Here is a 108,258-nt window from a genome sequence, read left to right on the forward strand (position 1 = left end):
CACCGGTCTCGACCAGTTCGAGCACCGGATCGGGCAGGGCGAGCAGGCGCTGGAAATTGGCGACATGGCTGCGCGACTTGTCGACCATTCGCGCGATCTCGGCCTGGGTCATCCCTTCGGACTCGGACAGGCGCTGATAGGCGCGAGCCTCTTCGATCGGGTTGAGGTCCTCGCGCTGGATGTTCTCGATCAGGGCAAGGGCCATGACCTCGCGCTCGGACAGGTCGCGGACCAGTGCCGGGATCTCGTGGAGCTGGGCGCGCTGTGCGGCGCGCCAGCGGCGTTCACCCGCCACCAGCTGGTAACGCCCATTGCCGAGCGGACGGACGATGACCGGCTGGATCACCCCGCGCGCGGCAATCGAGGCGGCCAGTTCGTCGAGCGCGGCTTCATCGAAATGACGGCGCGGTTGCTGAGGATGAGGCTCGATCGAGGCGACGGCGAGCGAGGCAAGGCCGCTCAGCCGGGCGGGAGCCGGAGCGCCGCCGGGGCTGCTGGGAACCAGCGGCTCCTCGCGGCGCACTTCGCCGAGCAGGGCGCCGAGACCGCGACCAAGCGCCGGCGGCTTCTTGCGCAGGGGCGCGGCGGCGCCATCAACCTGGGCCACCGGAAAAGGGGTCACGGAATCGTCACTCATGCGGCTTTCCTTTGCGCGGGCAGGCGCCCGATCAGTTCGCGGGCGAGGGCCATATAGGCGCGGCTGCCGGCGCAGGTGTGGTCATAGACGAGCGCGGGCAGGCCGTGGCTCGGCGCTTCCGAAAGGCGGACGTTGCGCGGGATGGTCGCATCGAACACCAGCTCGCGCAGGCACGAGCGCACGTCGTCGGCCACCTGGTCGGTCAGCCGGTTGCGGCGGTCGTACATCGTGAGGGCAATGCCAATGATCCCGAGCTGCGGGTTAAAGCGCTGCTGGACCCGCTCGACCGTCTGCAACAACTGGCTGAGCCCTTCGAGCGCGAAGAACTCGCACTGCAGCGGGACCAGCAGGGTATCGGCAGCGGCAAGGGCATTGAGCGTGAGCAGGCCGAGCGAGGGCGGACAGTCGATGAAGCAGATCTCGTGCCCGGTGTCTTCCGACAGGGCACGGCGCAGGCGATCGGTTCGTCCCTCCACCCCGACCAGCTCGACTTCCGCGCCGGACAGGTCGACCGTGGCCGGGACGATCGACAGGTTGGGAATACGGGTCGGGATAATGCATTCCGCCAGCGACATGCCGTCCACCAGAATGTCGTAGGTCGATCGTTCGCGCTCAGCGGCGGTGATGCCAATGCCGGTCGAGGCATTGCCCTGTGGATCGAGGTCGATCAGCAAGGTCTTCCACCCGGTCGCGGCCAAGGCCGTGGCGACATTGATCGCGGTCGTGGTCTTGCCGACTCCGCCCTTCTGGTTGGCAATCGCGATGCGGATCATCTGGTGCGCGCCTTCTTGTTGCTGCCCGGCAAGGTCCCGACCACGATGCCGGCCTCGGCATCGGTGAGGGATTGTTCCACGTGAAACAGGTGATTCCACCCGGTCAGGCGATTCACTTCATCCCGCGCCGAGCGCCCTTTGGGCAACAGCCAGATCGTGTCGCTTGTGGAAAATCGTGCGGATAGTTCGAGTAGCCGGTCGAGCGGAGCGAAAGCGCGCGCGGAAATCGCCGCCGCCGGAAAGGATTCGACCAGTTCGAGACGCTTGCCGATCACCCTTGCCTTGGCGAGGCCCAGCGTCTCGGCGGCGCGGCTGAGCCACTCCACCCGGCGCGCGCGCGATTCGACCATGACGATTTCGCGCTCGGGCTGGAGCACCGCAATGACAAGACCGGGGAATCCGGCGCCGGTGCCAAGGTCGAGCCACGGTCCCGCCTGCGCGGTCGGAACGTGGGCGAGCAGCTGCGCGCTGTCGGCAAAGTGGCGCTGCCAGGTCTGGGGCAGGCTGGCGGCCGAGACGAGGTTCTGCCGGAGGTTCTCCTCAGCGAGCAGCGCCGCCAGTCGCTCCAGCCGCTCGAGCGCGACGCAGTCGCCCTCGGGCCGCGCCGCAATCCAGGCGCGGGCTTCCGCCTCGGAGGTGATCATGCCGCGCGCCGCCGGGCGTGAACGAGAAGCGCGGCGAGGGCGGCGGGCGTGATCCCGGGAAGGCGGCCGGCTGCGGCCAGCGTGGCCGGACGGGCGCGCTGGAGTCGCTCGACCATTTCGCGCGAGAGGCCGGGGATCGCGGCATAGGGGAAGTCATCACCGAGCGACAGGGCTTCGCTCGCGCGCAGCTCGCGCAGTTCGCTGTCCTGCCGGGCGAGGTAAGGGGCATAGGCGGCATCTTCGGCCACCTCTTCGATCAGCTCGGCGTCAGCGGGCAGGGGGCCTGCGAGCCACGGCGCCAGGTCGGCCAATGTGACCCCGGCGAAGCGCAGCCATTCGCGCAAGGGCAGCCGGCCCGTGTCGGTGCGCACCGGGAGGCCGGCCCGGACGAGTTCACCGGCGCCGGCTTCACGGTCAAGCTGGCCTTCGAGCGCGGCGCGCTGCTCACTGCGGTGGGTGAACCACGCGGCGCGCTCCGCGCCCAGCGCACCCATTTCGAGCGCCAGCGGGGTGAGGCGGGTGGTGGCATTGTTCGCGCGCAGGCGCAGGCGATATTCCGCGCGGGCGGTGAGCATCCGGTAGGGCTCGCTCACGCCGTGCAGGGTGAGGTCGTCGATCATCACGGCCATGTAGGAATTGGCCCGGTCGAGCGCGGGCGGGGCGCGGCCCAGCACTTCGGCCGCGGCGTGCATTCCGGCGACGAGCCCTTGGGCGGCGGCTTCCTCATAACCGGTCGTGCCGTTGATCTGGCCCGCGCAGTAGAGCCCCGGCAGGTCGCGCAGTTCGAGGCTGTGGCGCAGGGCGCGCGGATCGATGTGATCGTATTCCACCGCATAGCCCGGCACGGCCATGACCACCCGTTCCAGCCCGTCCATCGTCCGCAGCAGATCCAATTGGGCCTCGGCCGGCAGCGAGGTGCTGATCCCGTTGGGATAGACGAGGTGATCGTCGAGCCCTTCCGGTTCGAGGAAGACCTGGTGCCCGTCGCGGTCGGCAAAGCGGTGGATCTTGTCCTCGATCGAAGGGCAATAGCGCGGGCCCGAAGCGCCGATCGCCCCGGTGAACAGGGGCGAGCGGTGGAGGTTGGCGCGGATCACGTCATGGGTGCGCGGATTGGTCCGGGTGATCGCACAGAACACCTGCGGGTTGATCCGCTTGCCCCCGCCCATGGCCGACATGGTCCACGGCTCGGGATCGGAGGGCTGCTCCTCCAGGCGGCTCCAGTCGATCGTCCGACCGTCGAGCCGGGGCGGAGTGCCGGTCTTGAGGCGGGACATCGGAAGGTCTGCCTCGCGCAGTTGCCGGGCGAGGACCTGGGCCGAAGCCTCGCCGATCCGCCCGCCGACGAGCCGCTCCTCGCCGCGAAACAGGGTGCCGCCCAGGAAGGTGCCGGTGCACAGGACCACGGCATGGGCCGCCAGTTCAGTACCGTCGGCGAGGTTCAGACCAACGACCCGGCCGGCTTCGATCCGCAGCGCCGCAGCCTCGCCGGCGACCTGGGTGAGATTTTGGTGCCGGCGCAATTGGTGCTGGATCGCCGCCTTGAAGCGCGTGCGGTCCGCCTGGACCCGTGGGCCCTGGACTGCGCTGCCCTTGGAGCGATTGAGCATCCGGTAGTGGATCGCACCGGCATCGGCGGCGCGCGCGATCAGGCCGTCGAAGGCATCGACCTCGCGCACGAGGTGGCCCTTGCCGAGCCCGCCGATCGCCGGGTTGCAACTCATCGCCCCGATCATCGCAAGGTCGAACGAGACCAGCGCAACCGAGGCGCCCATCCGCGCGGCGACGGCGGCCGCCTCGCAGCCAGCGTGACCGCCGCCTACGACGATGATGTCGAACTGATGCATGGGCGGGGCGCATACAGGAATTGACCGGGACGGTCCAGAGCGCGGCACTGTTTCACGTGAAACAACTGGCCCTTCACTTGCCGATGCAGAAGCGGCCGAACAAGGCATCGAGCATGTCCTCGGTCGTGGTCCGTCCGAGCAGCGCATCGAAGGCGACCCGGGCGAGGCGCAGGTGCTCGGCGATCAACAGGGGATCGGACAAGGTCACGGCCCCGGAGAGGGCTTGCTCGGCATCGCGCAGCAGGCGGGCTTGCCGGGCATTGATCGCGGTTTCGCCGGGCCGGGGCAGGGCAGCACGCGCGGTGCCGACGAGGTCTTCGCGCAGGCCATCGAGCCCTTCGCCCGTTACCGCCGAGAGCCGGTGGCGGGCCTTTGGCGACGGCATGGCGACGGCCCGGTCACACTGCGCGGCAATCAGCCAGGCACCCTCGGGACACTCCTCGGCCTCGCCCAGCCACAGCACCTGGTCGGCCCGATCAAGCGCACCGCGCGCGCGTTCGACCCCGATCTGCTCGACCATGTCGCCGGTCTCCTCACGCAGGCCGGCCGTATCGCAGAACTGGAACGGGACGCCGCCAAGGGCCACGGTCCGGGTCAGGACGTCGCGGGTCGTGCCGGCCATGGGCGAGGTGATCGCCGCCTCGCTCTCGACCAGCGCATTGAACAGGGTGGACTTGCCCGCATTGGGCGGCCCGGCCAGGACGACCCGAAAGCCTTCGCGCAGCGTCTCGGCACTGGGGCGCGAGAGCTGACGGGAAATACGGTCGCGCAGCGCCTCAAGGTTCCACGTGAAGCGCGGCGGCAGCATGGCCACATCGTCCTCGTCCGAAAAATCGAGCACGGCCTCGACCTCGGCCGAGCAGACCAGCAGCTGTTCCCGCCAGGCGGAAATCTCACGCGAGAAGCGCCCCTCGGCCATGGCGAGGGCCGATTGGCGCTGCAGGTCGGTCTCGGCCTGAAGCAGGTCGGCGAGGCCCTCCGCCTCGGCCAGATCGATCCGACCATTGAGAAAGGCGCGGCGGGTGAATTCACCCGGCAAGGCCCGGCGCAGGCCCGGGACCTGTTCCAGCACCCGCTCCACCGCCACGACCACGGCCCGACCGCCATGGAGGTGCAGCTCGGCCGTATCCTCGCCGGTGGCCGTGCTGGGCCCCGGCAGCCACAGGACCAAGGCCCGATCGAGCATCCCGCCCGACCGATCACGCAAGGTGGCGCTGACCGCCCGCCGCGGCTCGGGCAGGCGCCGCGCCAGAAGGCGCAGTGCCGCGGCGGCCTCGGGCCCGCTGATCCGCACCACGGCAATCGCGGCGGGAGGGCTCCCGCTCGACAGGGCAAAGATCGTATCAGTCATATTAGTCCGCAAATCGGCAGGCAGGCGGCAAAGTGTCTCAAACGCCCTTCTTCTTGCCCAGCATGGACGCGTCCATGAACTGCTGGAAGAACTTCATTCCCATCTCGCCCATCGGGGCAAATTGCTTGGTCATGGCGTGAAGCTGCTCGACATTGCCGACCCCCTGCATCGCCTTGAGCACGGCCTCGACATAGGCCTCGTTCGCCTTGGTGACATCGGGCAGGCCGAGAAAGCGGCGCGCCTCTTCCGGCGTGCATTCGACTTCGACGTTCACTTTCATAGCCGGACAACCTCCGCTCGGACCACCATACGGCGAAGGCTGGCACACGGGCTTGGCAAAGTCCATCCAAGGGGCCAGAGAAGGCCTCCCGATCGCAAGAGCCGCCGAGGAGAGTGTCATGGCTGAAACCGTCCGCATCCCGACCCTGGAAGGCAGCGCGACATTCCCGGCCTACCTCGCCCGGCCGGACGGCGAGCCGCGCGCGGCGATCATCGTGATCCAGGAAATCTTCGGGGTGAACCCCGGCATCCGCCGCAAGGCCGATCACTGGGCCAGCCTAGGCTACCTCGCGCTCGCGCCCGAAGTGTTCTGGCGGCAGGACGAGGGGATTGATCTCGACGCGGACGTGCCCGAGCAATTCCAGCAGGCGCTGGCCTATATGAACGGCCATGACTTCGCCGCGGGGATCCGCGACGTCGAAGCGGCGATCCACTGGATCCGGCGCGAGGCCGGAGTGGCCAAGGTTGGCCTCGTCGGCTTCTGCATGGGCGGGATGATCGCTTACCAGACCGCCACCCGCACTGACATCGACGCCTCAGTCGGCTACTATCCGGTTGGAGTGGCCGGCATGTTGAACGAGAGCCACGCCATCGCCCGCCCGCTCATGCTGCACATCCCCACCAACGATGGTTTCGTTCCACCCGAGCAGCAGGCCGCCGTGCACGAAGGGCTGGGGCCGAACCGACACGTTACCCTGTGGGACTATGTCGGCCTCGACCACGGTTTTGCCGCCGAGATGGGCCTGCGCCGCAATGAGGCTGCGGCGAGGTTGGCGGACGAGCGGACGACAGCGTTTTTCGCGGAGAACCTCGCCTGAGGCGACATGCGCGAAGCGCAGGATATTCTTGAAAAGAAAATTGTCCCGGGGGCCATCGCCCCAGACCCCGTTAATTGTCCTGCTTTGCCTGACTGGGCGGCGCTGCATGATCGTGCAAGGCCCGACATTGATGGGGTGAGGGGGTATTAAACCCTGCATAAATCCTTGTTCTTTCAGAAATTCTGAAGCCGATTCGCGGAACGAAAAAGGGCCCGGACTTGCGGTCCGGGCCCCTCTTGTCAGGCTGCTGCGCGGCTTGAACCCTTACTGGTTCATGTTCGCGAAGAAGTCCTCGTTGGTCTTGGTGTCCTTGATCTTGTCGAGCAGGAACTCCATCGCGTCGACCGTGCCCATCTGCATGAGGATGCGGCGCAGGACCCACATCTTGGCGAGGTTGGCCTTCTCGACCAGCAGCTCTTCCTTGCGGGTGCCGCTCTTGCCCACGTCGAGCGCGGGGAAGATGCGCTTGTCGGCCACCTTGCGGTCGAGCACGATTTCGCTGTTGCCGGTGCCCTTGAACTCTTCGAAGATCACTTCGTCCATGCGGCTGCCGGTATCGATCAGGGCCGTGGCGATGATCGAGAGCGAGCCGCCTTCCTCGATGTTGCGGGCCGCGCCGAAGAAGCGCTTGGGGCGCTGCAGGGCGTTGGCGTCGACACCGCCGGTCAGGACCTTGCCCGAGCTGGGCACGACCGTATTGTAGGCGCGGCCGAGGCGGGTGATCGAGTCCAGCAGGATGACCACGTCCTTCTTGTGTTCGACCAGGCGCTTGGCCTTTTCGATCACCATTTCGGCGACCTGCACGTGGCGGGTGGCCGGCTCGTCAAAGGTAGAGGAGATGACCTCGCCGCGCACCGAGCGCTGCATGTCGGTCACTTCTTCCGGGCGTTCGTCGATCAGAAGGACGATCAGGAAAACTTCCGGGTGGTTGTCGGTGATCGCCTTGGCGATGTTCTGGAGCAGCACGGTCTTGCCCGTGCGCGGCGGGGCGACGATCAGGGCGCGCTGGCCCTTGCCCTGGGGGCTGATCAGGTCGATCACCCGGGCCGACTTGTCTTTCACCGTCGGGTCGATCGTGTCGAGCTTCAGGCGCTCGTCAGGATAGAGCGGGGTGAGGTTGTCGAAATTCACCCGGTGGCGGACCGCCTCGGGATCGTCGAAGTTGACGCTGATCAGGCGGTTGATCGCGAAATAGCGTTCGCCGTCCTTGGGGGCGCGAACTTCGCCTTCCACCGTGTCGCCGGTGCGCAGGCCCCATTTGCGGACCTGGTTGGGCGAGACATAGATGTCGTCGGGCCCGGCGAGGTAGTTCGCCTCGGGGCTGCGCAGGAAGCCGAAACCGTCGGTCAGGACTTCGATCGTGCCGATGCCGTGGATCTCTTCACCGTCTTCCGCCACTTCCTTGAGGATGGCGAACATGAGGTCTTGGCGGCGCATCGTGCTGGCGCCTTCGACGCCAAACTCTTCGGCCATTTCGACCAGTTCGGCGGGGGTTTTTTTCTTGAGTTCTTTCAGATGCATCTGTGCTTTTCCGGTAGTTCGGGTCGGATGGCCGGCTGGTCGAGGGGCTTGGAGAAAGCAGACCCGGGCGGCGCGCGAAAGGCACCGACCCATGCCGGGAGACGGGACGTGAAATAGGGCCGTGAAGGGCCGAGGTCAACCGGGACGCGTTGCCGGATTGAGCGGCACGGCGGACTTCATCCGCTCGCCCAGATCCTTGAGCATGGCCCCGCGTTCCTCGGCCTCGCCCCCGCAGCGGCGCAGGTCGACCGGGAGCTGGCGATCATAGCCCGGGGCGCTCAACAGCGCGGTCAGGATCGCGGCATAGTCAAGGCCGGGATAGCGGGCATCAACCTTGCCGAGATAGTACATGAAGATCGCGGTAAGGCCCGACACCACCTCGGGATCGGCCTTGTTCTCATCCAGCGTGCCGATCATCGCGGCAACCGCCGCCACGCAGCGCAGGTCGGCATCGTCCACCGGTTTCGGCGCGGCGACGGCCATGGCCAAAACGCTTGCCAGGGCAGGGACCAGAACCGCGGCCATTCAGAACGGCCGCACCACCACCAGCACGACGATTATCGCCGCCGCGATCCCCGGCACTTCATTGAGCATCCTGAGCTGCTTACCGCCCAGCCGCCGTTCGCCTCGCGCCAGGGCTTGGGCATAGCGCGCCAGCCAGACATGATAGGCGGTCAGCGCCAGCACGACCGCCAGCTTGAGATGGAACCAGCCCTGGGCGAAGGCCCCCGTGGTCATGGCCAGGGCAAGGCCCAGCACCCAGACCACCGCGAGTGAAGGCCACATGATGATCCCGAGCAGCTTGCGCTCACGATCGATCCACAGCGCGTTTTCCGGCGAGCCGGGCAGGGCTTCCTGATGATAGACGAAATAGCGCGGCAGCATGAACAGCCCCGCCATCCAGAAGATCACGAAGATGATGTGGCCCGCCTTGAGCCAGAGATAGGTCATCGCAAGAACCTGCTGCATGAAGACACGTTAGCGCAGCGCGGCGCCGGTGGGAACGTGCCGGTTCATGCAGCGGCGAAAGCCCGGCGGCAAGCGGACTCCGCTGCCAATCTTGAGCGAAGCGCGGGAAAGAGAGCTGAGGAACAAGGAAATGTTCCTGGGGAAATGGCCCCGCGCAAACTACTGCCTGCTCCTGGAACGTCCAATCCGCTTCGCGGAGAAAACCAGGAAGCGGATTTCCTACCAGCGGCTGGGCGGGACGTAGAACGGCAGGCGCTTGACCTTGCCCAGCAGCAGCTTGGCCTTGAATTCGGAGCGCATCTGCTCGGCGCCTTCGCTGGTCAGGCAGACGAGGTGAGTGCCACCCGAGGGCAGGGGCTCGATCGCGCTGATGACGACTCCGGCCTTCTGGCACCGGCTGGTTACTTCGCCCTCGGGCAGGGCGATATTCATGGCGCGGCTCATGCAGCCACCCCGAACGCGGGAGGAGCGGTGGACGGAAAAGAGGGGACGGACATGGCCTTGCTCCACTATCGCGGGAGCACGCTAGGTCTCTCAGTCACCGGATGCGACAGACGGCACGGCAATGGCCCGCCCTTACGCCCTCGGCAGGGGGATGGCAAAGGAAACCGGCGGGGGATTCGGGCCGAAAGCCGCTATCAGGCCTGCCGCTCCCAGCCGCGCACGACCTTGAGCAGGCGTTCGACGTGTTCGATCGGAGTGAACTGGCCGATCCCGTGGCCGAGGTTGAACACGTGGGGGCGCCCGGCGAAAGCGTCGAGCACGCGCACGGCCTGGCGCTCCATCTCGTCGGTCCCGGCGAGGATCAGCAGCGGATCGAGGTTGCCCTGGACCGGCAGGTTTTCCGGCAAGGTCCGCGCGGCCCACACGGGGTCAATCGTCTCGTCGAGGCCGAGCGCGTCAACCCCGGTTTCGCGGGCATAGGCGGGGAGCTTTTCGCCGGCGCCCTTGGGAAAGCCGATGATCGGCAGGCCGGGACAGCGCGCACGCAGCTGCCGCACGATCTCGGCATTGGGGGCGATCACCCAGCGCTCGAACTCGGCCGGGGCAAGGCTGCCGGCCCAGGAATCAAACAGCTGGACCGCCTCGGCCCCGGCCTTCGCCTGTCCCTCGAGATAGTCGACCGTCGTGGCCACGATCGCGTCAATGATCTGCTGGAAGGCGCCGGGATCGCGATAGGCATAGGCCCGGGTCTCGTGCTGGTCTCGGCTGCCCTCGCCGGCGACCATGTAGGTGGCGATGGTCCAGGGGCTGCCGGCAAAGCCCAGCAGGGTCTGCTCAGGGGCCAGAGCGGCGCGGACCAGCTCCACGGTCCGGTAGATCGGCTCGAGGCGCTCAGGGGCCTGTTCCAGCCCGCTCAGCGCGGCATCGGCGAGGCGGGGCGACATGCGCGGGCCTTCGCCGGCGAGGAATTCCAGATTCTGGCCCATCGCATAGGGCACGATCAGGATGTCGGAAAACAGGATGGCTCCGTCGAATCCGAACCGGCGCAGCGGCTGGAGCGTGATCTCGGCCGCGGCTTCCGGATCATAGACCAGCGCGAGGAATCCGCCCTTTTTCGCCCGCAGTTCGCGATACTCCGGGAGATAGCGCCCCGCCTGCCGCATGAGCCAGACCGGCCGCTGCCGAGCATTGGTTCCGCGCAGGGTGTCGAGAAGCAGGCCAGGCATCGATTTGGGTCCAATCCAAAACAAATAGAGTCTTTAAATTAGGATTCTGAGAGCTGTTGGCCCTGTGGAAACCGGGGATTGCGCGCCCTTGCCTGAATTGTCCCGACCTGAACAGGGGGAGCGTGGGTTGCGAATCCCGAAGCCGTCTGAGTCAACGACGAGTTATCCCGGTTGTCCCCAGCCTGTGGGAAGCCCTATCCACATGTCCACAAGTGCCGGGGTGAACGGCCGGAATCGATGATGGAATCAAGCCCCGAAGTTGTCAGCGGCGCTCTCCCGTGGTTTATGCCCGCCCATATCCACAGGGCCTCTCACCGGGCCTCTCCACAGCCAGCCAAGGACGGACATGACGCGGCTTCATCTCCATCTTCTGTCGGATTCCACCGGCGAAACGCTGGAGATGATCGCCAAGGCCGCGCTCGCCCAGTTCGACGATGCCGACGTGATCCGGCACTTCTGGCCGATGGTCCGCTCGCAGCAGCATCTTGACCGGATCCTTGGCGAAATCGCGGCCAATCCCGGCCTTGTCCTGTTTACCCTCGTCAATGCAGAGACAAGGCACCGGCTGGAAGACCGCTGCCGCGCGCTCGGCCTGCCGAGCGTGCCCGCGCTCGACGCGGTGACCGCGGTGCTGGAAGACATGCTGGGCGTTCAGGCCAAGGCCCGGCCCGGGCGCCAGCACATGCTCGACGACGCCTATTTCGCGCGGGTCGACGCGATCCAGTTCACCATCGCGCACGATGACGGCGTGGCCTGGGAGGACTGGGAGCAGGCCGACATCCTGCTGGCGGGCGTGTCGCGTTCGTCCAAGACGCCGACTTCGATCTATCTCGCCAATCGCGGCTACAAGGTCGCCAATATCCCGATCGTGGTGGAAAGCCCGCCGCCGACCGTGCTCTATTCGCTGCGCCGCCCGCTGGTGGTGGGCCTGACGACCGCGCCGGAGCGGTTGGTGCAGGTGCGGCGCAACCGGCTGCTTTCGCTCAACCAGTCTCCCGTCACCGACTATGTCGATACCGAGCGGGTGGCCAAGGAAGTGCAGTTCGCCCGGCGCCTGTTCGCCGACAACGGCTGGCCGGTGATCGACGTCACCCGCCGCTCGATCGAGGAAACCGCCGCGGCGGTGATCAAGCTCTACCACGAATACCGCGCCAGCGGCGAAGGCCCCGGGTCTGGCGCGAAACCGATCTGAAGGCAGGAAAAACGCATGCTCATTCTCGCTTCGCAAAGCGCCTCGCGCCGCGCCATGCTGGAAGGCGCCGGGGTGCCGTTCATGGCGCTGCCCGCGCGGGTGGACGAGCGCGCGCTCGAAGCCCGGCTCGGCGGGGCCGCGCCCGAAGCGGTGGCGCTGGCCCTTGCCGGGGCCAAGGCGCTGGCCGTGTCCGAGCTTCATCCCGAGCGGCTGGTGCTCGGCTCGGACAGCCTAGTGGTCTGCGATGGCCGGCGGTTCGACAAGCCCGAGAGCCGCGAGGCGGCGGCCGGGCACCTGCGCTTCTTTTCGGGCAAGACCATGGAACTGCACAGCGCCGCGGCGCTGGCGCGGGGCGGCAAGGTGGTATGGCAGGCGGCGCAGGTGGCGCGGCTGGCCGTGCGGCCCCTTGCCGAACCTTTCATCGCCGAATACCTCGCCCACGAATGGCCCGAAGTGGCCGGATGTGTCGGTGTTTTCCGGATCGAGGGGCGAGGGGTGCAATTGTTCGAGCGCATCGAGGGCGATCATTTCACCGTGCTGGGCATGCCGCTGCTGGCCGTGCTGGGCGCGCTGCGCGAGCAGGGGGAGATGGCCTGATGGGCCAAACCCGTGCAAACCTGCCTTACGCTGAAGTGATCGGCGATCCCATCGCCCAGTCGAAAAGTCCGGCGATTCACCGGTTCTGGCTGGCCGAACTGGGGCTGGAGGGCGACTATCGCCACTGCCATGTCAAGGCCGAGGGGCTGGCCGACTATATCGCCGCGCGGCGCAGCGATCCCGACTGGCGCGGTTGCAATGTTACCATGCCGCACAAGCAGGCGGTGATGGCGCTGCTCGACCGGATCGACCCGCTCGCCGCGCAGGTCGGCGCGGTGAATACGGTCGTGCCCGAAGGCGGCCAGCTGGTCGGCTACAACACCGACGTGCCCGGCTTCCTCGAACCGCTCCAGCCGCTGCTCGGGCGCAATCACCTGTTCCGCATGGCGCGGGTGATCGGCACGGGCGGGGCGGCGCGGGCGGTGATCGTGGGCCTGGCGCAGAACGGCTTCGTCATCGTGCTCGCCGGGCGCAACCCGGATAAGGCACGGGCCCTGCTCGATGAACTCGACCCCAAAGGCGAGCATCACGCGGCTCCCATTGCCCATTTCGCCGAGCCGACCGATTTCGCCTTCGACGACCGCGACGGCCTGCTCGACCTTGTGGTCAATGCCAGCCTGCTTGGCATGACCGGCCAGCCGCCGCTGCCGTTCGACTGGACCCATGCCCCGCCAGGCAGCGTGGCTTACGATATCGTGACCAGCCCGCTCGATACCGATTTCCTCAAGGCCGCGCGCGCCGCCGGGCATGAGACGGTCGACGGCCTCGCCATGCTGATCGGGCAGGCCGACCATGCCTTTGCCCGCTTCTTCGGCCAGCGCCCCCCGCGTGGCCGTGACGCCGAGTTGCGGCGGATCATCACCGGTGGCTGAACCCGGCCCCGCGCCGGCTCTTTCGCGCGGCAGGCCCTATATCCTCGGGCTGACCGGCTCGATCGGCATGGGCAAGTCAGCCGTGGCGGCGATGTTCGCCGGGCTGGGCGTGCCGGTGTTCGATGCCGATGCCGCGGTCCATGCGCTGCAAGGTCCGGGCGGGGCGCTGCTGGGCGCGATCGAGGCGGAATTTCCGGGTACGACCGGGCCCGAGGGAGTCGCCCGCGCCCGGCTCGGCGCTGAAGTTTTCGGCAAGCCGGAGCGACTCGCGCGACTCGAATCAATCGTTCATCCCGCCGTTGCCGCAATGCGCGAAGCCTTCCTGGCCGACCATTCGGGTGCGCCGCTGGTGGTTTTCGACATTCCGCTGCTTTTCGAGAAGGGCGGCTGGGCCAGGGTCGATGCCGTCTTGGTGGTCTCGGCCAGCCCCGAAGTTCAGCGGACGCGGGTCCTTGCCCGGCCCGGCATGAGCCCGGAAAAGTTCGAGAAAATCCTGAAACTTCAAGTGCCAGACGCGGAAAAGCGGGCCCGGGCCGACCATGTGATCGACACCGGAACCTCGCTGGCCGAGACCCGTCATGCGGTGGCCGCACTCGTTGACCGTCTTTCCTCCCTCGGCCCGGCGTAATCCCACTTGCGCAGGCGGCTTCGCAGTCCGATATGTTGGTCAAATGCGTGAGATCATCTTCGACACCGAAACCACCGGTCTCGACCCCAAGACGGGTGATCGCCTGGTGGAAATAGGCTGCGTCGAGCTGGTCAACCGGGTTCCTACCGGCGCCGTCTACCACGCCTATTTCAATCCCCAGCGCGATATGCCGGCAGAGGCCGAGGCGGTACACGGGCTTTCCGCGGCTTTCCTGGCGGACAAGCCGCTGTTCGCGGACAAGTGCGGCGAGTTCATCGATTTCATCGGCGATTCGCCGCTGGTGGCCCACAATGCCGGATTCGACTTCGGGTTCATCAATTTTGAGCTTGCGCAATGCGGGCAGGAGCCGGTGTGCCACAGCCGGATGGTGGACACGGTCAAGATCGCGCGGATGCGGCACCCGGGGGCGAAGAACTCGCTCGATGCGCTGTGCACCCGCTACGGGATCGATCGCAGCCACCGCACCAAACACGGCGCTCTGCTCGACGCGGAGCTGCTCGCGCAGGTCTACGTCGAGCTGACCGGCGGTCGCCAGATCGGGCTCGAACTGGCCGCCGACGCCGCCGACCCGATCGTGGCCCAGGTCACGGTCGTCACGCGCGAACGGGTTTTCCGTCCGGCCCGTCCCCATGGGGCGAGCGAGGCGGAACTGGCGGCTCACGCCGCGTTTCTGGAGACGGTCAAGGCGCCGCTCTGGAGCGGGGGAGCCTGAATACGTAAGGAGAAGTATCAATGGACATTCGCGTCTCGGGTCATCAGGTCGTCACCGGTGAAGCCCTGCAGCAGCATGCCAACGAGCGGCTGGCCGCGGTTGTCGACAAGTACTTCAACCGGGCCCTGTCCAGTCAGGTGACCTTCAATCGCGCGCCCGCCGGGGCCTTTCGCTGCGATATCGTGACTCACGTGATGCACGGGATGATCCTCAAGGGCGCGGCCATAGCCCATGATGCCCATGCCGCGCTCGACCAAGCGGCGGAAAAGGTCGACAAGCAGCTCAGGCGCTACAAGCGGAGGCTGAAGGACCGGCACGAGCAATCGACCTTCGCGGTGAAGACCGAGGAGGCCGCCTACGAGGAAGCCGCCTATGTCGTCTTCGCCGAGCCCGAGGTCGAAGCCGAGGAAGTCTCGCTCGATGCCCCGCTGGTCATCGCCGAGACCAAGGTCGACGTGCCCGAGGCGACCGTTTCCGACGCGGTGATGATGCTGGACCTGCGCAATACCAACGCCTTGCTCTTCAAAAACGCTGGCACCGGAGGGTATAATATGGTTTACCGCCGCGGCGATGGATCGATCGGCTGGGTCGAGCCATCCTGACGCGCAACCGCGCGCCATCCCAGGCGTTTCCCAGGAGGAGGGGCCCGGCCTAGCCGGGTAAGCGGCGGCACGGGCGGCATCGGCTGATGCCGCGCGCGCCGCATGACAGGCGACACGAACAGCAATGAGTGCTCTTTTCACCCTTCTTCCCGAAGCCGTCGGCACGATTGGCGCCAATGACAAGGATGCCATCCTGCGCCAGCTGGCGGATCGCTTTGCCGGCGTCTACGGGCTCGATGCTTCCAATGTCCTCGAACGGATCGAGGAGCGCGAGCGCCTCGGCAGCACCGGGTTCGGGCGCGGCGTGGCCATTCCCCACGCGCGGATCGATGGCCTGTCCCGCCCGGTCGCGGTGTTTCTGCGGCTCGAACAGCCGGTCGCCTTCGAAGCGGCCGACGGCATGCCGGTCGACATTGTCTTCGGCCTGCTCTCCCCGGAACAGGCGGGTGCGGCGCACCTTCATGCCCTCGCCGCGATCTCGCGGCTGATGCGCGACGAGCGGATGCACCATTCGCTGTCCGAGGCTCCGGGGGCCGAGGCGCTTTACGGGCTGCTCTGCAATGTCATCGACCGCGACGCCGCCTGACACGGGCGGTGCCGGCGACGTTCCCGGCGCTTCGCTCCATTGGCGGGCGCTGGAGAACCTCTATGCCGCCGCGCCGATCAACCACCTGTTCAATTCGCACCTCGCGATAACCGCCGAGGGCGCGGCACGGATCACCTTCACCATCGACGAGCGCGTGCACCATGCCGCCGGCGCGGCGCATGGCACGATCTACTTCAAGATGCTCGACGATGCCGCCTTCTACGCGGCCAATACCCTGATCACCGACCGCTTCCTGCTGACGACCTCGTTCAACCTGCACTTCGTCCGGCCGGTCCGCTACGGCATGGTCGTGGCCGAGGGACGCTGGATCAGCGGCCGCCGCCGGGTGCTGGTCGCCGAAAGCCGCCTGCTCGACGACGAGGGCGAGGAGATCGGCCGGGGGACGGGCACCTTCATGCGCTCGCACATCCCGCTCTCGGGCCTGCCGGGCTACCGGCTTGACTGACTCTTCCGAGGAAGCCCGGCTACCGGCCCATATCGAGGTCGGCGGCCTGCTGCGCCGGGTCCAGCAGGAAGGGGGTTTCGGCATGGTCCTGGCCAAGGGCGAGCCGGAGGCAGGCACGATTCTTATCGTCCTCGTGGAAAACGGCAGCGACCAGCGCGCCTGGGAACGGATGCCCGATCCCTCCGGCGGACGGCGCTGGACCCTGTCGCGCGCCGAGTCGCGCGAGGAGCCCGGAGCCTTCTCGGAGTGGCTTGACCGCCGCCGCCGGCAGGACCCCGACCTGTGGATCGTCGAACTGGACATCCCGAAGCCCGAACGCTTCATCCCGGGGCGGCCGAATCCGGGTTGACATTGCTGCGCCGCAAAACCAAACGGCCGCCTCCACTTATGCGCAGGCGGTCGACGGGGCACAAAGGCACCTAGACTGGCACGCAGACGGGGGGCAGCCGGCGGGTTTTCCGGCGACGGACGATGGGGGTCTTTCCAGAACCTGATCGTTGATCGACGCACCCGCGCGGGCGAGCTCACCGCCGATAAAGACGTTGCTATGAGCCGTAAGCTCGATATCGCCAGTGCCATCGCCGTGGCACTCACTCTTGGGTTTACCCTTGTCAGCGCCGATGGTTCCGGCGCCGCCGCCGAAGCGAGAAACCCGGTTTCCGCTCGTCAGGCGATTCTCCCGCAAGGCGCTGCCGCATCGGCCGCCGCGGGGACCCCCGACAATATTCTTCCTGCTTCCTATCCCGAGCTGGCCGCGCCGCGCGTCAATCCGCGCGATGAAATGCCGCCGCCGCCGGTGACGGAAGCCGATGACGCCGATAGCCTGGCTGAACTCGTGTCCGAGCAGTCCGCTGCCGTCGAACCCTCGCGCGAGCTGGAATGCCTTGCCGGCGCGATCTATTTCGAAGCCAAGAGCGAAACCCTCGAAGGTCAGCTGGCTGTCGGCCGCGTGGTGGTCAACCGCGCACGTTCGGGCCGCTTCCCGGCCTCCTACTGCGGCGTGGTCTATCAGCCCTCGCAGTTCTCCTTCATTCGCGGCAATGCGATGCCCAGCTTCAATCGCAGCTCCACCGCGTGGCAGCGGGCCGTTGCCCTGGCCCAGATCGCCGACGAAGGCTCGTGGACCAGCCAGGCCGAAGGCGCCCTCTACTTTCACGCCGCGCGCGTCTCGCCGGGCTGGCGGATGAAGCGCGTCGCCCGGATCGACAATCACGTTTTCTACCGTTGAGCGCATAGCTTTTCGGGTCGCAGAAGGCCGCCGCTTCCCACCGGGAGGCGGCGGTTTTCGTTTGCGGGCTGGCGCGAAGCAGGATGAAAACAATGAGTTGTGCAGGGGTTAATACCCCTGCACCCCGAAACGTCTTCCGGCGATGGGGCAGTCTGAAAGGCTGCCTTGCGCACTCCATCGGCGCCGGGAGACGGGGTTGGGGTCTGGGGCCTATGGCCCCGGAGTCTTCCCCTTCATTTCCTGCTTTAGGACTGCCGCCTCATTCAACCCGCAGGTCGACCCACACCGGGGTGTGGTCGCTGGCCTTTTCCCGGCCGCGGTATTCCTTGTCGACGCCCGCGGCGATCAGACGGTCGGCCAGTTCGGGCGAGAGCAGGGCGTGGTCGATGCGGAAGCCGTGGTCGCGCTGCCATGCCCCGGCCTGATAGTCCCAGAAGGTCCAGACCCCGCCGCGCGGGTTGAGCGTGTCGATCGCGTCGGTCCAGCCGTCGGCGAGGAGGCGGGCATAGGCATCGCGGGATTCGGGCTGCATCAGGGCGTCGGCTTCCATCGCCTTGGGCGACCAGACGTCCTTGTCTTCCGGGATGACGTTGAAATCGCCGGTGACGATGGCAGGCAGTTCCTCGGCGGCGATCTCGGCCATCCGGGCGCGCAGGCGCTCCATCCACCTCAGCTTGTAGTCGAACTTGGGGCCGGGCACCGGGTTGCCGTTGGGCAGGTAGATGCCCGCGACGCGCAGGCCGAACACGTCCGCCTCGAGATAGCGCGAGTGGAGATCCTCCGGATCGCCGGCCAGCCCGCGCTGGACCTCGACCGGCTGCTGCCCGTCGGCCAGCATGGCCACGCCGTTGAAGCCCTTCTGGCCATGCCAGATCGCGCCGTAGCCGATCTTCTCGAACTCGGCGGCGGGGAAGCCTTCGTCCTGGGTCTTGATCTCCTGTAGGCAGGCGACCGAAGGCCGCGTTTCCTCCAGCCATTCGAGCAGGCGCGGCAGGCGCGCCTTGATTCCGTTGATGTTGAACGAGGCGACCCTGATCTTGCCGGGCATCAGACGGCGAAGCTCGACCCGCAGCCACAGGACGCGGCAGCCTGGGGATTTTCCACCCGAAAGGCCGCGCCGCCCAGCGATTCGACATAGTCGACCACCGAGCCCGAAATCAGGTCGAGGCTCATCGGATCGACCACCAGGGCGACGCCGTCGGTCTCGCTCACGCTGTCATCCGCTTCCGCCGTGTCGGCGAGGGCGAACTTGTACTGGAAACCCGAACAGCCGCCTCCTTCCACGCTCAGGCGCAGGATCGCAGGCTTGCCCTGCTTGGCGGCAATGGCGGCGACGCGCTTGGCGGCAGCCGGGCTGAGGGTAAGGGCGGGGTTTTCCATCATCCGCCGATGTAGGAGCCCGCAGGCCCGGCGGCAACCGTCCAGCGGGCTTTGGGCGCCAACCCTAGGCGGTCTGGATGTAATTCCGCATGGCCTCGGCTTCGGCCTCGATCGCGTCGATGCGGAATTTCACGAGGTCGCCGATCGAGATCAGGCCGACGAGGGCGCCCTCGTGGATCACCGGCAGGTGGCGGATGCGGCGCTGCGTCATCAGGGCGAGGGCTTCGAGCACGGACACTTCATGCGTGGCGGTGAAGGGATTGGCGGTCATCACCTCGCGCACCGGGCGGTCGAGCGCGGTGCCGCCTTCCTTCGCGGCGCAGTAAATCAGGTCGCGTTCGGAAAAGATGCCGACCAGCTTTTCGCCGTCCAGCACCGGCAGGGCGCCGATCCGGTTGGCGGCCAGGATGGCCACGGCCTGCTGGACCGACATGTCGGCCGTGGCGGAGAAGACCTCGGTGATCTTCTTGCCGGCCAGAACGCGCGCAATGGTCATCGTTCAGCTCTCCCTCTTATCCCTGAGCGGCAGGATGACACTTTTCCGGGCCTCGCGCCAGATGGAGCCCACCCGATTCGGCGGGTTGGAAATTCGCCTCGGCAGGAGTTGCAAGGGCCGGCGGGGAAGGCCATCTGAAGGGAATGCCGGTGCCTTCCTCCCCGCTGGACGATCCCCGCAACGCGGCCCATGCCTGGGCGCGCTTCCGCCGCATTTTCCGGGCCATGGCCTGGGTCACGGCGGCGGTGGTCGCGGCGGTGCTGGCGCTGCTCTACTGGCTCGAGGGGTTCGTCTCGATCAACCTGTTCATCGCCGCCGCGCTGGGCATTGGCGGGATGATGCTGCTCACCGCAGCGCTGATGGGGCTCGTCTTCCTCTCCAGCGGCACCGGGCACGATGCCGCGGTGGTGGACCCGCTGAGCGATGAGGATCAGGCGGGGTAGAGCCGGAAATCCTCGACCGGAACCCCGCCGACGAGATGCTCCTGGATGATCCGTTCGAGCGCTTCGGGGGTGCAGGAGTGATACCAGACCCCGTCCGGCCAGACGACCGCCACCGGCCCTGCCGCGCAGATCTTGAGGCAATCGGCCTTGGTCCGCGCAATGCCGCCGCTGCGGTCGAGCCCGAGCTGCTTGAGCCGCTTCTTGAGGAATTTCCACGCGGGCGCGCCGACTTCGGGCGAGCAGCATTCGCCCTTCTGCGGCTCGGCGCAGAGGAAGATGTGCCGCGTGATCCCGTCGCCGCCGTTGATGGTCAGGGCCTCGCGGGCGCGGGCAAGCTCGGCGGGATCGTTCATGAACGCAGCTCCAGCGCGGCCATGGCCGGCCGCCAGTGATCGGGAATCGGCACGGGCCGCTCGCCGTCGGTAAGGACCACCACCGTGGTTGCGATGGCCACTGCGCGGCCCTCCTGCCGGGCGAGCTGGAGCAGGGTCATGCTGGTGCGGCCCACCGCGATCACCGCCGAATGCAGGGTCAGCGGCGCCGGGTAATGGGCCTGGCCGAGATAATCGATCGTGAAGTTGACGATCATCACCGCCAGGCTGCCGATCCAGCCGGAATCAAGCTCATGGACCAGCCGCGCCCGCGAATCCTCGAACAGGGCCGCCATGGCGATGTTGTTGACGTGGCGGTTGGGGTCGAGATCGGCGTAGCGGGTCGCCACGTCACGAGCGTGCGGATAGCGCGCGGGATCGAGCAGGGCGGGATCGGGCTTGGCCATGGTCGGGTCTTGCCGGCGAAACCCGCCGCGTTCAGCCCTTCTTGCCTACGATCCGGCTGATCTCGGCCGCGACCAGCCGTTCCACCAGCGGCGGCAGGTTCTTGTCGAGCCAGTCGGCCAGCATCGGGCGCAGCATGTCGCGCACCAGCCCTTCGAGCGAAGTCTCGCCCGAGCGGACGATCTGCGGGGCCACCCCCGGCGCGGAAATCGTGGCGAGGGCGGCAAGCGATTCGCGCATCGAGGAGATGGCGGCATCGGCAATCAGTGGCGCGGGATCGGCCAGGACCGACGATTCGGAGAGGTCGAGCACTTCGTCCTCCTCCTCCTCGTCATAGGAGTCGTCGAGGGCGGCAGGCTGGCCCGCCGGAACGGTCGGGCGGCCAGTTTCGGCGGCGCGATTGTCACGCGCGATGACTTTCTTGATCGATTCGAGAATTTCCTCGACCGAAGGTTCGCTCGTCTGGCGCATCGCGATCAATTCCCCGCCTTGTTCTGGGCTTGAATCGAAGCCCCTGATGCCGCGGCATCTTTTGCGGAAATTGAACCGTCCTGCGCGGGCGTGTCAACCGTTCGTGTTGACCGGGCAACCGGCGCGGGATCGCGCGACCAGTCGAAAATGTCGCTCCGCACCCGGCGGTAATTGATTTCCGGGTCGTAAAGCATGCCCCCTTCGAGCCCGAGATCGCGCGCCTGGGCCTTGCCCATCGCGGCCAGCAGGCTGAAGCCCGCGACATAGGCATTGCGGCGGGCGCGAACCAGCACGACCTGCGCGTTGAGCAGTTCCTGCTCGGCGTTGAGAATGTCGAGAATCGTGCGGTTGCCGACCGAGTTTTCCGCCCGCACGCCCTCAAGGCTGAGGCTCGCGGCATCGACGGCGGACTGGCTGGACGTGATCACGTCGTTCGCCGCTTTCCACTGCTGGTAGTAGGTGCGCACCGTGGCGATCACCGCGCGCTCGGCGCCGATTTCCTGCTCCAGCGTGGCCCCTTCGCGGGCTTGGGCCTGGCGCTGCTGGGCGGCGGGCAGGCCGCCCTGGAACAGCGGAATCGTGGCGCGCACCCCTGCCTGGGCCGTGGTCGAACGCTGCTGGAACAGCGGCGCGGCCGAGCCGCCGAGCGTGTCGAGATAGTCGCTGTAGGCCGCCCCCGAAAAGACGCTGACCTTCGGCAGCCGTCCGGCGCCGGCGGCGCTGCTGTCAAACCCGGCGGCCTTGCTGCGTTCGTGCGCGGCGATCAGGTCGGGATTGGATTCGAGCGCGACGGACACGGCCTCCTCGGGGCTGGCGGGCATGCCGGGCAGCGGCGGCGGCGGCTGGAGGTCGGCCGGGACCTTGCCGACGAGGCTGATGTAGTTTTCCCGGCTGCCGGCCAGCGTCGCCTCGGCCGTGCGCAGGTCGCTGCGCGCCTGGGCGAGGCGGGCCTGGGACTGGGCGACGTCGGTGCGGGTGAGGTCGCCGATCTCGAAGCGGTCGCGGGTCGCGGTCAGGTTGACGTCGAGCACCTCGACGTTGTTGCGGTTGAGGCCGACGATCGCCTGATCGCGGATCACGTCGAGATAGGCGGCGACGACCTGGGAAAAGATCCCGCTCTCGGTCCCGCGCAGGTCCGCCCGTCCGGCCACGACCCGGGTTTCGGCCGCGCGCACCGAATTCTTCACCGCGCCGCCGGAATAGACCGGGACCGAAAGGCTGGCCGACAGGTCGACCGAGCGCGTCGGGGCGGTCGAATCCTCGGTGCTGCGCTTGACGTATTCGGTGTAGCTGGCGGTGCTGCCGAGCGAGGGCAGGCCCGCTGCGCGGGCGATCGGCACGGCCGCGTCAACCGCGCGCTGGTTGGCCCGCGCGGCCTCGAGCGTGGGGTTGGTCTGGTAAGCGGAGGCCAGCGCGTCGCGCAGGTCGTCGGCCCGCAGCGGCCCGCCCACGAGCATGGCGGCGAACAGGGCGGCGGGGCCGCCCAGCAGGATTGCGCGCCCCTCCGGCCTCATTTCAGAAGCTCCAGGCCCTCGGCGCGGCGAATTCGCTGAGAACCGGCATGCCGATGTCCGCGAGCGGGAAAAGGGCCAGGGCCCCGCCGATCTTGGTGCCCGAGGCGAGCCGGGTCACCCCGCGCTCCACCGTTCCGGTCACGATCCGGCCGCCTTCGGCAAGACGCGCGGCAAGGCCCGTCGGGACCTGTTCCACCGCGCCGTCGATCAGGATCAGGCTGACCGTGCTGCCCTTCTTCGCGGCGGCCGCCTCGGCCGGTTCCTGCACCGCGACCTTGCAGCCGAACTGGCCGAGCAGCGCGGCGAGGTAGCCGCTGGCCGAAACCACCAGTACGTCCTCGCCCGCCGCCGGCCGGGCCTCGATCAGCATGCGGCCGTGAACCAGCGGCGCGGGCAGCATGGCTCCGCCTTCCAGCGGCAGGGCACGGTCGATATAGGCATTGGCCTTGAGCGCCTCGGGCACGAAATCCTCGCGCGCCACGGCGTCGAACGCGGCCAGCACGGCCGGTTCGTTCACCCCGCTGACGCGGAGCTGGCTGTCGATCATCGCGCGGCGAGCGGCAAGCGGACGCTCATCGAGAACTGTCATCCGTCCATTCCTTCATGGCGAGCAGGCCTCGCCCAAAAAATACCCCGCCCTGTTAGGCAAATCCCCTGTTCGCGCCAAGACCTTTCGCAGATGCAACCGCTCTGGCACCGGCCGCCTGTGGCCCCGTGGCAACGCCTGCGCGTTTCACGTGAAACCACCGCTTTACGCGGGGTTCTCCTTGGGACTAAGGGGGCCGCAAAGAGCCCTTTGGCCCCATCGGAGTGCGTCACGTTATGTCCGGAATGGTCACTATTCGCGAGGAAGACCTGATCGAGAGCGTCGCCGACGCGCTCCAGTACATCAGCTACTATCACCCGATGGACTATATCCGGGCGCTCGGCGATGCCTATGAGGCCGAAGCCGGCCCCGCCGCCAAGGACGCGATCGCGCAGATCCTGACCAACAGCCGGATGTGCGCCGAAGGCCACCGCCCGATCTGCCAGGACACCGGCATCGTCAACGTGTTCATCGAATGGGGCCAGGATTGCCGCCTCGAGAGCGGCCGCAGCCTTCAGGAAGTGGTCGATGAGGGCGTGCGCCGCGCCTACAACAATGCCGACAACAAGCTGCGCGCCTCGGTGCTGGCCGATCCCGCCTTCACCCGCCGCAACACCAAGGACAACACCCCCTCGGTGCTTCACGTCACCATGGTCCCGGGCAAGACCATCTCGGTCGATGTCGCGGCCAAGGGCGGCGGCTCGGAAAACAAGACCAAGTTCAAGATGATGAACCCCAGCGATTCGATCGTCGACTGGGTGATCGAGATGCTGCCGCAGATGGGCGCCGGCTGGTGCCCGCCGGGCATGCTCGGCATCGGCATCGGCGGCACGGCCGAGCACTGCATGCTGCTGGCCAAGCAGGCGCTGATGGAGCCGATCGACATGGCCACGCTCAAGCAGCGCGGGGCGCAGAACGATATCGAGGCCCTGCGCATCGAGATCTTCGACAAGGTCAACGCGCTCGGCATCGGGGCCCAGGGCCTTGGCGGCCTCGCCACGATCCTCGACGTCAAGATCCTCGACGCGCCGTGCCACGCCGCGTCCAAGCCGGTGGCGATGATCCCCAACTGCGCCGCCACCCGCCACGCCCATTTCACGCTCGACGGCTCGGGCCCGTCCTTCCTCGAGACGCCCAGGCTCGACGAATGGCCGCAGGTCGAATGGGCGCCGGATTCGGCCGCCAGGCGCGTCAACCTCGATACGCTGACCGCCGAAGAGGTGAAGAGCTGGAAGCAGGGTGACCGCATCCTGCTCAACGGCAAGATGCTCACCGGCCGCGATGCCGCGCACAAGCGGATCAAGGACATGCTCGCCCGCGGTGAGGAACTGCCGGTCGAGTTCAAGGGCCGGGTGATCTACTATGTCGGTCCGGTCGATCCGGTGCGCGATGAAGTCGTCGGCCCCGCCGGACCGACAACCGCGACCCGCATGGACTCGTTCATGGACATGATGCTGGATCAGGGCCTGCTCGCCTGCGTCGGCAAGGCCGAGCGCGGCCCGGCCGCCACCGAGTCGATCGCGAAGCACCAGTCGGCCTACCTGATGGCCGTCGGCGGCGCCGCTTACCTCGTCGCCCGCGCGATCAAGGCCTCCAAGGTTGTCGGCTTCGAGGATCTCGGCATGGAAGCGATCTACGAATTCACCGTCGAAGACATGCCGGTCACCGTCGCGGTCGATTCCGAAGGGCAGAACGTCCACAAGCTCGCGCCCCTCGTGTGGAAGCGCAAGATCGCCGAAGAAGGCCTGCTGGCCAGCTGAGCAGTGTTCCCGGGGGCGCGGCCCGGTCGCCGCGCCCCCGCGAGCCAGTCCGCGCCGGCCTTTCGCCGAACCGCTCTGGCGCTCGGCCGATCCGTCGCTACATTTGCAATATGGCGCTGGTTTTCGTCTTCCTGCTGGGCATCGTCAATTTCGCGATGCATCGGGCGGTGCTGGCAAGCGGCCATCCGATTCTTGCCCAGGTGGCCTGGCTCTACCGGCCGCTCGGCGGGCGGTTCAGCCTGATCGTCGAGTTCATGATGCTGCTCGGCTCGATGCTGCTGGTCAGCAGCGGCTCGCCCGGCTGGGCCTGGGGCTATGCGGTCTACACCGCAATCAACGCGGTCTCGGCCTGGCTGATTCTCACGCGGCGGCTCTGATCCGGGAACGTCTGGAGGTCCGCTGCGCTGTTCGGGGCATGAGCGGATCACTCTGGCTGGTGGTGAACCGGGCAAGCGGCAGCTTTTCGCCCGAACTGGTGGAAGCGGTGCAGGCGGCGCTGGCGGGCGCGGGCCGGCCCCCGGCGCGCGTGGTCGAGGCGCAGGAGGGCAAGGTCAGCCCCGGACTGCTCGATAGCGCGGGGGTCGATACCCTCGTGGTCATGGCCGGCGATGGCACGGTGAACGGCGTGGCCACGGCGCTCGAAGGGTGGGGCGGGGCGCTGCTGGTCCTGCCCGGGGGCACGGCCAACTTGTTGGCCCGTGCGCTCCACGGCGAGGAGGATGCCCCGGCCATTGCCGCGCGCATCGCGGGGATGCGCCGCCAGCGCCGTCCCTGCATCCGCTGGTCGGGCGGCACGGCCCTGGTCGAAGTGCTCGCCGGGCCGGGCGCCGAATGGAGTGAGGTGCGCGAAGGGCTGCGCGAGGGCGCCATTGCCCCGATCGCCGAAAAGGCAGCCAAGGCGATCCGCGAGAGCACAAGCGGGGCCATGGTCGCGCTGGTCGATCCCCCGCTCGGCAATCCGGCAGGCTATCGCGGCCTGCGGCTGGGCCTCTCGGGCGAAGCGATGGCCGTCGAGGGTTACGGCGCCGAGACCCTCGCCGACTACTTCAAGCAGGGCCTCGCCCTCCTGCGCCGCAACTTCCGCGAGGGTCCGCACGACGATCTCGGCACCCACGGCGCGGTCCTGTGCCGTTCGCTCGGGCGTGAGGGCCTTGCCCTGATGGTCGATGGCGAAAAGCGCGAGGGCGGGCGGCAGGAGCGGTTTTCGCTTGCGCCCTTCGCGCTCGATCTGCTTGTCACCGTGCCATGAGCGGCGCGATCACCCTTTTCCACATCTCCGACCTGCACTTCGGGCTGGAGGACAAGGCCGCGCTGGACTGGACGGAACGCGCCATCGCCGCCGAACAGCCCGCCGCCGTCGCAGTCACCGGCGATCTCACCATGCGCGCCCGTCACCGCGAATTCCGGGCCGCCTGTGAATGGATCGGCGCCCTGCCGGCCCCGGTCACGGTCGAGCCGGGCAATCACGACATGCCCTATTTCAACCTCGTCGAGCGCTTCGTCGCCCCCTATCGCCGCTTCCGCGCGATCGAGGGCCTGCTCGAGCGCGAGCTTGATCTGGGTGACCTCCACATCATCCCGCTGCAGACCGTCACTCGCGCCCAGTGGCGCTTTCCCTGGGTCGACGGCTGGGTCCGCGAGCCGGCGCTGAAGGCCTGCCTCGCCGCGCTCGACGCCCTCCCGCCCGGCGCCCGCGCCGTGGTCACCGCGCATCACCCCCTGCCGGAAAAGGCACCCGACGGGCACACCCTGACCATCGGCGGGGCCCGTGCCATGGAAGAACTTGCGCGGCGCAACGTCCTCGCCGTGCTGACCGGCCATGTCCACGACCCCTTCGACATCACGGCGGAAACCGCCGCCGGCCCCCTGCGCATGATCGGCGCCGGCACCCTGTCGCAGCGCGTCCGCTCGACCCCGCCAAGCTTCAACGAGATCACCATCACCGGCCGCGAGGTCCACGTCCGCGTCCGCAACCTCGAACGCGTGCCGACGGCCGACATGCAGGTCAGCGAAGTCCCGCCCACCGCCCTGCCGCCGCGCCGGCCAGGCGAACCGGTCGCCCCGGTCGGCGCGGTTCCGGCCGAGGATCCGCCGGTTCACTGAGATTGCTTTCCCGCGAAGCGGGTTAAAAATACAAGCAGAAACAAGGGAATATGCAGGGGTTAACACCCCTGCACCCCAATCCGTCTTCCGACGCCGGGGTAGTGTCAGAGGCAGACTCTCGCATCAAACCATCGCCGGAAGACGTTCCGGGGCCTGGGGCCCATGGCCCCAGGACTTGCCCCTTCAAGCTTCAGCTCTTCACCGAACCAGCTTCGCCGCCACCCGCCGCTCGACCGCACGGATCAGGGCGTCGAGGTCTTCGCGGCTGACGTCGAGCACTTCGTCCCATTCCTCCAGCACGGCGTCGAGGTCGGAGGTTTCGTAGCGCTCGGTCGGCTCGGGCCGGGGGGCGGGCTTGCGATGGGGCCAGCTATGGCCGGTGAGGGTGTTGTAAAGCCAGCCAGCCAGCGCCAGCGCGGCGAGGTTCACCGCCAGCGGAAGCAGCAGGGCGCCCCAGCCATGGGCTGCCACGGCGGGCGAGGCCATGGCGCCGAGGAGCGCACAGGCCCCGCCGGGCGGGTGAAGGCAGCGGGCCATGCTCATCACGGCGATGGCGGCGGCTACGCCCAGCGCCGCGGCAAGCAGCGGCCCCGGAACGAGGGCGTGAACCGCGAGACCGGTCAGGGCCGAAAGCATGTTGCCGCCGATCACCGGCCAGGGCTGGGCCAGCGGACTGGCGGGCACGGCGAAGACCAGCACGGCCGAGGCGCCGAGCGGGGCGAGCAGCCAGGGAAAGGCGGGCAGGGCCGTGGCAAGGAGCCGTCCGGCCAGCGCGGCCACGGCGATCCCGCACAGGGCGCCGATCGATCCGCGCAGCCAGCCGAGACGGCCGGTTGCGCGCGAGGCGGCGCGGGCGAGCAGACGAAACGGCACGGGTTCAGCCGGTGCGCAGCGCGCGCTTCAGCCACAGCCACGGCGCGGCAAGGCGCAGCGGCCAGTAGCGGTGATGGCCGCCGAGGGGGGAAAAGGTCCGGAAATACCAGCGCGTGCCGACAAGGTCGGGGCGCTGCTGGGCCACGAGGGCGCGGGCCATGCGCCATTGCAGGAGCCGTTCCTGATGGGCGGTAAGGCCGTTGGCGAAGACCTTGTCGTCGCTGGTGATCGCCCGGGTGTGGCGCACCACCACCGCGTCGATGATGGCGACCTTTTCCAGCCCGGCGAGCTTTTGCAGCGTGGGCAGGACGAACTGGTCGAGCCCGTAGGATGAGATCGAGCGGGCGTAGAACGGCCCGCCCGCAAGGAACAGGGCTGTGCGATAGAACGGCATCATCACCTCGACCCACGGCAGGGGGCGCAGGGTCTGCCCGGGCCGGGCGATCAGCCAGTGGTGCGCGTGAAACGAATCGGGCGTGAGCGCGGCCTGAAAGGAATCGAGGTCTTGTTGCCGGGCAATGGCCAGCAGGCGCTCAAGGTCGGACCAGGCGAGAGCAATGTCATCGTCGATCAGGCCGACATAGTCGTAGCGCTCCGGCGCCGCGCTGACGCGGGCATGGACCTCGCGGTAGATCTCGCCCTTGCACTCGGTCTTGCGCGAAAGGACAGGGAAGCCGGCCGCTTCGGGCGCGGTCACCGTGCCGCTGTAGTCAAACAGCAGGACCTCGAAGCCCGGCGCAACGTCCTGGTTCACCAGTTCGAGCGGCTGGCCGCGGCCATTCCAGGCGTAAACGACAAGGGCGGTGGGCTGGGTCACGATGGCGCGGCGTTAGCGCCCAACCGCACAAAAGAAAACGCCCGGCACGCGAGGTGCCGGGCGCTTTCGAATTCTGCTGGTGCCAGGATCAGCGCTTGCTGAACTGGAACGAACGACGGGCCTTGGCCCGGCCGTACTTCTTGCGCTCGACCACGCGAGGGTCGCGGGTGAGGAAGCCGGCGGCCTTGACCGCGCTGCGCAGGGCCGGCTCGAACTTCGAGAGGGCCTGGGCGATGCCGTGCTTGACCGCGCCGGCCTGGCCCGAAAGCCCGCCGCCCTTGACGGTGCAGACCACGTCGTACTGACCCGAACGGTCAGCCACGTCGAACGGCTGGTTGATCACGAGGCGCAGGGTCGGACGAGCGAAGTAGACTTCCTGGTCGCGGCCGTTGACGGTGATCTTGCCCGAGCCGGGCTTGATCCACACGCGGGCCACGGCGTCCTTGCGGCGGCCGGTGGCGTAGGAACGACCCTGGGCGTCGACTTCGCGCTCACGCAGCGGAGCGGCCGGGCCGGTGCGGACCGGGGCTTCCGGAGCGCTGGTTTCGGCGACGGCGCCGCCGGCGAGGTTACCGAGCTCGGCGAGATCGGTGACGGTGTTATCGGACATCAGGCACCCACCTTGTTCTTGCGGTTGCGGCTGGCGACATCGAGCAGCTCGGGCTGCGTGCCGCCGTGCGGGTGTTCCCCGCCAGCGTAGAGGTGCAGGGCGCGCATCTGCGCACGGCCAAGCGGGCCGCGCGGGATCATGCGCTCAACAGCCTTCTCGAGCACGCGCTCGGGGAAGCGGCCGTCGAGGACCTTGTCCGCGGTCACTTCCTTGATGCCGCCGGCATAGCCGGTGTGCTTGTAATAGATCTTCTGCTTGAGCTTGTTGCCCGTCAGCTTGACCTTGCCGGCGTTGATCACGACGACATGGTCACCGCAATCGACGTGGGGGGTGAAGCTCGGCTTGTGCTTGCCGCGCAGGATGTTGGCGATGATCACCGCGAGGCGGCCGACCACCAGGCCGTCGGCATCGATCAGATGCCACTTCTTTTCCACCTCGGCCGGCTTGATCGACCGGGTGACCGTGCTGAGAGCCTTCATGGCTTGCTGGTTCCCTATGGTTTTCTGCCACCGGGAGCTGCAGCCACCGGTCAGGACGGCGGGCCAATGCGCGAAGACATGCCCGGAGTCAAGCAATTGCGCGGTTTTGCGTGGAGGTAAAATAATACCGTGTGAATTTGGGCGGGTCAGCGCGCCCGGGCGAGAGTCCAGGTCTCGACGCTGCGGCGGCTGGTCCCGGCGGTCTCGGTCACCACCTTGCGCTCCAGTCGGCCAAGCAGTCCGTCTGCTTGTTCCACCGCGGCGATCGTGATGGTCACCTTGCCCGAGGCGCCCCCGGCCAGCGGCAGGTCGCGCACCTCGCTGTGCTCCCCGGCGCGGGGCCGGAACAGATCCACCGGCCAGTTGCCGCCCATGGTCCGCGCCTGGGCCTGTAGCCGTCCGGCCATGGCCAGAACCGCGCCGCGATCGGCTTCGCTCATCTTGCCGGCCAGCACCGTGCCCGCCGCCTTGAGCACGGCCGCTTCGCTCGCCGGGTCGGAGCTGCCGGCCTGGCTGACGATCAGGCCCTTGCTATCCAGCCGCAGCGGAAACAGCCCGCCGTCACCGCGATTGCGCTCGATTTCCAGCAATTCCGGGGCGACCATCGGCGGCGCCTCGACTTCGCTGCCGATCAGCGTGCCCTCGACCAGCCAGCCGCTGCCCTCGGGCACGAAGCGGATCGCATAGCTCCGACGCGAGACCAGTTCGCCGCCCTTGCCGGACTCCCTGTTGCCGAATTCCTTGCGCACTTCGCGGGTCAGCACTTGCGGCCCGGCGGGCGGGATGAACGGGCGGGCGGCGGGAGCGGGCAAGGAAACAGCGCGCGGGGCGTCCGCGGCCAGCACGGCGGGCGCGGGCATGCCCACGGCCAACGCCGCCCCCAGCAGCAGCTCGAACTTGCGCGTCTTCAACTGCCCAGGCCCCCCAGCCAGGTCGCGGTTCCGGGGGCGGCATGGTCGCACCGCCACCCCAGAATCGCCGGTTCGTCATAAGCATGTAATTCTACGAGTCTTACGACAAGCCTTTCGATCAAGCTTGAATTGGTTTTAAAAAGGACGCCGGCCTCGCGGTTTTCGCCCTTTTCGCCGTTCCAGACATAGAGCGAGCGCATGCCCGGCAGGATGTTGGCGCAGGCGATCAGGCCCTCGTCCAGCAGGATGTCGGCAACCCGCCCGGCCTCGGCCTCGTCCGGGAAAGGACACCAGACCAGACTGGGGACCGCCACGGCGCTCACCCCCGGCGGCCCAGCGCATGGGCGCCCCAGGTGGTGCAGGCCAGCAGCAGCGCGCCGACCAGCTGGTGCAGCACGGCCAGCCACAGGGCGATCCCGCTCATCACCGTGACCACGCCGAGGATCACCTGGGTCCCGAAGGCGCTGTGCACCGCCACGGAAACCTTGCGCTGCCCCGCCCGGCGCAACTTGCGCCCCATCACCACCAGCACGGCCACCACCACCCAGGCCCACCAGCGGTGGAGAAAATGGGTAAGGAAGGGATCGTAGAGCGCCGCGTGCAGCGCGCCCTCAGACCAGTCGACCCCGTCGGGAAACAGCTTGCCGGTCATCAGCGGCCAGTCGGAGGCGACATGGCCTGCGCGCAGCCCCGCCACCAGCGCCCCCATGCCCAGTTGCAGCGCCAGCGCGGCAAGGGCGAGGGCGCCGAAGAGGGTCAGCCGGTGCGGCTTCTCGCCCCGCGCATGGCCGATCAGGTCGAGCGCGGTCCAGACCAGTCCGCCCAGCGTCAGCAAGGCCACCAGCAAGTGAGTCGCCAGCCGGAAATGGCTCACCTTCACGTCATTGACGATGCCCGACTTGACCATCCACCAGCCAACCGCGCCCTGCAGTCCGCCCAGCGCGAGCAGGGCCACCAGCCTGAGGTGATAGCCCTTGGGAATCGCCCGGCGCACCCAGAACCACGCCAGCGGCAGGGCAAAGGCCAGGCCGATCGAGCGGGCCAGCAGGCGGTGGACCCATTCCCAGAAGAAGATGAACTTGTAGGTCGCCAGCGTCATGCCGGCCGGGCCGTTGACCTCGATATATTGCGGGGTCTGGCGATAGGCGTCGAACTCGGCCTGCCACTGCGCCGCGGTGATCGGTGGGATGGTGCCGCTCACCGGCTTCCACTCGGTGATCGAGACCCCCGATTCGGTCAGCCGGGTGATTCCGCCGATCACCACGATCGCGATCACCATTGCCGCCACCACCAGCAGCCACCGCGCCAAGGCCAGCGGACGCTCGCGCGCCGCCGGCTTCGTGCCGCTTTCCGCCATATCCAGGTGCATTTCCATGGCCGTCGCTTGGCTCGCCTGCCGGTAAAGCGCAAGACGGATTCGCCGTTCGGGCCTTGAACAATGATATAACATATCATACATGGCCCGAACCGATGCGTGACGCTCTCCTCTCGATTCGTGACCGGCTGGACGGTTTCGGCGTGCTCCTCTCGGGGCTCTGCGCAGTGCATTGCCTGCTCGGCCTGGTCCTCGTCACCGTGCTCGGGCTCGGCGGCGGGGCCCTGCTGTCGCCCTCGATCCACGAAGTCGGACTGGCGCTCGCCATCGCGGTCGGCGTGGTCACGCTCGGGCTGTCGGCCTGGCGCCACGGCCACCTCGTTCCCGCCCTGATCGGCGCGGCGGGAATCGCCCTGATGGCGCTTGCCCTCGTCGTTGGCCACGGCCCGCTTGAGGCTTTCCTGACCATTCCCGGCGTCGGCCTTGTCGCCTTCGCGCACATCCGGAACTTGCGCCACGCCTGTTGAGCGCTATCTGCGCTGGTCATGAGCATGGATCTGTCCCTCTCCGTCAACGGCGAACTGCGCCGCGCCCCCGCCGGCAGCTCGATCGCCGATCTCGTCCGCGGGCTCGAACTCGATCCGGCCAAGGTCGCGGTCGAGCACAACGGCGCCATCGCGCCGCGCGCCCGCCTCGCCGAGATCGCGCTGGGTGATGGAGACGTGCTCGAAATCGTCCATTTCGTGGGAGGAGGGGAAGGCGTGAGCGCAGTGACCGATAATGACAGCTGGACCGTGGCCGGCCGCAAGTTCACCTCGCGCCTGATCGTCGGCACCGGCAAGTACAAGGACTTCGCCCAGAACGCCGCCGCCGTCGAAGCCTCCGGCGCCGAAATCGTCACCGTCGCCGTGCGCCGGGTCAACGTGTCGGACCCCAAGGCCCCGATGCTGACCGATTTCATCGATCCCAAGAAGATCACCTACCTGCCCAACACCGCCGGCTGCTTCACGGCTGACGACGCGATCCGCACCCTGCGTCTCGCCCGCGAGGCTGGCGGCTGGGACCTGGTCAAGCTCGAGGTGCTGGGCGAGGCCCGCACGCTTTATCCCAACATGGTCGAAACCCTGCGCGCCACCGAAGTGCTGGCCAAGGAGGGGTTCCTCCCCATGGTCTACTGCACCGACGATCCGATCGCGGCCAAGCAGCTGGAGGACGTCGGCGCCGTTGCGATCATGCCGCTCGGCGCCCCGATCGGCTCGGGCCTCGGCATTCAGAACCGCGTGACCATCCGCCTCATCGTCGAAGGCGCCTCGGTCCCGGTCCTCGTCGATGCCGGCGTCGGCACGGCCTCGGATGCCGCCGTCGCAATGGAGCTGGGCTGCGAAGGCGTCCTGATGAACACCGCCATCGCCGAGGCGAAGGACCCGATCCTGATGGCCCGCGCGATGAAGCTCGCCGTCGAATCCGGCCGCGCGGCCTATCTGGCCGGGCGCATGGCGACGCGGAAATATGCCGATCCGTCGAGCCCGCTGGCCGGGCTGATCTGAATCCGCGAAGCGGAATAAGTCAGCAAGAACAAGGGAATATGCAGGGGTTAATACCCCTGCGCTCCAATCTGTCTACCGGCGCCTGTGCTGAACGAGAGGATGCCTTGCGCGCTGAAGCCAGGTCGGAAGGCGGCCGTGCGGAGCCAAATCCTTGCCCGCGCGTTCCGTAATCGCACATGGCATGGTTAACTTCTTGCTAACCGGGCGTGTGCGATGGTGCAGCTCGTGGGAAAGCCCACGAACAGGGACAGTGTCATGCGCCACGCCGCCAATGCCTCGCTCGCCATCGCGGAATTCCGCGAATTCGCCTCGTTCGGGCCGCAGGAGCAGCGCTACATCAAGCGCAGCCTCGACGTCGGGCTCGGCCGGCAGGACGCGTTCAAGCTCTGGGCCCGCGATGCCGAGGAAACCGCCTCGATCCGCAGCCAGTACGTCGCCTATCAGGAGCTCAAGATCCTGCGCCGCACGATCCCGGCCGACGGCAGTTTTGACGGCGTCGAAAGCTTCATGGGCAAGCTGATCCGCGTCTCGGCCTTCGATCTGGCGCAGGACCGGCTGACCGGCTTCTCCTCCTACCGCTTCCTTTACGAGCGCCTGCTCGGCCCCGACGTGCGGCCCTGGCTGCCCGCCGCCTTCTGCGGTGCGGCCGCCCTGCCGCAGATCCGCCCTTCCTCGCGCAAGCAGCTGCTCCAGTCGATCAGCGAAGCCGCCGCCACCGCGCCCGGCTGGTCCGATGCGGCGCCCTGCTTCTTCCCCGAATGGGTGGAGAAGGAAGCGGCCTGAAGTCTCCCCGCCAAGCGGAATGAATTCTTTGTTTATGCAGGGGTTAAGACCCCCGCACCCCAAAACGTCTGCCGGCGATGCGGCCGGACGCAAGGCCGCCTTCGGCACAACATCGGCGCTGGCAGACGGCTTGGGGTCCGGGGCCCTTGGCCCCGGATTCAGTCCTTCAGCCTTGCCTCACCCCTTGTAAAGCCTGTCCAGCCGCTCGCCGTAGCGCGCCTTGAGCTTGTGCCGCCGGATCTTCAGGCTCGGGGTCATTTCCTCGTTCGCGATGGAGAACGCCTCGTCGGCAAAGGTGAACTGGCGGACCTTCTCGATCACCGAGAGGTCGCGGTTGACCCGGTCGATCGCCTCGCGAATCGCGCTGCGGAAGGCGGGCAGGTCCTGCAACTCGTCGAAATCGAACTTCTCGTCTTCGGCCCGCGCCCATTCCAGCGCCCATTCGGCATCGGGCACGATCAGGCCAACCACGTAGGGCCGCTTGTCGCCGATCACCATGGCCTGGGCGATCTCCGGCTGGAGGGTGAGCATGCCCTCGATCTTCTGGGGCGAGATGTTGTCGCCCTTGTCGTTGACGATCATGTCCTTCTTGCGGTCGGTGATCATGATCCGCCCGGCCTCGTCGAAGTGGCCGATGTCGCCGGTGTGGAGCCAGCCGTCCCGGATCGCCTTGGCCGTTTCGGTCTCGTTGCGCCAATAGCCGTGCATGACCAGTTCGCCGCGCACGAGGATCTCGCCGTCCTCGGCGATCTTCACTTCCACGCCGGGCAGCGGCGGGCCGACCGTGTCCATCTTGAGGCCTGCGGCGGGGCGGTTGCAGCTGATCACCGGCCCGGCCTCGGTCTGGCCATAGCCCTGCAGCAGGGTCAGCCCCATCGCCGAAAAGAAGGTCCCGATCTCGGGATTGAGCGGCGCCCCGCCCGAAACCATCGCCTTGATCCGCCCGCCGAAGCGCGCCCGCACCTTGGGCCGCAGCAGCTTCTCGATCACGAAATCCCATGGCCGGTCGACCAGCCGGGCCTCTCCCGGCTGGCCCCGCGCCGCCACGCGCAGCGCCTTGTCCATCAGGAAATTGGCGATCCGGCCCTGCTTCTCGACCGATTTCATGATCCGCGTGCGCAGCACCTCGAACAGGCGCGGCACCACCACCATCACGGTGGGGCGCACTTCCTCGATATTGCTGGCGAGCTTTTCCAGCCCCTCGGCGTAATAGATGTGCGCGCCCATGCCCATCGGCAGGAACTGCCCGCCGGTATGCTCATAGGCGTGGGAGAGCGGGAGGAACGAGAGGAATACCTCGTCGTCCCAGCCGAAGTCCTCGGCCAGGACCTCGGCCGCCCCGGCCACGTTGCGCAGGATCATGCCGTGGTGCTGGCGCACCCCGCGCGGGGATCCCCCGGTCCCGCTGGTATAGATCAGGCAGGCCAAGTCCTCGCGCCCGATCCCGGCGATCCGCGCGTCGACGCGGGCGCGGGCGGCGGTCTCGTCGCCGGTCAGCAGGTCCGCCCACAGGTGGGCGTGGCGGTCGCCCAGCTGCGGCAGCTTGAAGTCCTCCAGCGCGATCACGTGAGCGATGTTGCTGCGCAGGACGGCGGGGAGCAGCGCCTTGGCCAGCTTGCCGTCGGCCACGATCACCGCCCGTGCGCCGGAATTGTCGATCACGTGGGCATGATCGCGCTCGGTATTGGTGACATAGGCCGGCACCGTGACCAGCCCGGCGGCCATGATCGCCATGTCGGCGATGAACCATTCGGGACGGTTGTCCGAGACCAGCATCACCCGGTCGCCCGGCTCCAGCCCCATCGTGGTCAGCGCGTCGGCCAGCAGGCAGGCCTGCCGCGCCACCTCGCGCCAGGTCAGCGCGGTCCAGTGGCGGCCGGTGCCATTGGCGCTCTTGGCCCAGAGGAACGGCTTGTCCGCCAGCTCGTCCGCCCGGGCAAGGAACAGGGCAACGAGATTGGGACTCGCGTCGAAATCGGTAAGCTGCACGGTCGATCCTCGCCCCTTATGAGGGCGCAATCTAGAACCGTGGCAGGAATGCCACAAGGCTTAGCGGTTCGGCCCGCTGCGAATCAGGGGGTCACGGCCGCCCCTTCGCTGCGCGGATCGGCCGCGCCGAGCAGGCCGCCGGCCGTCACCTCGATCGCATTGGCCTTGAAGCTGGCCTCGCGCGCCCGCACGTCGGCATGGCCCAGCGCCTTCAGCGCGGGGATCATCGCCTCGTGCGCGGTGCCCTTCTCGACGAAGACCGTATTGCCCGGGGCATAGAGCACCGGCAGGGCAATCGCGTCGCGCGCCGAAAGGTGCCAGTCGAGCACGCCGATGATCGCCTTGGCCACCTGGGCCGGGATCGTCGTCCCCCCGGCGGCGCCGACCGCCAGCTTGAGGTGCCCTTCACCGTCGTAGATCAGGCTCGGCGCCATCGAGCTGCGCGGGCGCTTGTGTGCGGCCACGGCATTGGCGGCGGGCTTGCCGTTCTGTTCGGGGGCGAAATTGAAGTCGGTCAGCTCGTTGTTGAGGAAATAGCCGTTCACCATCAGGCCAGAGCCGAACACGCTCTCGACCGTGTTGGTATAGGAAACCGCCGTTCCGGCGCGGTCCACCGCCACGAAATGGGTCGTACCGTGTTCCTCGGCTCCCTCGGTCGTGGCGCGGGCGAGGGTCTGGGCGCCCGGCGGGGTGCCGGGGCTGACGAGGGCCAGGGTCTTGGCCGGATCGATCAGGGCCGAGCGCGCGGCGAGATAGGCCGGGTCCATCAGGCCCGTGGCGGGCACGGTCACGAAGTCGGGATCGCCGATCCAGCGGTCGCGGTCGGCATAGGCCAGCCGCATCGATTCGGCGATCAGGTGCCAGGCCACCGGCGAATCCGGCCCGAGCGCGGTGAGGTCGAAGCGTTCGAGCTGCTTGAGGATGGCGAAGACCGTGGTCGCGCCCGAGCTGGGCGGCCCCATCCCGCAGATCCGCCACTGCCGGTACATCCCGCAGAGCGGCTGGCGCACCGGGGCGGCATAGGCGGCAAGATCGGCCTCGGTCATCGGCGAGGGCGCGGCGGGGGCATTGTTGACCTCGGCGACCAGCGCCCTGGCATTGGCCCCGGCGTAGAAGGCCCCGGGTCCGTCCTTGGCGATGCGGGTCAGCATGGCGGCGAGCGCCGGGTTCTTCACCCGCGTGCCGATCGGCAGCGGCTCGCCATCCTTGCCATAGTAGAGCGCGCGGGCATCGGCATCGAACGTGCCGCTGCGGCGCGAACGGGTCAGCATGGTCTCAAGCCGGGGCGTGATCAGGAACCCGTCCCGCGCCAGCTTGATCGCCGGCTGGAACAGCGCCGCCCAGGGCAGCTTGCCCCAGCGCCCGTGCGCCGTGGCGGCCAGCGCCAGCGCGCCCGGCACGCCCACGCTCTTGCCGCCCGGCACGAAGGTCTGGAACGGCGCGGGCTTGCCGTCCTTCATGAACCATTGCCCGTCGGCCGCTGCGGGCGCGAATTCGCGCCCGTCGACCGTCTCGACCTCGCCCTTGGCATCGCCGCGCACGAGGAAGCCGCCGCCGCCGATCCCCGAGCTTTGCGGCTCGACCACGTTGAGCGCCAGCATCACCGCGAGCGCCGCATCGGTCGCGCTTCCGCCCTTGCGCAGCATCTCGATCCCGGCCTCGGCCGCGCGGCTGTCCGCAGCCGAGACCATGCCCGGAACGTGAACTGCCGGAGGCGCCTTGGCCTGGGCCGGAACGGCAAGCGAGGTCGCAGCGACCGACAGGGCGAGTGCGAGGGTGACCGGTGAGGCGCGCGAAACGCGGGATAGGTTCATGATTGAAACGTTATTCGGTCCCTACCGCCTCGGCAATGGCCGAAAATCCGTATTGCCGCAGCAGTTGCTCCAGCCCGCGGGTGATCGTCCGGGCGATCCCCGGTCCTTCGTAGACCATGGCCGAATAGAGCTGGACGAGGCTGGCCCCGGCCCGGATGCGGGCAAAGGCGTCCTCGGCCGTGGCGATCCCGCCGACGCCCACCAGCGGTACATTGCCGCCGGTCGCGCCGCGGAAATCGCGCAGCCGCTGCAAGGCAAGGTCCTTGAGCGGCGCGCCCGACAGGCCGCCCGATTCCCCGGCATGGGGCGAGCTGAGCGGCGGGCGCGAGATGGTCGTGTTGGTCACGATCAGGGCGCCCAGCTGCTGCTCGACCGCGATCCGGCTGATCGCGTCGATGTCGGCCGCTTCGAGGTCCGGCGCCACCTTGAGGAAGATCGGCGGGCCAACCTCGCCGCGTCCCTCGCGCACGGCCTCGATCACGGCGGTCAGCGCGCCCTCGTCCTGCAGCGCGCGCAGCCCCGGCGTATTGGGGCTGGAGACGTTGACCGCGAGATAGCTCGCCAGCGGGGCCATCAGTCGCGCCATCGTGGCATAGTCGGCCACACGGTCGGCCGAATCCTTGTTGGCGCCGATGTTGATGCCCACCACGCCGGGCCGCCCGGCGCGCGTCGCCAGCCGTTCCACCGCCGCGCCGGCGCCGCCGTTGTTGAAGCCGAGGCGATTGATGACGGCGCGGTCTTCCTCGAGCCGGAACAGGCGCGGCTTGGGATTGCCGGCCTGGGGCAGGGGCGTGATCGAGCCAACCTCGGCATAGCCGAAGCCGAGGCCGAGGATCGCGTCCGGCACCTCGCCGTCCTTGTCGAATCCGGCGGCAAGGCCGACCGGGTTGGGAAAGGCGATGCCGGCCACTTCGCTCGCCAGCGGCCCCTGTGCAGGTGCAGCAGGAGCAGAGCCGCCGCGCAGCTTGAGCGCGGCAAGGGCAAGGCCGTGGGCACGTTCGGCGTCGATTCGGAACAGGCTGCCGCGCAGGGCGGCATAAATCAGGGAATTGGCCATGCGGGCGGCTATGGCAGGGCCCCGAGGCCGAGTCGATTCCCTACTAACTTGCGATATGGATTTCCAATTCCGGGATGAAACCGATTGCTGTTGCATAAGTGCATCACTTTTCGCACCTGCAATGTCGATTCCATACAATTACCGAGGGCCGAGTCGGGCCTATCCCCGTTGTGCGACCCGAAGGGCTCGTCGCACTCGTGCGGAGAGTTCCTTGACTTAACGGCGGCGAGACGACGCAAGGCGTTCGTTTCGCCGCCCTTTTTTTGTTGGCCATGCTGCGCTGCGGCGGATTGGCACCGTCGGCGATTGTAAAGCGCGGGGTGTGCGCCTAGATAACCGGAACGAATCAATCCGATTTCGTTCCGGAGCCCTTCCATGCGCTTGTCCAGCATGGCCGACTATGCCGTCCTGACGATGACCGCGGCCTCGCGGCATTGCGGCCGCGCGCGGGTCAGCGCCGCCCAGCTGGCGGAAGAAACCGGGCTTCCCGTCCCCACCGTGCAGAAACTGGTCAGCCGGCTCGCCGCCGCCGGGCTGATCCGCTCGTCGCGCGGGCAGGGCGGTGGGCTCAAGCTCTCGCGTCCGGCCGCGGCGATCACGCTCGCCGATATCGTCGAGGCGGTTGAAGGCCCGATCGCCATCGCCTCCTGCGTCGAGCAGGGCAAGCACGATTGCTCGCTGGAAGCCGGCTGCATGCTGCGTCCGCACTGGCCGGTGGTCAACCAGGCCCTGCGCGGCGCGCTGGCCCAGGTCTCGCTGGTCCAGCTCGCCAGCCCTTATCAACACGTCCCCCACCTGCCGATGGAGCACAGTCCAGCCGTGGAGTTGCAGTCATGACCGAAGAAACCACGGTCAAGGATCAGGCGGCACGCGATGCCGCCGCCCGCGTTGCCGAGTACGAGCACGGCTGGGTCGCCGATATCGAGCAGGAATATGGCCCCAAGGGCCTGTCCGAAGATACGGTTCGCTTCATCTCGGCCAAGAAGAACGAGCCCGAATGGATGCTCGAATGGCGGCTCAAGGCCTATCGCTACTGGCTGACCATGCCGATGCCGGACTGGGCCAAGCTCAAGATCCCGCCGATCGACTATCAGGAGGCCTATTACTGGGCAGCGCCCAAGGCCAAGAAGACGCTCGGCAGCCTCGACGAGGTCGATCCCGAAATCCTGCGCGTCTATGAAAAGCTCGGCATCCCGCTGGAAGAGCAGAAAGTGCTCGCCGGGGTGGAGGGCGCGCGCAAGGTCGCGGTCGACGCGGTGTTCGACTCTGTCTCCGTCGCCACCACCTTCCGCAAGGAACTGGAAGCGGCCGGGGTCATCTTCCGCTCGATCTCCGAGGCGATCCGCGAATATCCCGAGCTGGTCCGCAAGTGGCTCGGCAAGGTCGTGCCCCAGCACGACAATTACTTCGCCGCCCTCAACTGCGCGGTCTTTTCCGACGGCACCTTCGTCTATGTGCCCGAGGGCGTGCGCTGCCCGATGGAGCTGTCGACCTATTTCCGCATCAACGCGGAAAACACCGGCCAGTTCGAACGCACCCTGATCGTGGCCGACAAGGGGGCCTATGTCTCCTATCTCGAAGGGTGCACTGCCCCCCAGCGCGACGAGAACCAGCTTCACGCCGCCGTGGTCGAACTGGTCGCGCTCGACGATGCCGAGATCAAGTATTCCACCGTGCAGAACTGGTATCCCGGTGATGCGCAGGGGAAGGGCGGGATCTACAATTTCGTGACCAAGCGGGCCCTGTGCCAAGGCGCGCGCTCCAAGGTCTCGTGGACCCAGGTCGAAACCGGCTCGGCCATCACCTGGAAGTATCCCTCCTGCGTCCTCAACGGAGATGACAGTGTTGGCGAGTTCTACTCGGTCGCGGTCACCAACAATTACCAGCAGGCCGATACCGGCACCAAGATGATCCACAACGGCAAGCGCAGCCGCTCGACCATCGTGTCGAAGGGGATCAGCGCGGGCCATTCCAACAACACCTATCGCGGCCTCGTCCGCATCGCGCCCCAGGCCGAAGGCGTGCGCAACTTCACCCAGTGCGACAGCCTGCTGCTCGGCGCCGAATGCGGGGCCCACACCGTGCCCTATATCGAGGTGCGCAACCCCAGCGCGCAGGTGGAGCATGAGGCGACCACCAGCAAGATCAGCGACGACCAGCTGTTCTACGCCATGCAACGCGGGCTCGGCCAGGAAGAGGCCGTGGCCCTGATCGTCAACGGATTTGCGAAGGAAGTGCTGCAACAGCTGCCGATGGAATTCGCGGTCGAAGCCCAGAAACTGCTGGGCATCTCACTCGAAGGATCGGTCGGATGACCCGCAAGACACTTTCCGTCCGCCTTGACGACGGCGCCGAGGCTGCCCGCCCGGTCCGCGCCAGCGCCGAACGCCTCGCCCGGCTCAAGGAACACGCCAAGGTCCTGCGCCGCGAGCCGACCGAGGCCGAGGCCCTGCTCTGGGGAAAGCTCGAAGGCGCGCGCCTCGGCGGGATCAAGTTCAGCCGCAAGGCCGTGGTCGGCACCGGAATCGTCGATTTCGCCTGCCCCTCGCGCTGGCTGGTCGTCTCGCTCACCCAGCCGGGCTCCAACCCCGAAATCGATGCCTTGCAGGACCGCAAGCTGGCCGAAACCGGCATCCGCGTCCTGCGCTTCACCGCCGATGAGGTGACCGGCGAGCTTGACCGCGTGGTCAAGGAGATCGCTGCCACCGCCAACACACCGTTCGAACGCCCCGGCCGCCCGCAAGGGCGCGGGCGCCAGGGATGACCATGCTCCAGATCACCGACCTCCAGGCCTCCGTGGCCGACAAGCCGATCCTCAAGGGCCTCTCGCTCACCGTGAACGCGGGCGAGATTCACGCGATCATGGGCCCCAACGGCGCCGGCAAGTCGACGCTCGGCTATGTCCTCGGCGGCCGCCCCGGCTATGAAGTGACCGGCGGCTCGGTCACGCTCGATGGCCAGAATGGCGAAAAGATCGACCTGCTCGAACTCGATCCGCACGAGCGCGCCGCCGCCGGCCTGTTCCTCGGCTTCCAGTACCCGGTCGAAATTCCCGGCGTGTCCAACGTCCAGTTCCTGCGCGAAGCGGCCAATGCCCAGCGCAAGGCGAGGGGGCAGGACCCGCTCTCGGGCGGCGAATTCCTCAAGCTGGCGCGCGAAAAGGCGGGCCTGCTGCGGATGGACATGGACATGCTCAAGCGCCCGGTGAACGTCGGCTTCTCCGGCGGTGAGAAGAAGCGCAACGAGATGGTCCAGATGGGCATCCTCGATCCCAAGCTCGCCATCCTCGATGAAACCGATTCCGGCCTCGACATCGATGCCCTGCGCATCTGCGGCGAGGGGATCAACGCGATCATGCGCCGGCCCGACAAGGCCGTGCTGCTCATCACCCACTACCAGCGCCTGCTCGACTATGTGAAGCCGGACTTCGTCCACGTCCTCGCGGGCGGCCGCATCGTCAAGTCGGGCGGTCCCGAACTCGCGCTCCAACTGGAGAGCGAGGGCTACGAGGCCGTCGCCGCATGATCGCGCTCGCCCTTCTGGCCGAGGCGCTGACCGCGCCGGACCCGGTGCCGCTGCGCACGGCGGTCGAAAAGTGCGACCGGGCGGGCATGGCCGCGCTCAGCCGCGACGAGCCGCATCGCCGCGCGGTCTTCGCCGCGGCGGTCTATGACGAACAACGCGCGATCAGCGCCGAGCGGGCCGCGCTCGATGCTTCGCCCGCTGGTGGTAATGGCCCGTCGGAGGCCGGTCAGGCCACGCTCGGCGCCGCCCGCGCCGCGCTCGACGCCCGCCAGCGCCGGCTCGACAATGCCCGTGCCGACGAGAGGGCCTGGCGCAATCTGGTGGAAGACTGGCGCGCTGATTTCCTCGCCAATTGCACCGGGCGGAGGAACGCCGATGCTCGCTGAACTCGCCCTGCCCACCCGGCACGAGGAAGACTACCGCTACACCGACCTCGCCGCGCTGGAGGCCGCATGGCCCGTCGCGCGCGAGGAAATCGTGGTCGCGGCTGGCGAAAGCGGCCAGCTCGCGCTGGTCATGGGCGAGGGCGCTGCAGCCCGCCACCTCGTCATCACCCTCGGCGATGAAGCCCGCTTCGACCTGCGCGTGCTCAACGCGGCGGGCCATTTCGGCCGCGTCGCGGTCGATGTCCGGATGGGCCGCGCCGCCGATTTCACCCTCGGCTGCGCCCAGCTGGGCGGCGGCGACGAAACGGTCGAGATCGTCACCGAAGTGACTCACGCCGAGCCTGACGCGACCAGCCGCCAGGTCGTCCGCTCGGTTCTCGGCGGCAAGGCCACCGGCACCTATCTCGGCCGGGTCGCGGTGGAACGCGGTGCCGATGGCACCGACGCCGCACAGTCGGTCCGCGCCATGCTGCTCGATCGCACGGCCACGGCGAATGCCCGGCCCGAGCTTGAGATCTACGCAGATGACGTCAAGTGCGCGCACGGCTGCGCGGTCGGCGAACTCGATCAGACCGGCCTGTTCTACCTCCAGTCGCGCGGGCTCCCGCCCGCCGAGGCCAAGCGCCTGATGTTGCAGGCTTTCGTTGCCGAGGCCTTCGTCGGCGCGCCCGACGAGGAGCGCCTCAACGCAGCCGCCCTCGCGGCGCTCGAGGTCCTGCTGTGAGCGTCGCGCTCGCCCCGTCGCGCCTCCGGGCCGATTTCCCCGGCCTCGTCACGCCGGGCGGGGAAGTGTGGCACTACCTCGACACCGGAGCCACCGCGCAGAAGCCGCAGGCCGTGATCGACGCCACCGTGCGCGCCATGGGGGCGGACTACGCCACGGTCCATCGCGGGGTCTATGGCCGCTCGGCCGAGATGACGCTGGCTTTCGAGGCCGCCCGCCGCAAGGTGGCGATGTTCCTCGGCGGGGCGGAGGACGAGATCGTCTTCACCCGCGGCGCGACCGAGGCGATCAACCTCGTCGCCCAGACCTGGGGCCTCGAAAACCTGCGGGCCGGTGACCGCATCCTGCTGTCCGAGCTCGAACACCATTCCAATATCGTTCCGTGGCAGTTGCTGCAGGCTCGCACCGGCGTTGCAATCGACGTCTGCCCGCTGACCGCAGACGGCAAGATCGACCTCGCCGCCGCCGAAAAGATCCTCACCCCGGCGCACAAGCTGGTCGCCTTTGCCCATGTTTCCAATGTCCTGGGCTCAGTGCTTCACGTGGAACATGCCGCGGCGCTGGCGCACAATGTCGGCGCGAAGATCCTGATCGACGGCTGCCAGGCCGTGCCCCGGCTCAAGGTCGACGTCGCCGCGCTCGGCGCAGATTTCTACGTCTTTTCAGCGCATAAGCTTTACGGCCCCACCGGGATCGGCGCGCTCTGGGCCCGCCGCGAAATCCTCGATGCCATGCCGCCCTATCAGGGTGGCGGCTCGATGATCGACCGCGTCACCTTCGCGCGCACCACCTATGCCCCGCCGCCGCAGCGGTTCGAGGCCGGCACCCCGGCCATCGTCGAGGCGATCGGCCTCGGCGCGGCGATCGACTATGTCGAGGCGATCGGGCTCGACCGGCTCCATGTCCACGAAGTCGCGCTCGCCCGCCAGCTGCGCGAGGAACTGCGCCGCACCAATGCGGTCACGGTGTTCGGGCCGGATGACGCGGTCGGCGTGGTCTCCTTCGCGGTCGAAGGGGTCCATCCCCACGATCTCGGCACGATCCTGGACGAGGAAAACGTCGCGATCCGCGCCGGGCACCACTGCGCCCAGCCGCTGATGGACCACCTTGGCGTTCCCGCCACGGCCCGCGCCAGCTTCGGCCTCTACAACGACGAGACAGACATTGCCGCGCTGCTGCGCGGGATCGAACGGACGAAAAGGATTTTCGGATGAACGGCGAAGACACGCCGAAATTCACGGTCGAGGAAGTCGACGCGGTCGATTCCCCCAAGCGTGCCCGGGTCGAGGACCTGCCCGAGAGCGCGCCAGAAACCGTAGCCGAAAAGCTCGGCCGCAAGCGCGACTACCTCGAAGGCTTCCTCGCCGCTCAGCCGAGCGGCCTCGCCCCCACCGAACCCGGCGGCGATCTTTACGAAGCCGTGATCGGCGCGCTGAAGGAAATCTTCGACCCGGAAATCCCGGTCAACATCTACGATCTCGGCCTGATCTACGGGGTCGACATCACCCCCGAAGGCGGCGTCGCGGTCACGATGACCCTGACCACGCCGCATTGCCCCGTGGCCGAATCGATGCCCGGCGAGGTCGAACTGCGCGTCGCCTCGGTCCCCGGCGTGCGCGATGCCGAGGTCAATCTCGTCTGGGACCCGCCATGGGACCCCCAGAAGATGAGCGACGAAGCCAAGCTAGAACTGGGAATGCTGTAGCGGCAGCCCCACATAGGCAGAACCATGACCGAAACCACCACCCGCCCGACGCGCCCGGCCCGCCCCGCTGCCGTGATCCTGACCCCCGCCGCCGAGGACCGGGTCGCCGCGCTCATGGCCAGCGCGCCCGAAGGCGCGATCGGGGTCAAGCTCTCGACCCCGCGCCGGGGCTGCTCGGGCCTCGCCTACTCGGTCGACTACGTGACCGAGGCCCAGCCTTTCGACGAGCGGATCGAGACCCCCGGCGGCCTGTTCTTCATCGACAGTGCCTCGGTGCTCTACCTCGTCGGCTCGACGATGGACTGGCAGGAGGATGATTTCACCGCCGGCTTCGTTTTCCAGAATCCGAATGCCAAGGGCTCCTGCGGCTGCGGCGAGAGCTTCACCGTCTGACCCGCCGCGCGGGGGCAACCTGGCTGCGGCCGAGCCCTTCGCGCAAAGCAGAATCTTCAAGTAAATGACGGTAAGATAGGGATCAATTGGACTAATCGGGGGAGCGCGGGTGCGGGGGCCGGACAACGTCGACTGGAACGATCTCTTTCTGTCTGCCGCCTTGCAGCCCGAGCAATGGCCCGAGGCGCTTGATGCCATGGCCCGCCATACCGGATCGGCGCGCGGGCAGTTGATCGGCATCGGCGGCGACCGCGACATTCCGTTCAACATCGTCACCCATTTCGCGCCGCCTGCCTTCGAGGAATTCCTCCGGATCGGCGGTGCCTCGCCCTCGGTCAATTTCCGCATTGCAGCTTGCAACCGCGACATTGCGCGGGGGCGCTACGACAGCCTGCTGCATGAGAAACACTACGATGCCGTCATGCCGCAGCTCGAAGACCGGCGCTATGCCGACTGGTGCGAGGAACAGGGCATTCCCTTCGGCTGCCAGACCAACCTCGTCGTCGATCGGCTCGGCCTGGTCGGCCTCGCCGTGTTGCGCACCCGCCGCGATGGCCGCACCACCCCGGCCCAGCGCCGCACTTTCGCCGCCGCCGCCGATGCCGCGCGGCGCGCCGTGCGCCTGCAGGAGCGGCTGGAGGGAGAGCAGGCCCGCTTCCTCGCCGGGGCCTTCGACGTGATCGCCGCCACGGCCTTCATCCTCGATTCGCGCGGCCGGGTCGCGGCGCTCACCGCCAAGGCCGAGGCGCTGGTCGCCAGCGGCGCGGTCGGCCTGCGCCAGGGCCAGCTCGAGGGCGAGGCCTCGCCACTGTCGCTGGGTCAGGCCACCGCCGCGCTGACCGGGGCGGAGGGCCTCCAGCACCTGCGCCTCAAGATCGACGGCGGGGACGAGCGCCCCGGACTGTTCCTCGAAGGTTTCCGGCTGCCGCGGCGCGATTGGTCGTTCGGCCACCTGCCCCATGCGATCCTGCTGGTGAAGCAGCCCCAGCGTGACCGGGCGGGAATTTCCGCTTTTCTTTCCGCGCTTTACCGGCTGACCACGGCCGAGGCCGAAATCGCCATGCGCCTGTTCGACGGGAAGGGCCGGGCCGAGCTCTGCGCCGAGCGCGGGGTGACCCCGGAAACGCTGCGCGGCCAGATCAAGTCGATCTGCGCCAAGACCGGATCGGAAAACGAAGCCCGCCTGATGCGCCTGCTCGCCGCGATCATGACCTGAGCGCCCCGTCCGGTCTGGGCGCAGGGCAAAAAAATGCCCGGCCGGAACGCCAGTCAAACTGAACGCATTCCGGCCGGGCAGTGAAAGGATGAAAATCATCCTTCGGGTCGCACGACCTGAATAGTCGCTGACCGAGGCCGGCGCATCCCCCATGAGGGGGATATTCCGCTATATCCTTAGATAGGTGTGGAAAAGTGGTCAGCGAAACCCTGGCCCGGCGTCAGGCGCCCCGGGCCTGTTCCACCACGATGAAGCGCAGGAGCGCCTTGTCCAGCGCGTCAAGCTGGCGGTTGGCATCGACCTGGCGCTGCAACCAGGCGTCTTCCAGCTCGGTCACCTTGTGGTCGCCGGCCACTTCCGAAGCGAGGTCACGCTCGGTCCCCTTGCGGCCGAAGCCGAGCACGCGGCTGGCCGCCTCGGCGAAGCTGCCGCCGATGTCGCTCCGCGCCATGCGCCCGAAAAAGGCGCCGATGCGGGGGTTGGCGTCGCCCATGAAGCGCTCCAGTTCCAGCGCGCGTTCGGCCGAGAGCTGGGCAAAGCGGTTGTGCGCCATCAGGTGGTTGGCCACGGCCTTGACGAAGAGGTCCGGCCATTCCGGTGCATTGTCCGCCCCCAGCGTGGCGTCCTTGAGACGGAACAGCATTTCCGCCTCGGCGCGGCTGACCCCGCCGGGGGCCTCGCTGACGAAGGAATAGATGATCCGGCTGAGCAGGCGGCACTCGGCCGGGGTGATCCGGGCCGCGTCAATCTGGCCGCCGTCGCGGGTCGGACCCTGCCCGGTCAGCACGATCTGCTCGACCTGGGCGAGGGCATAGTCGCGCAGCCGCTCGGGCACGCGCTCGGCCCGCTCGAACAGGTGGGCCAGCAGCTCCAGCTCGGCCATGGTCTCGACCTGGCCCGAACGGTCCAGCCGTTCGATCAGCCATTCGGCCTGGTCCTCGCCGACGAAGCCGCGCGGTGACCCGCCCGACAGGATATATTCGCCCAGCGCCTCGACGAAGAAGTCGGTCCACTCCAGCGTCCGCTCGGCAAGGTGGTCGTTGAGCACGAACAGGGCCTCGGCCTCAGCCGGCTCGATCCGGCCGTCGCCCCAGCCTTCGCGGCGCAGCGCAAGGATCTCGTCGGCGGTAATCTGCCCGTCGGCCTGGGCCTGGTCGGCTAGAGTGCGGAACTGGAAAGTCATGTGGCTGTCCCCCGATGGCGGGCACACGGATGCCGCCCGAATATGCCGGAGGTATCGGCCAAAAGCGGTTAAGACCGGGTTACGGACGCGCCCGCAGCGCCGGCCGGGGAGGGCGGCCCGGGGCTCAGGGCCGGCGCTTGCGCAGCGCGGAAACGCAGGCGGCGCGGTCCACGTCCTGCGCATCGCTTGCCCGCCGCGCATCGACATAGGTCGCCTGCGGCTCGCGCCCGGGCGCGGGCGGGAACAGGTAAATGTCGAGCACGCAGGGCACGCCGGAATATTGCAGCTTGCGGGCATCGCCTTCCTGCACGTCGAGCCGGGGCGGGCCGAACTGGCGGGCAAGGTCCGCGCCGGTCGCGCCGATCACCCCTTCAAGCCCGGGCAGGGCCTGGACCTGCGCCGGCGGCGGAGCGCTGCGCACCGGTGCGCGCACGGTCGAGCGCGGCACCCGGCTGGGCATCGAGACGCTCTTGACCGGGCCGGAATTGCCGCCGCCGCAGGCCGACAGGGCGAAGGCGAGCGTGGCGGGGAGAAGGGCAAGTGGACGCATCATCGCCCTTCGCATTGCCCGGCGCCAGACCCAAGTCAACCGCGGGCCGCGTCGTCCGCCTTGCCGCCGGGGCGACCGGACGTTAGGTCCGCTCGAAAGTCATTTTTCGCAAGGGATTCCAATCCGCATGCCAGATACCCGGTTCGACGTCATCGCCATCGGCAACGCCATCGTCGACATCATGGCCCCCGCCCAGGAAGCGGGCATCGCCGCACTGGGTCTCGCCAAGGGCGGGATGACCCTGGTCGATGCGCCCCGCGCCCGCGAGCTTTACGACGCGATGGGCCCGGCGCGCGAGATTTCGGGCGGTTCGGCGGCCAACACCCTCGCCGGGCTCGCCGCGCTTGGCGCGCGCTGCGCCTTCATCGGGCAGGTGGCCGACGACCAGTTCGGCCAGGTCTTCGCGCACGATATCCGCGCTGGCGGCATCGCCTTCGAAACCCCCGTGCGCGACGCCGGGCCGCCCACCGCCCAGTGCCTGATCTTCGTCACCCCCGATGGCCAGCGCACAATGAACACCTTCCTCGGCGCCTCGCAGTTCCTCCCCGCCGCCGCGCTCGACGATGAGCAGATCGCCGCCGCTTCGGTCCTCTACCTCGAAGGCTACCTGTGGGACCCGGAAGAGCCCCGCGCCGCCATGCGCCGCGCCATCGCCGCCGCGCGCGACGCCGGGCGCAAGGTTGCCTTCACGCTGTCCGATGGTTTCGTCATCGCCCGCCACGGCGATGATTTCCGCGCCCTGATCGCGGATGGCCAGATCGACATCCTCTTCGCCAACGAGCACGAACTCGCCGCCCTGACCGGCATCGAGGACTTCCACGAGGGGATCGGCCACCTCGGCGGCAAAGTGCCGACCGTGGTCGTCACCCGCTCGGAAAAGGGCGCCTATGCCATCAGCAATGGCGAGCACGCCGAGGTTCCGGCCGAACCCATTGCCCGGGTGGTCGACACCACCGGCGCGGGCGATCTGTTCGCCGCCGGTTTCCTCTTCGGCTACACCCGCGCCCGTCCGCTCGCCGAATGCCTCAAGCTCGGCGCGATCTGCGCCGCCGAGGTGATCAGCCACTACGGCGCCCGGCCCGAGGCGGACCTGACCGAACTGGTCGCGGAAATGCTGGGCTGAAGGCCGCCTTGCCGAAGGCCGGGCTCAGCCGAGCAGGGCGAGCACGGCCTCGGCGGTCGCCACGGAGCTGGCCGGGTTCTGCCCGGTCACGAGCTGCCCGTCGACCACGGCGTGGACCGACCAGTCCTCGCCCTTCTCGTAAAGCCCGCCCAGTGCCTTGAACTCGTCCTCGATCGAGAAGGGGACGACCGCAGTCAGCCCGGCGATCGCTTCCTCGCTATTGGAAAAGCCCGTTACGCGGCGGCCCTTTACCAGCGGTTCGCCGTCCGCCGCGCGGGTGCGGCGCAGCGCGGCCGGGCCATGGCAGACGAGGCCCACCGGCTTGCCCGCGCCCAGCGCGGTCTCGATCAGGGCGATAGAGGGTGCGCTTTCGGCCAGATCCCACAGCGGGCCGTGGCCGCCCGGGTAGAACACCGCGTCGAACGCGGCCACGTCGACTTCGCCCAGCGGCAGGGTCGCGGCGAGGGCAGCCTGGCCTTCGGCGTCGGCGGTGAAACGCTCGGTCGCCTCGCTCTGTGCATCGGGCGCATCGCTCTTGGGATCGCGCGGCGGCTGGCCGCCCTTCGGCGAGGCGAGCACGATCTCGGCCCCGTTGTCCTTGAACGTGTAATAGGGCGCGGCGAATTCCTCGAACCAGTAGCCGGTCTTCTCCCCGGTCTCGCCAAGGCTGTCGTGGGAGGTGAGCACCATCAGAATCTTGGTCATGGCACTGCTTTCAGGGAGAGAGGCGGGGGCAGGGGTTCAGGCAGCGGCGATCAGGCCGGGGCCTTCTCGCGCGCCACTTCGCGCCAGCCGATGTCGCGGCGGCAGAACAGCTCGGGCGCTTCGATCAGGTCGACCGCGGCATAGGCACGCTCCTGCGCCTCGGAGACCGAGGCGCCGCGCGCGGTCACGTTGAGCACGCGGCCCCCGTTGGCGCGCAGCACGTCGTCCGGGCAATCGGTGGTCCCGGCGTGGAACACCTTGGCTCCGGTGGCTTCTGCAGCGGCAAGGCCCTTGATCAGGCCGCCCTTCTTCGGCTCGCCCGGATAGCCTTCGCCGGCCATGACCACGGTCAGGGCCACGTCATCCGAAAAGCGCGGCGGCTGGATCGCGCCAAGGCGGTTTTCCGCGCAGGCCAGCAGCAGTTCGCCAAGGTCGGATTCGAGCCGCATCAGCATGACCTGGCATTCCGGGTCGCCGAACCGGCAATTGTACTCGATCAATTGCGGCCCCTTGGCGGTCAGCATCAGGCCGAGGAACAGCACACCCGAATAGGGCATGCCCTCGTCGGCCAGGGTCTTGACCGTGGGGGCGATGATCCGGGTCAGCGCCTCGCGCTCCAGCTCCGGGGTCAGGACGCGCGCCGGGCTATAGGCGCCCATGCCGCCGGTATTGGGTCCGACGTCGCCTTCGCCCACCCGCTTGTGGTCCTGCGCCGAGGCGAAGGGCACGATGGTCGAACCGTCGGTCAGGGCGAAGAAGCTCGCCTCCTCGCCGTCGAGGAATTCCTCGACCACGGCCTCGGCCCCCGCCGCGCCGAAGCGCCCGGCGAAAATCTCGGTGATCGCTTCCTCGGCCGTGTCGAGGTCCATCGCCACGGTCACGCCCTTGCCGGCGGCAAGCCCGTCGGCCTTGATCACCACCGGCGCGCCAAACCGGCGCACGGCGGCAAGGCCCGCTTCCTCGCTGGTGACGCGCTCATAGCCGCCGGTGGGAATACCGGCGCGGGCGCAGAGGTCCTTGGTGAATCCCTTCGAACCCTCGAGCTGGGCCGCGGCCTTGCCTGGCCCGAACACGGAAAGCCCCACCCCGCGCAGCGAATCGGCGAGGCCATCGACCAGCGGCGCTTCCGGCCCGATCACGACGAGGCCGATCCGCTTGTCCTCGCAGAAGGCGATCACGGCGGCGTGGTCCGTTGCCTCAAGGCCGACCAATTCGGCGTGGGCTGCAATTCCCGGGTTGCCCGGCGCGGCGTAGAGTCTACCGCCACCCGTCAGCAAAGCCGATTGCGCCAGCTTCCACGCCAGCGCATGTTCGCGCCCGCCCGAGCCCAACAGCAGGATGTTCATGACCGCTTCTTCGCCCTTCGATGATCCGGATGCTGCCGGGCTGGTAGCGAAAGACACCCCCGGCGACAACGCCGCTCCGCTCTCGATCAGCGCTATTTCCGCCCTGCTCAAGCGCACGGTGGAGGATCGTTTCGGTTTCGTGCGGGTGCGGGGCGAACTTTCCGGGGTCAAGCGGGCGGCCTCGGGCCATGTCTATCTCTCGCTCAAGGACGAAAGCGCCCGGCTCGACGGGGTAATGTGGCGCGGCAATGCGCAGCGCCTCGGCTTTATGCCGGAAGACGGGGTGGAGGTGATCGCCACCGGCAAGCTGACTACTTATCCCGGCCGTTCGAACTACCAGATGGTGATCGACCGGATGGAGATCGCGGGCGAGGGCGCCCTGCTCGCCCTGCTGGCCAAGACCAAGGCCCGGCTCGAGGCCGAGGGCCTGTTCGATCCCCGCCGCAAACGTCCGATCCCCTTCCTGCCGCAAGTGATCGGCGTCGTCACCTCGCCCACCGGCGCGGTGATTCGCGATATCCTGCACCGGCTCGCTGACCGCTTCCCCAGCCACGTGGTCGTCTGGCCGGTGCTGGTCCAGGGGCAGGGCGCCGCAGAGCAGGTGGCTTCTGCCGTGCGCGGCTTTTCCGCGCTTCCCGCCGGGGGCAGGGTGCCCCGGCCCGATCTCGTCATCGTCGCGCGCGGCGGCGGCTCGATCGAGGACCTGTGGTCGTTCAACGAGGAGGTCGTGGTCCGCGCCATCGCCGCCTCGACCATCCCGGTGATCAGCGCGGTCGGGCACGAGACCGACACCACGCTGGCCGATTTCGCTGCCGACCGCCGCGCGCCAACCCCCACCGCCGCCGCCGAAATGGCCGTGCCGGTCCGCGAGGAACTCGCCGCCCAGATCGCCGAACTGGCCTATCGCAAGCGCCGCTGCGCCCTGCGTCCGGTCCAGCTCGGGCGCGAGCGGCTGGAAGCCCGTGCCCAGCGCCTGCCCCGGCCCGAGGTGCTGGTCGAGGCCCGCGCCCAGAAGCTCGACGATCTGGCCGAACGGCTGCGGCGCGGCCTGTCCGACCGGATAGTGATCGCCCGCGACCAGCTTAACCGCAGCGCCGGGCGCCTTTCCGCGCCGCTGCTCTCCGCGCAGGTCCGCCACGCCCGGCAGAACCTCGCCGCCGTGCGCCTGCGCGCCGAAGACCTGACCCGGCGCATCGACCATGCCCGCGAACGGCTCGTCGCGCTTGACCGGCTGCGCCTCCAGCTCGATCCGCGCGCGCCCCTGAAACGCGGCTATGCCCTGGTCACGGGTCCCGATGGCCACGTCGTCCCGGGCAAGGCCGCCGCCGCCGCCCTTGCCGCGATGACCCTCGAATTCCACGACGGCGCCCTGACCGTCGCGCCCACTGCCGGAACCGGGCCGGCCACCCCGCGCCCGCCCCGCTCCGCCCCAAAGCCGCCCTCCGCCACACAGGGCGATTTGTTCTGAGCGGCGCCTGCTGCTAGAATGCCGCGATGCTGATGAAGAACGCTTCGGACCGTCCCGCCACCCTCCATTTCGAGGCCAACGGATTTCGCGTCATCACCCACGGCAGCCACGTGATCTGCGCGGTCAGCGGCAAGGCCATATCGCTGGAGGAACTGCGCTACTGGTCGGTCACCCGCCAGGAAGCCTACGCCTCGCCCGAACTTGCCACCCAGCGCCTGCTCGGCAAGGCCTGACCCCATGCGGGCGGACCGGCGCGACGCGCTTGCCCTGATCGGCGGCGGGTTCGCCGTGCTCTCCGGCCGCGCCTACGCCCAGACCGCCCCCGCGCTGGCCCTCACCGCCAGCCGCCTGACGCAAGGCGGCTGGGCGCGCGGGCAAGCCAGCCCCGGCCTCGCGCTCGATCTCGACGGCGCCCCGGTCCGCAGCGATCCCACCGGCCTCTTCCTGATTGCCTTCGACCGCGACGCCAAGCCCGCCGCCCTCATCACCGGCAAGCTCGACGGCCGTCCGGTTGCGCGTCTGCCGCTCACCATCAGCCCGCGCGCGTGGCAGATCGAGAATGTCGACACCCCGCTGCGCCCGCCCGCCGTACCGAGCGAGGAATTCCAGCGCATCCGTGCCGGCGAAATCGCCCAGATCGCCGAGGCGCGCTCGCACAAGATCCAGTCCGACGGCTGGCGCCAGCAGATGATCCGCCCGGTGCCGGGCCGCATTTCCGGCCGCTTTGGTGCCCAGCGGATCTACCGGGGCGAACCCGGCTCCTACCACACCGGGCTCGACCTCGCCGCCGCCACCGGCACGCCGATCCTCGCTCCGGCCGACGGGGTGGTGATCCTCGCCGCCGAGACGCCCTTCACCCTCGAGGGCAAGCTCCTGATGATCGATCACGGCATGGGCCTGTCGAGCGCGCTGCTCCACTGCTCGGCTCACAAGGTGAAGCGGGGGGACCGGGTAGCCCAAGGGCAATCGGTTGCGGAAGTGGGCATGACCGGGCGCGCCACCGGCCCCCACCTGCACTGGGGCCTGCGCTGGGGCGATGCCCGGCTCGATCCATTGCTGTTCCTTCCCGAGGCCGCAATGTAACCTGTCCGGCAATATTTATTTACACGAACATTGCCCAAATCGCGCCGGGCGCGAGTCTCCTCCGAACCTCTTGTTAACCATTACTCCCTATGTCCGACCCTGCGGATGGGTCCGATCCGAAAGGAAATGATTACCATCCGAAATTAGTTGCCGAGCCGGCCCGCGCGGGTAGATGTCCCAAATCAGGACGGAAATCGCGGGCCGACAAGGCCGTGGTTGCACACTTTCGCCGGGTCAGGGGCCCGGCGGCGAACGCGATAGGGCTAAACGGCGCGCGTCTCGCGGACAGGGGGTCAGACGTGAAGACAGGGGTTCGTAACATCATCCGCCATGGCGCCGCGCCGCTTGCCCTCGGCATCGGCCTGTGCTCCGGCTTGGCCCATGCGCAGGAAGCGCCGGGCGCCGCCGCGGACGACAGCATCATCGTCACCGGCACCCGCATCCGCCTGCCCAACCTGACCAACCCGGAACCGACCGTCACGATCTCGGCGGACTATTTGCAGGACCGCGGCCTGACCAACGTCGCCGACGCGATCAACGAAAGTCCCGGCGTGCGCGGCTCGACCACGCCGCAGGGCCTCCAGACGGTGTTCGGCCAGGGGATGAACTTCACCAACCTCTACGGCCTCGGGGTCAACCGCACGCTCGTGCTGGTCAACGGCAAGCGCCAAGTTTCCTCGCTTGTCCCCTCGCTCAGCGGTACGCCCGGCACCCCGGTCGATCTCAACACGATCCCCACCATCCTGGTCGACCGGATCGACCGCGTGGGCATCGGCGGCGCCCCGGTCTACGGCACCGATGCAATCGCCGGCACGGTCAACCTCATCCTCAAGCGCCGCTTCACCGGCCTCGATCTCTCCGCCACCTCCGGGATCACCGAGGAGGGCGACAATTTCCGCATCAATCTCTCGGCCGTCGGCGGTTTCGACTTCGCCGAAGGGCGCGGCAACATCACCGGTGCGATCAGCTATGACCGTTCCGACGGGGTGCTCTACAACGACCGCTGGTTCTACCGCGCCGGCGTCGTCGCCACGGCCAACCCCACCTCGGCGCTCGCCGCCGCGCTCGGGCCCAGCGGCCGCACTGCTGCCACCGACGGCCGCCTCAACCCGAACATCGGCTTCAACGACAGCACGACCGACGGCTATCCCGGCACGGTCCTGATCCTCAACCAGACCCGCCCGACGCTTTCGACCAACGGTGTGCTCTCGGCCGGCAACAAGGCCTTCGCCCTGCAGTTCGATTCGGGCAGCAACCTCGTCGCCTTCAACACCGGCACCCTGTTCGGCTCCGCGCTCAGTGCCGCCAGCACCGGGGTTGCCGGATTCACCGCCAATTCGGCCGTGCGCGCCTCGGGTGGCGATGGCTTCAAGCTCAACGATTACAACCAGATCGTCTCGGGCGTGAAGCGGCTGAACACCGCGCTGTTCGCCACCTACGATCTGGGCGATCACCTGCGCCTCAGCCTCGATGGCACCTGGTCGCACAGCACCGGCGACCAGCTGGTCACCCAGCCCAGCTACAATTCGGCGATCAACACCGGCCGCTCGGGCGCCCTGCAGTTCCTGGTCACCAACCCGTTCCTCTCGGCCCAGGCCAAGCAGGCCCTCGCCAATGCCGGCTACACCACCAATTTCACGATGAGCCGGGTCAACACCGACCTGACCGATCCCTCGGGCAAGACCACCAGCGACGTCTATCGCGGCGTGGCCAGCCTCGAAGGCGATTTCAGCTTCGGTGGCCGCAGCTTCAACTTCGAGGCCTATCTGGACTACGGCCGCACTGATGTGGTCGACTACTATCAGGATCTCGACCAGCAGAAGTTCATCAACGCGATCAACGTCGCCTCGGTGAACGGCCAGATCGTCTGCACCACCGCGCAGACCGCCACGGTGATCTCGATCACCAGCGCGACGCTGGTCACCCCGGTCGCCGATTCGGCCTGCCAGCCGCTCAACCTGTTCGGTTCGGGCGCTGCCTCGCAGGCCGCGCTGGCCTATATCCGGCACGACACGGTCAACCGCTCGCGGCTCGAACAGTTCGTCGCCAACATCAACGTCGGCGGCTCGCCGTTCGATCTCAATTCCAATCCGGTTTCGTTCAACGCGGGCTTCGAGCATCACGCCGAAACCGGCAGCTTCACGCCCGATACCTTCATCCAGCAGGGGCTCGGCCGCCTGGCGGCGGTGCAGCCGCTGTCCGGCACTTACCAGCTCGATGAGGAATTCGGCGAAGTCCTCGTCCCGCTGGTGACCCCGGCCAACAACTGGCTGATCTCCAAGCTCGAAGCCTTCGCCCGCGTTCGTCAGGTCAACAGCTCCTCGGCCAAGGGCGATTTCACCGCGTGGTCCGTCGGCGGGGCCTTCGCTCCGGTGTCCGACATCGAGTTTCGCGGCAACGTGACGCGCTCGTTCCGCGCGCCCTCGATCGTCGAGCTCTATTCGCCCCGTACGGTCAGCACCGCTGTCTCCGTGTACGAACCCTGCGCCGCCGCCAATATCAACGCCGGCTCAAGCCCGGCCGTGCGCGCCGCCAACTGCGCCGCCTTCATCGCCAAGTACGGCCAGCCCGCCGCCGGCACGGTCACCGTCGCCGGCTATACCGGGGGCAATCCCAATCTGCACAACGAACGGGCCGACAGCTTCACCTATGGCGTGATCCTGCGCCCTCGCATGGTGCCCGGCCTCTCGATCGCGGTCGACTACGTCAATATCAAGGTCAAGGACCCGATCACCTTCCTCGGCGCGGGTAGTGCGGCCACCAGTGGCATTGCCCAGAGCTGCTTCGACAATCCCACCTTCAACACGGCCGATCCCGCCAACGGCAACGTTTATTGCTCGCTGATCCAGCGCACCTCGACCGGCGCCATCCTCAACGATCCGGGCAACCCGGGCGTGACCATCGGCTACGTCAACGGCCAGCGCATCACCATGGACGCGGTGCAGGCCACGGTCGACTATGTCACCGGGCTTGACCGGATCGGCCTTAACGGCTCGCTGGGGCTGGGCGCGGACATGTTCTTCCTGCGCAACCGGCTGGTCGACATTACCGGCGTGGCCCCCACCCAGTCCGAAGGGCTGGTCGGCGATCCCAAGTTCCAGGGCCAGCTGCGCTTGCGCTATGCGGCCCCCGCGTGGGGCCTGTCGACCAACGTCAACGTCACCGGGGCACAGGCTCTCGCCTATACCCAGCGCGGCCCCAGCCCGAACGACACGCGCGAGATCGATCACTACGATCCCTATGCCACGGTCGATGCCTCGATCTGGCTGAGCACGGCCGACAGGTTCCGCCTGACCTTCTCGGTCACCAACCTGTTCAACCGGATAGGCCAGTCCTACTTCGGCTACTACATCCCCGGCGCCAACAGCACGGCGGGCTCGATCAACGATGCCCTCGGCCGCCGCTTCACCATCTCCGCGCGCAAGCGCTACTGAACAGGGGGCGCACCGCCTGAGCGAAGGGCCGGTTCCGCAAGGGGCCGGCCCTTTTCGTTGGGACCGGCCGCGCCTGCGCGAAGCGGATCAAATGTTGGACTGAAGAACAGGGATATAGGCAGGGGTTGATACCCCTGCACGCCAGTTCGTCTCCCGGCGATGGGGTGGCTCTCAGCGGCAGCCTTCGACACGACATTGGCGCCGGGAGACGATTCGGGGTCTGGGGCGATGGCCCCAGAAATCCTCTTTTGCCAGCTTGCTGAATTCCTGCGCTGCGCGCGGCTGGCTCCCGCGAACCTGGCGCGCGGATCGCAGACAAGCGAAAAGGCGCGCCGGTCACCCGGCGCGCCCTTCAGCCGACGAGCCTTGCGGCTCAGGCGGCGATAGCGGCCTTCTTGGCCAGCTCGCGCTTCACCTTGAGGGCGCGCGGGCTGAGCTTGCCGTCCGAGGTCTTGAGCAGCCAGTTGTCGAGGCCGCCATTGTGCTCGACCGAGCGCAGGCCGTGCGTCGACACGCGGAACTTGAAGCTGCGGTCCAGGCCTTCCGACAGAAGCGTGACGTTCTGCAGGTTGGGCAGGAACACGCGCTTGGTCTTGTTGTTGGCGTGGCTGACGTTGTGGCCGATCTGGCGACCCTTGCCGGTCAGTTCGCAAATACGGGACATGGCTAAACTCGCTGTGAGAATCTGTGATCCGTTTCCGGAGGAAGCGCGCCCTTACCGATTCACCCTCCCAAGGTCAAGTTGTCCCCGGCTATTTAGCGGGTTAGGACGGCATCATGACCAAGTGGCCACTTCCCGAACCGATGCGCCTCGCGCTTGAAGCCGCGCGCGCCGGGGCGGGCGAGGGGGAAGTGCCGATCGGCGCGGTTCTGGTCAAGAACGGCGCGGTGATCGCCTCGGCGCACAACCAGCCCCGCACGCTGAGCGATCCCACCGCCCATGCCGAGGTCCTTGCGATTCGCGCCGCCGCCCAAGCACTTGGCACCGAACGGCTCGAAGGCTGCGAGCTGTGGGTCACGCTGGAGCCCTGCGCGATGTGCGCCGGGGCCATTTCACACGCCCGAATCGCCCGGGTCTATTACGCCGCGCCCGATCCCAAGGGCGGCGCGGTCGAACATGGCGCGCGGGTGTTCGAGCAGCCGCAGTGCCTGCACCGCCCCGAAGTCTATTCCGGCATGGGCGAGGCCGAGGCGGCCGACCTCCTGCGCGGCTTCTTCCGCGAAAAACGCTAGGCCCCGCGCCAGATCTTCAGCGCCCGCGAATCGGCCGGGCCCAGCGTATCGCGCTGGCAGGCTACGGGGCGATACTGCCGGTTGTGGCAGATCCTCAGTTCGCGCAGCCAGCCGGTGCTACTCACCAGCACGCCGATCGCCTCGCGCTTCAGCCCCGGATTGGCCGCGATCACCGCCTGCCTGAGAGCGCCCACCGTCAGCCCCGGCCGGAAGGAGAGCTTCGCCGCGTCCGGCCACTGGAAGCGCGCATAGACATGCCGGGCAATCGCCCAATAGGCCTCGGGCGTCGTCGCCATGCAGGAGCCGTGCTTGGCCCATTCATGCTCGATCAGCCACGGCACCGGGGTGGTGCACAGGCTGCGCCGCACGGTATCGACGGAAGGCCGCGGCAGCAGTGCGCACCACTGCGGCGGCGGTCCGGCGGCCGCCTCGGGCCACAATCCATGGAGAACGAAGCCGAACCGGCCATTGCGCCCCGAACACTGCATCGAATCCCGGTCGCGCGCCCCCCGGCAATATTCCGGCGACCAGCTGACCGCCAGGGTATAGCCCGCCACCGGCACCTTGCGCACCGGCCCGTCGGGCCTGACCGGCTCTACCGGCGCGATCCGCTCGGGTATGCTGCATTGATAGGCCTGCGCGAGGGCAGGCGCCGGGACCAGCGCCAACAGGGCCAGCACCGCCCTCACAGCGGCGTGAAATCCAGACCGATGTCCGCCGCCGGAGCGCTCTGGGTCAGCCGCCCGACCGAAACGTAGGTCACGCCGCACGCGGCAATCGCCCCGATCGTGTCGAGCCGCACCCCGCCCGAAGCCTCGGTCGGCACGCGCCCCGCCACCAGGGCCACGGCCTCGCGCAGGGTGTCGGGGTTCATGTTGTCGAGCAGGAGGTGGGTGGCGCCGGCAGCGAGCGCGGGGGCGATCTGGTCGAGCGAGTCGACCTCGCAAATGATGTCCTTGACGCCCGCCGCCCGGGCGCAGCCGATTGCCTGGCCGACGCTGCCGGCCACGGCGACGTGGTTGTCCTTGATCATCGCCGCGTCCCACAGCCCGAGCCGGTGGTTCTGCGCCCCGCCGGTCCGCGTGGCATACTTCTCGAGGTGCCGCAGCCCCGGGATGGTCTTGCGGGTATCGAGCAGGATTGCGTTCCCGCCCATCGCGTCGACATAGTCCCGGGTCATCGTCGCGATGCCCGAAAGGTGCTGCACCGTGTTGAGCGCCGAACGCTCGGCCGTGAGCATGGCCCGCGCCTTGCCCGAAAGCCGCATCAGGTCGGTCCCCGCCGGCACGACCGCTCCCTCGGGGTGAAGGATCTCGATCTCCACCTCGGGATCGAGCGCGCGGAAGAAGGCCTCGGCGATCGGCAGCCCGCAGACCACGATGGCATCGCGGCTGTCCATCACCCCGGCAAAGCGCGCCCCGGCGGGAATCACGCTCTCGCTGGTCACGTCATGCCCGCCGCCGGGCCAGCCCTCGCCGAGGTCTTCGGCCAGGGTGGCGGACACGAATGCGGCAAGGTCGAAACCGGGAACGGAGAAGGTCATGGCCAGCGTTTCGCCGAGCGCGCCGCTCAGCGCAAGACCATCAATGAACGAACCGCGCCACCACGTCGCGATAGGACCGGCTCACCTTCACCTGTGCGCCCGAATCCAGCACGAGGAAGCATTCGCCGTTGGTATGCGGCTTCACCTGCCGCACCTGGTTGAGGTTGACGATGGTCGAGCGGTGGACCCGCTGGAACACGCGCGGGTCGAGCCGCCGTTCCAGGTCCTTCATCGTCTCGCGCAGGATCAGCGAATTGTCGGCCGTGCGGATGCACATGTAGTCGCCCGCCGCCTCGATATGCTCGATCGAATCGACGTCGACCCGGAAGATCTGCCCCCGGTCCTTGATGTTGATGAGCTTTTCGTAGCGGCCCGCCCCGTCGCCCTCCTCGGGCATGGTGTCGATCGCGTCGGGCGCCACTTCGGCCAGCACGCTCTTGAGCTTCTCCGCCTCTTCGGCGCTGCGCTTTTCGGCAAGGCGCGTGCGCACCCGCTCCAGCGTGTCGGCGAGGCGGTCCTCGTCCACCGGCTTCATCAGGTAGTTCACGGCATTGGCCTCGAAGGCGCGCACCGCGTGCTCCTGGTAAGCGGTCACGAAGACGAACAGCGGCGGTTCGATCTCCATCACCCCCTTGACCACCGAGAACCCGTCGAACCCCGGCATCTGGATGTCGAGGAAGACGAGGTCGGGCTTTTCGGTCTTGATCTTGCGGATCGCCTCGCGCCCGTTGGAGCAGGTGTCGATGATCTCGACGTCCGGGAACTTCTCGAGCCGCAGCTGCAAGCCCTGGATCGCTAGTTTCTCGTCATCGACGAGGATCGTGCGAATCGTCATTTAGTCAAACCTTCCTTGCTCCCGCTCCCTTTACGGACGGGGGCGCGATTGGTTTCAATTCACCGCAAGCGCGGCGCGGCCGACCCCCGCCGATATGGGGGCCGCCTCGCGCCGTTCAAACGGTAATTCGATGAGAACGGTGAATCCACCCTCGGGCGGATCAAAGGTCTCGAACCTGTGCTGGTCTCCATAGGCCTGGGCCAGCCGGTCGCGGATGTTGGCCAGGCCAACGCCGGTCGATACGGGTTCTCCACCATCAAAGCTCACGCCCGATACCCTGTTGTCGGCCGAGGCGTTTTGCAATCCCGGCCCCGTGTCGGAGACGGTGATGCGAAGCATCCCCCCGACGAGTTGCGTGATGATGGTGATTTCGGCCCCGCTCTCCTGCGGGCTGACGGCATATTTGATCGCGTTCTCGACCAGCGGCTGAAGCAGCAGCGAGGGCAGCAGGGCCGGCTTGGTCGCCTCGTCGATGCGGAACTGGGTGCGCAGCCGCTCCTCGAAGCGCATCAGTTCGATCCCGAGATAGAGCTGCAGCGTCTCCACCTCCTGCGCCACGGTCACCCGCCCGGTCGGCTCGTTGATCAGGGTATAGCGCAAGAAGGCCGACAAGCGCGTCAGCATCGCGTTCGCCGGCTCGGTCTGCTTGAGCAGCACCAGGGTCGAGATCGAGTTGAGCGTGTTGAACAGGAAATGCGGGTTGAGCTGATAGCGCAGCATGGCCAGCTGGGCCTGGGTCGCCTGGTTCTCCAGCCGCAGCAACTGGTCGTTCTGCTCCTCCACCTGCAGGTAGAAGTTGATCGCGTAATAGAGCGCCGACCAGGCCCCCAGCAGGGTCAGGTCAAGGTAGAACACCCCGATCAGGAGCTGGGCAAAGCTCGCCCCGCTCTCCGGCCGGTAGAGCCCGATCACCCAGGCGTCGATGAAGGCATAAAGGAACACCGCCAGCGGCAGGACCAGCGCGGTCACCCCCCAGGTGATCAACGGCCGCCGCGTGATCAGCTGGCGATAGACCACCGACAGGATCAGCGAGATCGACCAGCCAGTGATCGTCGCAATCAGCACCAGCACGAGGAACGAGAGCGGCTGGCCATTGGCCAGGCTCGACATGGCCCTGAGCAGCAGGGCCCCGCCCCAGCCGAGCGCCTGAAGCCGCCAGAAGGCCTGGTTCTTGTTGGCAAAGAACGGCGTGGGTCGAAACGGCAGAACGGCCATGATCTCAGCCTAGCCCATTTTGGCACAGAAACGAAAGGGCAAGGGGCGCGGCCTCCCCGCCGGGACTTAAATTCTTCGAATAAGAACGGTTTAGATGGGGGCGGGGTTAACGCTCCGTCCCGTTCAGCTGCGCGCGTCGGCCACGGCCTTGGCCAGCCGGTCGGCACCCACGGCGCCGGTCATCATGGCATCGCCGATCACCCAGCTCGGGGTGCCGGAAAAGCCGAGCTGGCGGGCAAGGTCGAGGTTGCGGACCAGTTCGGCCTCGGTCTTCGGATCGGCGATCACCCTTTGCGCCCGGGCCATGTCGATCCCGGCGGCGCGGGCCGCCTCGGCAATGGTCCCGGCATCGGGGCGGCCAGAGGCGAACATCGCCTGGTGGAACTGCGGATAGCGGCCCTGCTCGGCGGCGGCGATGGCCATCTTGGCGGCATCGGCGCTGGCGGGGGTGAGGATCGGCAGCTCGCGCACGACCACGCGCAGGTCGGGGTTGGCCGCGATCAGGGCATCGACGTCGCTCACGCTGTGGCGGCAATAGCCGCAGGCATAGTCGGTGAACTCGACGAGGGTGAGCTTGCCCCGCGGATTGCCCAGCACCGTGCCGAGCGAGGCCTGCTCGACCGCGCCGCGCACCGCGTTCAGCTCGCCAAGGTTCTTCTTGCGGTCATATTCGGCCATGGCCTCGGGCAGGATCTCGGGATGGGCCATGAGATAGTCGTGAACCACCTGCTCCACCGCCACCCTGTCGCGCTCGGGCAGGGCGCCCTTGCCGTCGGCGCCGATCGAGCCGGCCTGCCAGTACCATCCGGCGGCGGCGCCGAGCAGGGCGCAGCCGAGGGCGAGGGCCGCGTTGATCAGCCGGGCGCGCCGGCGTTGGCTCGGGTTGGTATCGCTCATCGCCCGGCCTTACTTGCGCTTCTTGCCGCGTTCAATCTGCGCGCTCGCCTGATAGGAGATGTCCTGCGCGCGCAGCCAGTCGGGCGATTGCTTGGGCAGGCCGGCCATGGCCGCCTGGGCGCTGGCATTGGCCTCGGCCCAGCGCCCGGCCATGACCTGCTGCTCGGCGCTGGCCATGCGGGCGCGCACCATGTCGCCGTTCATCGCATAGACCACGCCCAGCTGGTACCAGGCATCGGGATTCTCGCGGTCGCGCGCCACGGCCGCCTTGAGCACGCGCTGCGCCTCGGCAAGGTTCTTCGCGTCTTCGGTGGCGACGAGGGCGTGGCCGAAGGTCGTGGCGATCAGCGGCTGGTTGCCGGTCAGCTCGGTCGCCTCGCGCAAGGGGGCGAGGGCATCGACCGGCTTGCCCGCCTCGAGCAGGATCTGTCCCTTCAACTCGAGGAAATAGGGGTCCTGCGGCGCTTCCCTGAGCAGGGAATCGACCTCGCCCATTGCCTTGTCGAGGTAGGCCTCCTTGTGGAAGGCATAGGCCCGGGCATAGCGCGCCGGAACCGAGTTGTCGGTCAGCGGATAGGCCTTCAGCGTATCCTCCGGCTCGGCGAGATAGCCGTAGAGCTTGGCCTTGGCCCGGCGAAAGCGTGCCTCCAGCGCCGGATCGCTCGGACGCAGCCATGCCGGGTCCTTCTGGTAGGATTCCTGCAGCACGGCGATGCGGTCGCCCTCCAGCGGGTGGGTGGAGAGGAACACGTCCTGATCGGCCTGGCTATAGCCGCGGCGATAGCCCTCGGCCTCCAGCTTCTTGAAGAATTCGATCGAGCCCTTGCCGGTGATCCCCGCGCCCGACAGGAACGAGGCCCCGGCGGCATCGGCCTGGGCTTCCTGCGCGCGGCTGAAGGAGAGGTACTTGCCCATGGCCGCGCTCTGCCCGGCCATCATCGCCGCCATCCCGGCCTCGCCGCCCCCGGCCACGGCCGCCGCCGCGCCGAGCAGGAGCGAGAGCAGGCTGATCGTGCCCGCTTCCTTGGCGCTCTGCTCGCCGCTGATGGCATGGCCGCCGGTCACGTGGCCCAGCTCGTGCGCGATCACGCCCTGGACCTGGTTGGCCGTGTCGGCCACCTCGATCAGTCCGGCGTTGAGGTAGACCGTCTGCCCGTTCATCACGAAGGCGTTGATCGACCGGTCGCCGACCAGCGCCACGTCGACGTTCTTGGGATCGAGCCCGGCGGCCTTGACCAGCGGGCTCGCCATGTCGCGGAACAGGGCCTCGGTCTCGGCGTCGCGCAGGATCGACTGCGCGGCGGCGGCATTGATCGAAAGCCCGGCGGCGATCAGCACGGCCGCCGCGCGCGAAAGAAAACGGAAGGGCGTGCGCATGGCCGCACCTTCGCCTCTTGCCCTGAACGGCAGCTTAAATCGCGGCGTCCTGATCATCGGTGCCGGCCTAGCCGCAAAAGCGGAAAGGCGCCACGGTCTTGCCGCGGCGCCCTCCGGGGTAATTCGTTTCTTGCCCGGCGGTTCAGCCGAGCAGGCGCCGCGCCGCGCGCTCGAACAGGGCCTCGTCGGCGCTGAGATCGCCAACCACCACCACTTCACCCAGCGCCGTGCGGCGGGTGAGGACGAGGGTAAATTCGCTGTCCGCGCCGGACAGGGCCTGTAGCGGCCGGGTCGGCAGGTCGCGCAGCTTGCGGGTCATGGCCTCGCGCAATTGGCCCCGCAGGACTTCCTCGCGCCCGCCGTCGCCGCGCTTCAGGCGCCGCTCGAGCTGGACCACGCCCTTGAGCCCGCCCGGCGCCGCGCCGATGAACGCGGCCAGGTCGCCCGCGCCCAGCCCGATCCGGTCGGCATGGGCCAGCACCGTGGCATATTCGGTGAGGCGGGTCTTGTCGTAGGCCGGGCCGAACACGAGCTTGACCACCGGGATCAGCGGGGCCCGCTCCTGCAGCGCGATGCCCGCCTCGGCGATCATCCCGGCAAGGTCGTCCGGCTGGCCGGCGGCGGCCAGGGCAAAGTCATGCGCCCGCCCGATCGCGGCATAGAGCGCCTGGTGGCTGCGGTCTTCCGCCCCCTGCGCCGCGGCGGCAAGCGCCCGGGCCGAGGCAAGGATGCCGGCCAGGTCCTGCGCGTCCTCGCTCGCCTCGGGCATCAGCGCAAGGTCGAGCACGTCCTGCGGCTCGGCCATGGAGAAGCCCGGCGCGATCCCCGCGCCGAATCCCGGGGCGAGGTCGGCCGGGCCATCGGCCCAGCCGGTCATCGGGCCCAGCGCGCGCGGCGCCCGCGCAGGGGCCTTGAGCGCCTGGTCGATCTCGCTCATCAGGGCCTCGGTGGTCTTCCGGTCGGCCAGTTCCTTCCAGTTGATCACCCCGTAGATCTGGTCGATCCCCCGGCTGGAGATCGAGCCCGAAAACGGCAGCAGGATTCCGCGATAGAGGATCGTCCCGCCGCGCTGGTTGACGAATTCGGCCTCGAACCCGATCGGCGCCTCGTTGGCGAGGATCTGCATGTAATGGTCAGTGATGCGCGAGAGCAGCGAGCGCCCCGGCACGTCCGAAAGGGTGCGGATCGTGGTCGGATCAACCTGCGATTCGGCCGCCAGCGCGGCGCCGATGTGGCGCACGATCGGGTTTTCCACCCCCTCGGCAAAGTCGAGCAGCACGGCATAGGGATCGAATTCCGGCAGCGAGCCGGTCTCGAGGTCGGCGATCAGCGGGAAGGGGCGATCGCCCAGCAGGCTGGCCCAGTGGTTATAGGCCCGCACCTGCATCCGCCGCTCGTCCTGGCCGATCGCCGGCGGCGGCGTGTCATCGACGATCTCGTCCTCGGCCGGGTCATAGGCGTCGGCCTCGGAATAGTCCCCGAAAGGCCCTCGCAACGTATCCATGCCGAACAAATCCTCGTGCTGTCTCTGTCAGGCACAGGTTCTGGCGCAACATGGTTGAAGAACGGTTAAGTTGCGCCAGCCCGGCGCGGCCGCAGCCAGCGCCTCTAGCGCGGCGTCACGCGCCCCTCGTGCGGCGCCGGCATCGGCGCGAACATCCACAGCACGACCTGCGCCGCCACCAGCAGCCCGGCCGCCATCAGCAGCGAGGCCGGCAGCCCCATCAGGTCGGCCACCTTGCCCCAGACCCAGGCCCCGATCGCCAGCGAACCGAAGGTCACCGCCTGGTAGGTGGACAGGCACCGTCCAAGGATATGCTCGGGCGAACGCAGCTGCATCGCCACGTTGATCGTGGTCATCAGCGTGTTCCAGCCCAGCCCGATGCCAAAGGCGCAGACGATCGCCACGATCACCGACTGGCCAAGCGCAAGCCCGACATAGCTTGCCGCATAAAGCGCCACGCCCAGCGCCATCACCTTTTCCGCCCCCATCCTGCGCCGCAGCGAGGAGATGAACACCGCGATCACGATCGAGCCGATCCCGAAGGCGGCCAGCACCACCCCGAACACGGTCTCGCTGCCGTGCAGCCGGTCGCGCACGATGCTCGGCACCAGTGCCTGGAAAGCGGCCACGCCAAAGCCCATCGCCAGCCCGCGCAGCAGCACCCGCCGCACCGGGGCAGACTTCGCGCAGAACGAAAGCCCCTCCCCGATGGAGCGCAGCATCGGCCCGCGCAGCGGCGAGGGCACTTCCGGCCGCCAGCGCAGCAGCACCCAGATCATCGCCACATAGGAGATCGCGTTGATCGCAAAGCCGGTGGCCACGCTGGTCGCCGCGATCAGCACACCGCCCAGCGCCGGCCCGGCCGAGCGCGCGAGGTTGACCGCAATCGTGTTGAGTGAAATCGCCTGCGGCAGGTCGCGCGTCCCCACCTGCGCCCGCACCGATGCCTGCCAAGCCGGCGCGTTGAACGCGGTGAAGGTGCCCACCAGCAGGGTCGCGGCGAGCAGACTGTAAGGCCCGATCAGGTCGGCATAGGTCAGCGCCGCCAGCACGGCCGAGATCACCAGCATGGCCCACTGCGCCACCAGCATCACTCGGCGCCGGTCGTAATTGTCGGCAATCGCCCCCGCCACCAGCCCGACCAGCAGGATCGGCGCATAGCTCGAGGCCTGGACCGTGGCGACCAGCGTGTGAGACGGGGTCAGCTCGGTCATCAGCCAGGCCGCGCCCACCGCCTGGATCGAAGAGCCGAGCTGCGAGGCAAGGTTCGCCGTCCAGATCGCGCGGAAGGCGGGATAGTGAAACGGGGCCAGCATCGGGCGCGGGGCGGGAGGCGGAGTGGGCGCCCCCTCGGGCGCGGCAGCAGGAGTTTCGCTCGGCTCGGCCATTGCTCCCCCGATGGGGGCAGGGCGCTGCCGGGTCAAGCCTCGCAAATCACAGAAGATAGCGCATCTTCACCTTGAGATGCAGCGCCGCCCGCTCCACCGCCACGGCGGCAGCGGCAAAGCGCGGCGGCCCGAACATTACCGCCGCATCGCGCGAAAAGCCGTATCCCTCGCGCGGGATCGCCATCATCGTGTCGAGCTTGCCGTTGCCGTTCTCGTCGTGAAAAAGCGAGACGGCATAGGTCCCCGGCGCCACCGCGCCGAAATCGAACGTCACCTCGCCCTTGGCCGCACCCACGATCGCCCGCTTCGCCGCCGGGTCCTTGCTGCAATCGGGAAAGGTCTTGGGCTTGCTCGTCAAACAGGCCAGCACCTTGCCCTTGCCGCTGCGCAGGCCCACCACGGTCACGCTCACGTCCTCGCTCGCGCCCGCCGGCTCCGCGGCCGGAGCCGCCTCTTCCGCCAGTCCGCTTCCCGCCCAGATCAGGGCGAGGACAAGCCCCGATCCGTGCCGCACAGCCGATCCCACACCCGGAAATAGAGCCCGTAATTGCATTGATAATGCTCGTGATGGCGCTGATGGTGGCTCGCCGTTATCAGCCAGCCGCCCAACCGCGAATGAACAAGCGCGCGGGGAAACATCTCCCAGCCCATGTGATTGGTCACGCCCATGACCGTCATGATCGTCAGCACGAGCGCCAGCACGCCCACGTGAATCGGGATCAGGAAAACCAGCGCCGGGATCACCACCGCCCCGGTAATCGCCTCGATGGGGTGAAAACTCATCGCCGCCCAGGCCGTCGGCGGCTTGCTGGCATGATGCACCGCATGAGCGATCCGGAACCACTTCGGCCGGTGCATCCACCGATGCGTCCAGTAAAACCACGTGTCGTGCGCGAACAGATAAAGCAGCAGCGAAACCGGCAGATACCACAGCGGCCAGTCATGCGGCCCCGTGTAAATCCGCGTCCACCCCAGCGCCTGCCAGGCCCAGGCGACAATCCCCGCCGGCACCCCGTAAATCGCCGCCGAAAGCAAGGACCACCCGATCTCCGAGCGGATCTGCCGATCCAGCCCCGCATAAAGCCCCGGCCGCACGCCCCGCGTCGCCAGCGCAAACCCCCCGCTCGCCAGCAAATAGCGAACGCCGACGATGGCCGTCATGGCGAGGGCCGACAGCAAGGCAGCAAGGATGGTGGGCTCGCTCACTTGTCCGGCCATGCCCGAATTGCGCAGCCAAGGGAATCGCGAAGAGCGAAGAAGGGATGATTCCGGGGCCAAGGGCCCCAGACCCCAAAACGTCTCCCGGCGCTGAGGTTGCAGCCGGGGCAGTCTTCCACACCGCAGCCCCGTCGGTCCTGCGAAGGCGGGAGTCTATCCTGCCTGCCGCGTGGCCGCTGAAACGGAGATCGATTTGGGCTGCAGGGGAGTTTTATTGTGTTGCAATGCGGCAACAGGAGTAACACGATTAAAGGAAATGTCGAATTTATCCAATTTTCAAAAATACATTCGCGTGATGACTATTTTCATAATTAAAAGGGAGGCAAATTGCCATGCTCAAGTATTCGCTCTTAGCGCTTTCATTGCCATTTGCTCCTCAATTTGCGAAGGCACAGGAAGCACCTGATTTCGGCGGTATTTATGCCGGAGCCCTCGCTGGCTATGATCACGTGATCCTCTCGGGCTTTGGGACCTCGGTCAAGAAGGATGGCCTCGTCTTCGGGGCGATAGCCGGATATGACGCCCTCGTTGGCAGCGGCCTCGTGGGCGTGGAAGCCGAAGTTAGCGGATCAACCGCAAAGCAGCGCGAAAACAACCTAGTCGTGATTGGCGACAGTGGGGAGATCAAGGCTGGACGCGATCTCTACCTCGGCGTTCGCGGTGGGATCATCATGGCGCCGTCAACGCTGGTCTATGTCAAGGGTGGCTACGTCAATGGCCGCGCCACTGTGTCCTACACCAGCGGCGGCTCGACCAGCTCTGCGGGCAGCAGCGTCGATGGCTGGCGCCTAGGCGGTGGCGTTGAACAGGCCTTCGGCGTATTTCGCGCCCGGCTTGAATACCGTTATTCGGATTACCGTCAGTTCCAATATTCCGGGTATGCGCTCGGCGTCGATGCCAAGCGGCATCAGGTCGTGGCTGCGCTTGTTGCCAACTTCTGACAGGACAGGTTGGTGATCGGAGCGCCGGGCGATAGCAAGTGAATCGCCCGGCGCATCCTCAGCGCGCGGGTTTTCAGCCCGCGTCGCGCCAACGCCGGAAGACGTTCCGGGGTCTGGGGCCCAAGGCCCCAGAATCACCCTTCAATCACTAAACCTGTAAAGTGGATCAACCCCGCCCGGTGCGGCGAACCTTGCCCGCGTGGGCGCCAACGCCATTGGCCCCGCCGCGCGGACGGAAGCTGCGCTGGGGGCGGGCTTCGCCCTCGGCCCGCTCGCGGCGGTCGCCCTGCGGACGCTCGCCCTGCGGGCGATCACCGTGGGGCCGGTCGCCATGCGGACGATCCCGGCGCTCACCCTGCGGACGGTCACGACGTTCGCCCTGCGGACGGCCACGGCCACCATCGCGGCCCCTGTCACGGCGCCCACCACCACGCGGCTGCTGCGCGGCCGGTTCGACGCGCTTGGCGGCGGGCAGGCTGGCGGCTTGCTTGAGGAAGTCCTCGGGCAGGGCCTGCGGCTCGAGCTTGACCTTGGTCAGGCGTTCGATGTCGCGCAGGTAGGGCTTTTCGTCGGGCGCCACGTAGGACACGGCCACGCCGTCAGCCCCGGCGCGCGCGGTGCGGCCGATGCGGTGCACGTACTGCTCGGGCACGTTGGGGATTTCGAAGTTGAACACGTGGCTCACGCCCGAAACGTCGATCCCGCGCGCGGCGATGTCGGTGGCGACGAGGATCGGGGTGTTGCCCTGGCGGAAGCCTTCGAGCGCGGCGGTGCGCTGGGCCTGGCTCTTGTTGCCGTGAATCGCGGCGGCCTTGACCCCGGCGGCGGCGAGGTGGCGCACCACGCGGTCGGCGCCGTGCTTGGTCCGGGTGAAGACGAGGGCGCGGTCGATCGACTGGTCGGCAAGGCCGGCGCGCAGGCTGATGGTCAGCAGGGCCTGCTTTTCCGCCTGGTTGATCATCGTCACGTACTGCTCGACCCGCTCGGCCGTGGTCGATTGCGGCGCCACTTCAACCCGCACCGGGTTGTTGATGAAGCGCTTGCCGAGGTCGGCGATCGCCTGCGGCATGGTGGCCGAGAAGAACAGGCTCTGCCGGTCCTTGGGCAGCAGGGCGGCCACGCGGGTCAGCGGCTGGATGAAGCCGAGGTCCATCATCTGGTCGGCCTCGTCGAGTACGAAGATCTCGACGTTGCGCAGGGTCAGGGCGCGCTGGTCGATCAGGTCGAGCAGGCGGCCGGGGGTGGCAACGAGGATGTCGGTGCCCTGGGTCAGGGCGCGGGCCTGCTTGCCGACCGGAACCCCGCCGAACACGCAGGTCACGTGCAGCTTCAGGAACTTGGCATAGCCCTTCATGTTGTCGGCGATCTGGGCGGCGAGTTCACGGGTGGGCGAAAGCACCAGCATCCGGCACGAGGCGGACTTGAGCGGCTTGGGATCGGCGGCAAGGCGGTGCAGCGAAGGCAGCGAGAACGCGGCGGTCTTGCCGGTGCCGGTCTGGGCGATGCCCAGCAGGTCGCGCCCTTCCATCAGGGCCGGAATCGACTGGCGCTGGATCGGGGTCGGATCGGAGTAGCCCTTGGCGCCGAGCGCACGCAGGATCGGTTCGGCGAGGCCGAGTTCGGTAAAATAGGACATAAGGATCTTTCATGGGCCGCGCGCAAAAGGCGCACGGCAAGCAGGGGTTCGCAACGAGCGACCCGTGCGTGAAATGGGAAGCGGGTGAATGGTGGCCGTTCGTCCCCCCGCGGTCCTGCGTCTTGAGAGACGGACCTCACGCTGCGGGCGACTGCGCTGGCAAGGGCCACGCGCCGGTCACGAGAGCGGCCCCTAGGCGATATTGTTTCCCCGCGCAAGGAAATTACGTTGCAGTGCAAGATGGGAAGGGGTGGCGCTACCGGAACCGGGGGTTAGAGAAGGGGCGATGGATGATCCGCCTTCCCCCTGCAATGGCATTTGCCGGATCGCGCCCAGCGGTCTGTGCGCGGGATGCAGGCGCACGCTGGATGAAATAGCCGCATGGCGAGACCTGTCGGCGGAGGGCCGCCGAGCCATCATTGCCGCCCTGCCGGATCGAAGGGCCTAGCCAAAACTCCCCTCCCGCAAGCGGGAGGGGCCGGGGGAGGGCCAGCAACCTCTCCGGATTACCCGCCCCACCCGGCACATTCCGGATCGGAGCCCACCACCTGCCGGCGCAGTGAGGCCCGGGCCAGCCGCTCGATCTCCGCCTTGCGCCGCGCGGCGGCCAGCGGCAGCAGCGGGGCCGGGCGAAGGATCTCGGCGTCATAGCCATCGGCCACGATCAGTCCGCAGTCGGCCGGGCGGAAGGCCTCGGTCTCCATGCAGGCCCGGTCGAGGCCGGGCGCTAGCCCCCAGAAGAAGCGGTCGCAGTGATCGAGATAGTCGGTCCACTTGCCGTCGCCCAAGAGGTCGGCCCGGCTGACCTTGATCTCGACGATGATCACGTGGCCCTTGGCGTCGATCCCCATCAGGTCGGCGCGGCGGCCCGAGCGCAGCGGCATTTCGGGCAGGCACCAGATGTCGTTGCGCGCGAACAGCCGGCCAATCCCGCGCGCCACCATCCGGGCGGTCTGGGCCTCGGCGCTGTCAATCGGCGATGCTGGGGGAATCGGAAGCGAAGCCATGTCCTTATCATAGGAACATAGCATGAACTTCGCAAGGGTCAGGCGATAGGGCGCCGTTCGAGCGATCCGGGCGGTGCCAGCGCCAGCAGGGCGTCCCGCGCGGCGACGAATTCGTCCCACAGCGCCCGGGCGGGCACGGCCGCCGGCGTCCCGCGCGCATGGACGGCCAGCAGGGCGCGGATTCCGGTCTCGAGAATCGCGGCAAGGTCGGCCACGCCCTCGCGGGCATGGACCAGCCGCCAGCCCCCGGCCTGGGCGATCGCCTGCGGGAAATTCCGCGCCTCGGGCGAAACGGTCGGCGCCGGCAGTCCCGCCAGCGCGGCGACCACTCCGGCCGCGTCGTGCAGCCCCAGCCAGCGCCCACCCAGCTCCGCGCCTCCGTCAGGGCGGGGCCGGGCTGCCTGTTGGGAATCGGGCGGCTTGGTGCTCATTCCCGCCCGTTAGCCCGGCGCCCCTTGCCAAATGCCTAAACGGAGCGGTGCAGTGCTGTTGCAGAGCCGTTGCAGTGCCGATGCGGTGGGCCTTGCGCGCTCCGTGCGAATTCCTTCTGGCCTCCCCGCAACCTTCCTGCTAGGCGCCCATCCCACGCACCCGTAGCTCAGCTGGATAGAGCGCTGCCCTCCGAAGGCAGAGGTCACAGGTTCGAATCCTGTCGGGTGCACCACTCTCCACAGCAAGACCGAAAACGGCAGGCCCGGCTCAATAGTCGCGGTCGATCGTGCCGATCCCGTTGATCCGGCTGCGCAGCAGGCGGGGCTTGCGCTTGAGTTCGACATTGCCGACCCCGTTGACCTCGACATCGACCGAGCCGGTGGCGGCGAGCGAGACCGAGCCGGCGCCGTTGACCCGCACCGTGGCATCCTCGCCCTCAAGATGGTCGAGATCGATATTGCCCGCCCCGTCGGTGGTGACGAACAGGCGCGCCGCGCGGCCCTCGGCCGAGAGATCGACCGCGCCGGCAGCGCGCAGGCGCAGTTCCGGCTGGTCGAGCCCGCGCAGGCGAACCTCGGCCGGGGCGCGGAAATCGAGTTCGGGCACTTGCGGCGCGGTCAGGAACACGCGCAGGCCGTCGCTGCCGTAGCGCTCCTCTCCGCCAAGATGCAGCCGTCCGCCGTCGAGCGCGACGCGGCCCACCACTTCGGCCGGCCCTTCGAGGCGCAGCTCGGTCTGCTCGCCCCTGCGGAATTCGAAACGCAGCGGCATGTCCGCGGTCAGCTTCGGGCTTGCGCCCAGGGGCAGGATGCGCACGGTGCGCGGGCCCCGGTCGCGATGGTGGTGTGACATCACCCAGTTCCACTTGCCCGATGCGAACTCGTCGCGCAGGCCCGGTCCGCCCGCAATCCAGGCCCCCGAAAAGGCGGCGATGGAAACCAGCGTACCGCTGGCGAAAACGATCAGCAGCTTGCGGATCATGCCACATCTCCCCGGGTTTCGCCGCGAATGGCGGGTTCGATCAGGCGGTAGTGCAGCCGCCCGAACCACTTGGCGGCATTGACCAGCCAGGTGCCGACGATGCCAAGCAGGGCTCCCGCCGCGACGGCCGCGGCCATCAGCCCCAGCCCCGCCAGCACGGCAACCAGTGCGCCGCCCGGAAAGCCGCTGAACGGCCCGGCCACCAGCACGAAGCCGCCGGCGATGAAGACCGACACGGTCGCCACCATCAGCCCGAAGAATACGCCGAGCACCGGCAGGACGATGGGCAGCAGGACGAGGATGTCGATCGTCGCGAGCCCGAGGAAGGCCAGGATCACCGACCAGGCCGAGGACGGCGTCCGCTCGCTTTCCCAGCTCTTGATCCCCGCCTCCAGCCGCAGTTCGCGGGCCATGCGCGAGGGATTGCCGAGCGCGTCGGACACCTCCTCCTCCGATCGCCCGTCCTCGGCCGCGGCCTCGAAATGGGCCTCGTAGTCGGCCACGATTTCCTCGACGTCGGCCGGGGTCATGCCCTTGAGCCCGGCGCGCAGGCGGCGGATGAATTCGTTACGCTTCATGGCTGGTCTCCGTTTCCCCGACGGAAAGAGATGGCCCGTCCTCGCCGATCAGCGCCTCGACCGCGGCGGTGAAACCGCGCCACTCGTCAAGCTGCTCGGCCAGGCGCGCGCGCCCGGTTTCGGTGATGCGGTAATACTTGCGCGGCGGCCCGGCGGGCGATTCCTCGAGCCGTGTGCTGACCAGCCCGTCCGCCTGCATCCGGCGCATCAGCGGGTAGATCGTCCCTTCGCCCATGTCGACCGCGTCGGCGAGCCGGCTGGCGATGTCATAAGCATAGTTTTCCCCGCGTGAGAGCAGGGCCAGGACGCAGAGCCCCAGCACCCCTTTCTTCAGCTGGATTTCGATTTCGGACATCGAATCGGTCTCCCGTGGATGGAGACTGGATATTGCAAGCTACCTGCGAATGCAAGATACCGTGCTAAGTGCGGTAGGCTGGGTGAGGAGGGCGGAATGTGCTTCCCGCGCAGTCGGCTTCAAATAAAGAAAGAAGCCGCTCGAAAGGCTGGGCCCTGCCGGAACACGCGCCCATGCATGGTCAGGAAACGCCGGCAGTATCGGGGGCGCAGGGGTATTAACCCCTGCATGGACCACTGTTCTTATGAGAAAATCATAAAGGCCGCCGCCCGGTGGGAAGCGGCGGGCCTCAGCCCATCTTCTTGAACAGCCAAGAGAATGTCCCGCCGCCGCGGCTGACCATGCCCTGCACGACGATCTGCTGGGTCGCCACCGGCCTGCCCTGGGCGTCGGCCCAGAGCGAATCCTCGACCACCACCTCGCCGCCGCCGGCGCGGAATTGCCAGTAGGTGCCGTCGGGGAGCGCAAGGCCCACGCCCTGCCTGTCCGGCGAGAGGCCAACCTCGATCCCTGCGCCGAGGTGGAAGCGGATGGCGAAGGAGACCTTGCCGCGCGCGCCCTTGCCCCGCGCGGGGACCAGCAGGTCCTCGCCGCGCAGTTCGGTGCCATCGTCGCGCAGGATCAGGATGCGGCGGTGAGTCAGGCCATAGCGCGAGGCATAGCCATCGTGGCTGGCCTCGAGCCGGGTGGCGCCCGCGCCGCGCTCGCCCGGAATGGCGCGTCGGTCGACCTCAACCTCGGAGACGCCGCCGCCGATCCGCCCGTTGATCAGGACCGCGGTGGAATTGGCATCGTCGATGACGAGGGTGGAATGGGCGCCCGTGGCCCGCAGGGCCTGTTCGAGCCGGGCCGGGATCAGCCCGCCCGCCGCCGCGCCGCCGCCGCAATTGACCACAAGCCGGTGCCCGGCATGACTGAGTTCGAAGGCCAGGGTCGAGGCGCAGCCGGCGCGCGCATGCTTGATCATCGGCGGCGGGGCCGCATCGAATTGCAGCACGGTCTTGGTCGCCACGACCCGCTGGTAACCCCACTGGCGCACGTCGCGCAGCGGGCGGGTACGCACGCCGCTCGCTTCGACCAGTCGTGCCACCTCGTCGCCGCCGATCGCCCATCCGCCCTGCCACGAACCGAGCGACCCGTCACCGTGCGTGAGCGCCAGCAGCGGCGGCACCAGCAGGCCGAGCATGCCCTGGATCGCGGCGGGCGGCTCGCGTCGGATCGCGCGGTAGCAGGCCGAAAGGCGCACGAGCAGGGCGATCGCCTCGATTTGGGCGAGCGGGCTGCGCGCCAGCGTTCCGCCATCGTCGCCGACCAGTTCGCCGAGGGTGCGGATCAGCCCGGCCTCGCCATAGAGGCGGCGCGCCTTCCCATCGGGCAGAAGCAGCCCGGCCGCCACGATTCCGCACCAGCCGGCCAGCTGGGCCATCAGGTCCTCGCCCCGGTTCACCCGCTTGTCGAGCCAGCGGGCCTGGGCGGCCATGGCGACGAGGGTGCGGGTGCGCAGCGGCCCGGCAAGGATCAGCGGGGCGTGGACCAGCCACGACAGCAGGCGCGTACCGGCAAGCGAAACGGTCCAGGCCCCGACCTTGGCGGGCTTGGGCGGCGGCGCGGGATTGGCGTCGAGCCAGGCGAGAAGAATCCGCTCGGCCACCGGGGCGCCTTGCTCGCGCGTGCCCGCCGCCTCGAGGTCTGCCAGCCAGGTGAAGCCGTGGACATGGCGCGCCAGCGGCGGGGTCATCCGCGCCACCCCGGCCAGTTCGGCCTGGGCGATCGGCAGCTTGACCCCGTGGAGCAGGAAATGGCCCGCGCGCAGGGCTGTGCCGGCCACCTTGTCGCCCGGCAGCGGATTGAGCACCGTGGCGAGCAGGCGCTTCTTCGATGGCTTGCGGAACGATCCGGTCACCTGTCCGCGCAGGCCGAGGCCATAGGCCAGCCGCATCAGCCGCTCGCCCGCCGACAATGAGGGCGGGGAGAAATCGGTGAGCGCCAGCATGCGCCCGGGCTCGACCACGCTTTCGGGGATCTCGTCCGCCGCGCCGGAACCGGCCTCGCGCGGATCATGGTGCAGGGGCAGGGCCGGGGCGCCGGCTTCAACCGCCGCGAAGTCTTCGCCAGGTGCGGCGCCGTCCTGTCCGGCCCGTGCGTCGGCGCCGTCCTCGGCGATCCTGCGCAGGCCGGCGTCGGTCATCGCTCAGCCCAGTCCCTTGAGCGCGGCGATATTGGTGGCATAGCGATCGGGTCCGCCGCGGAAGGTGGCGGAACCGGCCACCAGCACGTCGGCCCCGGCAGCCACGCATTGCGGCGCGGTGACCGCATCGACCCCGCCATCGACCTCGAGCCGGATTTCGCGGCCCGACTTGTCGATCATCTTGCGCACCGCCTCGATCTTGCGCAGCTGGCTGGAAATGAAGCTTTGCCCGCCGAACCCGGGGTTCACGCTCATGATCAGGACCAGGTCGATCTCGTCGATCAGGTAGTCCAGCATCTTGGCCGGGGTGGCCGGGTTGAGCGAAACACCCGCCTGCTTGCCCAGCGACTTGATCAGCTGGACCGTTCGGTGGACATGGGCCCCCGCTTCCGGGTGCACGGTGATGATGTCGGCCCCGGCCTCGGCGAAGGCCTGGATGTAGGGATCGACCGGGGAGATCATCAGGTGGACGTCGAAGGTCTTGGTGCTGTGCGGGCGCAGGGCCTTCACCACCATCGGGCCGATCGTGATGTTGGGCACGAAGTGGCCGTCCATCACGTCGATATGAATCCAGTCCGCCCCGGCGGCGTCAACCGCGCGCACTTCTTCGCCAAGCCGGGCGAAGTCGGCGGAAAGGATGGAGGGGGAGATCAGCGGGACGGTCATGGCCATGAGCACTTTCTCTGGTGGATTGGCCCTATCCACCCCCCGGGAGGGCGGCAACCGCCGAACCTGCGCTTTTCCACATTGCCGTGGCAGCGAACAGGGCCTTGTGCCGCCGATTGACCCGATTCGGAAGGGCCTCTAGGCCTTGGCGCGATGGACGGGGGCGCAATGATCGATCTGATGGCGCGGGAGATGCGTCTGCGGCCGGGGCCTGTCCCCGCGGCGCTGGGTGGGTCGTCGGTGGCCGTGGGCAAGCACCTGCTGCGCGGCGATGAATTTGTCCTGCGTGAACCGGGCCTCGCCTTCCACTACCGCAAGGGCGAGGGGGTCACGGTCGAGCGGCAGCCGGGGCCGGCCGACCCGGACGAGGAAGAGCTGTTCCTCAACGGCAGCGTCTATGCCGCGGTCGCCGCGATCAACGGGCTGATGCCGCTCCACGCCTCGGCCGTCGCGGTCGGCGGCAAGGTCGCGGCCTTCACCGGGCCGGCCGGGGCGGGCAAATCCACCCTTGTCGCCGGGCTCTCGCGGCTCGGCCTGCTGCTGTTCTGCGACGATACCCTGTTGCTCCATTTCGGGCAGGACGGGGCGATCACCTGCCTGCCGGGGCACAAGCGGATGAAGCTGTGGCGCGACGCGGCCGAACTCACCGAAAGCGAGCCTCTCGAGCGGGTCAGCGCGGCCTATCCCAAGGTCTATGTCACTCCGGCGGGCGGCGACGTGGCTGAGCCGTTGCCGCTGGGCGCGCTGGTCTTCCTCGAGGAGGGCGCGGGCGGCGAGGCGCCGTGCCTGTTGCCGCTCGGCGGCGGGGAGAAGATTGCCCGGCTCGACGACGATCACTATACGCGCGCCCTGTTCGACGCGGCGAGCGGCCATGGCCGGGCCGAACGCTTCGCCCTTCACGCGCGCATCGCCCGGCAAGCCGCCATGGCGCGGTTCGTGCGGCCGAAGGACAGGGGTGGTTTCTGGGCGGCAACGCGCTACCTTGCCGAAAATATATCGGATATGGTTGGGTAATGAGCGCAGTCAGCAAGAATACGGGCAACTTCGTCGAAACCGAGGTTGATGATGAATTGATCCTCATGCGGATATCGGACGGCGATTTCTTTTCGCTGGAGGGGACGGCGCGGGCGGTCTGGGCCGCGATCGACGGGGTGCGCGATCGCTCGCAGATCGTCGGCTTCCTCGCGGCAGAGTTCGAAGCGCCGGCCGAGGCGATCGCGCCCGATGCCCATGCCTTTCTCGACGAACTCGCCGCAGCCGGCCTTGTCTCTGGCTGATGTCTCTGGCTGAGCGGCCGTCACCGTCTGATCCGCCGGGCACGGCCGCGCTGCGCCGCCGTCACCGCGCGCGGGTTGCCGAAGCAGCTCTGTGGCTGGTCGCGGCACGGCTGCTCGTCTCGTTCGTCCCCCTCGCGCGGTGGCAGTCCACGCTGGGCCAGCGGGTTCCGCCCGATGCCCCGATGCCCGCGCCCGGCGAGGAGCAGGCCCTGCGCAGTCGCCGCGCCGGCCGCGCGGTGGAGCGCGCGGCGCGGCTTCTGCCGCTCGAGCTGAAGTGCCTGCCCCGGGCGATGGCCCTGCAATGGATGCTGCGCCGCCGCCGAATCGCGAGCCGCCTGATGATCGGAATCCTGCCCGCCGGACAGCGCGGATCGGTCGATGATCTTCACGCTTGGGTTATATCCGGAACAGATATAGTTATTGGCGAGTTACCGTTACCGCATCGCACCGTTCTGGCGTTGCAATGCGGCTAAATACTTGCCGCAGAAGCGCTTAACGGTGCTTTACCGCGCTTGCGAACTGTGGCATCTACGTAGTGTAAGATGGCGCAATAATGGATTGGAGACGAGTATGACCAAGACCTGGACCGCACCGAAGCTCAACAAGCTCGGCACCGTCAAGGACGTCGCTGGGCCGACCGGCAGCGGTGGGCAGGCTGGCCCGAACGCTCACTCGTAAGGCACCAGCCATAGCGCGGTGATTGCGGCATACTTGAGCTGGTGCCCGGTTGGGGCACCCGATCCAACCAGGTATGCCGCGCCGCTGCGATGCCTGGCGGCGCCGGATATTGCGCTGGAACATGATGTCGGCGGCTTCAGGGCCGCCGCATTTCGTAAGGGCGGCGCCGGTTCCGCGGCGGTCGGTCCCGGGTGGGTCGGCCCGAACACGGTTTTGCACGGCTGGCTCGACGATCTCGACACGTTGATCGAGGAGTTGGGCGCAGAGGCCCATGGCGCGGGGCGCAACCCTGCCAGGCTTTACGATCTCGCCCTGTCGCGTTGGGGTGACGAAACCGACCTCAAGCTCACCGGCACCTACGCCGCCATCACCAGCCTGGGCGATGGCCGCCTGCGTCTGGCCCGCTCCCCCTGGTCGGCCCCTCCGCTGCACTTCGTCCATTCCGCCGAAAGGGCGATGGCCTCGTCGGTTATCCGCGTCCTGTTCGAGGCCGGTCATCCGCGCGAGGTCGATTACGAATTCGTCGCCGACCAGCTGGTGCAGGATCATCGGCCGCTGCAGACAGTCGGGTGGTATCGCGGGGTCAGCCGGGTGCCGATCGGGACCCGTATCGTCCTGTCGGCCAAGGGCGCCGAAATAACGCCCTACTACGATCCGCACCGCGTCACGCCGGTGCACTTGCCGCGCGACGAGGACTATGTCGCCGCCGCGCACGATCTGTTGGCCCGCTCGGCCCGTCTGGCCCTGCAGGATTGCCGCCGTCCCGGCCTGATGCTTTCGGGCGGGCTCGACAGCGCCATGTGCGCCACCGCCCTGCTGGGCGAATTGCCCTCTGAACGGCGGCTGGCGACCTTCACTTTCTGCCCCGATCCGGCGTGGGACGGGCGAAACCAGTCCACCCAGTTCGGCAACGAACGGCCCTATGTCGAGGCCTTCGCCGCGATGCATCCGCGGATCGACGCCATGTTCGACAATACCGGACAGTTCGACACCGGGCTGCGCGACATCCTGCGCGCCAATGACCTGCCCACCGCCAATGTCGCGAATACCGGCAAGTATCATGGGCCCTGGCAGATGGCCCGCACCGCCGGGTGCGACTGGTTGTTCAATGCCGAATTCGGCAATTTCACGATCAGCAACGATGGTCGCTGGTCCTATGTCGAATACCTGAAGCGCGGCAAATGGCGGCAACTCGCCAAGGCCCTGGCGCAGCGCGGCGGTGACGGCCGCCCGCTCTGGCGCAAGGTGCTGGCCCTCTCGATCCTGCCCCTCGTGCCGCGCCGCCTGCGCGTGGCGCTGCGCCGGCTGGTCCATCCCGGCGACGGTGATCCGGTGTCCAACGTCAGCGGTCTCAGCCCGGCGGCGCGCGCTGCCCAGGCCGAGCGCGCGCGTGAACGCGGCACCGATGCGCTGATGGACGATTACCACTATCCCCGTTCGCGGGCCGAATTCATCGCGCGGATATGGGAAAGCGCGGACAGCGGCGAGGATCTCGATCTCGCCTTCGAACGGCTTTACGGAATCCGCCGCCGCGACATCACCGCCCATCGGCCGCTGATCGAATTCTGCCTGGGCGTGCCGACCCGCCAGTACATCCACGAAGGTGTGGATCGCTGGCTTGCCCGGCGCATGGCCGAGGGACGGATCCCGGAAAAACAGCGGACCGAGAGGCGGCAGGGCAATCACCATCCGGACTGGCACGTGCAGCTCGGCCGCCGCCGCGCCGAACTGGCCGAATCGCTCGAACGGCTGCGCGACCATCCGGTGCTGGGCGAAATGCTCGATATCGACCGCCTCAACGGCCTGCTGGAAGATTGGCCCGAGGTTGCCCCGCTCGACAAGGCGCAAGCCCTGCCGCGCGCCTTTGCCATGACCCGCGCGCTGACCGCTGCTAGCTTCGTCTGCTATGCTGAAGGCCGTAACGACTTCTGAACCCCTGCCGCCCCGCGACGAAGGCCTCTTCGCCGTGGTCGGCCGCCGCCGTCTGGCGGGGCCGGTCGTCCTGTTCGGCCTGCTCACCGCGCTGGCCGCGCTGACCGAGGGGGCCGGGCTGGTCCTGCTCGTGCCGATGCTCGCCGCGCTCGACACGGGGGCGGCGGCCACCGGCCTTACCGGGCGGATGGGCGCCGCCCTGGCAGCGGTCGGGGTCCCGGTCCAACTCGAACCACTGTTGCTGCTGTTCGTGCTGCTCGTCACCCTGCGCGCCGCGCTCGGCATGGCGCGCGATCTGGCCGGACTGCGGTTCGAGGCCGCCGCGATCGACGGCCTGCGCCACCGCGCCTGGTCCGCCCTTGTGCATTGCGACTGGCGCACCATCGCGGCCCTGCGCCAGACAGATGCGAGCAGCCTGATCATCAGCAGCATCGACCGGGTGGGCTACGGCGTGCGCCAGCTGATCGCCCTGTTCGCCAATGCCGCCACGCTTGGCTCGATCGCGCTGGCCGGGCTGGCGATCGCTCCGGCCATCGTGATCCTCGCCGGGGTTGGCGGCGTTCTCGTCCTGCTCGCCTATCGCGGCCTGCGCCGCCGGGCCGGCCTGCTCGGTCAGGAACTGGGCGAGGCTTACAGCAACGTCCACGCCGCATTGATCGAGGGGCTCGGCGCCCTGCGCCTGATCAAGAGCTTCGGGCGCGAGCAGGCGGCGCTCGAAGGGCTGGACGACGCCTTCGCGCGGACGCGCCGCGCGGAATATGCCTTCGGGCGCGATACCGGCCTCGCGCGCCTCGCCTTCCAGGGCGCGGGGGCGGCCCTGCTGGCGCTGGTGGTCTGGCTCGCGGTGCGCCGCTGGGGCATGGGCGCCGCAGCGGTCATCCCCACGGTCGCGCTCTTCGCCCGCGCGCTGCCGCTGCTGGGGCTGGTGCAGGAATCGTGGCAGAACTGGGCTCATGCCCGCCCGGCGCTGGTCGACGCGGTGAACCTGGTCCACCGCACAGAGGCCGCTGCCGAGCATGAAGGCGGCCGCGCGCAGGCCCCGGTCGCGGCCATTCCGGCTCACCTGCCGCCGATCGTCGTCGAACGCGTCACCGTGCGCCATGCCGCCCGGGCCGAACCTGCGCTCGATACCGTGAGCCTCGACCTTCCGCCTGGTTCGATCACGGCCCTGCTCGGGCCTTCCGGCGCGGGCAAGTCGACCCTGGCCGATATTCTCTGCGGCCTGATCGCTCCCGATGAAGGCGAATTGCGGGTCGGCGAAGCGCCGATTCGCGGGGCTGCACGCCGGCAATGGCGCGAGCGGGTCGCCTATGTGCAGCAGGAGCCGGTGCTGTTTCATGCCTCGCTGCGCGAAAACCTGCTCTGGGGCGCGCCGGCAGCCGATGAGGCGGCGATCGCGGCCGCCCTGCGCGCAGCCTCTGCCGATTTCGCCCTGGCCCTGCCCGAAGGGCTGGACACCGTGGTCGGCGATCGCGGCGCCCGCCTGTCCGGCGGCGAGCGCCAGCGCATCGCGCTTGCCCGCGGCCTGCTCCGCGCGCCCGACCTGCTGATTCTCGACGAGGTGACCAGCGCGCTCGATTCGGCCAACGAGGCCGCCGTGACCGATGCGATCCGCCGCCTCAAGGGCAGCCTGACCATCGTCATCATCGGCCACCGCGGCGCCCTTGCCGAACTGGCCGAGCGGCGGATCACGCTCGCCGCCGGGCGGGTCTGCGACGGCACGTTTGCGGCAAGGGGTTGAACTTGAGCGACGAATTGCGCAAGGTTCCCCTTCGCAACGGGGCGAGCGGTGCGTCGTCGGTAGTCCCACAACACGGATGTGGAAGCGCGTGATCCTCAAAGCCCTGTATCCTGCGGCTCTCGTGGCCGCGTCACTGGCCGCTCCCGCCTCGGCGCAATTGGCTCGGCCCGGCTGCACCGGAAAGCCCAGCGCCACCTGGATCGACGTCTCGGTCGACGGGGTGCGGAGCAGCCAGGGACTGGTCGCGATCACCCTCTATGCCGACAAGCCGCGCAAGTTCCTCGCGCGCGGCGGCTCGCTCTACGTCGGCCGCGTCCCGGCGCGTGAGGGCAATACCACGGGCTGCATTTTCGTGCCCAAGCCGGGCGTCTATGCCCTCGCCATCTACCACGACGAAAACGCCGACCAGGCCTTCAACCGCACGGCGATCGGCTTGCCGGCCGAGGGCTACGGCTTCTCCAACAACCCGAGCACGCTCGCCGGGCTGCCCTCGTTCAAGTCGGTCCGCCTCAGCATCCCGCGCTCGGGCCTCGTGACGCGCATCCGCATGAAGTATCCCTGAGATCGGGATTTTTCGCGCGAAGCGCAGGAAAAACGAAGCAGAGGGAAGTAGAGTGATTCTGGGGCCCCTTCGGCTGGCCGGCAGGCCGGCCGCTCAGGGTAAACTAAGGCCCCAGACCCCGAGCCGTCTTCCGGCGCGGGGGCAGCGCGAAAGGCGGCCTCATGCACGGTCCCGGCGCCGGGAGACGGCATGGGGTGCAGGGGTATTAACCGCTGCATAAACACTTCAAATATCCGATTTAAACCGCTTCGCGGAAAAAGCGCGTCAGCGGTAGAGCAGGACCAGCCGTGAAGGGGCCTCGGCCTCGGCCAGCGCGTGGGCGCGGGGGTCGTCGACGTCGAGCCACCAGGCGCCGGCAATTTCCATCGTCGCGGCGCGGCCCTTGTCGGCCAGCGCCTGCATCCCGTCGGAGAGGCTGCCGGGTTTGCCGGCGGAAATGGCCGCGGCGATCGCCTCGGGCAGTTCGGGCGTGGCGAGGAAGGCGCCGCAATCGACCACGTCGTAGTCGGTCAGGTGCTTGCCGATCGCGGTGATCCGGCCATGGCCGTCGGTCTTGACCCAGGTCGCATCGTCGGGATCGACCAGCGGGCTGTCCACCCGCAGGTCAGTGGCGAGGGTCACGCCGCGGTCCGGGGCACCGACCTGGGCAAGGCGGGAAAGGATTTCGGCCGAGAAAATGTGGTCGGCCATCATCAACAGGAAGTCGGACCCGCCCATCTGGGCGACCCGATTCGCCCCGGCGATGACCGAGAAGCCGTTGGGCTGCGACCAGTCCGCCACGCGCTGGGCATGGACCTCGACGCCGGTGCGGCGGGACAGGTCGGCGAGGAATTGTTCGACCCGGGCCGCTTCGTGCCCGGTGACGACGGTGACGCGCTCCACCCCGGCGGCGCGGGCCTGGAGCACACCCAGTTCGATCAGCGGGATTCCCGCGACCGGGGTGAGGGGTTTGGAATCTGACAGGTCGCGCAGGCGGCTGCCGAACCCGGCCGCAATGATGACCGCATCCACAGTCTGGTCCTCTCAACGGAAAAGGGGCCGGCTGTTGACCGGCCCCTTTCGATTCGTTTCGCGCGAGCTTATTCGGCCGCGAGCGCGTTGGTCGAGATATATTCCTCGACCATCTGGGCGGCGGTATCGTCGTTGAACTGCTGCGGCGGGTGCTTGCAGAAGTAGGCCGAGGCCCCGATCAGCGCGCCGCCGTCACCGCGATCCAGCGCGACCTTGCAGCAGCGGATGGCGTCCATCACGCAAGCGGCAGAGTTCGGGCTGTCCTCGACCGAGAGGCGCAGTTCGAGGTTCATCGGGACATTGCCCCACTGCGCACCTTCGAGGCGCAGGAAGCACAGCTTGTTGTCCTTCTGCCACGGAACATAGTCCGACGGGCCGACGTGGATGTTCTCGTCTTCGAGGCGCTCGGCCAGCATGGCCTGCACCGCCTCGGTCTTCGATTCCTTCTTGGAGCCGAGACGCTGGCGATCGAGCATGTTCATGAAATCGGTGTTGCCGCCGGTGTTGAGCTGGTAGGTCCGCTCGACGGTCACGCCGCGGGCGGCGAACAGGCTGGACAGCACGCGGTGGACGATCGTGGCGCCGACCTGGGCCTTGATATCGTCACCCACGATCGGGATGCGCTTCTCGCGGAAGCGGGCTTCCCATTCGGGGCGGCTGGCAATGAACACCGGCATGCAGTTGACCACGGCCACGCCCGCTTCGAGGGCGCATTCCATGTAGAACTCGGTGGCCGTTTCCGAACCGACGGGGAGGAAGTTGACCAGCACTTCAGCGCCCGAGGCCTTGATCGCGGCAACGATCGATTCCTTGGTGGCTTCCGGCTCGCTGGCGAGGATGAAACCCTTTTCGCCCATCCCGGTCATGTGCTCGGCCACGCCGTCGAGGATCTTGCCCATGATGACCTTGGCACCGGTGGCCGGCACGTCGCCCTGGAACACGGCGGTGCAGTTCGGCGCGGCGAAGATCGCCTCGGCGATGTCCTTGCCGACTTTGCGCTTGTCGACGTCGACGCCGAGCACGAAATCGACATCACCCGCACCGTAGCCGCCGATCACGTCATGGATCAGGCCTTCGGACGAATTGTTCTGCCGGTAGTAGGCTACGCCCTGGACCAGCGAGCTGGCACAGTTGCCCACGCCGATCACGGCAACCTTGATTGGCTTCATCAAACTTACACCCCTTCAGGTGGACACGTACACGATTGCCCTCGGCAATCCGGCATCCTTGGTTGAATTCTGTCGTGCTGGCAATGGACCGCCATAGAGTATGGCCGGGAAATGCGCAAATCTGCGCCCGTTCATGCCCGTCCAGACCTGCCGCGCTCGCGACGCTCGTGTTTACCTTTCCGTCAACATAACCGAACCCGGCACGATCGACTGGCGAGCGCGCCGAGCTTCCCCCGAGGCCCCATTGCTGATTATAGGGGGGGCGAAGGTCCCGCAAGGCCCACTTTGGGCCGGGCGGCACGGTTGTTGCGCGCGGAATTACAGAGGGGGACCAGATGGCGCAAGCGGGTGAGGCGGGGAATGCGATGAACGGCGCGCCGCCCAGGCGTCCGCAGCGCCCGCGCGAGCTGCAGGACGGGCTCAATCATTACCTCTACCATCCGCTCGCTTGGCAGCTGGCCCGGCTGCTCGCGCGCACGCCGCTCACCCCCAACATGGTCTCGGTGATCGGCGGCTGCTTCGTGATCGCCGCCGCCGTGGTCTATTCCCAGCCCATCTGGCTGGGTCTGGCCTGGCCCGCCGCGCCGCTGCTCGGCCTGATCCTGCACATGACCTGGCACGTGGTCGACGGCGCGGACGGGGATCTTGCCCGCCTGACCGGCCGCTCCAGCCCGGTCGGCGAAATGGTCGACGGGCTGTGCGACTACGCCAGCCACGTGGTCATGTACCTCACCCTCGGCTGGCTGCTGGCCCACGCCATGGCCCCCGAGAGTTACCCGCTCAGCCACCCCTACCTGTGGATGTGGGCGGCGGGCATCAGCCATATCATCCAGTCCAACCACGTCGAGGTGCAGCGTCGCCAATACCAGTGGTGGGTCTATGGCACGACCTGGATCCGGATGAACCACGGAGCGGATTCGGCCACCGGCAAGAGCTTGTTCGGCGGGATCGTCTCGTTTTACCTCGCGCTCGCCAGCGGCATGACCCCTCACGCGCTGAAGATCGACGAGGCCGTGGCCGCCGCCAAGGACGATCCGGCCCGGCTTGCGCAGATTCGCGAGGCCGTCCGCGCCGAGGCACCGCCGCTGCTGCGCCTGTGCAAGATTCTCGGCCCCAACCCGCGCGCGATCGTACTCGGCCTGTCGATGCTGGCGGGCGGGCCGTTCTGGTACTTCGTCTACCAGTCGATCCTGCTCAACCTGCTGCTGGTGGTCTCGGTCGTCGCCCACAACCGTGCAGCCCAGCGAATCGCGGCGGGGATTTCAGCCTGATCGGCCTCGACAGGGCGGGCAGGGGGCGTATCATCGCGCCATGCCCGATAATGCGCTTCTAGCCGATGCCCATGAGCTGGCCGACGGGATCGTCGCCCTGCGCCGCGCGATCCACGCCGAACCCGAACTCGGCCTGCACACCCCGAAGACCGCGACCAAGGTGCGCGATGCGCTGCACGGCCTGCCCCTGTCATGGCGCGAGGGACCATCCACCACGGGCCTCATCGCCACGCTGCAAGGCGCCAGGCCGGGCCGCCGCGTCCTCCTGCGGGGCGATATGGACGCCCTGCCGATGCCCGAGGAAACCGGGCTCGACTTCGCCTCGACCGTGCCCGGGCGGATGCACGCCTGCGGCCACGATGCCCATACGGCCATGCTGGTCGGCGCGGCCAAGCTGCTCTGCGCCCGTGCCGACGACCTCGCGGGCGAGGTCCAGTTCATGTTCCAGCCGGGTGAGGAGGGCTATCACGGCGCCCGCTTCATGCTGGAAGACGGGCTGATCGACCCGCTGCCCGATGCGGCCTTCGCCCTCCACGTCATGCCCAATGCCCCGCACGGGGTGGTCGGCGGCCGGGCCGGGGCGCTGCTCGCCGCCGCCGATCAGGTCGAGATTGCGATCGAGGGCCGCGGCGGTCACGCCTCGATGCCGCACGACACGCTCGATCCCGTGCCGGTCGCCTGCGAACTGGTCCAGGCGATCCAGGCCATGGTCACCCGCCGCTTCAATGCGCACGACCCGGTGGTGGTCACGATCAGCAAGATCGAAGCCGGCTCGGCGCACAATGTGATCGCCGACCGCGCGGTGATGCGCGGCACCATGCGCTCGCTCTCGCCCGGCCACCGCGCCAAGCTCCACGCTGGCATCCGCCAGCTCGCCACCGGCATCGCCGAGGCGCACGGCCTTTCGGCCACGGTGACGATCATGGAAGGCTTCCCGGTCACCCTGTGCGATCCGCGCGCGGTCGATTTCGGCGAAGCGGTGGCCCGCGACCTGTTCGGGCCGCAGGCCTTCCTGCGCCTGCCCGATCCGATCATGGGGGCGGAGGATTTCGCCTATGTCCTCGAACAGGTTCCCGGCGCCATGTTCTTCCTCGGCGTGGCCCCAGCGGGCGACGACTGGGCACAGTGCTGCTCGATCCACTCCACGAAGATGATGGTCGACGAAACCGTCCTGCCGCAAGGCGCCGCGCTCCATGCGGGTCTCGCCCTGCGCTTTCTGGCCGAGGGATTCGGCTGAACCGATCGGCCGCACGGGCAGATTCGCCGCCCCCGCTATTGGACTCGCGCGCCATATTGCCTAAGGGCGCGGCAAAACCATTGGCAGGACCCTTTCGATGACCACCGTCACCCCCGTTCGCGCGCTCCTTTCCGTGTCCGACAAGACCGGCCTCGTCGATCTCGGCACGGCCCTGTCCGCCCGCGGGGTCGAACTGGTCTCGACCGGCGGCACGGCCAAGGCGCTGCGCGAGGCGGGGCTGGCGGTCAAGGACATCTCCGAGCTGACCGGCTTTCCCGAGATGATGGACGGGCGGGTCAAGACCCTGCATCCCAAGGTCCACGGCGGGCTGCTGGCCGTGCGCGACAATCCTGAACATGCCGCCTCAATGGCCGAGCACGCGATCGGCCCGATCGATATCGTCGTGGTCAACCTCTACCCGTTCGAGGCGACCGTGGCCAAGGGCGCCGAGCGTGACGAGGTGATCGAGAACATCGACATCGGCGGTCCCTCGATGGTCCGTTCGGCGGCCAAGAACCACGCCTTCGTCGCCATCGTCACTGACCCGGCCGACTATGCCGAACTGATCGGCGAGCTGGAGAGCAACGGCGGCACGACCTACGATTTCCGCCGCCGCCTCGCCGCCAAGGCCTATGCCACCACAGCCGCCTATGATGCCGCGATCAGCCAGTGGTTCGCCGGGGTCGACCTTGGCGAGAAGTTCGCCCCGTTGGTCTCGATGAGCCGCGTGCTGGCCGGTTCGCTGCGCTACGGCGAGAATCCGCATCAGGACGCCGCGCTCTATGTTCCGCGCGGGCCCCACGTTGCCGGCCTGCCGCAGGCCGAGCAGGTGCAGGGCAAGGAACTGTCCTACAACAATTACAACGACGCCAATGCCGCGCTCGAACTCTGCGCCGAATTCCGGGGGCAGAAGCCCTCGGTGGTGATCGTCAAGCACGCCAACCCGTGCGGCGTCGCCCAGGGCGAAAGCCTGCTCGAAGCCTGGCAGGGCGCGCTGCAGTGCGATGACGTCTCGGCCTTCGGCGGGATCGTCGCGGTCAACACCCCGCTCGACGGCGCCACGGCCGAGGCGATTACCCAGATCTTCACCGAAGTCGTGGTCGCCCCCGGCGCCGACGAGGAAGCCCGCGCCATCTTCGCCAAGAAGAAGAACCTGCGCCTGCTCTTGACCCAGGGCCTGCCCGATCCGCGCCGCGCAGGCCAGGTCATGGCCCAGATCGCCGGCGGCATCCTGGTGCAAGACCGTGACAACGGCGCGATCGGCTTCGACGACCTCAAGGTCGTGACCAAGCGCGCGCCGACCGACCGCGAACTGGCCGACTGCCTCTTCGCCTGGACCGTGGCCCGCCACGTCAAGTCCAACGCCATCGTCTATGCGCGCGACGGGATCACCGCCGGGATCGGCGCGGGTCAGATGAACCGCCGCGATAGCTCGCGCATTGCCGCGATGAAGGCCGCCGAGGCCGCCGCCAAGTTCGGCTGGGCCGAAAGCCGCGCGGTCGGCTCGGCCGTGGCGTCGGACGCCTTCTTCCCCTTCGCCGATGGCCTGCTGGCCGCGGCCGAGGCCGGGGCGACCGCCGTGATCCAGCCGGGCGGCTCGATCCGTGACGAGGACGTGATCAAGGCGGCCGACGAGGCAGGCCTCGCCATGGTCTTCACCGGGATGCGCCACTTCCGCCACTGAGGCGGGCGACAATGGGGCCGGGGGTCCGGCAGCGGCGAACGGTTCGTCGCTGCCCGCACTCCATTCGTCGCTTTCATCTGCTTCGTTCACTTTACCGCAGGTGCGAAAAGCGCAGGGAGGCCTCGTGACATCACCCGCTTCGGGTGCCGCCGGGAGTTTTGCCGCGATGGGACTGTTCAAGGCCGATTTCTACCGTTCCTTTGCCGCCGGGTTCGTCCTCGGCGCTCTGGCGCTGGTGGCGGTCCTGGGCTCGGGCGATTCGCCGCTCTCCTCCAATGTCGTGCCCAATGCGGTCGCCGCCCCGGCCGAGACTCCGGCCCGCTGACATGGGCCTGAAGCGCGCCCTTGCCGGCTCGCTCCTGCTGCTCGCGGCCTGCCAGCAGCCTGCCTCCGCTGCTCCCGAACGCGCCGTCCTCGCCCCTTCCGCCGCCGTTGAATCGCGCGAGAGCGGCACGCGCAGCACCGCGATCTTCTCCGGCGGCTGCTTCTGGGGGATCGAGGCCGTGTTCAGCCACCTCAAGGGGGTGCGCAGCGCGGTCTCCGGTTATCAGGGCGGCAGCCGCGCCACGGCGCAATACGAGACTGTCGGCTCGGGCAGGACCGGCCACGCCGAATCGGTCCGCGTGATCTACGATCCCTCGGTGATCCGCTACGATCAGCTCCTGCGGGTGTTCTTCTCGGTCGGTGCCGATCCCACCCAGCTTGATCGTCAGGGCCCTGACGTCGGCTCGCAATATCGCTCGGCGCTCGTCCCGCTCGGGGCGGAGCAGAACCGCGTGGCTGAGGCCTACCTCAAGCAGCTCGGCGCGGCCCATGTCTGGCCCGGCGCGATTGTGACCCGGATCGAGCCGGACAAGGGCTTTTTCCCGGCCGAGGACTATCATCAGGACTTCGCCGCCAACAATCCCGATCACCCCTACATCCGCTTCTGGGATGCCCCCAAGGTGGCCGCGCTCAAGCGGATGTTCCCGGGGCTGTGGAAGCCGGCCTTCACCCGGGGCTGATCCGTTCCTATATCGGCCTCATGGCCGGGCACCATCATCACGAACATTCGGGCACAAACCTCGTCGATGCCGCGCGCGAGGCGCTGCTCGCTTCGGGCGAACAGTGGACCGAGATGCGCGCCGACGTCTTTGCCGCGCTGGCGGGGCAGGATCGCCCGGCCTCGGCCTATGACGTGGCCGAAGCGGTTTCCAGGGGGCGGGGCAAGCGGGTCGCGGCCAACAGCGTCTACCGCATCCTCGACCTGTTCGTGCGAGCCAACCTCGCCCGCCGGATCGAGAGCGCCAATGCCTATGTCGCCAACAGCCACCCCGGCTGCCGGCATGACTGCATCTTCCTGATCTGCGATTCCTGCGGCAAGACCGTCCACATCGACGATGACCGGCTGACCGGGGCCCTCGTCGGCGCCGCGCGCGAGGCGGGCTTCGCCGACGTGCGCCCGGTCGTCGAACTGCGCGGCCACTGCGCCGACTGTTCGGACGACTGAGCCGTTCGATACAATCGACTTGCGCGGGCCAAGCGTGTAAGGCCCGGGGGATGACCGCGAACCCGGCTACTCCGCTGCTCGATACCGTCGATACGCCCGCAGACCTGCGCCGCCTTGCCCCGGGCGAACTGCGCCAGTTGGCAGACGAGCTGCGGACGGAGATGATCTCCGCGGTCGGACAGACCGGCGGGCATCTCGGCTCGGGCCTCGGCGTGGTCGAACTGACCGTGGCCCTGCACTACGTGTTCAACACGCCGGACGACCGGCTGGTCTGGGACGTGGGCCACCAGGCCTATCCGCACAAGATCCTGACCGGGCGCCGCAGCCGCATCCGCACCCTGCGCCAGCCGGGCGGCCTGTCGGGCTTCACCAAGCGTAGCGAGAGCGAATACGATCCGTTCGGCACGGCCCATTCCTCCACCTCGATCTCGGCCGCGCTCGGCTTTGCCGTGGCCAGCAAGCTGTCGGGCAAGCCGGGCAAGGGCATCGCCGTGATCGGCGACGGCGCGATGAGCGCGGGCATGGCCTATGAGGCGATGAACAACGCCAAGCAGGCCGGCAACCGCCTCGTCGTCATCCTCAATGACAACGACATGTCGATCGCCCCGCCGGTCGGCGGGCTCTCGGCCTATCTCGCCCGGCTGGTTTCCTCGCGCCCGTTCCTCGGCCTGCGCGACCTGGCCCGCCGCGTCTCGCGCCGCCTGCCCGAGCCGCTCCACCGCGCCGCCAAGCGGACCGATGAGTTCGCCCGCGGCATGGCCATGGGCGGAACCCTGTTCGAGGAGCTGGGCTTCTACTATGTCGGCCCGGTCGACGGGCACAATCTCGATCACCTGATCCCGGTGCTCGAAAACGTCCGAGATGCCGCCGAAGGGCCGTGCCTGATCCATGTCGTCACCCAGAAGGGCAAGGGCTACGGCCCGGCCGAGGCGGCGGCCGACAAGTACCACGGCGTCCAGAAGTTCGACGTGATCACCGGCGAGCAGGTCAAGGCCAGCAGCGGCCCCCCGGCCTACCAGAACGTGTTCGGCGAGACGCTCGCCAAGCTGGCCGACAGCGACCCGAAGATCTGCGCGATCACCGCCGCCATGCCGTCGGGCACCGGGGTGGACAGGTTCGCCCGCGCGCACCCCGAGCGCACCTTCGACGTCGGCATTGCCGAGCAGCACGCGGTCACTTTCGCCGCCGGGCTCGCCGCAGAGGGGATGCGACCCTTTTGCGCGATCTATTCGACCTTCTTGCAGCGCGCTTACGACCAGGTGGTCCACGACGTCGCGATCCAGAACCTGCCGGTGCGCTTCGCGATCGACCGGGCCGGGCTGGTCGGCGCCGACGGGGCGACTCACGCCGGCTCGTTCGACGTCACCTATCTCGCCAGCCTGCCCAATATGGTGGTCATGGCCGCGGCCGACGAGGCCGAACTGGTCCACATGACCTATACTGCGGCCTGCCACGACAGCGGCCCAATCGCCTTCCGCTACCCGCGCGGGAGTGGTACCGGCGCGGCCTTGCCCGAGGTGCCGGAACGGCTGGAAATCGGCAAGGGCCGCATCGTCCGCCAGGGTTCCAAGGTCGCCCTGCTCTCGCTCGGCACTCGCCTTGCCGAAGCGCTCAAGGCCGCCGATCAGCTCGAGGCCAAGGGGCTGTCCACCACGGTCGCCGACCTGCGCTTCGCCAAGCCGATCGACGAGGAGCTGATCCGCCGCCTGATGGCCACGCACGAGGTCGTCGTCACCATCGAGGAAGGCGCGATCGGTGGTCTTGGCGCCCATGTCCTGACCATGGCGAGCGACGAGGGTCTGACCGATGCCGGGCTCAAGATCCGCACCATGCGCCTGCCCGACCTGTTCCAGGACCACGATTCGCCCGACAAGCAGTATGACGCCGCCGGGCTCAACGCCCCGCACATCGTCGATACAGTGCTGAAAGCCCTGCGCCACAACAGCGCCGGAGTGTCAGAAGCCCGCGCCTGATCCCGAAGCGTCGTCTGCGTCGCTAGCTCAGCACTATCCAGATCCCGGCCGGAATCCCGCCCAGCCACATGTGAGCTGCAGTCGCCGCCAACCACGCGAGCAGGCCTGCGGCCCACAGGTTGCCGATCCGGCTGAGCCCGCGCGGGCGCGGCCAGAACGAGGTGCGGGCCATCCACACCCCCCATTCGCGCGAATTGCGGGCAAGCTTGCGGCGGTCCTGCGCCGCCGCTCCGGCAAGGGCGAGGAGCCCGAGCGAAAGGTCGAACAGAGCGGTGCGGGCCGTGGGCGAGACCAGCATGTGGGCCACTGCCCAGAACGCGATGCCCATCATCATCGGGTGGCGCGTCACCTGGAAGATGCCCCAGGGCTTGCGCGCCGACAGGCCGGCGAGATTGGCGTCGGGCAGGGCGGGATTGCCGCTCAGCGACCCGACCAGCAGGACCATGGCGAACAGGGTCAATGCGCTTGCGATCAGCCACGGCACCAGCGCCGTCCCGTCCCACAGCATGGTGCCCCGACCGGCGCGGTGAAAGCTGAGTATCGCCCATCCGAAAGTGACGATGGCGACAAGGGTATAGAGCCCGAGAAAGCCCCGCTGGCCGAGAGAGCGGACCAGAGGGGCGCGCACCGGACCGGACATTACCATGTGCGAGCCAACGAACAGCACACACGCCGCCGCCAGCTTCAGCAGGCCCTCTTCCATTCCAATATACCCCTGAACTTACCTTATCTTTGGGTGGTATCAGGTCGCGCCCTGCGGTTCCAGCCCGGCCGCGGCCGCGCGCTCCGCTTCTTCCCCGGCGAGTTTTTCGATGTGCATCCAGCGCCGCGCGATCGGGGCAAACAGCAAGACCACGGCGGCGATGCCCAGCGTCACCCAGCCGATCGTGGTGTAGATGGACAGGGTCAGGTCGCGGCTCATCTCGCCGCTTTCCCCGCCCGTCGCCTCGCCGATCTTGCCGGCGACGAAATTGCCGACCGCGCTCATGTAGAACCATGCTCCCATGATGAAGCTGCCAAGATGGAGCGGGGCAAGCCGGGTCATTGCCGAAAGCCCGACCGGAGACAGGCACAGCTCGCCGGTGGTCTGCAGCAGATAGAGCAGGAAGACGAAGATCACCGGGGTAAGGGCGGAACCGGCGCCCTGCGCACCCCAGACGAAAACGAGGAAGGCAAGCCCGACCTGGACCAGGGCGAGGCCGAACTTGGCCGGGGCCGAGGGCTCGAGCCCGCGCCGCCCGAGCCAGGCCCACAGGGCGGCGAAGACCGGGCCGAGCAGGACGATGTAGATCGGGTTGATCGCTTGGAACAGGCTGGTCGGCACCCCCTGCCGGTCGACATAGCGGTCAGTATAGAGATTGAGGCTGCCGCCGGCCTGCTCGAACAGGCCCCAGAATACCGGGTTGAGTGCGATCAGGAACAGGATCGCGAAGATCCGCTCGCGCGCCACCTTGTCGAGCTTGAAGGCCTCGTAGAGCGTGTAGCCAAGCATGGCGAGGCCCGAGACGATCAGCAGGCCCTGAATCACGTCCTGCCACTGCACCAGCGCCCAGATCACCGCGACCGAGGCCGTGCCGACCCCGTAGAGCAGCCACTCGTGGCGGCGGTCCAGCGGTGCGGGCGGCTCGCCGTGGCCCTGCAGGGCGGGCTTGCCGATCGTGAAGATGATCAGGCCCACCACCATGCCGATCCCGGCGAGGCCGAAACCCCACGACCAGCCAATGGTTTCGCCTAGATAGCCGACCAAAATCGTGCCCAGCGCGGCGCCGACGTTCACCCCCATGTAGAAGATCGTGTAGGCCCCGTCGCGGCGCATGTCGGTCATCTTGTAGAGCTGGCCGACGATCACCGAGATATTTGCCTTGAGGAAGCCCGAGCCGACGATGATCAGGGCGAGCGCGAGCCAGAACACGTTGATCGCCGGATCGGCCTGCTTGAGCAGCGGATCGGTCAGGCCCTGCGCCCCTTCAACCGCCATGAACAGGTGGCCTAGCGCCAGCAGGACCCCGCCGAACAGCACGGCCTTGCGCTGGCCCAGCCAGCGGTCGGCGATCGTGCCGCCCAGCACCGGGGTGATGTAGACCAGGCTGGTATAGGCGCCGTAGATCAGGTTGGCCTTGCCATCGGCAAACAGCCAGAACTTGGTCAGGTAGAGCACCAGCAGGGCGCGCATCCCGTAGTAGGAAAAGCGCTCCCACATCTCGGCATAGAACAGGACGAACAGCCCGCGGGGATGGCCCACCACTTCCTGGCTGCGCCGCGCCGCGATGATGCCGCCGATGGCGAGAAAGGCGAACAGCGCCAGGGCCCCGATCGCGGCGATCCAGTCGCCCTCGTTCCACGCCGTCATGTCCTTCATGCGCCCGTCCTTGCCGCCTGCCGCAAAGCGCCAGCCTATCCCGGCGAGTCGCCCCGCGATAGGCGAAAATCGGCGGGGCGCCGCGCAAACCTTTGAACCGGCGGGAGGACGGCCCGGCCGGCCGGGGCGAGATCGTCTCTTTGCGGCACGAAATCGGCGCTGCGCAAAGTCTGCCGCATTGCCTAGGCACCGCAATTCTGTCACTTTCAGCCCTGCTGCGGAATGATCGCCGGTCCGGTTGCGGACGAGCGGTCGAAGCCAGGGTGATGGGGGTCGTCCAGCCGCAGCGATCAGTGGGGGGCCGGCGTCTTTTCCGGCCTAGGGGAGACGTTTGCATGATCCGATCCGAATTGCTGGCCGCGCTCGCCAAGGAAAATCCCGGCCTCCGTGCCGAGGAAGTCGAACGGGTGGTCGACGTGTTCTTCGAGGAAATCGCCAGCCGGCTGGCCGAGGGCGGCCGGGTCGAACTGCGCGGTTTCGGTGCCTTCTCGACCCGTGAACGCGAGGCCCGCAAGGGCCGCAACCCGCGCACCGGCGATACGGTCGACGTGCCCGGCAAGCGCGTGCCCTATTTCAAGCCGGGCAAGGAAATGCGCCACCGCCTCAACGCGGATTGAGCGCAGGCTCGGATCGGCGGCGGGTCTAGGCGAACGACTTGGCGCCACCGCTCACCCATTGCCCTTAGTCCAACCATTGCAGCGCGCCGTGCGATCTGCCATCGCCCGTCCGGCTGCGGGCGGACGTGGCGGAATGGTAGACGCAGGGGACTTAAAATCCCTTGAGCTTTGCTCGTGCGGGTTCGAGTCCCGCCGTCCGTACCAGTTTCGGGCCTGACGCAGGGTGGGGCGGCCGGGGCTGGTTTAGCCCTCGCGGCAGGCCGCGGCGAACAGGCGTTCGCGCAGATCGACGAAATTGTCGCAGCCATGATCGCTGGGATCGGCCGTGCCCTCGATCCGGTCCTCGCCGAAGCAACTCGCCAGCGCGATGTCGATCGGGGCAACCGGACGGCGGGTCTCGGCCGACCAGAAGGTGCGCACTTGCGGGTGCAGCGGGTCGTGATCTTCCTGGCCGACGACCATGGCCAGGCGGCCAGACGAGAGCAGGACCACCGAGCCGACCGGATAGATGCCGACCGTATCGCTGAAGTGGCGCAGGATCTCCGCATCGAAACAGCCGGTCAGCAAGCCAAGCTGGGCCACTGACGAGGCCGGGTCCAGCCCGGTTCCCTCGATCGAGTCGTTCACCAGCCAGTCGTAAGTGTCGCAGATCCCGGCCATCCGCCCGAGCCGGCTGATCGCATCGCCCTCGAGCTGCTGCGGATAGCCGCTGCCATCAAGCCGTTCGTGATGTTCGAGGCAGGCGGTGATCACCGGGTCGGGTATCCCCCCGGCATCGAGCAGGTCGGCTCCAAGGCGGACATGCTCGGCAAAGATCCGCTCGTCCACCCGGCGGAAGTCGCCGCCATAGGCGGTGAGGTCGACCGGCAGTTGCATGACCCCGATGTCGAGCATCAGGCCGGTCATCCCGGCATGGCGGATCTCTTCGGGCGGAAGCTTCATCTGCCTCCCGAGCGAGATCATGAGCGCGCTCACGGCAAGGCCGTGGCGGTAGATGAATTCGTTCTCGCGCTTGCAGCGCATCAGCCCGTTGAAGGCGTGGGGGTTGCGCTGGACCGAGGCGAAGATGTCCTCGACCACCGGCTCGACCACGGATGCCTTGATCGCCTTGCCGAGGCGCGCCTCGAGGAAGACCTGGTTGATGACCTTGCGCGAGCGGTCAGCCACCCGCGCCGCATTGCCGAATTCGCGGACCATCGGCGTCGGCCTGGTCGAGCGCAGATCGGTCTGCGCCGTTTCCGGCTGGCGCGCCATCCGCGCCGCGCGCCGGGCCCCGGGCGCCAGTATGCCGCCGCGCGGATTGGGCGCGGCGCGGTCTGCCGCCCGGTTGCTCGGGGTGGGGCGTAGATCCAGCCCGCGCATCGTGTCGATGATCACGGCCGGTACGGAGCTTTCCTGGAGCGTGGCCAGCGTGGCCGCGTCGTCCAGCACGAAGCGGCTCTTCCAGAACGGATGACGGAACCAGTTGCCCTCGAGCTTGTGGACGAACATCCCCAGCTCGAGGTCGGAAACGTCGATTCGCTTGAGCATGATCCGCCTTCGCCTGCTGATCCTTCTCCGGCGGATAGGGCGAATGGGGTTTCGGCGCGGCAATCGCGGCCCTCGTAGTTGCCCCTAACGTCCGCGTAACCGACCGCTTTTCGCGGCCGGTGGAAAAGTGTTGCGCGCGCGGTAACCTTGTTTGCTCAGCCTGATTCAACGAGCCCCGGCTTAAGTCATCATCCCGGAAGCATATGGGGGGATCGGTTTCCCGCCGCGGGGGCACGCACGATGCACGAAGACGAACGCGACCTGCCTGATGGCTCGCCTGCCGGCGCGGGGGAGCAGCGCAGCGGTTCGCGGTTCAATCTGCTGATTCGTCCGGCCAAGCTGGCCTTTGCCGATGGCCAGGAATTCCTCTGCGTGCTGCGCGACGTATCGCCCGGCGGCTGCAAGGCCCGCCTGTTCCACGAGCTGCCGGAGGAAGGCCCGGTCACCCTCGAACTGGGCAACGGCGACCGTTACCCGGTCGAGCGGGTGTGGGAGCGCGAGGAGCACATCGGCCTGCGCTTCCGCGAGGCGGTTCCGGTCGAATACCTGCTCAATGAAGAGGGCCGCTTCCGCAAGCGCCCGGTCCGCGTGCGGCTGGCCATTGCCGCCACGCTCGTCGCCGGTCGCGAGGAAATTCCGGTCGAACTGCGCGACCTGTCGCAGCAGGGCGCCCAGCTGGGCTGCGACGTCCAGCTTGCGGTCGACCAGCAGGTCCGGCTCGAGATCCCGGGGTTGGCGCCGATCGTCTCCAAGGTCCGCTGGCGCCGTGCCGCGGGAATCGGCCTGGTTTTCGAGCAGACCTTCCGTCTCGATGAATTCGCCCGCCTGATCGCCCGCCTTCAGGCGCGCGGCGTGGCCGGCCCGGATTCGCGCTGCGCCTGAGGGGCATGCGGGGCCGTTGCGGCTTTCACCCCGCCCGGAATTTCAGGGCCAGCCCATTCATGCAATAGCGCTTGCCGGTCGGGCGCGGGCCATCATCGAATACGTGGCCGAGGTGGCCGCCGCAGCGCCGGCAGTGAACTTCCTGCCTGGGGTCGCCGGTGTCCCAGTCGGTCGAGTAGCCGACCGCGTTCTTGAGCGGCGCCCAGAAGCTGGGCCAGCCGGTGTGGCTGTCGAACTTGGTGGACGAGGCGAAAAGGTCGAGGTCGCACCCGGCGCACAGGAAGGTGCCCTTGCGGTGCTCGTTCAGCAGGGGTGAGGAGCCGGGCCGCTCGGTGCCCTTTTCGCGCAGGATCCAGAACTGGCCGGGCGTCAGCAGCCTGCGCCATTCGTCCACGCTATGGCGAACCGGATAGGTCGCGGCTTCGGCCTGGCCCGAGCCGCAGGCGGCGAGCGCAAGGGTTGAGCCGGCCCAGCCAAGCAGCACGCGGCGTGAAACGGTGACCTTGTGGTCTGGCATGGCGTGGCTCTCCCCGACTGGCATTCGTCCCTGACATATAAGCATTGCCGCCCCGCACGGCGAGGGGGTCAGGCGGTCCGCGTCTTCGCCTTGCCGCGGACCGGGGCCGGGCCGCTCTTCATCACCTTGCAGCGGAACAGGCGAGAGCCGACCCGCACGAACAGCGCCACCCATGCCGCCTGGTAACCCAGCGCGACGAGGTGCTGGCCAAGCCCCGGCTCCTGCGCCGCCCGCGCCAGCATGGCATAGGGCGAGGAGAACGGGACCAGCGAGGCGGCCTGCTCGATCGGGGCATGGGGCGAGGCCATGGCATAGGAGGCGAAGAAGAACACCACCAGCTGGAGCATGGTCACCGGCATCGACAGGGTCTGCACCTCGCGCACGGTCGAGGCCATCGAGCCGATGGTCAGGAAGACCGAGCCGAGCAGCAGGTAGGCCATGGCGAAATAGACCACGCCGAGCGTGAGGAAGGCCGGCCAGCCCACGGCAGGCGCGGTCAGCTCGGAAAGCGAACGTCCGCCCGCCAGCAGGATCGAGCCGATTGTCGTGCCCCAGACGCAGATGCCGACGAAGGACACCGCCAGCATGGCGAAGAGCTTGCCGAGGAACACCGCGTCCATCGGGATCGCCGCGGCCAGCACCTCGATGATCTTGTTGGCCTTTTCCTCGACCAGGTTGGACAGGACCATGCCCGCCAGCAACATGGTGAGCAGGAACATCACGGTTTGCCCGGCCTGGGCCGTGCGCATCCGGCCGATCCGGTCGTCCGGCGCGCCGACCACGCCGGTGCGGTGTACGGCAACATGCGGGAACTGGCGCGGTGCCTCACCCGCGGCCTCGGCCGCCATCAGCGCCAGCGGTCCGCGCCAGTCGTCGACCAGTTCGGGCGGGCCGGTCAGGACGGGCTTCGCCGGAGAGCCGGTGACGATGGCATTGGCGAGCGCCCGGTTGTCGCTCAGCACGCGCGCGGGGTCAGCCGTTGCCGCCGGGGGATCGAGCACCGCCAGCACCGGCAGCGAATCGTCCAGCGCCTCGTTCAGGCGATTGCGCGCGGAGACCAGCGCGGCCGCATCCGGCGCGGACATGGCCACGCCCAGCACCGGCTGGGCTGCGTTCTGCTCGACCTTCCGGCCGAGCCCGCTGGCGAGCGAGACCACGACCAGCATGAACAGCGGCCCGGCGAGGAAAGCGACGAAGCTGCGCGACCACAGCACGGCCACGAAATCGCGCCGCGCCACGATCAGCGCGGCCGCGAGAATGGAGAGGCGTCCGCCCTTTCGTCCGCCCATCATCGGCTCTCCTCCTCGCCGTTCTCGGCCAGGGCCCGCGCCGCCGCCTCGCCGGCAATGGCCACGAAGGCATCGTGCAGGCCCGCCCGCTCGATCGAGAGCGAGAGGATGCCCGCCTCGCCCTCGATCAGGGCGCGCAGCAGCGGCTCGATCCCGCCGTCGGGCAGGGCGAAAAAGAAATAGGCCGAACCATTGCCCTTGCGCTCGGTCCGCGCATCGGCGGGCAGGGCGGAGCGCCACGGTCCGTCGGCATGACGCGTCTCGAGCCGGACCTGCGCGGGGATACGGTCGCGTGCAAGGTCGACCGGCCCGGCAAACGGCACCTTGCCCCCGGCGATGATCGCGATCCGGTCGCACAGCCGCTCGGCATGAGCGATCACGTGAGTCGAGAAGATCACCGTGGTCCCGCGCTCGACCAGCGAACGCATCATCTTTTCCAGCCGTCCCTGGTTGATCGCATCGAGCCCGGAAAACGGCTCGTCAAAGATCACCAGCCTCGGCTCGTGAACCAGGCAGCTCAGGATCTGTACCTGCTGGGCCATGCCCTTGGACAGCTGGCGGATCTGCCGGTCGGCGGCATGGCCGAGGCCGTGTTCCTCCAGCAGCTGTCGCCCGCGCCGCCGCCCTTCCGGCAGCGGCAGGCCGCGCAGGGCGCCGACGAAGGCGATGGCCTCGACGGCCTTCATTGCCGGATAGAGCCCGCGTTCTTCCGGCAGGTAGCCGATCAGGTGGGAAACGTCGTGTGGGCGCTCCGCGCCCAGCACCCGGCGCACGCCGTCGTCAGGGTCGATGATCCCCAGCAGCATCCGCAAGGTGGTGGTCTTGCCCGCGCCATTAGGGCCGAGCACGCCGTAGATCACCCCTTCGGGCACCGACAGGTCCACCCCGTCGACCGCGGTGAACCCGTCGAACCGCTTGACCAGTCCGCGCGCCTCGATCGCCAGCGGGCGTTCGCCGCCAGCCAATTCCGCGCTCTCAAGCGCGCCGTTGCCGGAGCTGTTCCATTCACCTAGGTCCATGAGCATCTATGTGCGAGCCATTATCCCGTTCGTGAAGAGGTCCTAGGGCGGATTGGTTAAAGATGAAGCCTCGTCTGGCCTGAAACAGGCCCTTTTCGTCGAAGCCCAGCGGCTCGGCTTCGCTGCCTGCGGGATCGCCCCGGCGGGCGACGACCTGCGCCATGCCTCTCGCCTGGGGGACTGGCTCGGCGCCGGGATGCACGGGACGATGGAATGGATGGCCGAGCGCGCCCACCACCGCCGGGGCCCCCAGTCGCTCTGGCCCGAGGCGGAAAGCGTCATCGCGCTGGGCATAAGCTACGCTCCGGCGCGCGATCCGCTCGCTCTGGCCAAGGCGCCCTCGCGCGGGCGGATCTCGGTCTATGCCCAGGGCGCCGACTATCACGACACGGTCAAGCGCACGCTCAAGGCCCTGGCCCGCTGGCTGGTGGCGGAATGCGAAAGGCGCGGGCTCGGCGCGGTCGGGGTCAAGGTCTTCGTCGACACCGCCCCGGTCCCGGAAAAGCCGCTCTCCGCCGCCGCCGGGCTGGGCTGGCAGGGCAAGCACACCAATCTCGTCAGCCGCGATCACGGCTCATGGCTGTTCCTCGGTGCGATCTACACCACCCTCGCGCTCGAACCCGACGTCCCGGCGCGGGACCGCTGCGGCTCGTGCCGCGCCTGCCAGCAGGCCTGCCCCACCGCGGCCTTTCCCGAGCCCTACCGGCTCGACGCCCGACGGTGCCTTTCCTACCTGACGATCGAGCACAAGGGCGCCTGGCCTGAGGAATTCCGCGCCGCCATGGGCAACCGCATCTACGGCTGCGACGATTGCCTCGCCGTCTGCCCATGGAACAAGTTCGCCGCTGAGGGCGCTGCCAACCGCGCCTTCCTCCCCCGCGCCGAACTCACCGCACCGCGCCTTGGCGAACTGCTCGCGCTCGATGACGCGGGCTTCCGTGCCCTCTTCGCCGGCTCCCCGATCAAGCGCATCGGGCGCAATCGCTTCATCCGCAATTGCCTCTATGCGGCAGGCAACAGCGGCGATGCCGCTCTGCTGGCGCAGGTGGCGGGGCTGCGGGACGATCCCGATCCGGTCGTGGCGGATGCGGCGGAATGGGCCGAACAGCGGCTACGCCCGCGCAGCCTGACTTAGGCCGGCATCAGCTCCTTCAGCGGCACCGAGGCATCGGCCAGCTGGGCCGGGTCCACGGCCACGCCGGCTTCGACCAGCTTGCGGCCCTGCACATAGTCCTTGGTCATGTTGACGCAGTCGAGCGCGATGACCTTGCCGTGCTTGAGATAGATCACCGAGAACGAGCGCGTGGCCGGATCGCCGCGCAGCACGGTCTGGTCATAGCCGACCGAGAGCCCGGCGGTCTGCAGGCGCAGGTCATACTGGTTGGACCAGAACCACGGGAAGGCATGGTAGGCCTTCTCCTCGCCGCAGATCGCCTTGGCCACGCTGGTCGCCTGGTCGTTGGCATTCTGGACCGATTCGACCCGCATCACCGCGCCGCCGGCATAGTCGCAGGCGAAGGCGGCGCAGTCGCCCACGGCATAGACGTCGGGCAGCGAGGTGCGGCAGAACTCGTCGACGTCGAGCCCGTTGCCGCCCGCCGCGCCGGCCGCGATCAGCGGGGCGACGGCCGGGACGATGCCGATGCCGACGATCACGGCACTGGCCGGGATCACTTCGCCATCGGCCAGCTTGACCCCGCGCACGCGGCCGTCACCTTCCAGGCTCTCGACCGCCACGCCGGTGCGCAGGTCGACCCCGTGGTCGCGGTGCTCCTTCTCGTAGAAGGCCGAGAGTTCCGGCCCGGCGACGCGCGCCAGCACGCGGGGGAGCGCTTCGAGCAAGGTGACGTGGCAGCCGAGCTTGGTCAGCACAGCGGCTGCTTCCAGCCCGATGTAGCCGCCGCCGATCACGACGATGTTCTTCACCCCGCCATCGATCTCGCCCATCAGCTGGTCGCAGTCGGCGCGGGTGCGCACGGCGTGAACGCCCGCCAGTTCGGCGCCCTTGCACGACAGGCGGCGCGGATCGCCGCCAGCGGCCCAGATCAGCTGGCCATAGGTAAAGGTCTCGCCGTCCGACAGGGTCAGCACCTTGCCCAGCGGGTCGACCGAGGTGACCTCGGTGCCGAGCATCAGGGTCACGCCCTTTTCGCCCCAGAAGTGCGGCGGGCGGATATAGAGCCGCTCGAAGGTCTTCTCGCGGGCGAAATATTCCTTGGACAGCGGCGGACGCTCATAGGGCGGCTCCGGCTCGCGCCCTATCATCGTGATCGTCCCGGCAAAGCCGTTCTGCCGCAGCGCAATCGCCGCCTGGGCCCCGGCATGGCCCGCACCGACGATGACGACATCCGCTCCGCTCATGGCAATTCTCCGCAAGATTTGCCTGCGGCGAAACGCGAAAAGCGGCGGCGCGTCAAGCGCCACCGCTCTCCAGATTGATGCAGGTGAGAATTAATGAATCGCGAAATCAGCCCGGGATGGTGGTCTGGGCCTCACGCCCGTCGCCCTGCGGGGCGGCGAGGATGTCGCGGGTCAGTTCGCCCTTGGCGACGGTGTTGGTCTGTTCGTCACCCACTTGCGAGCGGATGCCCGGGGCCGGGGTGCCGGCGCGGCTGACCGCATTCGATTCGACCGGGCTGCGCGGGGCCGAGCCGCCGAACAGGGCGTCGAGCGTCTGCTGCTGGGCGTTGGTCTCGGTCGGGCGGGGGGCGCCGGGCTTGGGCGGGGTCAGCGCGAAATCGGGCGGGATGACCAGCGGGGCCTGGCGCTGCACGGCGAACTCGTCCGGCCGGGCGCGGTGAATCAGCCCGCCGCCAGAGCCGCAACCGGCAAGCGCCGCCGAGGCCGAGGCGAGAATAAGGATCGAGTGCAACTTGCGCATGGTATCAAGCTCTCCGAGGCATCACGCCGTTTGGCTGCCCGTTTCGTCGCGGTGCTTTTCGCGCGAAAGGAACGAGCGGGCAAGGACAATCACCACGCCGATGCTGATCGCGGCATCGGCCAGGTTGAAGATCTGGAAGGGGCGGAATTCGCCGAAATGGAGGTCGGCATAGTCGACCACGTAGCCGAGCCGCGCCCGGTCCAGGATATTGCCGAGCGCGCCGCCCAGCACCATGCCCAGCGCGGCGATCTCGGCCAGCGCCTTCTCGCGCAGCATCCACACCATCACGCCCAGCGCGATAGCCGCGGTCAGCGCCACCAGCGCCCAGCGCGAGCCGTCGCTCCCGGCGGTGAACAGCGAGAAGGAAACGCCGTAGTTCTGGGCCCAGCGCAGGTCGAAGGCCGGGATCAGTTCGATCACCTGCCGCTCGGGCAGGGCGAACGGACCGATCATCAGCGCCTTGACCAACTGGTCAGCCGCGAACACCAGCCCGGCCACGCCGAAACCGGCGGCGCGCCGCGCGCCGGGCGTCATCAGGCCGCGTCCACTTCCGCCACAACATCGTCGCAGCGCTCGCACAGCGCGCCGTCCTCGCTCACCTCGGGGAGGTGGCGCCAGCAGCGGCCGCACTTGTGGTCGGTGGTGGGGGTGATGGTCACCGTATCGCCCTGCCCGCGCGCGACTTTCGCGGTGATGAACAGCTCGGCCAGATCGCCTTCGGGTGCGCCCGCCGGAACGGTCACTTCGGCCGCCAGGCTCGATCCGATCACCTTGTCGCGGCGCAGCGGCTCGATAGCCTCGGTCACTTCGGTGCGTAGCGCGCGCAGGGCGGCGAAACGCTCACCCAGCACCGGATCGAGGAATTCGCCCGGCAGCGCATGCAGCTCTTCCAGATGGATCGACCCACGCTCGGGGAAGCGGCTGGCCCAGACTTCCTCGGCGGTGAAGACTAGCACCGGCGCGCCATAGCGCACCAGCGCCTGGAACAGCAGGTCGAGCACCGTGCGATAGGCGCGCCGCTTCGGATCGGTCGGCGCGTCGCAGTAGAGGCAGTCCTTGCGGATATCGAAGAAGAAGGCGGACAAGTCCTCGTTGCAGAACTCGATCAGGGCGCGGGTATATTCGTTGAAATCGAAGTCCGCGATTGCGCGGCGCAACGTGGCGTCCAGCTCGGCCAGCCGGTGCAGCACATAGCGCTCCAGCTCGGGCATCTCGCCATGGGCCACGCCTTCCGCCGCAAAGTCGAAGCTGTCGAGCGCGCCGAGCAGGTAGCGGAAGGTGTTGCGCAGCTTGCGGTACTGGTCGGCCACGCCCTTGAGGATCTCGTCCCCGATGCGGTGGTCCTCGGTATAGTCGACCGAGAGCGCCCAGAGGCGGACGATGTCGGCGCCGTAAGTCTCCATCACCTTGATCGGGTCGACCGTGTTGCCGAGGCTCTTGGACATCTTCATGCCCTTCGAATCCATCGTGAACCCGTGAGTCAGCACCGCCTTGTACGGCGCCCGGCCGCGCGTCGCGCAGCTTTCCAGCAGCGAGGACTGGAACCAGCCGCGATGCTGGTCCGACCCTTCGAGGTAAAGGTCGGCCGGGGGCTGGGTGTAGCCCGCCGGGCGGAGCAGTTCCGACCAGCGTCCGCTTTCGAGCACGAAGGCATGGGTCGAACCCGAATCGAACCACACGTCGAGAATGTCGGCCACGCGCTCATAGTCGGCGGCGTCATACTTGTCGCCCAGCAGCGCCTGCGCCGCCGCATCGGACCAGGCATCGACGCCCTTTTCGCGCACGGCCGCGACGATCCGGGCATTGACCTCGGCATCGACGAGGTACTGCCCGCTCTTGCGCTCGACAAACAGGGTGATCGGCACGCCCCAGGCGCGCTGGCGCGAAAGCACCCAGTCCGGGCGGCCCTCAACCATCGAGCCGATCCGGTTGCGCCCCTTGTCGGGCACGAAGCGGGTCTCGGCGATGGCGTGGAGCGCAAGGTCACGCAGGGTTTCGCCCTCGCCTTGGCTTGCGCGGATGCCGGCCTCGGTCGCGCAAAGCGCGGTCTGGCGGTCGATCTTCTTGTCCATCGGCACGAACCACTGCGGGGTGCAGCGGAAGATCACCTTGGCCTTCGAGCGCCACGAGTGCGGGTAGCTGTGCTTGTAGTCGGCGCTGGCGGCCAGAAGCCCGCCCGCTTCGCGCAGGGCGGTGCAGATCGGCCCGTCCGGCGCGTTGAACTTCGGGTTGATCACCGAGCCTTCGCCGCCCAGCCACAGCCAGTCGGCGCGGTACTTGCCGTCGCCCTCCACCGCGAAGACCGGGTCGATCCCGTGGGCCTTGCACAGCAGGAAGTCGTCCTCGCCGTGATCCGGCGCCATGTGGACGAGGCCCGTGCCCGATTCGGTGGTAACGAAATCGCCCGGCAGGAACGGACGCGGCTTGGCGAAGAACCCGCCGCATACGCTCATTGGATGCTTGGCAATTGTCCCGGCCAGTTCCGCGCCCTTGAAGCGCTTGGTGACCTCGATCTCCACGCCAGAGATTTTCTCGCCGTCAATCTCGCCAGCTGCTTTCAGGCGACCGACAAATTGTTCGAGCAAAGCCTCAGCGACAACAACAGGGAAGCCGTAAAGACCATCGAACGGGCTATTCGGAACAGCGGCCTTGAGGAATGCCAGCACATACTCAACCTCCGGCCCATAGGCCAAAGCCTGATTGGTCGGGATCGTCCACGGCGTCGTCGTCCAGATCACCGCATGGGCGCCCTTCAGCGCTTCAATCGGCGATTCCACGATCTCAAAGGCGATATCGACCTGCGTCGAGACGATATCCTCGTATTCCACCTCGGCCTCGGCCAGCGCGGTCTTTTCGACCGGGCTCCACATCACCGGCTTGGCCCCGCGATAGAGCTGGCCGCTCGTGGCAAACTTGAGCAGTTCACCGACGATCGTCGCTTCCGCCTGGAAGTCCATCGTCAGATAAGGATTGTCCCAGTCCCCGTTGACGCCGAGGCGCTTCAACTGCTCGCGCTGGGTGTCGACCCACTTCTGGGCATAGGCGCGGCACTCGGCCCTAAACTCGACCGGGTCGACCTCGTCCTTGTTGAGCTTCTTCTTGCGGTAAAGCTCCTCGACCTTCCATTCGATCGGCAGGCCGTGGCAATCCCACCCCGGAACATAGGGC

Annotated in this window: 117 protein-coding genes and 2 tRNA genes (2 of these 119 only partly in view); 55 read left to right on the forward strand and 64 right to left on the reverse strand. The window is 68.0% G+C overall.

Features of this window, described 5'->3' with window-relative positions:
• The 6 genes from H7F51_RS03260 to H7F51_RS03285 form a co-directional block, all read right to left on the reverse strand.
• On the reverse strand, window positions 1–637 hold the 5' portion of the coding sequence (locus H7F51_RS03260) for a ParB/RepB/Spo0J family partition protein (protein ID WP_185662774.1). The gene continues 341 nt to the left of window position 1, outside the view; 637 of the gene's 978 nt are visible here — the first part of the coding sequence; its start codon is at window positions 635–637; its stop codon lies off the left edge, out of view.
• Window positions 634–1,410 carry a ParA family protein gene (locus H7F51_RS03265; protein ID WP_185662775.1) on the reverse strand — a complete coding sequence of 259 codons (777 nt, stop codon included), beginning with the start codon at window positions 1,408–1,410 and terminating at the stop codon, window positions 634–636. The genes H7F51_RS03260 and H7F51_RS03265 overlap by 4 nt, the downstream gene beginning before the upstream one ends.
• Entirely contained in the window at window positions 1,407–2,054 is a 648-nt protein-coding gene (gene rsmG / locus H7F51_RS03270; RefSeq protein ID WP_185662776.1) for a 16S rRNA (guanine(527)-N(7))-methyltransferase RsmG, read from the reverse strand. The genes H7F51_RS03265 and rsmG overlap by 4 nt, the downstream gene beginning before the upstream one ends.
• Complete coding sequence (mnmG, locus tag H7F51_RS03275) at window positions 2,051–3,901, reverse strand: tRNA uridine-5-carboxymethylaminomethyl(34) synthesis enzyme MnmG (RefSeq protein ID WP_185662777.1); 1,851 nt, start codon at window positions 3,899–3,901, stop codon at window positions 2,051–2,053. Before mnmG ends, rsmG begins: the two co-directional genes overlap by 4 nt.
• Before the next feature lie 73 nt (window positions 3,902–3,974).
• Window positions 3,975–5,252 carry a tRNA uridine-5-carboxymethylaminomethyl(34) synthesis GTPase MnmE gene (mnmE, locus tag H7F51_RS03280; protein WP_185662778.1) on the reverse strand — a complete coding sequence of 426 codons (1,278 nt, stop codon included), beginning with the start codon at window positions 5,250–5,252 and terminating at the stop codon, window positions 3,975–3,977.
• A gap of 37 nt (window positions 5,253–5,289) precedes the next feature.
• Complete coding sequence (locus H7F51_RS03285) at window positions 5,290–5,532, reverse strand: DUF6489 family protein (RefSeq protein WP_185662779.1); 243 nt, start codon at window positions 5,530–5,532, stop codon at window positions 5,290–5,292.
• A gap of 118 nt (window positions 5,533–5,650) precedes the next feature.
• Here H7F51_RS03285 and H7F51_RS03290 point away from each other — a divergent pair, with 118 nt between their 5' ends.
• Window positions 5,651–6,349, forward strand: a complete 699-nt coding sequence (locus tag H7F51_RS03290; RefSeq protein WP_185662780.1) for a dienelactone hydrolase family protein — start codon at window positions 5,651–5,653, stop codon at window positions 6,347–6,349.
• A gap of 264 nt (window positions 6,350–6,613) precedes the next feature.
• Here H7F51_RS03290 and rho read toward each other — a convergent pair whose 3' ends face one another.
• From rho to hemE, 5 genes are all read right to left on the reverse strand, one after another.
• A complete protein-coding gene (gene rho / locus H7F51_RS03295) occupies window positions 6,614–7,870 on the reverse strand; it encodes a transcription termination factor Rho (protein WP_185662781.1) in 1,257 nt (418 codons plus the stop codon).
• A 135-nt stretch (window positions 7,871–8,005) separates the two neighbouring features.
• Entirely contained in the window at window positions 8,006–8,395 is a 390-nt protein-coding gene (locus tag H7F51_RS03300) for a hypothetical protein (protein ID WP_185662782.1), read from the reverse strand.
• Window positions 8,396–8,839, reverse strand: coding sequence for a CopD family protein (locus tag H7F51_RS03305; protein WP_185662783.1), 444 nt, complete (start codon window positions 8,837–8,839; stop codon window positions 8,396–8,398). It abuts the gene before it with no gap.
• A gap of 219 nt (window positions 8,840–9,058) precedes the next feature.
• Window positions 9,059–9,283, reverse strand: coding sequence for a hypothetical protein (locus H7F51_RS03310; protein ID WP_185662784.1), 225 nt, complete (start codon window positions 9,281–9,283; stop codon window positions 9,059–9,061).
• A 194-nt stretch (window positions 9,284–9,477) separates the two neighbouring features.
• Complete coding sequence (gene hemE / locus H7F51_RS03315; protein WP_185662785.1) at window positions 9,478–10,509, reverse strand: uroporphyrinogen decarboxylase; 1,032 nt, start codon at window positions 10,507–10,509, stop codon at window positions 9,478–9,480.
• Between the two features lie 346 nt (window positions 10,510–10,855).
• Between hemE and H7F51_RS03320 the strand changes: the two genes are divergently transcribed.
• From H7F51_RS03320 to H7F51_RS03365, 10 genes are all read left to right on the forward strand, one after another.
• Complete coding sequence (locus tag H7F51_RS03320; RefSeq protein ID WP_185662786.1) at window positions 10,856–11,701, forward strand: pyruvate, water dikinase regulatory protein; 846 nt, start codon at window positions 10,856–10,858, stop codon at window positions 11,699–11,701.
• Between the two features lie 15 nt (window positions 11,702–11,716).
• Window positions 11,717–12,298, forward strand: a complete 582-nt coding sequence (locus tag H7F51_RS03325; RefSeq protein WP_185662787.1) for a Maf family protein — start codon at window positions 11,717–11,719, stop codon at window positions 12,296–12,298.
• Window positions 12,298–13,170 (forward strand): shikimate dehydrogenase family protein, encoded by an 873-nt coding sequence (locus H7F51_RS03330; protein ID WP_185662788.1) that lies wholly within the window; start codon window positions 12,298–12,300, stop codon window positions 13,168–13,170. Before H7F51_RS03325 ends, H7F51_RS03330 begins: the two co-directional genes overlap by 1 nt.
• Window positions 13,163–13,798: a dephospho-CoA kinase gene (gene coaE, locus H7F51_RS03335; RefSeq protein WP_343061184.1), complete on the forward strand. Its 636-nt coding sequence runs from the start codon at window positions 13,163–13,165 to the stop codon at window positions 13,796–13,798. The genes H7F51_RS03330 and coaE overlap by 8 nt, the downstream gene beginning before the upstream one ends.
• A gap of 43 nt (window positions 13,799–13,841) precedes the next feature.
• Window positions 13,842–14,531: a DNA polymerase III subunit epsilon gene (dnaQ, locus tag H7F51_RS03340; RefSeq protein ID WP_185662790.1), complete on the forward strand. Its 690-nt coding sequence runs from the start codon at window positions 13,842–13,844 to the stop codon at window positions 14,529–14,531.
• A gap of 20 nt (window positions 14,532–14,551) precedes the next feature.
• Window positions 14,552–15,133 (forward strand): ribosome hibernation-promoting factor, HPF/YfiA family, encoded by a 582-nt coding sequence (gene hpf / locus H7F51_RS03345; protein ID WP_185662791.1) that lies wholly within the window; start codon window positions 14,552–14,554, stop codon window positions 15,131–15,133.
• A 124-nt stretch (window positions 15,134–15,257) separates the two neighbouring features.
• The gene (locus H7F51_RS03350; protein WP_185662792.1) at window positions 15,258–15,719 is read left to right on the forward strand and encodes a PTS sugar transporter subunit IIA; all 462 of its coding nucleotides are present in this window, start codon (window positions 15,258–15,260) and stop codon (window positions 15,717–15,719) included.
• Window positions 15,694–16,185, forward strand: coding sequence for a PaaI family thioesterase (locus H7F51_RS03355; RefSeq protein WP_185662793.1), 492 nt, complete (start codon window positions 15,694–15,696; stop codon window positions 16,183–16,185). Before H7F51_RS03350 ends, H7F51_RS03355 begins: the two co-directional genes overlap by 26 nt.
• Window positions 16,178–16,534, forward strand: a complete 357-nt coding sequence (locus tag H7F51_RS03360) for a DUF1491 family protein (RefSeq protein ID WP_185662794.1) — start codon at window positions 16,178–16,180, stop codon at window positions 16,532–16,534. Before H7F51_RS03355 ends, H7F51_RS03360 begins: the two co-directional genes overlap by 8 nt.
• Before the next feature lie 198 nt (window positions 16,535–16,732).
• A complete protein-coding gene (locus H7F51_RS03365; protein ID WP_185662795.1) occupies window positions 16,733–17,413 on the forward strand; it encodes a cell wall hydrolase in 681 nt (226 codons plus the stop codon).
• A gap of 259 nt (window positions 17,414–17,672) precedes the next feature.
• Here H7F51_RS03365 and xth read toward each other — a convergent pair whose 3' ends face one another.
• The 3 genes from xth to H7F51_RS03380 all read right to left on the reverse strand — a co-directional run bounded on the left by xth (window position 17,673) and on the right by H7F51_RS03380 (window position 19,289).
• Window positions 17,673–18,461: an exodeoxyribonuclease III gene (gene xth / locus H7F51_RS03370; RefSeq protein WP_185662796.1), complete on the reverse strand. Its 789-nt coding sequence runs from the start codon at window positions 18,459–18,461 to the stop codon at window positions 17,673–17,675.
• Window positions 18,461–18,793: an iron-sulfur cluster insertion protein ErpA gene (erpA, locus tag H7F51_RS03375; RefSeq protein WP_185662797.1), complete on the reverse strand. Its 333-nt coding sequence runs from the start codon at window positions 18,791–18,793 to the stop codon at window positions 18,461–18,463. Before erpA ends, xth begins: the two co-directional genes overlap by 1 nt.
• A 64-nt stretch (window positions 18,794–18,857) precedes the next feature.
• Entirely contained in the window at window positions 18,858–19,289 is a 432-nt protein-coding gene (locus H7F51_RS03380) for a CBS domain-containing protein (protein WP_185662798.1), read from the reverse strand.
• Between the two features lie 143 nt (window positions 19,290–19,432).
• Between H7F51_RS03380 and H7F51_RS03385 the strand changes: the two genes are divergently transcribed.
• Complete coding sequence (locus H7F51_RS03385) at window positions 19,433–19,732, forward strand: hypothetical protein (RefSeq protein WP_185662799.1); 300 nt, start codon at window positions 19,433–19,435, stop codon at window positions 19,730–19,732.
• On the opposite strand, the gene H7F51_RS03390 is transcribed toward H7F51_RS03385, so the two are convergent.
• From H7F51_RS03390 to H7F51_RS03410, 5 genes are read right to left on the reverse strand one after another with little or no spacing between them, the layout of a single operon-like run.
• The gene (locus H7F51_RS03390) at window positions 19,720–20,085 is read right to left on the reverse strand and encodes a (2Fe-2S) ferredoxin domain-containing protein (protein ID WP_185662800.1); all 366 of its coding nucleotides are present in this window, start codon (window positions 20,083–20,085) and stop codon (window positions 19,720–19,722) included. The genes H7F51_RS03385 and H7F51_RS03390 overlap by 13 nt on opposite strands.
• Window positions 20,082–20,510, reverse strand: a complete 429-nt coding sequence (locus tag H7F51_RS03395; RefSeq protein WP_185662801.1) for an acyl-CoA thioesterase — start codon at window positions 20,508–20,510, stop codon at window positions 20,082–20,084. The genes H7F51_RS03390 and H7F51_RS03395 overlap by 4 nt, the downstream gene beginning before the upstream one ends.
• 31 nt (window positions 20,511–20,541) lie before the next feature.
• On the reverse strand, window positions 20,542–20,979 hold the full coding sequence (locus H7F51_RS03400) for a DUF2497 domain-containing protein (protein WP_185662802.1): 438 nt from the start codon (window positions 20,977–20,979) through the stop codon (window positions 20,542–20,544).
• A gap of 5 nt (window positions 20,980–20,984) precedes the next feature.
• Entirely contained in the window at window positions 20,985–22,493 is a 1,509-nt protein-coding gene (locus H7F51_RS03405) for a TolC family outer membrane protein (protein WP_185662803.1), read from the reverse strand.
• Between the two features lies 1 nt (window position 22,494).
• Window positions 22,495–23,082 carry a protein-L-isoaspartate O-methyltransferase family protein gene (locus H7F51_RS03410; RefSeq protein ID WP_185662804.1) on the reverse strand — a complete coding sequence of 196 codons (588 nt, stop codon included), beginning with the start codon at window positions 23,080–23,082 and terminating at the stop codon, window positions 22,495–22,497.
• Window positions 23,083–23,315: 233 nt separating this feature from the next.
• Between H7F51_RS03410 and H7F51_RS03415 the strand changes: the two genes are divergently transcribed.
• The 4 genes from H7F51_RS03415 to H7F51_RS03430 all read left to right on the forward strand — a co-directional run bounded on the left by H7F51_RS03415 (window position 23,316) and on the right by H7F51_RS03430 (window position 26,942).
• A complete protein-coding gene (locus H7F51_RS03415) occupies window positions 23,316–24,839 on the forward strand; it encodes a fumarate hydratase (RefSeq protein ID WP_185662805.1) in 1,524 nt (507 codons plus the stop codon).
• A 110-nt stretch (window positions 24,840–24,949) separates the two neighbouring features.
• The gene (locus H7F51_RS03420) at window positions 24,950–25,216 is read left to right on the forward strand and encodes a hypothetical protein (RefSeq protein ID WP_185662806.1); all 267 of its coding nucleotides are present in this window, start codon (window positions 24,950–24,952) and stop codon (window positions 25,214–25,216) included.
• Window positions 25,217–25,254: 38 nt separating this feature from the next.
• Window positions 25,255–26,088 (forward strand): diacylglycerol/lipid kinase family protein, encoded by an 834-nt coding sequence (locus H7F51_RS03425; RefSeq protein WP_185662807.1) that lies wholly within the window; start codon window positions 25,255–25,257, stop codon window positions 26,086–26,088.
• On the forward strand, window positions 26,085–26,942 hold the full coding sequence (locus tag H7F51_RS03430; protein WP_185662808.1) for a metallophosphoesterase family protein: 858 nt from the start codon (window positions 26,085–26,087) through the stop codon (window positions 26,940–26,942). The genes H7F51_RS03425 and H7F51_RS03430 overlap by 4 nt, the downstream gene beginning before the upstream one ends.
• Window positions 26,943–27,140: 198 nt before the next feature.
• On the opposite strand, the gene H7F51_RS03435 is transcribed toward H7F51_RS03430, so the two are convergent.
• From H7F51_RS03435 to H7F51_RS03465, 7 genes are all read right to left on the reverse strand, one after another.
• Window positions 27,141–27,815, reverse strand: a complete 675-nt coding sequence (locus H7F51_RS03435) for an HPP family protein (RefSeq protein ID WP_343061186.1) — start codon at window positions 27,813–27,815, stop codon at window positions 27,141–27,143.
• Window positions 27,816–27,819: 4 nt separating this feature from the next.
• Window positions 27,820–28,632, reverse strand: coding sequence for a hypothetical protein (locus H7F51_RS03440; RefSeq protein WP_185662809.1), 813 nt, complete (start codon window positions 28,630–28,632; stop codon window positions 27,820–27,822).
• 88 nt (window positions 28,633–28,720) lie between these two features.
• Window positions 28,721–29,242 carry a 30S ribosomal protein S9 gene (gene rpsI, locus H7F51_RS03445; protein WP_185662810.1) on the reverse strand — a complete coding sequence of 174 codons (522 nt, stop codon included), beginning with the start codon at window positions 29,240–29,242 and terminating at the stop codon, window positions 28,721–28,723.
• Window positions 29,242–29,721, reverse strand: a complete 480-nt coding sequence (rplM, locus tag H7F51_RS03450) for a 50S ribosomal protein L13 (protein WP_185662811.1) — start codon at window positions 29,719–29,721, stop codon at window positions 29,242–29,244. The genes rpsI and rplM overlap by 1 nt, the downstream gene beginning before the upstream one ends.
• A 146-nt stretch (window positions 29,722–29,867) precedes the next feature.
• Entirely contained in the window at window positions 29,868–30,632 is a 765-nt protein-coding gene (locus H7F51_RS03455; protein WP_185662812.1) for a hypothetical protein, read from the reverse strand.
• A complete protein-coding gene (gene cutA / locus H7F51_RS03460; protein WP_343061187.1) occupies window positions 30,629–30,955 on the reverse strand; it encodes a divalent-cation tolerance protein CutA in 327 nt (108 codons plus the stop codon). The genes H7F51_RS03455 and cutA overlap by 4 nt, the downstream gene beginning before the upstream one ends.
• A complete protein-coding gene (locus H7F51_RS03465; protein ID WP_246447767.1) occupies window positions 30,952–32,001 on the reverse strand; it encodes a COX15/CtaA family protein in 1,050 nt (349 codons plus the stop codon). Before H7F51_RS03465 ends, cutA begins: the two co-directional genes overlap by 4 nt.
• A 101-nt stretch (window positions 32,002–32,102) precedes the next feature.
• On the opposite strand from H7F51_RS03465, the gene H7F51_RS03470 reads away from it, so the two are divergent.
• The 3 genes from H7F51_RS03470 (at window position 32,103) to H7F51_RS03480 (ending at window position 34,277) form a co-directional block, all read left to right on the forward strand.
• On the forward strand, window positions 32,103–32,474 hold the full coding sequence (locus H7F51_RS03470) for a MerC domain-containing protein (RefSeq protein ID WP_185662813.1): 372 nt from the start codon (window positions 32,103–32,105) through the stop codon (window positions 32,472–32,474).
• A gap of 18 nt (window positions 32,475–32,492) precedes the next feature.
• Window positions 32,493–33,494, forward strand: coding sequence for a sulfur carrier protein ThiS (gene thiS / locus H7F51_RS03475; protein ID WP_185662814.1), 1,002 nt, complete (start codon window positions 32,493–32,495; stop codon window positions 33,492–33,494).
• A 255-nt stretch (window positions 33,495–33,749) separates the two neighbouring features.
• The gene (locus H7F51_RS03480) at window positions 33,750–34,277 is read left to right on the forward strand and encodes a hypothetical protein (protein ID WP_185662815.1); all 528 of its coding nucleotides are present in this window, start codon (window positions 33,750–33,752) and stop codon (window positions 34,275–34,277) included.
• 177 nt (window positions 34,278–34,454) lie between these two features.
• Here H7F51_RS03480 and H7F51_RS03485 read toward each other — a convergent pair whose 3' ends face one another.
• The 3 genes from H7F51_RS03485 to H7F51_RS03495 all read right to left on the reverse strand — a co-directional run bounded on the left by H7F51_RS03485 (window position 34,455) and on the right by H7F51_RS03495 (window position 39,137).
• A complete protein-coding gene (locus H7F51_RS03485) occupies window positions 34,455–36,266 on the reverse strand; it encodes an AMP-binding protein (RefSeq protein ID WP_185662816.1) in 1,812 nt (603 codons plus the stop codon).
• An 83-nt stretch (window positions 36,267–36,349) separates the two neighbouring features.
• The gene (gene ggt, locus H7F51_RS03490; protein ID WP_185662817.1) at window positions 36,350–38,080 is read right to left on the reverse strand and encodes a gamma-glutamyltransferase; all 1,731 of its coding nucleotides are present in this window, start codon (window positions 38,078–38,080) and stop codon (window positions 36,350–36,352) included.
• Window positions 38,081–38,090: 10 nt separating this feature from the next.
• Window positions 38,091–39,137 (reverse strand): quinone-dependent dihydroorotate dehydrogenase, encoded by a 1,047-nt coding sequence (locus H7F51_RS03495; protein WP_185662818.1) that lies wholly within the window; start codon window positions 39,135–39,137, stop codon window positions 38,091–38,093.
• 375 nt (window positions 39,138–39,512) lie between these two features.
• Between H7F51_RS03495 and H7F51_RS03500 the strand changes: the two genes are divergently transcribed.
• The 10 genes from H7F51_RS03500 to H7F51_RS03545 all read left to right on the forward strand — a co-directional run bounded on the left by H7F51_RS03500 (window position 39,513) and on the right by H7F51_RS03545 (window position 47,086).
• Complete coding sequence (locus H7F51_RS03500) at window positions 39,513–39,974, forward strand: SUF system Fe-S cluster assembly regulator (RefSeq protein ID WP_185662819.1); 462 nt, start codon at window positions 39,513–39,515, stop codon at window positions 39,972–39,974.
• Window positions 39,971–41,452: a Fe-S cluster assembly protein SufB gene (gene sufB, locus H7F51_RS03505; RefSeq protein ID WP_185662820.1), complete on the forward strand. Its 1,482-nt coding sequence runs from the start codon at window positions 39,971–39,973 to the stop codon at window positions 41,450–41,452. The genes H7F51_RS03500 and sufB overlap by 4 nt, the downstream gene beginning before the upstream one ends.
• Complete coding sequence (locus tag H7F51_RS03510; RefSeq protein WP_185662821.1) at window positions 41,449–41,901, forward strand: endonuclease domain-containing protein; 453 nt, start codon at window positions 41,449–41,451, stop codon at window positions 41,899–41,901. Before sufB ends, H7F51_RS03510 begins: the two co-directional genes overlap by 4 nt.
• Before the next feature lie 2 nt (window positions 41,902–41,903).
• A complete protein-coding gene (sufC, locus tag H7F51_RS03515) occupies window positions 41,904–42,662 on the forward strand; it encodes a Fe-S cluster assembly ATPase SufC (RefSeq protein WP_185662822.1) in 759 nt (252 codons plus the stop codon).
• Window positions 42,659–43,048: a hypothetical protein gene (locus H7F51_RS03520; protein ID WP_185662823.1), complete on the forward strand. Its 390-nt coding sequence runs from the start codon at window positions 42,659–42,661 to the stop codon at window positions 43,046–43,048. Before sufC ends, H7F51_RS03520 begins: the two co-directional genes overlap by 4 nt.
• Window positions 43,038–43,772 carry a SufD family Fe-S cluster assembly protein gene (locus H7F51_RS03525; RefSeq protein ID WP_185662824.1) on the forward strand — a complete coding sequence of 245 codons (735 nt, stop codon included), beginning with the start codon at window positions 43,038–43,040 and terminating at the stop codon, window positions 43,770–43,772. The genes H7F51_RS03520 and H7F51_RS03525 overlap by 11 nt, the downstream gene beginning before the upstream one ends.
• Window positions 43,769–44,986, forward strand: a complete 1,218-nt coding sequence (locus H7F51_RS03530; RefSeq protein ID WP_185662825.1) for a SufS family cysteine desulfurase — start codon at window positions 43,769–43,771, stop codon at window positions 44,984–44,986. Before H7F51_RS03525 ends, H7F51_RS03530 begins: the two co-directional genes overlap by 4 nt.
• The gene (locus H7F51_RS03535; RefSeq protein WP_185662826.1) at window positions 44,983–45,477 is read left to right on the forward strand and encodes an SUF system Fe-S cluster assembly protein; all 495 of its coding nucleotides are present in this window, start codon (window positions 44,983–44,985) and stop codon (window positions 45,475–45,477) included. Before H7F51_RS03530 ends, H7F51_RS03535 begins: the two co-directional genes overlap by 4 nt.
• 24 nt (window positions 45,478–45,501) lie before the next feature.
• The gene (locus H7F51_RS03540; RefSeq protein WP_185662827.1) at window positions 45,502–45,870 is read left to right on the forward strand and encodes a HesB/IscA family protein; all 369 of its coding nucleotides are present in this window, start codon (window positions 45,502–45,504) and stop codon (window positions 45,868–45,870) included.
• A 109-nt stretch (window positions 45,871–45,979) separates the two neighbouring features.
• Window positions 45,980–47,086, forward strand: coding sequence for a helix-turn-helix transcriptional regulator (locus H7F51_RS03545; RefSeq protein ID WP_185662828.1), 1,107 nt, complete (start codon window positions 45,980–45,982; stop codon window positions 47,084–47,086).
• Window positions 47,087–47,306: 220 nt separating this feature from the next.
• Here the strand turns inward: H7F51_RS03545 and H7F51_RS03550 are convergent, their stop codons facing one another.
• Complete coding sequence (locus tag H7F51_RS03550) at window positions 47,307–48,269, reverse strand: hypothetical protein (protein WP_185662829.1); 963 nt, start codon at window positions 48,267–48,269, stop codon at window positions 47,307–47,309.
• Window positions 48,270–48,393: 124 nt separating this feature from the next.
• Entirely contained in the window at window positions 48,394–48,822 is a 429-nt protein-coding gene (locus H7F51_RS03555; RefSeq protein WP_425491004.1) for a hypothetical protein, read from the reverse strand.
• A 124-nt stretch (window positions 48,823–48,946) separates the two neighbouring features.
• On the opposite strand from H7F51_RS03555, the gene H7F51_RS03560 reads away from it, so the two are divergent.
• On the forward strand, window positions 48,947–49,942 hold the full coding sequence (locus H7F51_RS03560; RefSeq protein ID WP_185662830.1) for an adenosine kinase: 996 nt from the start codon (window positions 48,947–48,949) through the stop codon (window positions 49,940–49,942).
• A gap of 24 nt (window positions 49,943–49,966) precedes the next feature.
• On the opposite strand, the gene H7F51_RS03565 is transcribed toward H7F51_RS03560, so the two are convergent.
• Window positions 49,967–50,647 carry a type 1 glutamine amidotransferase domain-containing protein gene (locus H7F51_RS03565; RefSeq protein ID WP_185662831.1) on the reverse strand — a complete coding sequence of 227 codons (681 nt, stop codon included), beginning with the start codon at window positions 50,645–50,647 and terminating at the stop codon, window positions 49,967–49,969.
• 50 nt (window positions 50,648–50,697) lie between these two features.
• Window positions 50,698–51,993 carry a phosphoribosylamine--glycine ligase gene (purD, locus tag H7F51_RS03570; RefSeq protein ID WP_185662832.1) on the reverse strand — a complete coding sequence of 432 codons (1,296 nt, stop codon included), beginning with the start codon at window positions 51,991–51,993 and terminating at the stop codon, window positions 50,698–50,700.
• On the opposite strand from purD, the gene xseA reads away from it, so the two are divergent.
• The 4 genes from xseA to H7F51_RS03590 all read left to right on the forward strand — a co-directional run bounded on the left by xseA (window position 51,992) and on the right by H7F51_RS03590 (window position 57,978).
• Complete coding sequence (gene xseA / locus H7F51_RS03575) at window positions 51,992–53,461, forward strand: exodeoxyribonuclease VII large subunit (RefSeq protein ID WP_185662833.1); 1,470 nt, start codon at window positions 51,992–51,994, stop codon at window positions 53,459–53,461. The two genes, purD and xseA, sit on opposite strands and share 2 nt — an antisense overlap.
• 26 nt (window positions 53,462–53,487) lie before the next feature.
• Window positions 53,488–53,694 (forward strand): DUF2093 domain-containing protein, encoded by a 207-nt coding sequence (locus H7F51_RS03580; protein WP_185662834.1) that lies wholly within the window; start codon window positions 53,488–53,490, stop codon window positions 53,692–53,694.
• Between the two features lie 4 nt (window positions 53,695–53,698).
• On the forward strand, window positions 53,699–54,544 hold the full coding sequence (locus H7F51_RS03585) for a M23 family metallopeptidase (RefSeq protein WP_185662835.1): 846 nt from the start codon (window positions 53,699–53,701) through the stop codon (window positions 54,542–54,544).
• A gap of 299 nt (window positions 54,545–54,843) precedes the next feature.
• Window positions 54,844–57,978, forward strand: a complete 3,135-nt coding sequence (locus tag H7F51_RS03590; protein WP_343061189.1) for a TonB-dependent receptor domain-containing protein — start codon at window positions 54,844–54,846, stop codon at window positions 57,976–57,978.
• Between the two features lie 373 nt (window positions 57,979–58,351).
• On the opposite strand, the gene rpmB is transcribed toward H7F51_RS03590, so the two are convergent.
• Complete coding sequence (rpmB, locus tag H7F51_RS03595; protein WP_185662837.1) at window positions 58,352–58,642, reverse strand: 50S ribosomal protein L28; 291 nt, start codon at window positions 58,640–58,642, stop codon at window positions 58,352–58,354.
• A 113-nt stretch (window positions 58,643–58,755) separates the two neighbouring features.
• Here rpmB and H7F51_RS03600 point away from each other — a divergent pair, with 113 nt between their 5' ends.
• The gene (locus H7F51_RS03600; protein WP_185662838.1) at window positions 58,756–59,211 is read left to right on the forward strand and encodes a nucleoside deaminase; all 456 of its coding nucleotides are present in this window, start codon (window positions 58,756–58,758) and stop codon (window positions 59,209–59,211) included.
• Here the strand turns inward: H7F51_RS03600 and H7F51_RS03605 are convergent.
• The 10 genes from H7F51_RS03605 to H7F51_RS03650 all read right to left on the reverse strand — a co-directional run bounded on the left by H7F51_RS03605 (window position 59,208) and on the right by H7F51_RS03650 (window position 69,131).
• A complete protein-coding gene (locus tag H7F51_RS03605; protein WP_343061190.1) occupies window positions 59,208–59,891 on the reverse strand; it encodes a ribonuclease T2 family protein in 684 nt (227 codons plus the stop codon). The two genes, H7F51_RS03600 and H7F51_RS03605, sit on opposite strands and share 4 nt — an antisense overlap.
• 5 nt (window positions 59,892–59,896) lie before the next feature.
• Complete coding sequence (gene nadC / locus H7F51_RS03610) at window positions 59,897–60,754, reverse strand: carboxylating nicotinate-nucleotide diphosphorylase (RefSeq protein ID WP_185662839.1); 858 nt, start codon at window positions 60,752–60,754, stop codon at window positions 59,897–59,899.
• Window positions 60,755–60,794: 40 nt separating this feature from the next.
• Window positions 60,795–61,589 (reverse strand): LytR/AlgR family response regulator transcription factor, encoded by a 795-nt coding sequence (locus H7F51_RS03615; protein WP_185662840.1) that lies wholly within the window; start codon window positions 61,587–61,589, stop codon window positions 60,795–60,797.
• Window positions 61,590–61,643: 54 nt separating this feature from the next.
• Complete coding sequence (locus H7F51_RS03620) at window positions 61,644–62,804, reverse strand: sensor histidine kinase (RefSeq protein ID WP_185662841.1); 1,161 nt, start codon at window positions 62,802–62,804, stop codon at window positions 61,644–61,646.
• A gap of 123 nt (window positions 62,805–62,927) precedes the next feature.
• Window positions 62,928–63,701 (reverse strand): DsbA family protein, encoded by a 774-nt coding sequence (locus H7F51_RS03625; RefSeq protein WP_185662842.1) that lies wholly within the window; start codon window positions 63,699–63,701, stop codon window positions 62,928–62,930.
• 9 nt (window positions 63,702–63,710) lie between these two features.
• On the reverse strand, window positions 63,711–65,078 hold the full coding sequence (locus tag H7F51_RS03630) for a M48 family metalloprotease (RefSeq protein WP_185662843.1): 1,368 nt from the start codon (window positions 65,076–65,078) through the stop codon (window positions 63,711–63,713).
• A 142-nt stretch (window positions 65,079–65,220) separates the two neighbouring features.
• The gene (locus H7F51_RS03635) at window positions 65,221–66,582 is read right to left on the reverse strand and encodes a PAS domain-containing protein (RefSeq protein WP_185662844.1); all 1,362 of its coding nucleotides are present in this window, start codon (window positions 66,580–66,582) and stop codon (window positions 65,221–65,223) included.
• 104 nt (window positions 66,583–66,686) lie between these two features.
• Entirely contained in the window at window positions 66,687–67,970 is a 1,284-nt protein-coding gene (locus tag H7F51_RS03640) for an MFS transporter (protein WP_246447700.1), read from the reverse strand.
• A gap of 46 nt (window positions 67,971–68,016) precedes the next feature.
• A complete protein-coding gene (locus H7F51_RS03645; RefSeq protein ID WP_343061191.1) occupies window positions 68,017–68,484 on the reverse strand; it encodes a DUF2141 domain-containing protein in 468 nt (155 codons plus the stop codon).
• The gene (locus tag H7F51_RS03650; protein ID WP_246447790.1) at window positions 68,451–69,131 is read right to left on the reverse strand and encodes a sterol desaturase family protein; all 681 of its coding nucleotides are present in this window, start codon (window positions 69,129–69,131) and stop codon (window positions 68,451–68,453) included. The genes H7F51_RS03645 and H7F51_RS03650 overlap by 34 nt, the downstream gene beginning before the upstream one ends.
• A 389-nt stretch (window positions 69,132–69,520) precedes the next feature.
• On the opposite strand from H7F51_RS03650, the gene H7F51_RS03655 reads away from it, so the two are divergent.
• Complete coding sequence (locus tag H7F51_RS03655) at window positions 69,521–70,129, forward strand: outer membrane protein (RefSeq protein WP_185662847.1); 609 nt, start codon at window positions 69,521–69,523, stop codon at window positions 70,127–70,129.
• 166 nt (window positions 70,130–70,295) lie between these two features.
• On the opposite strand, the gene H7F51_RS03660 is transcribed toward H7F51_RS03655, so the two are convergent.
• Entirely contained in the window at window positions 70,296–71,765 is a 1,470-nt protein-coding gene (locus H7F51_RS03660; RefSeq protein WP_185662848.1) for a DEAD/DEAH box helicase, read from the reverse strand.
• 286 nt (window positions 71,766–72,051) lie between these two features.
• Here H7F51_RS03660 and H7F51_RS03665 point away from each other — a divergent pair, with 286 nt between their 5' ends.
• Window positions 72,052–72,213 carry a DUF1289 domain-containing protein gene (locus H7F51_RS03665; protein ID WP_185662849.1) on the forward strand — a complete coding sequence of 54 codons (162 nt, stop codon included), beginning with the start codon at window positions 72,052–72,054 and terminating at the stop codon, window positions 72,211–72,213.
• 58 nt (window positions 72,214–72,271) lie between these two features.
• Here the strand turns inward: H7F51_RS03665 and H7F51_RS03670 are convergent, their stop codons facing one another.
• Both H7F51_RS03670 and H7F51_RS03675 read right to left on the reverse strand, forming a co-directional pair.
• A complete protein-coding gene (locus tag H7F51_RS03670; RefSeq protein ID WP_185662850.1) occupies window positions 72,272–72,772 on the reverse strand; it encodes an MmcB family DNA repair protein in 501 nt (166 codons plus the stop codon).
• 38 nt (window positions 72,773–72,810) lie between these two features.
• Window positions 72,811–73,203, reverse strand: coding sequence for a hypothetical protein (locus H7F51_RS03675; RefSeq protein ID WP_246447703.1), 393 nt, complete (start codon window positions 73,201–73,203; stop codon window positions 72,811–72,813).
• Window positions 73,204–73,359: 156 nt separating this feature from the next.
• Between H7F51_RS03675 and H7F51_RS03680 the strand changes: the two genes are divergently transcribed.
• Window positions 73,360–73,436 (forward strand) — tRNA-Arg (locus H7F51_RS03680).
• 35 nt (window positions 73,437–73,471) lie between these two features.
• On the opposite strand, the gene H7F51_RS03685 is transcribed toward H7F51_RS03680, so the two are convergent.
• The 5 genes from H7F51_RS03685 to rpe form a co-directional block, all read right to left on the reverse strand.
• Window positions 73,472–74,185 carry a GIN domain-containing protein gene (locus H7F51_RS03685; protein ID WP_185662851.1) on the reverse strand — a complete coding sequence of 238 codons (714 nt, stop codon included), beginning with the start codon at window positions 74,183–74,185 and terminating at the stop codon, window positions 73,472–73,474.
• Window positions 74,182–74,763, reverse strand: a complete 582-nt coding sequence (locus tag H7F51_RS03690; RefSeq protein WP_185662852.1) for a DUF1700 domain-containing protein — start codon at window positions 74,761–74,763, stop codon at window positions 74,182–74,184. The genes H7F51_RS03685 and H7F51_RS03690 overlap by 4 nt, the downstream gene beginning before the upstream one ends.
• Window positions 74,753–75,118 carry a PadR family transcriptional regulator gene (locus H7F51_RS03695; protein WP_185662854.1) on the reverse strand — a complete coding sequence of 122 codons (366 nt, stop codon included), beginning with the start codon at window positions 75,116–75,118 and terminating at the stop codon, window positions 74,753–74,755. The genes H7F51_RS03690 and H7F51_RS03695 overlap by 11 nt, the downstream gene beginning before the upstream one ends.
• 289 nt (window positions 75,119–75,407) lie before the next feature.
• The gene (locus tag H7F51_RS03700) at window positions 75,408–77,306 is read right to left on the reverse strand and encodes a heparinase II/III family protein (protein ID WP_185662855.1); all 1,899 of its coding nucleotides are present in this window, start codon (window positions 77,304–77,306) and stop codon (window positions 75,408–75,410) included.
• 3 nt (window positions 77,307–77,309) lie between these two features.
• Window positions 77,310–77,972, reverse strand: coding sequence for a ribulose-phosphate 3-epimerase (gene rpe, locus H7F51_RS03705; protein ID WP_185662956.1), 663 nt, complete (start codon window positions 77,970–77,972; stop codon window positions 77,310–77,312).
• A 168-nt stretch (window positions 77,973–78,140) separates the two neighbouring features.
• On the opposite strand from rpe, the gene H7F51_RS03710 reads away from it, so the two are divergent.
• The 6 genes from H7F51_RS03710 (at window position 78,141) to H7F51_RS03735 (ending at window position 84,162) form a co-directional block, all read left to right on the forward strand.
• Window positions 78,141–78,986, forward strand: coding sequence for a phosphoenolpyruvate carboxykinase (ATP) (locus H7F51_RS03710; RefSeq protein ID WP_185662856.1), 846 nt, complete (start codon window positions 78,141–78,143; stop codon window positions 78,984–78,986).
• The gene (locus H7F51_RS03715; RefSeq protein ID WP_185662857.1) at window positions 78,986–79,249 is read left to right on the forward strand and encodes a PqqD family protein; all 264 of its coding nucleotides are present in this window, start codon (window positions 78,986–78,988) and stop codon (window positions 79,247–79,249) included. Before H7F51_RS03710 ends, H7F51_RS03715 begins: the two co-directional genes overlap by 1 nt.
• Window positions 79,249–79,722, forward strand: a complete 474-nt coding sequence (locus tag H7F51_RS03720) for a lasso peptide biosynthesis B2 protein (RefSeq protein ID WP_185662859.1) — start codon at window positions 79,249–79,251, stop codon at window positions 79,720–79,722. Before H7F51_RS03715 ends, H7F51_RS03720 begins: the two co-directional genes overlap by 1 nt.
• Window positions 79,723–80,140: 418 nt before the next feature.
• Window positions 80,141–81,859 (forward strand): asparagine synthase-related protein, encoded by a 1,719-nt coding sequence (locus tag H7F51_RS03725; protein ID WP_185662860.1) that lies wholly within the window; start codon window positions 80,141–80,143, stop codon window positions 81,857–81,859.
• Window positions 81,834–83,600 carry an ABC transporter ATP-binding protein gene (locus H7F51_RS03730; RefSeq protein ID WP_185662861.1) on the forward strand — a complete coding sequence of 589 codons (1,767 nt, stop codon included), beginning with the start codon at window positions 81,834–81,836 and terminating at the stop codon, window positions 83,598–83,600. Before H7F51_RS03725 ends, H7F51_RS03730 begins: the two co-directional genes overlap by 26 nt.
• Before the next feature lie 88 nt (window positions 83,601–83,688).
• A complete protein-coding gene (locus H7F51_RS03735) occupies window positions 83,689–84,162 on the forward strand; it encodes a DUF2141 domain-containing protein (RefSeq protein WP_343061192.1) in 474 nt (157 codons plus the stop codon).
• 264 nt (window positions 84,163–84,426) lie between these two features.
• On the opposite strand, the gene H7F51_RS03740 is transcribed toward H7F51_RS03735, so the two are convergent.
• The gene (locus tag H7F51_RS03740) at window positions 84,427–85,173 is read right to left on the reverse strand and encodes an NTP transferase domain-containing protein (protein ID WP_185662863.1); all 747 of its coding nucleotides are present in this window, start codon (window positions 85,171–85,173) and stop codon (window positions 84,427–84,429) included.
• A gap of 68 nt (window positions 85,174–85,241) precedes the next feature.
• Window positions 85,242–86,342, reverse strand: coding sequence for an inositol-3-phosphate synthase (locus H7F51_RS03745; RefSeq protein ID WP_185662864.1), 1,101 nt, complete (start codon window positions 86,340–86,342; stop codon window positions 85,242–85,244).
• 335 nt (window positions 86,343–86,677) lie between these two features.
• On the opposite strand from H7F51_RS03745, the gene H7F51_RS03750 reads away from it, so the two are divergent.
• From H7F51_RS03750 to dxs, 7 genes are all read left to right on the forward strand, one after another.
• A complete protein-coding gene (locus tag H7F51_RS03750; RefSeq protein WP_246447706.1) occupies window positions 86,678–87,613 on the forward strand; it encodes a CDP-alcohol phosphatidyltransferase family protein in 936 nt (311 codons plus the stop codon).
• 40 nt (window positions 87,614–87,653) lie between these two features.
• Window positions 87,654–88,850 (forward strand): M20 metallopeptidase family protein, encoded by a 1,197-nt coding sequence (locus tag H7F51_RS03755; protein ID WP_185662866.1) that lies wholly within the window; start codon window positions 87,654–87,656, stop codon window positions 88,848–88,850.
• 97 nt (window positions 88,851–88,947) lie between these two features.
• Window positions 88,948–90,534, forward strand: a complete 1,587-nt coding sequence (gene purH / locus H7F51_RS03760) for a bifunctional phosphoribosylaminoimidazolecarboxamide formyltransferase/IMP cyclohydrolase (RefSeq protein ID WP_185662867.1) — start codon at window positions 88,948–88,950, stop codon at window positions 90,532–90,534.
• A gap of 124 nt (window positions 90,535–90,658) precedes the next feature.
• On the forward strand, window positions 90,659–90,859 hold the full coding sequence (locus H7F51_RS03765; protein ID WP_185662962.1) for a hypothetical protein: 201 nt from the start codon (window positions 90,659–90,661) through the stop codon (window positions 90,857–90,859).
• 1 nt (window position 90,860) lies between these two features.
• Window positions 90,861–91,538 (forward strand): peptide-methionine (S)-S-oxide reductase MsrA, encoded by a 678-nt coding sequence (gene msrA / locus H7F51_RS03770; RefSeq protein WP_185662869.1) that lies wholly within the window; start codon window positions 90,861–90,863, stop codon window positions 91,536–91,538.
• Window positions 91,539–91,558: 20 nt separating this feature from the next.
• Complete coding sequence (locus tag H7F51_RS03775) at window positions 91,559–92,023, forward strand: Fur family transcriptional regulator (protein ID WP_185662958.1); 465 nt, start codon at window positions 91,559–91,561, stop codon at window positions 92,021–92,023.
• A gap of 50 nt (window positions 92,024–92,073) precedes the next feature.
• Window positions 92,074–93,996, forward strand: coding sequence for a 1-deoxy-D-xylulose-5-phosphate synthase (dxs, locus tag H7F51_RS03780; RefSeq protein WP_185662871.1), 1,923 nt, complete (start codon window positions 92,074–92,076; stop codon window positions 93,994–93,996).
• A gap of 22 nt (window positions 93,997–94,018) precedes the next feature.
• Here dxs and H7F51_RS03785 read toward each other — a convergent pair whose 3' ends face one another.
• Window positions 94,019–94,699: an NnrU family protein gene (locus H7F51_RS03785; RefSeq protein ID WP_185662872.1), complete on the reverse strand. Its 681-nt coding sequence runs from the start codon at window positions 94,697–94,699 to the stop codon at window positions 94,019–94,021.
• A 39-nt stretch (window positions 94,700–94,738) separates the two neighbouring features.
• Entirely contained in the window at window positions 94,739–96,355 is a 1,617-nt protein-coding gene (locus H7F51_RS03790) for a peptide MFS transporter (protein WP_185662874.1), read from the reverse strand.
• Window positions 96,356–96,690: 335 nt separating this feature from the next.
• Here H7F51_RS03790 and H7F51_RS03795 point away from each other — a divergent pair, with 335 nt between their 5' ends.
• Together H7F51_RS03795 and H7F51_RS03800 are read left to right on the forward strand one after the other, a co-directional pair.
• Complete coding sequence (locus tag H7F51_RS03795; RefSeq protein WP_185662876.1) at window positions 96,691–96,972, forward strand: integration host factor subunit beta; 282 nt, start codon at window positions 96,691–96,693, stop codon at window positions 96,970–96,972.
• Window positions 96,973–97,091: 119 nt separating this feature from the next.
• A tRNA-Leu gene (locus H7F51_RS03800) sits at window positions 97,092–97,176 on the forward strand.
• 39 nt (window positions 97,177–97,215) lie between these two features.
• Here the strand turns inward: H7F51_RS03800 and H7F51_RS03805 are convergent.
• The gene (locus tag H7F51_RS03805; protein WP_185662877.1) at window positions 97,216–98,502 is read right to left on the reverse strand and encodes an HD-GYP domain-containing protein; all 1,287 of its coding nucleotides are present in this window, start codon (window positions 98,500–98,502) and stop codon (window positions 97,216–97,218) included.
• Between the two features lie 240 nt (window positions 98,503–98,742).
• Here H7F51_RS03805 and H7F51_RS03810 point away from each other — a divergent pair, with 240 nt between their 5' ends.
• Window positions 98,743–99,384: a PilZ domain-containing protein gene (locus H7F51_RS03810; RefSeq protein ID WP_185662879.1), complete on the forward strand. Its 642-nt coding sequence runs from the start codon at window positions 98,743–98,745 to the stop codon at window positions 99,382–99,384.
• Between the two features lie 25 nt (window positions 99,385–99,409).
• Here H7F51_RS03810 and msrB read toward each other — a convergent pair whose 3' ends face one another.
• The 3 genes from msrB to H7F51_RS03825 form a co-directional block, all read right to left on the reverse strand.
• Window positions 99,410–99,901 carry a peptide-methionine (R)-S-oxide reductase MsrB gene (msrB, locus tag H7F51_RS03815; RefSeq protein WP_185662880.1) on the reverse strand — a complete coding sequence of 164 codons (492 nt, stop codon included), beginning with the start codon at window positions 99,899–99,901 and terminating at the stop codon, window positions 99,410–99,412.
• Window positions 99,902–99,969: 68 nt separating this feature from the next.
• Window positions 99,970–101,193, reverse strand: a complete 1,224-nt coding sequence (locus H7F51_RS03820) for an ABC transporter permease (protein WP_185662882.1) — start codon at window positions 101,191–101,193, stop codon at window positions 99,970–99,972.
• Window positions 101,190–102,215: an ABC transporter ATP-binding protein gene (locus tag H7F51_RS03825; protein WP_185662883.1), complete on the reverse strand. Its 1,026-nt coding sequence runs from the start codon at window positions 102,213–102,215 to the stop codon at window positions 101,190–101,192. The genes H7F51_RS03820 and H7F51_RS03825 overlap by 4 nt, the downstream gene beginning before the upstream one ends.
• Window positions 102,216–102,261: 46 nt before the next feature.
• Here H7F51_RS03825 and queG point away from each other — a divergent pair, with 46 nt between their 5' ends.
• A complete protein-coding gene (gene queG, locus H7F51_RS03830) occupies window positions 102,262–103,344 on the forward strand; it encodes a tRNA epoxyqueuosine(34) reductase QueG (protein ID WP_185662884.1) in 1,083 nt (360 codons plus the stop codon).
• Here the strand turns inward: queG and H7F51_RS03835 are convergent.
• The 4 genes from H7F51_RS03835 to ileS all read right to left on the reverse strand — a co-directional run.
• Window positions 103,341–104,570, reverse strand: coding sequence for an NAD(P)/FAD-dependent oxidoreductase (locus tag H7F51_RS03835; protein WP_185662885.1), 1,230 nt, complete (start codon window positions 104,568–104,570; stop codon window positions 103,341–103,343). The genes queG and H7F51_RS03835 overlap by 4 nt on opposite strands.
• Window positions 104,571–104,676: 106 nt before the next feature.
• Window positions 104,677–105,090: a DUF3035 domain-containing protein gene (locus H7F51_RS03840; protein WP_185662886.1), complete on the reverse strand. Its 414-nt coding sequence runs from the start codon at window positions 105,088–105,090 to the stop codon at window positions 104,677–104,679.
• 21 nt (window positions 105,091–105,111) lie between these two features.
• Window positions 105,112–105,624: a signal peptidase II gene (gene lspA, locus H7F51_RS03845; protein WP_185662887.1), complete on the reverse strand. Its 513-nt coding sequence runs from the start codon at window positions 105,622–105,624 to the stop codon at window positions 105,112–105,114.
• Window positions 105,624–108,258: the 3' portion of an isoleucine--tRNA ligase gene (ileS, locus tag H7F51_RS03850; protein WP_185662888.1), read on the reverse strand. 275 nt of this gene lie beyond the right edge of the window; only the last 2,635 of its 2,910 coding nucleotides appear in the window; the start codon falls outside the window, past its right edge — the gene reads right to left on this strand; its stop codon occupies window positions 105,624–105,626. Before ileS ends, lspA begins: the two co-directional genes overlap by 1 nt.

The organism is Novosphingobium flavum, assembly GCF_014230315.1.
Taxonomy (GTDB): domain Bacteria; phylum Pseudomonadota; class Alphaproteobacteria; order Sphingomonadales; family Sphingomonadaceae; genus Novosphingobium; species Novosphingobium flavum.

Excerpts from the sequence above, each read along its gene's own strand:
- H7F51_RS03265 (WP_185662775.1), bottom strand. The coding sequence starts at position 1,410 with ATGATCCGCATCGCGATTGCCAACCAGAAGGGCGGAGTCGGCAAGACC.
- rsmG (WP_185662776.1), bottom strand. The coding sequence starts at position 2,054 with ATGATCACCTCCGAGGCGGAAGCCCGCGCCTGGATTGCGGCGCGGCCC.
- mnmG (WP_185662777.1), bottom strand. The coding sequence starts at position 3,901 with ATGCATCAGTTCGACATCATCGTCGTAGGCGGCGGTCACGCTGGCTGC.
- mnmE (WP_185662778.1), bottom strand. The coding sequence starts at position 5,252 with ATGACTGATACGATCTTTGCCCTGTCGAGCGGGAGCCCTCCCGCCGCG.
- H7F51_RS03285 (WP_185662779.1), bottom strand. The coding sequence starts at position 5,532 with ATGAAAGTGAACGTCGAAGTCGAATGCACGCCGGAAGAGGCGCGCCGC.
- H7F51_RS03290 (WP_185662780.1), top strand. The coding sequence starts at position 5,651 with ATGGCTGAAACCGTCCGCATCCCGACCCTGGAAGGCAGCGCGACATTC.
- rho (WP_185662781.1), bottom strand. The coding sequence starts at position 7,870 with ATGCATCTGAAAGAACTCAAGAAAAAAACCCCCGCCGAACTGGTCGAA.
- H7F51_RS03300 (WP_185662782.1), bottom strand. The coding sequence starts at position 8,395 with ATGGCCGCGGTTCTGGTCCCTGCCCTGGCAAGCGTTTTGGCCATGGCC.
- H7F51_RS03305 (WP_185662783.1), bottom strand. The coding sequence starts at position 8,839 with ATGCAGCAGGTTCTTGCGATGACCTATCTCTGGCTCAAGGCGGGCCAC.
- H7F51_RS03310 (WP_185662784.1), bottom strand. The coding sequence starts at position 9,283 with ATGAGCCGCGCCATGAATATCGCCCTGCCCGAGGGCGAAGTAACCAGC.
- hemE (WP_185662785.1), bottom strand. The coding sequence starts at position 10,509 with ATGCCTGGCCTGCTTCTCGACACCCTGCGCGGAACCAATGCTCGGCAG.
- H7F51_RS03320 (WP_185662786.1), top strand. The coding sequence starts at position 10,856 with ATGACGCGGCTTCATCTCCATCTTCTGTCGGATTCCACCGGCGAAACG.
- H7F51_RS03325 (WP_185662787.1), top strand. The coding sequence starts at position 11,717 with ATGCTCATTCTCGCTTCGCAAAGCGCCTCGCGCCGCGCCATGCTGGAA.
- H7F51_RS03330 (WP_185662788.1), top strand. The coding sequence starts at position 12,298 with ATGGGCCAAACCCGTGCAAACCTGCCTTACGCTGAAGTGATCGGCGAT.
- dnaQ (WP_185662790.1), top strand. The coding sequence starts at position 13,842 with ATGCGTGAGATCATCTTCGACACCGAAACCACCGGTCTCGACCCCAAG.
- hpf (WP_185662791.1), top strand. The coding sequence starts at position 14,552 with ATGGACATTCGCGTCTCGGGTCATCAGGTCGTCACCGGTGAAGCCCTG.
- H7F51_RS03350 (WP_185662792.1), top strand. The coding sequence starts at position 15,258 with ATGAGTGCTCTTTTCACCCTTCTTCCCGAAGCCGTCGGCACGATTGGC.
- H7F51_RS03355 (WP_185662793.1), top strand. The coding sequence starts at position 15,694 with ATGTCATCGACCGCGACGCCGCCTGACACGGGCGGTGCCGGCGACGTT.
- H7F51_RS03365 (WP_185662795.1), top strand. The coding sequence starts at position 16,733 with ATGAGCCGTAAGCTCGATATCGCCAGTGCCATCGCCGTGGCACTCACT.
- xth (WP_185662796.1), bottom strand. The coding sequence starts at position 18,461 with ATGCCCGGCAAGATCAGGGTCGCCTCGTTCAACATCAACGGAATCAAG.
- erpA (WP_185662797.1), bottom strand. The coding sequence starts at position 18,793 with ATGGAAAACCCCGCCCTTACCCTCAGCCCGGCTGCCGCCAAGCGCGTC.
- H7F51_RS03380 (WP_185662798.1), bottom strand. The coding sequence starts at position 19,289 with ATGACCATTGCGCGCGTTCTGGCCGGCAAGAAGATCACCGAGGTCTTC.
- H7F51_RS03385 (WP_185662799.1), top strand. The coding sequence starts at position 19,433 with ATGCCGGTGCCTTCCTCCCCGCTGGACGATCCCCGCAACGCGGCCCAT.
- H7F51_RS03390 (WP_185662800.1), bottom strand. The coding sequence starts at position 20,085 with ATGAACGATCCCGCCGAGCTTGCCCGCGCCCGCGAGGCCCTGACCATC.
- H7F51_RS03395 (WP_185662801.1), bottom strand. The coding sequence starts at position 20,510 with ATGGCCAAGCCCGATCCCGCCCTGCTCGATCCCGCGCGCTATCCGCAC.
- H7F51_RS03400 (WP_185662802.1), bottom strand. The coding sequence starts at position 20,979 with ATGCGCCAGACGAGCGAACCTTCGGTCGAGGAAATTCTCGAATCGATC.
- H7F51_RS03405 (WP_185662803.1), bottom strand. The coding sequence starts at position 22,493 with ATGAGGCCGGAGGGGCGCGCAATCCTGCTGGGCGGCCCCGCCGCCCTG.
- H7F51_RS03410 (WP_185662804.1), bottom strand. The coding sequence starts at position 23,082 with ATGACAGTTCTCGATGAGCGTCCGCTTGCCGCTCGCCGCGCGATGATC.
- H7F51_RS03415 (WP_185662805.1), top strand. The coding sequence starts at position 23,316 with ATGTCCGGAATGGTCACTATTCGCGAGGAAGACCTGATCGAGAGCGTC.
- H7F51_RS03420 (WP_185662806.1), top strand. The coding sequence starts at position 24,950 with ATGGCGCTGGTTTTCGTCTTCCTGCTGGGCATCGTCAATTTCGCGATG.
- H7F51_RS03425 (WP_185662807.1), top strand. The coding sequence starts at position 25,255 with ATGAGCGGATCACTCTGGCTGGTGGTGAACCGGGCAAGCGGCAGCTTT.
- H7F51_RS03430 (WP_185662808.1), top strand. The coding sequence starts at position 26,085 with ATGAGCGGCGCGATCACCCTTTTCCACATCTCCGACCTGCACTTCGGG.
- rpsI (WP_185662810.1), bottom strand. The coding sequence starts at position 29,242 with ATGTCCGATAACACCGTCACCGATCTCGCCGAGCTCGGTAACCTCGCC.
- rplM (WP_185662811.1), bottom strand. The coding sequence starts at position 29,721 with ATGAAGGCTCTCAGCACGGTCACCCGGTCGATCAAGCCGGCCGAGGTG.
- H7F51_RS03465 (WP_246447767.1), bottom strand. The coding sequence starts at position 32,001 with ATGCACCTGGATATGGCGGAAAGCGGCACGAAGCCGGCGGCGCGCGAG.
- H7F51_RS03470 (WP_185662813.1), top strand. The coding sequence starts at position 32,103 with ATGCGTGACGCTCTCCTCTCGATTCGTGACCGGCTGGACGGTTTCGGC.
- thiS (WP_185662814.1), top strand. The coding sequence starts at position 32,493 with ATGAGCATGGATCTGTCCCTCTCCGTCAACGGCGAACTGCGCCGCGCC.
- H7F51_RS03480 (WP_185662815.1), top strand. The coding sequence starts at position 33,750 with ATGCGCCACGCCGCCAATGCCTCGCTCGCCATCGCGGAATTCCGCGAA.
- ggt (WP_185662817.1), bottom strand. The coding sequence starts at position 38,080 with ATGAACCTATCCCGCGTTTCGCGCGCCTCACCGGTCACCCTCGCACTC.
- H7F51_RS03495 (WP_185662818.1), bottom strand. The coding sequence starts at position 39,137 with ATGGCCAATTCCCTGATTTATGCCGCCCTGCGCGGCAGCCTGTTCCGA.
- H7F51_RS03500 (WP_185662819.1), top strand. The coding sequence starts at position 39,513 with ATGCGCTTGTCCAGCATGGCCGACTATGCCGTCCTGACGATGACCGCG.
- sufB (WP_185662820.1), top strand. The coding sequence starts at position 39,971 with ATGACCGAAGAAACCACGGTCAAGGATCAGGCGGCACGCGATGCCGCC.
- H7F51_RS03510 (WP_185662821.1), top strand. The coding sequence starts at position 41,449 with ATGACCCGCAAGACACTTTCCGTCCGCCTTGACGACGGCGCCGAGGCT.
- sufC (WP_185662822.1), top strand. The coding sequence starts at position 41,904 with ATGCTCCAGATCACCGACCTCCAGGCCTCCGTGGCCGACAAGCCGATC.
- H7F51_RS03520 (WP_185662823.1), top strand. The coding sequence starts at position 42,659 with ATGATCGCGCTCGCCCTTCTGGCCGAGGCGCTGACCGCGCCGGACCCG.
- H7F51_RS03525 (WP_185662824.1), top strand. The coding sequence starts at position 43,038 with ATGCTCGCTGAACTCGCCCTGCCCACCCGGCACGAGGAAGACTACCGC.
- H7F51_RS03535 (WP_185662826.1), top strand. The coding sequence starts at position 44,983 with ATGAACGGCGAAGACACGCCGAAATTCACGGTCGAGGAAGTCGACGCG.
- H7F51_RS03540 (WP_185662827.1), top strand. The coding sequence starts at position 45,502 with ATGACCGAAACCACCACCCGCCCGACGCGCCCGGCCCGCCCCGCTGCC.
- H7F51_RS03550 (WP_185662829.1), bottom strand. The coding sequence starts at position 48,269 with ATGACTTTCCAGTTCCGCACTCTAGCCGACCAGGCCCAGGCCGACGGG.
- H7F51_RS03555 (WP_425491004.1), bottom strand. The coding sequence starts at position 48,822 with ATGATGCGTCCACTTGCCCTTCTCCCCGCCACGCTCGCCTTCGCCCTG.
- H7F51_RS03560 (WP_185662830.1), top strand. The coding sequence starts at position 48,947 with ATGCCAGATACCCGGTTCGACGTCATCGCCATCGGCAACGCCATCGTC.
- H7F51_RS03565 (WP_185662831.1), bottom strand. The coding sequence starts at position 50,647 with ATGACCAAGATTCTGATGGTGCTCACCTCCCACGACAGCCTTGGCGAG.
- xseA (WP_185662833.1), top strand. The coding sequence starts at position 51,992 with ATGACCGCTTCTTCGCCCTTCGATGATCCGGATGCTGCCGGGCTGGTA.
- purD (WP_185662832.1), bottom strand. The coding sequence starts at position 51,993 with ATGAACATCCTGCTGTTGGGCTCGGGCGGGCGCGAACATGCGCTGGCG.
- H7F51_RS03580 (WP_185662834.1), top strand. The coding sequence starts at position 53,488 with ATGCTGATGAAGAACGCTTCGGACCGTCCCGCCACCCTCCATTTCGAG.
- H7F51_RS03585 (WP_185662835.1), top strand. The coding sequence starts at position 53,699 with ATGCGGGCGGACCGGCGCGACGCGCTTGCCCTGATCGGCGGCGGGTTC.
- rpmB (WP_185662837.1), bottom strand. The coding sequence starts at position 58,642 with ATGTCCCGTATTTGCGAACTGACCGGCAAGGGTCGCCAGATCGGCCAC.
- H7F51_RS03600 (WP_185662838.1), top strand. The coding sequence starts at position 58,756 with ATGACCAAGTGGCCACTTCCCGAACCGATGCGCCTCGCGCTTGAAGCC.
- nadC (WP_185662839.1), bottom strand. The coding sequence starts at position 60,754 with ATGACCTTCTCCGTTCCCGGTTTCGACCTTGCCGCATTCGTGTCCGCC.
- H7F51_RS03615 (WP_185662840.1), bottom strand. The coding sequence starts at position 61,589 with ATGACGATTCGCACGATCCTCGTCGATGACGAGAAACTAGCGATCCAG.
- H7F51_RS03620 (WP_185662841.1), bottom strand. The coding sequence starts at position 62,804 with ATGGCCGTTCTGCCGTTTCGACCCACGCCGTTCTTTGCCAACAAGAAC.
- H7F51_RS03625 (WP_185662842.1), bottom strand. The coding sequence starts at position 63,701 with ATGAGCGATACCAACCCGAGCCAACGCCGGCGCGCCCGGCTGATCAAC.
- H7F51_RS03630 (WP_185662843.1), bottom strand. The coding sequence starts at position 65,078 with ATGCGCACGCCCTTCCGTTTTCTTTCGCGCGCGGCGGCCGTGCTGATC.
- H7F51_RS03635 (WP_185662844.1), bottom strand. The coding sequence starts at position 66,582 with ATGGATACGTTGCGAGGGCCTTTCGGGGACTATTCCGAGGCCGACGCC.
- H7F51_RS03640 (WP_246447700.1), bottom strand. The coding sequence starts at position 67,970 with ATGGCCGAGCCGAGCGAAACTCCTGCTGCCGCGCCCGAGGGGGCGCCC.
- H7F51_RS03650 (WP_246447790.1), bottom strand. The coding sequence starts at position 69,131 with ATGACGGCCATCGTCGGCGTTCGCTATTTGCTGGCGAGCGGGGGGTTT.
- H7F51_RS03655 (WP_185662847.1), top strand. The coding sequence starts at position 69,521 with ATGCTCAAGTATTCGCTCTTAGCGCTTTCATTGCCATTTGCTCCTCAA.
- H7F51_RS03660 (WP_185662848.1), bottom strand. The coding sequence starts at position 71,765 with ATGTCCTATTTTACCGAACTCGGCCTCGCCGAACCGATCCTGCGTGCG.
- H7F51_RS03665 (WP_185662849.1), top strand. The coding sequence starts at position 72,052 with ATGGATGATCCGCCTTCCCCCTGCAATGGCATTTGCCGGATCGCGCCC.
- H7F51_RS03670 (WP_185662850.1), bottom strand. The coding sequence starts at position 72,772 with ATGGCTTCGCTTCCGATTCCCCCAGCATCGCCGATTGACAGCGCCGAG.
- H7F51_RS03675 (WP_246447703.1), bottom strand. The coding sequence starts at position 73,203 with ATGAGCACCAAGCCGCCCGATTCCCAACAGGCAGCCCGGCCCCGCCCT.
- H7F51_RS03685 (WP_185662851.1), bottom strand. The coding sequence starts at position 74,185 with ATGATCCGCAAGCTGCTGATCGTTTTCGCCAGCGGTACGCTGGTTTCC.
- H7F51_RS03690 (WP_185662852.1), bottom strand. The coding sequence starts at position 74,763 with ATGAAGCGTAACGAATTCATCCGCCGCCTGCGCGCCGGGCTCAAGGGC.
- H7F51_RS03695 (WP_185662854.1), bottom strand. The coding sequence starts at position 75,118 with ATGTCCGAAATCGAAATCCAGCTGAAGAAAGGGGTGCTGGGGCTCTGC.
- H7F51_RS03700 (WP_185662855.1), bottom strand. The coding sequence starts at position 77,306 with ATGACCGACGCCGGCCTGCGCAGGATCGCCGAGGACGGCGCCGACGCA.
- rpe (WP_185662956.1), bottom strand. The coding sequence starts at position 77,972 with ATGACCGTCCCGCTGATCTCCCCCTCCATCCTTTCCGCCGACTTCGCC.
- H7F51_RS03710 (WP_185662856.1), top strand. The coding sequence starts at position 78,141 with ATGATCGATCTGATGGCGCGGGAGATGCGTCTGCGGCCGGGGCCTGTC.
- H7F51_RS03715 (WP_185662857.1), top strand. The coding sequence starts at position 78,986 with ATGAGCGCAGTCAGCAAGAATACGGGCAACTTCGTCGAAACCGAGGTT.
- H7F51_RS03720 (WP_185662859.1), top strand. The coding sequence starts at position 79,249 with ATGTCTCTGGCTGAGCGGCCGTCACCGTCTGATCCGCCGGGCACGGCC.
- H7F51_RS03730 (WP_185662861.1), top strand. The coding sequence starts at position 81,834 with ATGCTGAAGGCCGTAACGACTTCTGAACCCCTGCCGCCCCGCGACGAA.
- H7F51_RS03745 (WP_185662864.1), bottom strand. The coding sequence starts at position 86,342 with ATGAAGCCAATCAAGGTTGCCGTGATCGGCGTGGGCAACTGTGCCAGC.
- H7F51_RS03750 (WP_246447706.1), top strand. The coding sequence starts at position 86,678 with ATGGCGCAAGCGGGTGAGGCGGGGAATGCGATGAACGGCGCGCCGCCC.
- H7F51_RS03755 (WP_185662866.1), top strand. The coding sequence starts at position 87,654 with ATGCCCGATAATGCGCTTCTAGCCGATGCCCATGAGCTGGCCGACGGG.
- purH (WP_185662867.1), top strand. The coding sequence starts at position 88,948 with ATGACCACCGTCACCCCCGTTCGCGCGCTCCTTTCCGTGTCCGACAAG.
- msrA (WP_185662869.1), top strand. The coding sequence starts at position 90,861 with ATGGGCCTGAAGCGCGCCCTTGCCGGCTCGCTCCTGCTGCTCGCGGCC.
- H7F51_RS03775 (WP_185662958.1), top strand. The coding sequence starts at position 91,559 with ATGGCCGGGCACCATCATCACGAACATTCGGGCACAAACCTCGTCGAT.
- dxs (WP_185662871.1), top strand. The coding sequence starts at position 92,074 with ATGACCGCGAACCCGGCTACTCCGCTGCTCGATACCGTCGATACGCCC.
- H7F51_RS03785 (WP_185662872.1), bottom strand. The coding sequence starts at position 94,699 with ATGGAAGAGGGCCTGCTGAAGCTGGCGGCGGCGTGTGTGCTGTTCGTT.
- H7F51_RS03790 (WP_185662874.1), bottom strand. The coding sequence starts at position 96,355 with ATGAAGGACATGACGGCGTGGAACGAGGGCGACTGGATCGCCGCGATC.
- H7F51_RS03795 (WP_185662876.1), top strand. The coding sequence starts at position 96,691 with ATGATCCGATCCGAATTGCTGGCCGCGCTCGCCAAGGAAAATCCCGGC.
- H7F51_RS03805 (WP_185662877.1), bottom strand. The coding sequence starts at position 98,502 with ATGCTCAAGCGAATCGACGTTTCCGACCTCGAGCTGGGGATGTTCGTC.
- H7F51_RS03810 (WP_185662879.1), top strand. The coding sequence starts at position 98,743 with ATGCACGAAGACGAACGCGACCTGCCTGATGGCTCGCCTGCCGGCGCG.
- msrB (WP_185662880.1), bottom strand. The coding sequence starts at position 99,901 with ATGCCAGACCACAAGGTCACCGTTTCACGCCGCGTGCTGCTTGGCTGG.
- H7F51_RS03820 (WP_185662882.1), bottom strand. The coding sequence starts at position 101,193 with ATGATGGGCGGACGAAAGGGCGGACGCCTCTCCATTCTCGCGGCCGCG.
- H7F51_RS03825 (WP_185662883.1), bottom strand. The coding sequence starts at position 102,215 with ATGCTCATGGACCTAGGTGAATGGAACAGCTCCGGCAACGGCGCGCTT.
- H7F51_RS03835 (WP_185662885.1), bottom strand. The coding sequence starts at position 104,570 with ATGAGCGGAGCGGATGTCGTCATCGTCGGTGCGGGCCATGCCGGGGCC.
- H7F51_RS03840 (WP_185662886.1), bottom strand. The coding sequence starts at position 105,090 with ATGCGCAAGTTGCACTCGATCCTTATTCTCGCCTCGGCCTCGGCGGCG.
- lspA (WP_185662887.1), bottom strand. The coding sequence starts at position 105,624 with ATGACGCCCGGCGCGCGGCGCGCCGCCGGTTTCGGCGTGGCCGGGCTG.